This window comes from Arenimonas metalli CF5-1, assembly GCF_000747155.1.
Taxonomy (GTDB): domain Bacteria; phylum Pseudomonadota; class Gammaproteobacteria; order Xanthomonadales; family Xanthomonadaceae; genus Arenimonas; species Arenimonas metalli.
This window is the reverse complement of the sequence record NZ_AVCK01000016.1, coordinates 1-88,745: the sequence shown is the minus strand read 5'-3', so window position 1 is coordinate 88,745 and position 88,745 is coordinate 1. Positions and strand designations below refer to the sequence as shown.

Sequence of the window (88,745 nt, the reverse complement as noted above, 5' to 3'; positions counted from 1 at the left end):
TAGGTCATCGCCAGGGTTTTTATCCCAAAACGCCGCCCCAAAAAGGCGGCGTTTTTCTTTGCGTTATCGGCTGCCGCGCCAGCGGGCTTCGCTATTCCCGCCCGTATGTGCCACTGTGGGCGGCGGCTCGGGCACGAGGGTCTTGGTCCAGGGGTGGCGGTGCCGGCAAGCCTCCCGCAAGGGCGGCGGCCGAGTTCCGGTGAAGACAAAAAAGATTCGCGAAAGGTCTGAAATTCACGCTTTTCGCCCTTGAGCCGCGCCCGCACGCACGCGTATAATTTGCGCCCCACGCCCGGGGGTTTCCTTGGGCTTGCTTGGATCCACCGTGTCCCGAACCCCTGCAGCCACGAACCGCCTGGCGCGTAAAGCCGCGCTGGCACAGTTGCTGGCCGGGGGTGTCGTGGCGGTCCTGCTGGGCGCCCTGTACGGGCTGCCCGCGGCGGCGGCGACGATGACCGGGGCTTCGGCGGTCGCGCTGGGCACGTTCCTGATGGGGCGCGCCCTGCTCGAAGGCGGCGTGACGACGGCGACCGGCGCACTGATGCGCCTCGTGGTCGGCGTGTTCGCCAAGTGGGTGCTGGTCCTGGCGCTGGGCGTGCTGGCGATCGGTGTCTGGAAGCTCCCGCCGCTGCCGCTGCTGGCGGGGCTGGTGGCCGCCCTCGCCGCATCCGCGGCGGTGGCAATGCAGCGACGATGAATTCAAACAGGTTGGACGCAATGGCAAGCGAAGCCGAACTTGCCCCGACGAGCTACATCCAGCACCACCTCAAGAACCTGACCATCCAGTTCGGCGAGGGCGGCTTCTGGCAGCTCAACGTCGACACGCTGGTTATGGCGGCGCTGATGGGCTTCACCATGGTGTTCGCCTTCTGGCTGGCCACCCGCAAGGCCACGTCCGGCGTGCCGGGCAAGTGGCAGGCCTTCGTCGAGATCGTGCTCGAGTTCGTGGACGCCCAGGCGCGCGACGCCTACCCGGGTCGCAGCAAGCTGGTGACGCCGATCGCGATCACCCTGTTCTGCTGGATCCTGATGATGAACCTCATCAAGATGATCCCGGCCGACTTCTTCGCCATCCCGCTGCACGCGGTCGGCATCGAATACTGGAAGCCGGTCCCGACCGCCGACGTCAACGCCACGCTCGGCATGTCGTTCAGCGTCTTCTTCCTGATGATCTTCTTCGCCCTGCGCGCGAAGGGCCTGGGCGGCTTCGTCCATGAGTTCTTCACCGCGCCGTTCGGCCCGTGGATGTTCCCGGCCAACATCCTGCTCAACATCGTCGAGCTGCTCAGCAAGCCGGTTTCGCTGGCGATGCGACTGTTCGGCAACATGTACGGCGGCGAGATCGTGTTCCTGCTGATCTGGGTCCTCGGCGGCGTCGGCATCGCCGGTGCGATCGCCGCGGGCGTCTTCGGCCTCGGGTGGATGCTGTTCCACCTGCTGGTGATCCCGCTGCAGGCCTTCATCTTCATGATGCTCTCGATCGTGTACCTGAGCCTCATGGAAGAGCATCACTGAACCACGCTGCAAACCTTCATCCTTTCCTTTCACTCGTAAATCCGCTCGGAGAAACACCATGGAAGCTCTCGCCCTCCTCGCCAACGTTCAGGCCTCGACCATCCTGGCCATCGGCATCATGATCGGCCTCGCCGCCCTCGGCGCCGGCCTGGGCCTGGCCATCATGGCCGGCAAGTTCCTCGAGTCCGCCGCCCGCCAGCCGGAGCTGATCCCGGTCCTGCAGGTCCGCATGTTCATCACCGCCGGCCTGATCGACGCCGCGTTCATCATCACGGTCGCCGTCGGCCTGATGTTCGCCTTCGCGAACCCGCTGATCGGCCCGTTCATCGAGCGCCTGGGCTAATCCGCCCGACCGAACCCGCGCCCGGCACACCGCCGGCGCGGGTTGCCGTGCAGGACCCGCAAGGGTCCCGAAAGACACCGGATAGAGCGCAGCCATGAACATCAATGCAACCCTGATCGCCCAGGCGCTGGCCTTCGCAGGCCTCATCTGGATCATCGCGACCAAGATCTGGCCGCCGCTGCTCGCTGCCATCGAGGAGCGCCAGCAGAAGATCGCCGAGGGCCTGGCCGCTGCCGACCGCAGCAAGAAGGACCTGGCGCAGGCCGAGGAGAAGGTCAACGAGGTCCTGCGCGAAGCCCGCGCCAAGGCCAACGAGATCATCGCCCAGGCCGAGGCCCGTCGCGCCCAGATCATCGACCTCGCCAAGGACGAAGCCCATGCGGAAGCCAAGCGCATCCGCATCCAGGCCGACGCCGAGATCGACGCCGCGGCCACCCGTGCCAAGGAAGAGCTGCGCCGCCAGGTCGGTGCGCTCGCCGTGGCCGGTGCCGAGCGCCTGATCCGCAAGGAGATCGACGGCAACGCCCACAAGGCGCTGCTGGACGAACTCGCCGCCGACATCTGATCCGGACGCCGCCATGAGCCAAGCAGTCACCCTCGCACGCCCCTACGCCCGCGCCGCGTTCTCGCTCGCGCAGGCCCAGGGCGCGCTGCCCAAGTGGTCGGGCATGCTGGGCTTCGCCGCCCAGGTCGCCGCGCATCCCGACGTGCAGGCCCTGTTCGGCCACCCGCGCATGGATGCCGCGTCGCTGGCCCGCATGGTGATGCCGAAGGGCGAAGCCGACGCCGGCTTCGAGCGCTTCGTCGGCGTGCTGGCCGCCAACCGGCGCCTGGCCCTGCTGCCGGAGATCGCCGGCCTGTACGAGCAGCTGCGCGCCGAGGCCGAGCGTGTCGTCAAGGCGACGGTGACCTCCGCGGTCGCCCTGGACGCCGACGCCATCGCCCGCCTCACCGCTTCGCTCAAGCGTCGTTTCGGCCGCGAGGTCGAGATCACCGCCAGCGTCGACCCCGCCCTGATCGGCGGTGCCGTCGTGGACGCGGGCGACGTGGTCATCGATGGCTCGATCCGCACCAAGCTGGCGCGCCTCGGCGCGGCGCTGGCGAACTGATCCGATTTTCCTTTGAACCAAGCGCCGGCCCCGGCCGGACGACCCAGGGACATACCCATGCAGACGCTCAACCCGTCCGAAATCAGTGAACTGATCAAGGCCCGCATCGAATCGGCCGGCCTCTCGGCCGACGCCCGCAACGAAGGCACCGTGACCTCCGTCTCCGACGGCATCGTGCGCATCCACGGCCTGGCCGACGTGATGCAGGGCGAAATGGTCGAGCTGCCGAACAACACGTTCGCGCTGGCGCTGAACCTCGAGCGCGACTCGGTCGGCGCCGTGGTGCTGGGTGACTACGAGCACCTGCGCGAAGGCGACGTGGCCAAGACCACCAACCGCATCCTCGAGGTGCCGGTCGGTCCCGAGCTGCTCGGCCGCGTGGTCAACGCGCTGGGCGAGCCGATCGACGGCAAGGGCCCGCTGAACGCCAAGCTGAGCTCGCCGGTCGAGCGCGTGGCCCCGGGCGTCATCTGGCGCCAGTCGGTGGCCCAGCCGGTGCAGACCGGCTACAAGTCGGTCGACAGCATGATCCCGATCGGCCGCGGCCAGCGCGAGCTGGTCATCGGCGACCGCCAGACCGGCAAGACCGCCCTGGCGATCGACGCGATCATCAACCAGAAGTCCTCGGGCGTTAAGTGCGTCTACGTGGCCATCGGCCAGAAGAACTCGACCATCGCCAACATCGTCCGCCGCCTCGAAGAGAACGGCGCGATGGCCTACACCACGGTGGTCGCCGCCTCGGCGTCCGAGTCGGCCGCGATGCAGTACATCGCCCCGTACTCCGGCTGCGCCATGGGCGAGTACTTCATGGACCGCGGCGAAGACGCCCTGATCGTGTACGACGACCTCTCCAAGCAGGCCGTCGCCTACCGCCAGATCTCGCTGCTGCTGCGCCGCCCGCCGGGTCGCGAAGCCTACCCGGGCGACGTGTTCTACCTGCACTCGCGCCTGCTCGAGCGCGCGGCCCGCGTCTCGGCCGAGTACGTCGAGAAGTTCACCAACGGCGCCGTCAAGGGCAAGACCGGCTCGCTCACCGCGCTGCCGATCATCGAGACCCAGGCCGGTGACGTCTCGGCCTTCGTGCCGACCAACGTGATCTCGATCACCGACGGCCAGATCTTCCTCGAGACCGACCTGTTCAACGCCGGCATCCGCCCGGCCGTGAACGCCGGTATCTCCGTGTCCCGCGTCGGCGGCGCCGCGCAGACCACGATCATGAAGAAGCTCTCGGGCGGCATCCGCATCTCGCTGGCGCAGTACCGCGAGCTCGCGGCCTTCGCCCAGTTCGCCTCGGACCTCGACGAAGCCACCCGCAAGCAGCTCGAGCGCGGCCAGCGCGTCACCGAACTGATGAAGCAGAAGCAGTACGCGCCGATGTCGATCGCCCAGATGGCGCTCTCCATCTACGCCGTCAACGAGGGTTACCTCGACGACGTGCCGCTGAACAAGATCCTGGCCGTCGAAGCCGGCCTGCACGCCCACCTGAGCAACACCCAGGGCGCGCTGGAGAAGAAGATCGTCGAGACCGGCGCCTGGGACAAGGAAATCGAAGCCCAGTTCAAGCAGGTCATCACCGAGTTCAAGTCCACCGGTACCTGGTAAGGAACTGACATGGCTGGCGGCAGGGAAATCAAGACCAAGATCAAGAGCGTGCAGAACACCCGCAAGGTGACGCGCGCCCTCGAGATGGTCTCCGCGTCGAAGATCCGCAAGGCGCAGGACCGCATGAAGGACTCGCGTCCGTATGCGCGCCTGATGCGCCAGGTCATCGGCCACATCGCGCAGGCGAACACCGAGTACGTGCACCCGTTCATGGCCAAGCGCGACGGCATCAAGCGCATCGGCTACATCGTGGTGTCGACCGACCGTGGCCTGTGCGGCGGCCTGAACTCGCAGATGTTCCGCCGCATCCTGGCCGACATGCGCGGCTGGCAGGAGAAGGGCGTCGAGGTCGACGTGGTCTGCATCGGCCAGAAGGCGTCGGTATTCTTCCGCCGCCTGAAGGTCAACATGGTCGGCTCGGTCACCCACCTCGGCGAGAAGCCGGCGCTGGAGCAGCTCGTCGGCGTGATCAAGGTGATGCTGGACGGCTACGCCGCCGGAAGCCTGGACCGCGTGTTCCTCTGCTACAACGACTTCATCAACACGATGACCCAGCGCGCGACGCAGGACCAGCTGCTGCCGCTGCCGGCCGCCGAGAAGCTCGACGCCAAGCACGACTGGGACTACCTGTACGAACCCGACCCGGCCACCGTGCTGGACCAGGTGCTCACGCGCTACGTCGAGTCGCTGGTCTACCAGGCCGTGCTCGAGAACCTCGCGTCCGAGCACGCGGCGCGGATGGTGGCCATGAAGGCGGCCTCCGACAACGCGACCAAGCTGATCGGCACGCTGAACCTGATCTACAACAAGGCCCGCCAGGCCGCGATCACCCAGGAAATCTCGGAAATCGTCGGCGGCGCCGCCGCAGTTTGACCCAAACCCCCTGTAGGAGCGGCTTCAGCCGCGAAGCACTTCGCCTCGCAGCCCCCAGCGCTCCAACGGACCAAAGAATCGCTTCCCAGAGGAAACAGCAATGAGCCAGGGCAAGATTGTTCAGATCATCGGCGCGGTCGTGGACGTCGAGTTCCCGCGCGCGGACGTGCCGAAGGTGTACGACGCACTGAAGGTCGACGGCACCGAGATCACCCTCGAGGTGCAGCAGCAGCTCGGCGACGGCATCGTGCGCACCATCGCGCTCGGCTCGACCGACGGCCTGAAGCGCAACCTGGTCGCCCGCAACACCGGCGCCGCGATCTCCGTGCCGGTCGGCAAGGAGACCCTGGGCCGCATCATGGACGTGCTGGGCAACCCGATCGATGAGGCCGGCCCGGTCACCACCAAGGACCACTGGGAAATCCACCGCGCCGCGCCTTCGTATGAAGAGCAGTCCTCGGGCAACGAACTGCTCGAGACCGGCATCAAGGTGATCGACCTAATGTGCCCGTTCGCCAAGGGCGGCAAGGTCGGCCTGTTCGGCGGCGCCGGCGTCGGCAAGACCGTCAACATGATGGAGCTCATCAACAACATCGCCAAGCAGCACGCCGGTCTCTCGGTGTTCGCCGGCGTGGGCGAGCGTACCCGCGAGGGCAACGACTTCTACCACGAGATGAAGGACTCCAACGTCCTCGACAAGGTCGCGATGGTGTACGGCCAGATGAACGAGCCGCCGGGCAACCGCCTGCGCGTCGCCCTGACCGGCCTGACCATGGCCGAGTACTTCCGCGACGACATCGACCCGGCGACCGGCAAGGGCCGCGACATCCTGTTCTTCGTCGACAACATCTACCGCTACACCCTGGCCGGTACCGAAGTGTCGGCGCTGCTGGGCCGCATGCCGTCGGCCGTGGGTTACCAGCCGACCCTGGCCGAGGAAATGGGCGTCCTGCAGGAGCGCATCACCTCGACCAAGACCGGCTCGATCACCTCGATCCAGGCCGTGTACGTGCCCGCGGACGACCTGACCGACCCGTCGCCGGCGACCACCTTCGCCCACCTCGACGCCACCGTCGTGCTGTCGCGAAACATCGCCTCGCTGGGTATCTACCCGGCCGTGGACCCGCTGGACTCGACCTCGCGCCAGCTCGACCCGAACGTGATCGGCAACGAGCACTACGACACCGCGCGCCGCGTGCAGGCCACCCTGCAGAAGTACAAGGAGCTCAAGGACATCATTGCGATCCTGGGCATGGACGAGCTGTCGGAAGAAGACAAGCAGGCCGTGTCCCGCGCCCGCAAGATCGAGCGCTTCTTCTCGCAGCCCTTCCACGTGGCCGAAGTCTTCACCGGCTCGCCGGGCAAGTACGTGACGCTGAAGGAAACCATCCGCGGCTTCCGCATGATCTGCGACGGCGAGTGCGACCACCTGCCGGAGCAGGCCTTCTACATGGTCGGCGGCATCGACGAGGCCTTCGAGAAGGCCAAGAAGATGAGCGCGGCGGCGTAAGCGGCCCTCTCCCCGGCCCTCTCCCGCACGCGGGAGAGGGAGCTAACGCAGGAAATCCATCATGGCAAGCACCATCCGTTGCGACATCGTCAGCGCCGAGGAAGAGATCTTCCACGGTGAGGTGCAGATGGTCGTGGCCACCGGCGAGCTGGGCGAACTCGGCATCGCGCCGCGCCACGCGCCGCTGATCACCCGCCTCAAGCCCGGCCAGGTGCGCGTCATCCTGGCCAACGGCGAAGAGCAGTTCTTCTACGTCTCCGGCGGCATCCTCGAGGTGCAGCCGCAGGTGGTGACCGTCCTCACCGACACCGCCATCCGCGCCGCCGACCTCGACGAGGCCAAGGCCAAGGAAGCCAAGGCCGAAGCCGAGCGCGTGCTGGCCAACCGCGGCGAGGCGATGGAAATCGCCGAAGCCCAGGCCCGCCTGGCCGAAGCGATGGCGCAGCTGCAGGCCCTCGAGCGCCTGCGCAAGAACCTCAAGCACTGAGCCGGTAACCCCCGGTTCGACGAAACGCCGGCCTCGCGCCGGCGTTTTTTTTGGGCCTCGCGATTGCCCCGCCGACGCCTTGTAGCAGGGCCTTCAGGCCCGAAGCTTTTCAGCGAAAGGCTTCGGGCCTGAAGGCCCTCCTACAGGGGAAGGGTCAGCGGTAGACCCACTGCCGCCAGACCACGAAGCCGATCGCGGCCATCAGTGCCTCGACCAGCGGCTTGGCGAGCCAGGAACCGGCGAGTCCCGCGGCGGCCTCCACGGCCACCAGCAGCGCGGTGCTCAGCACCGTCAGCGCCGACCACGCCACCACGAAGCGCCACAGATGCCGCCGCTGCAGCTGCGGTTCGCCGCCGCGGGCAAAGGTGTAGCGGCCGTTGAGCCAGTAGCCCAGGCTCGCACCCGCGACGCGGCCGAGAATATTTCCCAGCACAAGCGGCAGGCCAAGCGCGGTCAGGCCAATGAACACCGCGCTGTCAAGCAGCAGCTGCGCGGCGCCTACAAGCAGGAAAAGCAGGGCTTGCCGTGAAATCGGGTGCGGGTGGCCGGTCATGCGCGCATGCTAGCAGCGCCGCGCCGGCGCGCCGATACTAGGCGCCAGGAGGGAACCCATGACCCAGGCACTGCACGTGATCATCCTCGCCGCCGGCGAGGGCAAGCGGATGAAGTCGCGCACCCCGAAGGTGCTGCAGCCCATCGCCGGCCGCCCGATGCTGGCGCACGCCATCGAAACCGCGCGCGCGCTGGGCGCCGCCGGCATCCATGTCGTGTACGGCCACGGCGGCGACCAGGTGCGTGCCGCCTTCGCCGGGCAGGCCGACCTGCACTGGGCCGAACAGGCGCAGCAGCTGGGCACCGGCCACGCCGTGCTGCAGGCGATGCCGGGCGTGCCCGACCGCGCCCGCGTGCTGGTGCTCTACGCCGATGTCCCGCTGATCACCGTGGACACCCTGCGCGGCCTGCTCGAGGCCGCCGGTAGCCGTGCCGCCGTGCTCACCGAAACCCTGGACGACCCGACCGGCTACGGCCGCGTGGTGCTCGACGGCAACGGCGACGTGCAGGCCATCGTCGAGCACAAGGATGCCGACGACCGCCAGCGCGCCGTGCGCCTGGTGAACACGGGCGTGATCGCCGCGCCCGCCGCCGACCTGCGCCGCTGGCTCGGCCGCCTCGGCAACGACAACGCGCAGGGCGAGTACTACCTCACCGACATCTTCGCGATGGCGCGCGCCGACGGCCGGCCCGCCGCGCAGGTGGGTTGCCTGGTGGCCGGGGAAGCCGAGGGTGCCAATGATCCGATCCAGCTCGCGCGGCTCGAGCGCGCTTTCCAGCGTCGCGCCGCCGAGGCCCTGATGCGCGAAGGCGTGCGCCTCGCCGACCCGGCGCGCTACGACCAGCGCGGCACCGTCACCGCCGGCCGCGACGTCGAGATCGATGCCAACGTGATCCTCGAAGGCCGCGTCGTGCTGGGCGACGACGTCCGCATCGGCCCCTTCTGCCGCCTGCGCGACGTGGTGCTCGGCGCCGGCACCGTGGTGCGCGCGCACAGCGACCTCGAGGGCGTCGTCGCCGGCGCGGGCTGCGCCATCGGCCCGTATGCCCGCCTGCGCCCGGGGACCGAACTGGCCGACGACGTGCACATCGGCAACTTCGTCGAAACCAAGAAGGCGCGCCTGGGCCCGGGCAGCAAGGCCAACCACCTGAGCTACCTCGGCGATGCCGAGATCGGCAGCGCGGTGAACATCGGCGCCGGCACCATCACCTGCAACTACGACGGCGTGAACAAGTCCACGACCACGATCGGCGACGGCGCCTTCATCGGGTCGAACTCGTCGCTGGTGGCGCCGGTCGAGATCGGCGAGCAGGCCACCATCGGCGCCGGCTCGGTCATCAGCAAGCCCGCGCCCGCCGGCAAGCTCACCATCGCCCGCGGCCGCCAGCAAACCATCGACGGCTGGCAGCGGCCCACCAAGAAGTGAGGGTTTGGCGGGGTCTGGTGCAGAGGCATTCAGACGCGGATTAACGCGGATCAACCCGGATAAGGCAAAAGCAAAAGGGTTTGGATCCTTGCGAGTCCGGCCCGCTTGCGAAAACCCATTCCGGCCTTTGCTTTATCCGCTTTTATCCGCGTCAATCCGCGTCAAAAAACGCTCTACTCCAGCACCGGCAGGACCAGCGTAACCACCAGCCCGCCGTCCTGGCGGTTGCCCAGGCTGATTCGGCCGCCGTGGGCTTCGGCGATTTCGCGGGCCAGCGCCAGGCCCAGGCCCGTGCCGCTGCGCTTGGTGGAATAGAAGGGCACCAGCGCGTTCGCCAGCACGGCCTCGCTCATGCCGGTGCCGCGGTCGCCGACCTCGATGCGCAGCTGGCCGGGCAGGCGCCGCACGCGCAGCGTCACGCCCTCCGGCGGCGAGCCGGATTCGTGGGCGTTCTTGAGCAGGTTCAGCAGCGCCTGCTCGATCTGGGGCACGTCCAGCCGCGCCGGTTCATCCGGCAGCGCCCCTTCGAGCACGAAGTCGATCTGGCTGCGCAGGCGCTCGGCCAGCGCCGGCCACGCCACCGCCTCCAGCCGCGGCGAGGGCAGCTTGGCGAAGCTCGCGTAGCCTCGGATGAAACCTTCGAGATGCCGTGCGCGCTCCTCGATGGTGCCAAACACCGACTCGAGCCGCGCGTACTGGCCGCGCCGCGTCAGCTCGGCGCCCGAGTGCGCCAGCGAGGCCACCGGCGCCAGCGAGTTGTTGAGCTCGTGGCTGATGACGCGGATCACCTTCTTCCAGGTCTGCACTTCCTGGCGCCGCAGCTCGGTGGTGAGCTGGCGCAGCATCAGCAGCCGCTGCGGCCGGCCGTTCAGCCGGAACTCGCGGCGCGAGACGTGCCAGGTCTGCTCCTCGTCGTCCTCGCCCAGGCTGAAGAGGCCGTCGCGGCCGGATTGGATGGCATCGCGCAGCGGCTCGGGCGCCGCTTCCAGCAGCGCCTCCAGCGACTGGCCCTCGATGCGCCGCCCGCCGTTGAACTCGCGACGGGCGGCGAGGTTGGCGTAGGTCACGTGGCCGGCGGGGTCCACCAGCACCATCGCCACCGGCGTGTTCTGCACCATCGTGTCGAGCAGCAGCTCGCGCTGCACGAGCCCCAGGCGCTGCTCGCGCAGGGCGTCGCCGAGCGCATTGTGGGTGTCCACGAGCTCGGCGATCTCGTCGTTGCGGCGCCACGACAGGCCGAAACTGAAGTCGCCGTCGCGGTAGCTGTCCACGGTACCGGCCAGCGCGCGGAACAGCGACAGCATCGGCCGGAGCTGCTGCCGCACCGCCATCGCCACCACCGGCAGCATCAGCAGCAGCGCCAGCGCGAACGCCGCCAGCGGCGACGTCAGCCAGGCCTGCAGCGCAAGCGCGAGGCCGATGCCGGCCGCCAGCAGGAGCAGCGTGAGTCCGGCGAGACGTCCCGCCAAGGACCAGCGAACGCCCCGGCGCGTCGCCACCTCAGCCGCGCCCGATGCCCAGGCGCTCGAGCCGCCGGTACAAGGCCTGGCGGCTCAGCCCCAGTTCGGCCGCGGCCTGCGCCAGCACGCCGTTGGCGCGGGCGATGGCCGCTTCGATGGCGGCGCGGTCGGGTTCGGCGTCGGTCGCGGGCATCGCCGGTGCAGTGCTCGCGCCGGACGGCAGCGGCAGGCCGAGGTCGGCCGCCATCACCTCCGCCCCGGTGCCCAGCAGCAGCGCGCGCTGCAGCGTGTTCTTGAGCTCGCGCACGTTGCCCGGCCAGCGGTGCCGCAGCAGCGCCTCGCGCGCGCCGGGCGACAGCGGCTTGGCGCCGCCGATGAAGTGCTCGGCCAGCGGCAGGATGTCGTCGGGGCGCTCGGCCAGCGGCGGCACGCGCAGCTCGATCAGGTTCAAACGGTAGTAGAGGTCTTCACGGAACTGGCCGGCGCGGATCATCGCCGGCAGGTCGGCATTGGTGGCGCTGATCACGCGCACGCGCACCTGGCGCTCGCGGTTGCTGCCCAGGCGCTCGAAGCGCCCGGTCTCGAGCACGCGCAGCAGCTTCATCTGCCCGGCCGGCGGCAGGTTGCCGATCTCGTCCAGGAACAGCGTGCCGCCGTCGGCGGCCTCGAATTTGCCTTCGCGCGCCTTGGTGGCGCCGGTGTAGGCCCCGGCCTCGGCGCCGAACAGCTCGGCCTCGATCAGCTCCGCGGGCAGGGCGCCGCAGTTGAGCGTCACGAACGGCCCGGACTTCACCGCGGAGTTGGCCTGCAGGATGCCGGCGATCACTTCCTTGCCCGAGCCGTTCGGGCCGGTCACCAGCACCGGCACGTCGGCCTGTGCCACCTGCGCCGCCAGGCCCAGCAGCCGCGCCATCGCATCGTCGGCCCAGACCATGCCGCGCAGGTCGAGCTTGGATTCGATCGCGCTGCGCGTGCGCTGGCGCGCGCCGCGCTCGCGGGCCAGCAGGCGGTTGGCCTGGCCCAGCTCGATCAGGTTCGATACCGACGCCATCAGCCGCGCGTCGTCCCAGGGCTTGCCCAGGTAATCCGCCGCGCCGGCCTTCACCAGGCTCACCGCCGCGTCGAGGTGCGTCCACGCGGTCAGCAGCACGATCGGCAGGTCCGGGTGCGCCGCGCGGATCTGCCGGAACAGCGCTTCGCCTTCCTCGCCCGAGGTGGTGTCGGCGCGGAAGTTCATGTCCTGCACCACCAGGTCCACCGGCGTCTCGGCCAGCAGCTGCAGGCCTTCCTCCGGCCCCGCCGCGTGCAGCGTGCGCAGGTCATGCAGCGAGAACAGCACCTCCAGCGCGGTGGCGATGGCCGGGTTGTCGTCGATCACCAGGACGGTAGGCATGGGCGGGATTTTCACACACTGCGGGTGGCTTCGGCCGGCGGGATACGGGCCGCGCGCCAGGCCGGTCCCAGGGCCGCCAGCAGGCCCAGCGCCCAGAGCGCGACCACGCCGGCGGGCAGGATCGCCAGCGGCAGCCGCGGCACTTCCAGCGCGTCCACCAGCAGCTGGTTCAGCGCCAGCGCCAGGCCGAGGCCAATGGCGATGCCGAAGCTGGTGACCATGAAGTTCTCGACCAGGAAGTAGCGCAGGATGTCGCGCTGGCGGGCGCCGATCGCGCGCCGCACGCCGATCTGCTTGCGGCGCTGGTTCACCCACAGCGAGGCCATGCCGACGATGCCCGAGGCGGTCACCAGCACCAGCAGGCCCATCACCGCCACCAGCATCCAGGCCAGCGAGCGGTCGGCGCGGTAGCGGTTGGCGCGGGCCTCCTGCAGGCTGGTGCTGGCGATCAGCACGCGGTCGTCGCGGGCTGCCACGAGCGCGTCCTCGACCTCCCGCATCACCCGGTCAAGCTGCCCCGGCTCGGCGCGGACGATGTACTGCGCGCCCGGGAAGAGCTGGCGCATCGGCACGATGATGGATCGCTCGCCGCTTTCCCCGAGCTGTGCCCAAGGCGACTGCAGGCGCTCGACCACGCCCACCACCTCCATCGGCGACTCACCCAGCAGCAGGGTGCGGCCGACGAAGGCGGATTCGCCCGGGAAAACGTGGCGCGCCAGCGCCGTCGTCAGGATCACGTGCCTGGGCTCGACGTTGGCGATCGAGGGCTCGATCACCTGCACCTCGTCCGGCGTGAAGTAGCGGCCTTCGACCAGCTGCAGGCCCAGCGCCTCCACCAGGTCTTCGGAGCTGAAGTAGAACGCGACGTTGGTGCTCTCGTTCGGCGGCACGTCGGCATTGGCGCGCACGCCCAGGCTCCAGCCCGACTGCGCCAGCGGCATCATGTTGGCGGTGGCCACGGCGCGCACGCCGGGCATGGCGCCCACCAACGCCAGGTCGGCGTCGAGCATGGCCGGCACGTCGATGCCTTCCCGGAAACCGTAGAGGCGGATGTAGAAGGTGTTGTCCTCGTCGGCACCGGTGGGTCGGGCCGAGATCGCCAGGCGATCCTGCACGATGTAGGCGGCGTTGCCCAGGATGGCCAGGGTCAGCGCCACCTGCGCGGCGATCAGCAGCGCGCCGGTCTTGGAGCGCAGCAGGGCGGAAAGAATCGGGCGGATTTCCATGGCGGGCCTCACTGGGTCTTGAGCTGGATGGCGGGGACGACCTGGCAGGCACGCCAGGTCGGCAGCAGGCCGGCGAGGATCGCCGCGAGCACGGCGACGGCGACGGTGGCCGTTAGCATGACCGGGCTCATGTGGGCCACGGCCGCCACTTCGTCCGACTGTCGCGCAAGCAGCGCCAGGCCGCCGAAGGTCAGGCCGAGGCCGACCAGGCCGCCGGCCGCGCCGACCACGCCGGCCTGCACCAGGTATTGCTGGAACACCTGGCGCCGGGTGGCGCCCAGCGCGCGGCGCACGCCGATCTCGCCGGCGTGGCTGGTGAACTTGGCCAGCAGCAGCCCCACCGTGTTCACGACGCACACCAGCAGGAAGCCGAGGGAGAGCAGGGCCTGCAGCTTGGTGTCGTCGCCCAGCACTTCCTGGTCGACCATCCACTCCCGCACGTCCAGCAGGCGCGAACGCTCGCCCACCGGTAGCCGGCCCAGCGCCTTCTGGCCATCGATGTAGGCGCCCAGTCGCTCGCGGTAGGGGGCGCGTTCGCCGGCATCGGCCAGCTCCACCCAGTACTGCATGAACACGCACTCGGAGTTGACCAGGCCGGTGTAGCCGGGCTCCGGGCCGTCGCCGCTGCAGTTGATGTTGCCGTTGGGGTCGGACTCGTTGGCCATCGCGTTGGCCAGCGGGATGAAGACCTCGCTGGTCTCGCTGAAACGGTTGGGCCCGCCGATCAGCCAGTAGTACTTCGGCATCGGCTGCCAAGGCGCCAGCACGCCGGTGATCACGTACTCGCGGTCGAAGAGGCGCAGGCGCCGGCCGCTGGGGTCCTCGTCGCCGAACAGGCGCTGGGCGAATTCGGCCGACAGCACCGCCTCGTTGCCGCCGCGCGCGTCGGACTCGGCGCTCCAGGGGCCGCCGTGGCGGAACGGTACTTCGAACATCGGGAAGAAATCGGCGCCGACCGCCATGCCATTGATCAGCATGTTGCCCGCGTCGCCCTCGGGTTCGACGACGCCGCCGATCGCATACATCGCGGTGCGGCGAACGCCGTCCCCTGCGGCGAGCAGCTCGCGCGCGTCGATCCAGCTCAGGTGGGCGGTCGGCGGCTCGCCTTCCGGCGTCTCGGCCGGCTGGTTGTCCACCTGCACCACGAACAGCCGGTCGGACTTGGACGGGATCGGATCGCCCGACATCGCCCGCAGCACGGTCAGCGTGGACATGCTGGTGGCGACGCCGACCGCCAGGGTCAGCACCATCAGCGCGGTGAGGATGGGGTTGCGGCGCAGGCTGCGCAGGCCCAGCTTGAAGTAGTAGGCGAACATGGCGGGCTCCGGCTCAGGACGCGGCGGCGGCGGGCACGGCCACCGGGCGCGCCGGCAGCGACGGGTGCACCAGGTCGCTGACCTGGCCATCGACGATGTGCACGTTGCGGGCCGCGCGGGCCGCCAGCTCCGGGTCGTGGGTGACCATCACGATGGTGGTGCCCTCGGCGTTGATCTGCTCGAGCAGCTCCATCACGCCGCGCGCCATCTGGGTGTCGAGGTTGCCGGTGGGCTCGTCGGCCAGCAGCAGGCGCGGCGAGCCGGCCAGCGCGCGCGCGATCGCCACGCGCTGCTGCTGGCCGCCGGAGAGCTCGGCCGGGTAGTGCTTGGCGCGCGAGCCCAGGCCGACCTTGCCCAGCGCATCGTCGATGCGGCGCTTGCGCTCGGCGGCGTTGAGGCCGCGGTAGCGCAGCGGCACGTCCACGTTGTCGAACAGGTTCAGGTCCGGGATCAGGTTGAAGCCCTGGAAGATGAAGCCGATCTTCTCGTTGCGCAGGCGCGAGCGCTGGTCGTCGGACAGGCCGCGCACTTCGACGCCGTCGAGCAGGTAGGTGCCCTCGGTGAACTCCTCCAGCAGGCCGGCGATATTGAGGAAGGTGGTCTTGCCCGAGCCCGAGGGGCCGGTGACGGCCACGAACTCGCCTTCGCGCACGTGGATGTCGAAGCCGCGCAGGGCGTGCGTCTCGATCATGTGGGTGCGGTAGACCTTGGAGAGATGGTTCATCCGGAGCATGGCGGTGTCCTTGGCGGCGAAAGGGAAGGGGATCAGTCGTTGAGCTGGACGCGTTCGGCGTCGTCGAAGGTGTCGGTGCCGGCGATCACCACCGACTCGCCCACGGCCAGGCCTTCGAGCACCTCCACGTGGGTCACGCTGGCGGTGCCGAGGCGGATCGGCCGGCGCACGGCGACGCCGTCCTCGACCACCCAGGCGGTGCGGCCGCCCTGGGCTTCGATGAAGGGGCCGCGCGGCAGCATCAGGGTGTCGGCGCGCTCGTCGATCAGGATGCGGGCGTTGACGCGCTGGTTCTGGCGCAGGCCGGCGGGCTGCTCGCCCTCGAAGGCGACGCGGACGCGGACGCGGCTGGCGACCACTTCCGGCGAGATCGCGCTGATCTTGCCCGGCGCCTGCACGCTGCCGATACGAACGTCGGCGCTCATGCCGATGCCCAGGTCGTCGGCGTAGGTTTCAGGCGCTTCCAGCTCGACTTCCAGGCGGGAAAGATCGACCACGGTGACCAGCGGCGCATTGGCCACCACCACCGCGCGGTCGGTCACCGACACGGTGCCGACGATGCCGTCCACCGGCGCGCGGATCTGCAGGTCCTCGACCCGGCGCTGCAGGTCGGCCACCACGAGCGACTGGCGCTCCAGCGCGCGTTCGCGGGTGGTGAGGTCGAAGGCGGTGGACTGCTGGGCCAGGCCGTTGTCGGACCGGGCGTGGCTGAGCCGGATCTCGGCCGAGCGCACGGCGTCGCGCGCCGCCAGCAGGTCCACTTCGGACACCACGCCCAGGCCGTGGCCGCGCTCGGCGCGCTGCAGCTCGCGCTGGGCGGTGGTCAGGGCCAGCTCGGCCTCGTCAGTGGTGCGGCGGGTCAGCAGGCTGGCCTGGCGGGCGGTGATGCGCTGGCGGCCGACCTCGGCCTCCAGGCTGGCCAGGGTGGACTGCTCGCGCGCGAGTTCGTTGGTCAGTTCGGGAGAATCGATCTTCGCCAGCACGTCGCCGCGCTTCACGGTCGCGCCGGCCTGGGCAGTGAGCGTGATGGTGCCGCCCACCGGCGCGTACAGCGTCGGGCTGACCGCGGCCACCACCCGCCCTTCGACCGCGACGTCGCGGACGAAGGTGCCCTGGGTGACGTCGGCGATGCGCACGCGCGCGGCCGACACCGAGCGGTCGCTGGAGGACCAGCCCATCACCAGCAGCACCAGGGCAACGACCGCGGCCGCGCCGATGGCGGCCTTGGCCAGCAGGCCGCGGCGGCGGTGGCCAGAGGGCGGGGTGACGGCGCGGTCCTGGGCGGAAGTGTCGCGGATCATGTCGGGTTCCATGGCAAGGTCGGGGGAAAGAAATGCACGAGCCGTGCCAAGCCCCAAGTGCTTGATTGGAAAGCCTGTCCGGGCCGGCGAACGGCGTCCGCGGCCGTCCGTCCGGCGTCCGCACCGAGAAAGTTCGGACATTGGCCGCAGGTACAGCAGGCGTGGTCGCGGCATCCGGTAAACTGACGGCTTTATTCCACCGGAATCAGTCTCCATGTGCGGAATCGTAGGCATCAGCGCCCAGCGCAACATCGTTAAGCACCTGATCGACGGGCTGGCGGCGCTGGAGTACCGCGGCTACGACTCGGCCGGCGTCGCCCTGCTCGGCCCTGACGGCATCGTCCGTTTGCGTGCCAAGGGCAAGGTCCGCGACCTCGCCGCGCTGCAGCTTGAAACCGGCCTCGACGGCCACTGCGGCATCGCCCACACCCGCTGGGCCACCCACGGCGTGCCGAGCGAGGGCAACGCCCACCCGCACGTGTCCGGCCAGGTCAGCGTGGTGCACAACGGCATCATCGAGAACCACGCCGCGCTGCGTGCCGAGCTGCAGGCGCAAGGCTACGAGTTCAGTTCGCAGACCGACACCGAAGTGATCGCGCACATGGTCGAGCGCGCCCAGCGCGCCGGCCGCACGCTGCTGCAGGCGGTGCAGGAGGTCGTGCCGCAGCTGCACGGCGCCTACGCCATCGTGGTGGTGTCGGCGCGCGAGCCGGGCACCCTGGTCGGCGCGCGCCTCGGTTCGCCGCTGGTGGTGGGCCTGGGCGAGGGCGAGCAGTACTTCGGCTCCGACGTGCACGCGCTGCTGCCGCTGACCCGCCGCTTCCTGTACCTCGAGGAAGGCGACGTCGCCGAACTCTCCACCGCCGGCGTGCAGGTGTACACGCTGGCCGGCGAGAAGGTGCAGCGCGAGGTCAAGGAATCGCAGTTCAACGCCGACGCCGTGCAGCGCGGTGACTACGCGCACTACATGCTCAAGGAGATCCACGAGCAGTCGCAGGCCGTGGCCGACACGCTCGAAGGCCGCATCGCCGGCGGCAAGGTGCTCACCCAGATCTTCGGCGTCGAGGCCGAGCAGCTGCTGGCCGCGACCCAGGCCGTGCACATCATCGCCTGCGGCACCAGTTACCACGCCGGCCTGGTGGCGCGTTACTGGATCGAACAGCTGGCCGGCGTGCCGTGCACGACCGAGATCGCCAGCGAATACCGCTACCGCGACCCGGTGGTGCGCGAGGGCACGCTGTTCCTCACCATTTCCCAGTCGGGCGAAACCGCCGACACCCTGGCCGCGCTCAAGCTCGCCAAGCAGATGCCCTACCTGGCGCAGCTGGCGGTGTGCAACGTGCCCGAGTCCTCGATCGTGCGCGAGTCGTCGCTGGTGCTGATGACCCGCGCCGGCCCCGAGATCGGCGTCGCCTCGACCAAGGCCTTCACCACCCAGCTGGTGGCGCTGGCCCTGTTCGCGCTGGCGCTGGGTCGCGTGAAGGGCCTGGACGACGCGCGCTATGCCGACGGCGTGCGCCAGCTCGAGCAGCTGCCCGGCCTGATCGTCGAGACGCTCAAGCTCGACGCCGAGATCAAGACCCTGGCCGAGCGCTTCACCGACAAGCACCACGCGCTGTTCCTCGGCCGCGGCACGCACTGGCCGGTGGCGATGGAGGGCGCGCTCAAGCTCAAGGAAATCAGCTACATCCACGCCGAGGCCTACGCCGCCGGCGAGCTCAAGCACGGCCCGCTGGCGCTGGTGGACGAGGACATGCCGGTGATCGCGGTGGCGCCCAACGACCGCCTGATCGACAAGCTCAAGTCCAACCTCGAGGAAGTGCGCGCGCGCGGCGGCCAGCTCTACGCCTTCGTGGACGAGACCGTGGCCCACGGCCTCGATGCCGCCCACGTGGTGATCCTGCCGGCCGCCGGCGAGATCGCCGCGCCGGTGATCTCCACCCTGCCGCTGCAGCTGCTGAGCTACCACGTGGCCGTGCTGCGCGGCACCGACGTGGACCAGCCCCGCAACCTCGCCAAGTCCGTGACGGTGGAGTAAGCCGATGCGCGTCTGTGTCTACGCCGCCTCCAGCGCCCAGGTGGCGCCCGAATACCACGCCGCCGCGCGCCGGCTCGGCGAAACCCTCGCGGCCAACGGCTGCAGCGTCGTCTACGGCGGCGGCTCGCAAGGCCTGATGGGGGCGCTGGCCGACGGTGCGCTGTCGAAGGGCGGCGAGGTGATCGGCATCCTGCCGCGTTTCATGGCCGACCTGGAGTGGGGCCACCCGGGCCTGACGCAGCTCGAGCTGGTCGAAGACATGCGCGAGCGCAAGCACAAGCTGCTCACCGGCTCGGACGCCGTGGTGGCGCTGCCCGGTGGTTGCGGCACGCTCGAGGAACTGTTCGAGGCGATCACGCTCAAGCGGCTGGGCATCTATTTCAGCCCCATCCTGCTGCTGAACACGAACGGGTTCTATGCGCCGCTGCAGGCCTTCATGCAGCAGGTGATCGAGCAGAAGTTCATGAACCCGGAGCACCACGCGATGTGGTCGCTGGTGGACCGCGTCGAGGACGTGCTGCCGACGATCGCCGCCACGCCGAAGTGGCGCGAGGATGCGCGGGAATACGCGGTTGTCCGCTAAGCCCGCGTTGCGTCATGGCGGCGCCCGATGAAGAAACCCGGCAAGACCCCGGAGCCACCGCGCACGCTGGGTGAGGACGACAAGGTCGGCATCCGCGGCGCGCTCGAGGCGCTGCGCCAGTCGCCCGGCTTCAAGCCGCGCGGCGCCCAGAACGCGATGATCGCGATCGCCGCGCGCGCGCTGGGCGCGAGCGGCGGCGGCGCGGTGATCGAGGCGCCCACGGGCGTCGGCAAGAGCCTGGCCTACCTCACGGCCGCGGTGCCGATCGCACTCGCGCACAAGCGCCCGCTGGTGATCGCGACCGCCACGGTGAGCCTGCAGGAACAGCTCGTGCAGCGCGATATCCCGCGCTTCCTCGCCGACACCGGCCTGGCGGCCGCGGTCGCGATCGCGAAGGGCCGCCAGCGCTACGCCTGCCTGCGCAACCTCGCCGAGGCTGCGGGCGGCGACACCGGTGAGTCGCTGTTCGATTTCGATCCGGCGTATTCGCGCACGCCGAGCGCCGAGGAAGCCAAGATCATCGGCACCCTGTCCGGCGAGTTCCAGGACGGGAAGTGGAGCGGCGACCTCGACATCGCGCCCGTGCCGATCCCTGACGGCCTGCGCGGCCGCATCACCACTTCGGCCGGCGCGTGTACGCGCGCGCGGTGCGCCTTCGCCGAGGCCTGCCCTTACCTGAAAGCGCGCGCCGCGCTGAAGGCCGCCGACATCGTCGTCGCCAACCACGACCTGGTGCTGGCCGCGCTGGGCCTGCCCGACGGCGAGGAGGGCGACAACCCGATCCTGCCGATGCCGTCGAAGGCGCTGTTCGTGTTCGACGAAGGCCACCACCTGCCGGCGAAGGCCATCGACGCCGACGCCGCGCAGCTGCATTTGCCGACCGGCATCGAAGCGCTCGAGCGCGGCCGCGGCCCGCTGTCGGTGGCCTTCGTGCGCAGCGGCAAGGACACCATCGCCGGGCTGGCCCCGACCGAGGTGCAGGAGCTGGTGACGCAGGCGCGCGACGGCCTGCGCGACTTCCAGGACAAGCTGGCGCTGGCGTGGACGCCCGACCCGATGGAGGCGCAGCCCACCTGGCGCGCGCCGATGGGCCAGCTGCCGGAGGACTGGCGCGCCGACGCGCAGGAGCTCGACCGCCTGTTCGGCAAGCTCAGCCGCTTCGCCGACGCGCTGGTGTCCGCGCTGCCCAAGGAAGACGGCGGCAAGGCCGAGCCCGACGACCAGCTGGTGCGCAACCTGGGCCGCCTGGTCGAACGCCTGCAGGACGCCGCCGCGCTGTGGCAGCGCTGGGCGCGCGAGGACGCCGCGGGCTGGGCGCCGATGGCGCGCTGGATCACCGTCGCGAAGGACCGCAGCCTGGTTTGCCATGCCGCGCCCGTCTCGGCCGCCGGCATCCTGCGCGGGCTGGTCTGGAGCCGCGTGGATTCGGTGGTGGTCACGTCGGCGACGCTGGCGAACGGCGGCGACTTCCGCCACTTCTGCGAAGAAGCCGCGATCCCGCGCGAGTGGGAGCTGGCCAGCCTGCCCAGCCCCTTCGACCTCGCCGAGTGCGCGGTGCTGTCGGTGCCGGCGATGAAAACCTTGCCCGACGACGCCGCGAAGCACACCGACGAGGTGGCGCGCTGGATCGAGGACGAGCTCGACTGGGACGCCGGCAACCTGGTGCTGTTCACCTCGTGGAAGCAGATGGAGCGCGTGGTCGCGCTGCTGTCGCCGGCGCGCGCGATCCGCACCCTGGTGCAGGGCTCGCGATCGCGCACCGAGCTGCTGGACCTGCATGCGCGCAAGATCCGCGAGGGCAAGGGCAGCACGCTGTTCGGGCTCGCTTCGTTCGGCGAGGGCCTGGACCTCGCGGGCGAGCTCGCCACCACGGTGGTGATCACCAAGCTGCCGTTCGCGATGCCGTCCGACCCGGTGGGCGCCACCAAGGCCGAGTGGTACGAATCGCGCGGCCGTTCGGCCTTCTTCGAAGTCGCGCTGCCCGAGGCTCAGCGCACGCTGACCCAGTACATGGGCCGCCTGATCCGCACCGAGCAGGACCGCGGCCGCATCGTGCTGCTCGATCGCCGCGTGGTGGTGAAGCGCTACGGGCGCACGCTGCTCGACAGCCTGCCGCCGTACCGCCGGATGATCGCCGGCGCCTGACGCGTTACCGCGGCGGGCTCAGTCCGCGCCGCCGTCGCCGCCCATCGCCACCGGATCGTCGAAGCCGAAATCCGGCTCCGGCATCGCGCCGTCGCCGTCATCGCTGTGGGTGGTGGTCACCGGGCCGGCGGCGGGCATGCGCTTGTTCTTGGGCAGCGGCAGCTTGGCGACTTCCTCGCCCGCGGCCAGCACCAGCTCGCTGCGGCGTTCGTCCGGGATTTCCTGCCAGTGGCAGCCCAGGATCGCGCCTTCCAGCGCGTACAGCAGGTTGAGGCTGGGCTTGAAGCCCGCGCGCTTCACCCGGACGTAGGCGGCGAGGGCGCCGACGGCGACCAGGTCCTCCTGCGTGCGGATGCCGGTCTGCCGCAGCCACGCCGCGGATTTCGGTCCGATGTTGCGAAGCTTGGTGCCCGAGTTCATCCCGTCTCCTGGCGTGCCGGCTCAGGCCGGCGGCAGCGAATCGATGAAGGCCTGCGCGATCGCCTCGAGGCCCCGCTGGTCGTCTTCGTCGAAGCGGTCCAGGCGCGGGCTGTCGAGGTCGAACACGCCCACCAGCCGCTCGCCCTGGAAAAGCGGCACCACCAGCTCCGAGCGCGAGGCCGAGTCGCAGGGGATGTGGCCCGGGAAAGCGTCGACATCCGGCACGCGCTGCGTCTCGCGCGTGGCGGCGGCGGTGCCGCAGACGCCGCGGCCGATCGCGATGCGCACGCAGGCCGGATGGCCCTGGAAGGGACCGACCACCAGCTCGGTGCCGTCGAAGAAGTAGAAGCCGACCCAGTTCAGGTCGGGCAGCGCGTGGTAGACCAGCGCGGAGAGGTTGGCGGCATTGGCCGTGCGGTCGTGTTCGCCGTGCATCAGGCCGCGGGCCTGCTCCAAGAGCTGTGCGTACTGCTCGGGTTTGCTGCCTTCCAAGGTGCCGGTCTGGAACATCGCTGCCTCTCGCAAATAGGGCCAGTGTAGCAGCGGCCCCGCGTGAGTCTCGACCCGCCGCATGGCTGATAAAATCTCGGCATGGGCAACGACACTTCCATGGCTTCACGCGGCGTTTTCATCACCGGCACCGATACCGATGCCGGCAAGACCTTCGCCAGCGCGGCCTTCGTGCATGCGCTGCGGCGGGGCGGGGCGCGGGTGGTGGGCATGAAGCCGGTGGCCAGCGGCTGCGTGCCGACGCCGGGCGGCTGGCGTAATGCCGACGCGCTGGCCCTGCAGGCCGCCAGCGATCCGGTGCCCGAGTACGCACTGGTCAACCCGGTCGCCCTGCGCGACCCGACCGCGCCGCAGCTGGCGGCGCGGGCCGCCGGCGTCACCGTCACGCTGTCGCCGCTGCTCGAGGCCTACGCGGCGCTGGCCGCGATGGCCGACCGCGTGGTGGTCGAGGGCGTGGGCGGCTGGCTGGCCCCGCTGGCCGACGGCCTGGACCAGTCCGACCTGGTGAAGGCGCTCGACCTGCCCGTGATCCTCGTGGTCGGCCTGAAGCTGGGCTGCCTCAACCACGCCCGGCTCACGGCCCGGGCCATCGCCGCCGACGGCGGCCGCCTGGCCGGCTGGATCGGCAGCACCGTCGAGCCCGGCTTCCCGGACGCGTACGTGGACCTGGTCCGCGCGGCGCTGCCGGTGCCCTGCCTGGGCGTGCTGCCCCATGCGCCGGGGGCCGACCCGGCAATGATGGCCGGGCACTTGTCCGCCCCCTGAGACCGGGCTGCGGCGGCCTGGCGCCGGCCAGGCCCGGCATGGACCCGCGTTGGCCCTTGGCTGTCCCGCCCCTGAATCCGCCCTGTCCGCGGGACGCTGCGTCACTCGTCATTCGACCTTACTGCACTTGACAGTACAGGTTTCAAAAATAGAATGACCGTTCACTCTTTGGCGCCTTGGGTCTGCACTCTCCCGGATCCGGGGCGCCGCTTCTCCTTTTCGAGGCTTCCATGTCATCCCGCCCCCTTGCCCCGCTGTTCCTGGCGCTCGCCGCCGCCCTGGCCCTGAACGCCTGCGGCCAGGACGCCGCCCCGCCGCCGATGCCGGTTCCGGAAGTCGCGGTCGTCACCCTCAAGGCCGAGCCGGTGAGCCTGACCCGCGAGCTGGCGGGCCGCACCACGCCCTTCCTGGTCGCCGAAGTGCGCCCCCAGGCCACGGGCATCGTCGAGCGCCGCCTGTTCGACGAGGGCGGGCTGGTGAAGGCCGGTGACCCGCTCTACGCCATCGATGACGCCGCGTACCGCGCCAGCCGCGACAACGCCAGCGCCAACCTGGCCCGCGCCGAGGCCGCCGAGCTGTCGGCGCGCCTGGCCGCGAAGCGTTCGCTCGAGCTGGCGGGCGCGAAGCTGGTCAGCGCCCAGGACAACGAGCGCGCCCAGGCCGCCTGGGCCCAGGCCAAGGCCGACGTCGCCGCCGCCCGCGCCAACCTCGCCGCCAGCGACGTGACCCTGGGCTACGCCCGCATCGTCGCGCCGATCAGCGGCCGCATCGGCAAGTCCTCGGTGACCGCCGGCGCGCTGGTGACCGCGAACCAGGCCGCGCCGCTCGCCACCATCCAGCAGCTCGACCCGATCTACGTCGACCTCACCCAGTCGAGCAGCGAACTGCTGCAGCTGCGCCGTGAGATCGCCGAGGGCAAGCTCGAGCAGGCCGACGGCGTGCCGGTGAAGATCCTGCTGGAAGACGGCAGCACCTACGCCGAGGCCGGCCGCCTCGCCTTCACCGACGTCACCGTGGACCCGACCACCGGCAGCTACGCGCTGCGCGTGGTCGTGCCCAACCCCGACAACCTGCTGCTGCCGGGCATGTACGTGCGCGCGGCCGTGGACATGGGCCAGCGCCCGGACGGCGTGCTGGTGCCGCAGCAGGGCATCACCCGCGACCCGAAGGGCAACGCCATCGCGATGGTGGTGACGCCCGAAGGCGTGGTCGAGCAGCGCACCGTGCAGGCCAACCGCACCCTGGGCGACCAGTGGCTGGTGGATGGCGGCCTGTCGGCCGGCGACCGCGTGATCGTCGAGGGCCTGCAGAAGGTGCAGCCGGGTGCGAAGGCGAACGCCGTCGAGGCGGGCGCCACGCCGCCCGCCGGCGCCGACGCGCCGGCCACCGCCGCGACCAACTAAGAAGGCGGGACCGACACCATGGCAAGGTTCTTCATCGATCGCCCGATCTTCGCGTGGGTCATCGCGATCATCATCATGCTGGCCGGCCTGCTGGCCCTGACCCAGCTGCCGATCTCGCGCTACCCGACCATCGCGCCGCCGTCCGTCACCATCAACGCCAGCTACCCTGGCGCCTCGGCGCAGGCGGTCGAGAACTCGGTGACGCAAATCATCGAGCAGTCGATGACCGGCCTCGACGGCCTCGACTACATGTCGGCCACCAGCGACTCGAACGGCAGCGTCAGCGTCACGCTCACCTTCGAGACAGGCACCGACCCGGACATCGCCCAGGTGCAGGTGCAGAACAAGCTGCAGGGCGCCACCGCGCTGCTGCCGCAGATCGTGCAGCAGCAGGGCATCGGCGTGACCAAGGCCAGCTCGGGCTTCCTGCAGGTGCTGGGCTTCGTGTCCACCGACGGCAGCATGGACCGCGGCGACATTTCCGATTACGTGGCGGCCAACATCGTCGACCCGCTCAGCCGCGTGCCGGGCGTGGGCAGCGTGCAGGTGTTCGGCGGCAAGTACGCGATGCGCATCTGGCTCGACCCGGGCAAGCTCAACACCTACAAGATGGCGCCGGCCGACGTGATCGCCGCCATCCGCGCGCAGAACGCGCAGGTGGCGGTGGGCCAGCTGGGCGGCACGCCGGCGATCGACGGCCAGCAGATCAACGCCACCATCACCGCGCAGGATCGGCTGCAGACGCCGGAGCAGTTCCGCGAAATCATCCTGCGCAGCGGCACCGATGGCTCGGTGCTCAAGCTCGGCGACGTGGCGCGGGTCGAGCTGGGTTCCGACAACTACTCGGTCATCAGCCGCTACAACGGCCAGCCGGCCTCGGGCGTGGCGGTGTCGCTGGCGACCAATGCCAATGCGCTCTCCACCGCCGACGGCATCGCCGAGTTGATGGACCAGATGCGGCCGGGCTTCCCGCCGGGCCTGAAAGTGGTCATCCCGTTCGACACCACGCCCTTCGTGCGGGTCTCAATCAATGAAGTGGTGAAGACGCTGATCGAGGCGGTGATCCTCGTCTTCCTGGTGATCTACCTGTTCCTGCAGAACTTCCGCGCCACCCTGATCCCGACGATCGCGGTGCCGGTGGTGCTGCTGGGCACGCTGGCGATCCTGCTGGCGCTCGGGTTCTCCATCAACATGCTGACCATGTTCGCGATGGTGCTGGCGATCGGCCTGCTGGTGGACGACGCCATCGTGGTGGTGGAGAACGTCGAGCGCGTGATGAGCGAGGAAGGTTTGTCGCCGCTCGAAGCCACGCGCAAATCCATGGACCAGATCACCGGCGCGCTGGTGGGCATCGGTATGGTGCTGGCGGCGGTGTTCATCCCGATGGCCTTCCTCACGGGCTCCACGGGCGTGATCTACCGCCAGTTCACCGCGACGATCGTGTCCGCGATGGGCCTGTCAGTGCTGGTGGCGATCATCCTGACGCCGGCGCTGTGCGCGACCATGCTCAAGCCGCTGAAGAAAGGCGAGCACCACGGCGAGAAGGGCTTCTTCGGTTGGTTCAACAAGAAGTTCGACGCCGGCAACCTGCGCTACCAGGGCTTCGTGGGCGGCATGATCCGCCGCGGCGGCCGGTTCCTGGCGCTGTACGGCCTGCTGGCGCTGGTGATGGTCTTCATCTACGCGCGGGTGCCGTCGTCCTTCCTTCCGGACGAGGACCAGGGCGTGCTGTTCACCATCGTGCAGACGCCGGTGGGCGCGACCCAGGAGCGCACGCAGAAGGTGATGGAGCAGGTCGAGCGCCATTACCTCGAGGGCGAGAAGGAGCACATCGAGTCCACCTTCTCGGTGCAGGGCTTCAGCTTCGCCGGCAGCGGGCAGAACAACGGCATGGTGTTCGTGAAGCTAAAGGACTGGGACGAGCGCACCAGCGAGGAGTCCAGCGTCAACGCGATCGTCGGCCGCGCCATGGGCGCGTTCGGGCAGATCAAGGACGCGATGGTGTTCGCGCTGGCGCCGCCGCCGGTGACCGAGCTGGGCACCACGGGCGGCTTCAACCTCTACCTCAAGGACAACGCCGGCAAGGGCCACGAGGCGCTGGTGGCGGCGCGCAACCAGATGCTGGGCGCGGCGGCGCAGAGCCCGCTGCTGGCCGGCGTGCGCCCGAACGGCCAGGAGGACACCCCGCAGTTCCGCCTCGACATCGACAACGCCAAGGCCGCGGCGCTGGGCGTGCCGATCGCCAACATCAACTCGACGCTGTCGGTGGCCTGGGGTGGCCAGTACATCGACGACTTCATCGACCGTGGCCGCGTCAAGCGCGTGTACGTGCAGTCGGATGCGCCGTACCGCATGGTGCCGGAGGACTTCAAGCTCTGGTACGTGCGCAACGAGGCCGGCGAGATGGTGCCGTTCTCCGCCTTCGCCAGCACGCACTGGGAATACGGCTCGCCGCGCCTGGAGCGCTACAACGGCGCCTCGGCGATCAACATCACCGGTACTCCGGCGCCGGGCGTGAGTTCGGGTGACGCCATGGCCGAGATGGAGCGCATCGCCGCCGGACTGCCCGAGGGCTTCGGCATCGAGTGGAGCGGCCAGAGCTACCAGGAGCGCGTGGCCAACGCGCAGACGCCGATGCTGTACGCGCTTTCGGTGCTGATCGTGTTCCTGTGCCTGGCGGCGCTCTACGAGAGCTGGTCGATCCCGACCTCGGTGCTGCTGGTGGTGCCGCTGGGCATCCTGGGCACGGTGCTGTTCACCGCGCTGCGCGGGCTCGAGCGTGACGTGTACTTCCAGGTGGGCATGCTGACCACGGTGGGCCTGTCGTCGAAGAACGCGGTGCTGATCATCGAGTTCGCCAAGGCCAACGTCGAGAAGGGCATGGAGCTGGTCGAGGCCACGCTGGCCGCGATCCGCGACCGCCTGCGGCCGATCCTGATGACCTCGATCGCCTTCGGCTTCGGCGTGCTGCCGTTGGCGCTGGCCACCGGCGCGGGATCCGGCGCGCAGCGCGCGATCGGCACCGGCGTGGTCGGCGGCATGCTGGCCGGTACCTTCCTCGGCATCTTCTTCATCCCGCTGTTCTTCGTGGCGGTGCGGCGGGTGTTCTACCGCAAGGCGAGCGCGTCGTGAGCCCGGCGCCGTCGCCCGAGAAGGTGAGCGCGCGCGCGGAAGCGCAGCGTGTGCGCATCCTCGATGCCGCGCGCGTGTGCTTCTCCGAGCGCGGCTTCCACGGCGCCAGCATCTCGGCCATCGCCGAAGTGGCGGGCATGAGCCAGGGCCTGATCTACCGCTACTTCACCAACAAGGCGGCGATCATCCGCGCCATCACCGACGAGCAGCGCGAGGAGCGGCGCGAGGCGCTGGCCGGCATCGCGACCTGCTCGGAGCTGGTGGAGAAGCTGCTGGAGAAGATCGACGCCTGGCGCGAGACCGGGCCGGGCATGACCTGCGAAGGCGGCTTCGACGCCGCGCTGTTCCTCGAGGTCTCGGCCGAGGCCACGCGCGACCCGGACATCGCCGCGGTCGTCACCGCGCAGGAGCCGCAGATCTGGGTGGATTTCGAAGCGCTGGTCCAGCGCAGCGCCGAAGCCGCCGGCAAGCCGCTGGACGCCGCGGCCCTGCGCCGCCGCACCGTGGTGATGCGTTGCCTCGTCGACGGCCTGATCCTCTGCTACGTCCGCGACCCCGCCCAGGACCGCGAGGTCCTGCGCCGCAGTCTCCAGGAAGCCGTCACCGCCCTCTGCCTTTAGAAAAAAAGGGGTCAGAGTAAATATTTGTTTGAATCGATGGCCGCGAGCGGCCGATTCAAACAAATATTTACTCTGACCCCTTTTTTTCGTCAGTGGCCGGCGTAGCGGCAGCCGGAGGTGCAGGTTTCGTGCACCACCACCAGCGAGAGCGCGGGCAGGGCCGGCTTCAGTTCATCCCAGATCCAGCGGGCGAGGTTCTCGCTGGTCGGGTTCTCGAGGCCCGGAATGTCGTTGAGGTAGTGGTGGTCGAGGCGGTCGTAGATCGGCGCAAACACCGCCTTGATGTCGCCGAAATCCATGATCCAGCCCGTGTGCGGATCGGGCGTGCCGCCCACGTGCAGCTCCACCGCGAACGAATGTCCGTGCAGCCGCGCGCACTTGTGCCCGGGCGGCACGTTCGGCAGCCGGTGCGCCGCCTCGATCCGAAACACCTTGAAGATATCCATGCCGCCATTCTAGGCCAGTACGCGACCCACAAATGAACCAGGTTCATTTGTCGGTGGAGAGCGCCAGGCCAGCCGGGGCGGCCGCGTCCGACAAATGAACCTGGTTCATTTGCTGGGCGGTGCTGTAGTCGAAGGCGACCAGTTCGCCGGTGGCGGAGAGGGTGAGGGTGAAGGCGACGAAGCGGGCATCGGCGTCGTTCCAGGTGCCGATGCCGCTGCCGTCGAAGCGGCGGCCGCCGCCCTGGACCCGGGTGGACTCCGCGGATCCCAGGGCGAAGGCGACCTGCTCGTCCGGCAGCACCTGGGTGAAGGCGTGGTTGACCGCGGCCTGCACGTTCCAGTGCGGCTCGGACGCCGGCGGCTCGCGGTGTTCGTCGGTGGCCGAGGGCTGCAGGCGGTAAGCCACCCGACGCAGCTCACCCGCGGCCGGGTCGAACCGCCCGGTCAGGCGAACCTGGGTTTCGGGCGCCCCGGGCGTGGCCAGTGCGCCGGTGGCGACGATGAAGACCGGCTCGCCCGGGCCTGCCTCGGTGCGCTCGAGGTCGTGCAGCACCCAGTCGCGACCGGCCACGCCGGGCACGTGGGCCTGCAGGGCGGCCTCGATGGCGACATGAAGGCGGGCGTCGGGGTTGTGCGCCGCCACCGCGGCGTCCGCAGGCTCGAGGGCCGTGGACGTGCCGACCGCCGGCCCGGGCTCCACGAGGCCGACCGACGCGCCAAGCGCCAGCAGGCCCAGCACCCGGCCGATCACAAGGCACCCCGGGCGCGCAGCTCCGCGGGCGGCACCGGGCCGGCCTCCACCCACGCGGGCGCGCGGCCGGGGCCGTCGCCGGCACCCAGCGATCGCCGGGCCTGCACGAGCTGTCCCACCACGCCCGCCACGGCCGGATCGGCGGCGGCCCAGGCCAGGTCGGCGTCATTCAACTCTTCGCGGATCAGCACGGTCATGTCGGGACTCCTCGCACGGGGGGATGGTGGAACCTGAGGAGACGGGAGCAGGAACCGTGCCAGCCACGCGGAATGCGCTCCGGGGCGGCGTCGGCGCATCGGGACGGCCCGCGACCCTGCGATTTGCCCGGCGGGCAGCGGCACGGCCTTCAAAATGCAAGGCCGGCCGCGGGCGTCTCGGTCCGCGAGACTTCCTCGCGGCAGTCTGTCGGCCCTGATCGGCTAGGCTGTGCGGATGCCCGTGGACTGGAAACAACGCGCCAGCGAGGGAATCACGGTGTTCCGGGCCAGCCGGCTCGAGGCGCTGCTGGAACCGCTGGACCACCTGCTACGCACCCAGGCGCCGGCCTCGCCGCTGGCGCCGCAGACGGTCGTGGCCGCGCATCCGGGCATGCGGCAGTGGCTGGCCGGCGCGCTGGCGGCGCATCGCGGTCCGGGCGGCATCGTCGCCAACCTCGAGATCGTGCTGCCGTCCACCTTCCTCGATGGCCTGGCGCGCCAGGTGCTGGGCGAGAACGCGGTGTCCCCGCGCGCCTGGCGACGTGAGTCGCTGCGCTGGCACCTGCACGCCCTGCTCGACCGCCCGGCCGACCCGGGCCTGCGCGCCGCGCTCGAAGGCGGCGACGCCGCCCTGCGCCGTTTCCAGCTGGCCGACCGCCTGGCCCGCATCTACACGCAGTACATGGCCTATCGCCCTGACTGGCTGCGCGACTGGGCCGCGGGCAAGCGCGGCTTCGATGCGGCCGGTTTCCACCCCGTGCTGTGGAAGGCGCTGCGCCAGCGGCTCGGCGCCGATCCGCACCGCGGCGAGCGCCTGGCCGCGCTGGCCGCCGGCTTGCGCGCCGCGCCGCCGGTGCCCGATGCCGACCAGCCGCTGCACGTCTTCGGCCTGAGCCACCTGGCGCCGGCCGAGCTGGCGGTGCTGCAGGCGCTGGCCGTGCGCCGCCCGGTAGTGCTGTACGTGCCCGATCCCTGCCGCGAGTTCTGGGCCGGCCTGCGCACCGAGCCCGCGCGCCTGCGCGCCCTGGCCAAGGATCCGCATTCCGAGCAGAGCGAAGCCTGGTTCCTCGAGCAAACCCATCCGCTGCTGGCGGCCTGGGGCCGGCTCGGCCAGCATTTCATGCTGCAGCTGCAGGACCTCGAGGCGCGGCTGGACGTGCGCCACTTCCGCGACGAAGCCGGCGCCGACGTCGAGCCGGTCGCGCGGCTGGCGCGCGTGCAGGAAAGCCTGCGGCGGCTGGACCCCTCGCTGCCGGGCACCGATCCGCGCGGGCAGGACGCGCGCCGCGCCGACGCCAGCCTGCGCGTGCACGCCTGCCACACGCGCCTGCGGGAGCTCGAGGTGCTGCGCGACGTGCTGCTGAAGGCGCGCGCCGACGATCCATCGATCGAGCCTTCCGACATCGTCGTGATGGCGCCCGACATCGCCGCCTACGTGCCGCTGCTGCCGGCCGTGTTCGGGCCGGCGGGCGAGGGCGGCGGCGACTTGCCCTACCACCTGGCCGACATCCCGATGGCGGGCGCCTCGTCGCTGCACGCCGCGTTCCGCCGGCTGCTGGCGCTGCCGGCCTCGCGCCTGACCGCGCCGGAGCTGCTGGATTTCCTCGGCCAGCCCGATGTCGCCCGGCGCCTGGGCCTCGACGAAGACGCGCTCGACGCGCTGGCGCGCTGGCTGGCCGGCGCGCGCGCGGCCTGGGGCCTCGATCCCGCGTTCCGCGCCTCGATGGGCGTGCCCGCGCGCGCCGAGAACACGATGGCCTGGGCCATGGATCGCCTGGTCACCAGCTTCGTGTTCGGCGATGAAGCGGCCGAGCCGGTGCATCGTTTCCCCGACGATTCAGCCGTGGCGCCGGTGCCGGGCGTGGATGCCGGGGCGGCGCTGGCGCTGGGTGCGTTCGACCACGTGCTGCAGCAGGTGGCCGGGCTGCGCGCCGATGCCGCGGCCAGCCTGCCTGCCAGCGCCTGGGCGCGCCGGCTCGAGGAGCGCGTGGACGCGCTGCTGCAGCCCGACCCCTCCGACCCCACCGCGCGCGACGCGATGTCCTCGCTGCGCGCCCTGCTGCGCGGCCTCGCCACCGAACCGCGCGATGCGGGCCTCGACCCGCCGCTGCCGTTCTCCGTGGTGCGCCGCTGGCTGGAGGAAAAGCTCGACGCCGTGCCCGCGCGCCAGCGCTTCCTCGCCGGCGGCATCACCGTCTGCGGCATGGTGCCGCAGCGCGCGATCCCGTTCCGCGTGGTCGCGGTGCTGGGCCTGAACGAAGGCGAATACCCGCGCGGCGACGTCGACGCCGGCCTCGATCCGATCCGCCAGCCCGGCCTGCGCCGGCTCGGCGATCGCGACACCCGCAGCGACGACCGCTACCTGTTCCTCGAAACGGTGATGTCGGCGCGCGACGTGCTGCACCTGAGCTACGTCGGCCGCGACGCGCAGGACGGCCGCGCCCGCAACCCCGCCTCGCCGCTGGCCGAACTGATGGCCGCGCTGCCGCCGGGCGAGGGCGAGGCGTCGCCCGACTGGCGCGTCGAGCACCCGCTGCAGCCTTTCGACGCGCGCTACTTCGACGGCCGCGATCCGCGCTTCTTCAGCTTCGACGCCGACCACGCCGGCATGGTCGCCACCGTGCCCGACGCCCGGCGGCTGCTGTCGGAAAAGATCGTGCCCGCCGACGTCGCGGCCAGGGACGTGCCGCTCGATGCGCTGCTGCGGCACTTCCGCGATCCGGCCCGGCAACTGCTGGCCACGCGCCTGCGCGCGCGGCTCGATGCCCTCGACGACGACGCCCTGGCCGAGGACGAACCGCTGGAGGCCAGGCTCGAGCCGCTCGACCGCGCCGCGCGCGGGCTGTGCCTGGCGGCGCTGGCCGACCCGGCGTTCGATCTCGACGAAATGCCGCCCGAGCACCTGGTGCTGGGCGGCGTGCTGCCCGCCGGTGCGCTCGGCGCGCGCGCCTGGCGCGCCGAGGCCGACGCCGCCCGCGCGCTGGTGACGATGGCGGGCGCGCGCGAAGACGCGGCCGGCCTGTTCCGGCCGACGCTGGCGCCCTTGGTGGAGGCGCCGGCGCTGTGCCGCCAGCTGGGTCGCTTCACGCTGTCGGGCGACCTCGCCGGCATCCGCGGGCGTGACGACACGCTGTGGGTGTTCGAGGCCTTCCCGCACCGGAACAAGGAGGCCGATCTTTACCTGGGCGACCGCATCGCGCTGTTCCTGCGCTGGGCGCTGCTGCGGCTGGCGCCGGAGAACGCCGCGCGACGCATCCGCGTCTGCGCGCTGATGCCCAAGCCCGGCACGCCCTGGCAGGACCGGCTGCGCGCGGATGACGAGGCCCTCTTCCAGGCCAAGGGCGAGCTGCGCGAGGTGCTCATGCAGGGCCTGTCCGCGCGCGTGCAGGTCGTGCTCGAGGCCTGGGCCCGCCCGCCGTCGCAGGCGCCGTGGTTCTTCCCGCGCAGCGCCGATGCCGCGCTCGCCGGCAAGGATGTCGAGGACGCCTGGCGCAGCGAGCGCGCCTACGTGCCGGGCTACGCGCGGCTGCTGGGGCGCGGCCTGCGCCTGGCCGCCGGCGAGGAGGACGTCGAGCGCGTGCTGCTCGACGCCGCGCGCCTGGCCGAAGCGATCGGCTACACGCCGCCGGGGGCCGAATGAGCGGGGCCGTCCGCGTGGCGCACTGGCGCGAGCTGCCGCTCGAGGGCGACGGCCGCGCCCTCGTCGAGGCCAGCGCCGGCACCGGCAAGACCTGGACAATCGGCGTGCTCTACCTGCGCCTGCTGCTGGAGTCCGCGCCGCGCCGCGGCGTCGAGCAGATCGTGGTCACCACCTTCACCGAAGCCGCCGCGCAGGAATTGCGCGAGCGTCTGCGCCGACGCCTGGTGGATGCCCTGCACCAGCTCGATGCCGGCGCGCCCGAAGGCGAGCCGGCCGAGGATGCCGCCTGGCTGGCCGCACGCTGGGTCGATGGCGAGCGCCGCGCCGAGGATCGCCGCCGGCTGCAGCTGGCGCTGGCCGACTTCGACCGCGCGCCGGTCGGCACCCTGCACCGGCTCTGCCGCCGCATCCTTGCCGAGCATCCGCTCGAGGGCGGCACCGGCTTCGAACCCGGCGAGCCCACCGCCGACCAGGCCCTGATGGACGAACTCGCGCGCGATGCCTGGCGCGTGCTGCAGCAGGGCGAGGACATCACGGCCCTGGACGACGCCGGGCTCGAGGACATCAAGCTCTCGACCTTCGGCAAGACGCTGTCGAAGCTGATGCGGCCAGGCGTGCGGATCGAGGCGGACGGCGAGGATATCGCCGCGATTTCAGCCCAATTGCCTCCCGACGTTCCAGAGCGGCTGCGCGAAGTAGTGGCCGACGTCAGCTGGTTCACTCGCAAGAACGCCACTTTGCGCACGGGCCTGGCCGCGCTGGCCGAGCTTCTGGACGGTGGACGCGAGTGGCCGAAGGAGGATCACCTCGATCGCATCGTCCGCTGGGACATTGCGGGACAGGTCGCGCCCGCGCGCGTCGAGGCGTTTGATTCTATTCCCGCGATTGCCGCGATTCGCGGCGTCGGTGGTCGTTGGCTCGCCGCGCGCCACCTGCCGAAGCTCCGCTTCTGGCGCGACGTGGTCGCGATGGCCGCGCGCTGGCGCGACGAGCGGCTGGCCGCGCGCGGCCAGACCACCTTCGACGAGATGATCCGGCAGGCCCACGCCGCGCTGCTGGCGCGGCCGGCGCTGGCCGACGCGCTTTACGCCGACTGGCCGGTGGCGCTGGTGGACGAGTTCCAGGACACCGACGCGCAGCAGTACGGCATCCTCGACCGGCTCTACCGCGATGCCGACGGCGCGCCGCGCGGCCGCCTGGTGATGATCGGCGACCCGAAGCAGGCCATCTACGCCTTCCGCGGCGGCGACATCCACGCCTACCGGCGCGCCAGCCTCGACGCCTCGCACCTGCTGTCGCTCGACACCAACCACCGCTCCTCGCGCGCGCTGGTCGCCGCGATGAATGCGCTTTACGAGGGCGCCGGCACCGCGCTGGGCCGCGGCGAGCATGCCGACATCCACTACACGCCGGTAAAGGCGAGCGACCGCCAGGACAAGACGCCCTTGCTGCAGGCCCGCCAGCCGGTGGAGCGCCCGCTGGTGCTGCACCACCTGGCCGACGACCCGGGCACCCAGGCCGCGCGCCGGCGCCGCGCGCTCGATGCCTGCGCCGACCACGTCGCGCAGCTGCTGGCGCCGGGCGCGCACGCCATCGGCACCGAGCCGCTGCAGCCGGGCGACATCGCGGTGCTGCTGCCGCGCAACGACGACATCGTGGCGCTGCGGCACCGGCTGCAGGCGCGCGGCGTGCCCTGCGTGGGCGGTGCGCGCGACAGCGTCTTCGCCGGCGACTGGGCCTTCGAGCTCGACGTGGTGCTCCACGGCCTGCTGGCCGAGGACGACGAGGCGGCGCTGCGGGCCGCGCTGCTCACGCGCCTGTGGGGCGGCACCCTGGCGAGCCTGGAGGCGCTAGACGCCGACCCCGCGGGCTGGGACGCGATCGCCGCCAGGCGGCGCCAGCTGCGCGAACTCTGGCGGCGTCGCGGCGTGCTGGCGGTGGTGCAACTCCTGGCCACCGACGCCGCCGGGCGCCTGCTGGCCCACCCCACCGGCGAGCGCGACCTCACCGACCTGCGCCACCTCGGCGAGCTGCTGCAGCGCCAGGCGGAGCGCAGCGCCGGCCCGCGCGAACTGCTGGCCTGGCTGGCCGACCAGCGCGCCGGCGACGACGAAGGCGACGCCGCCGACGAGCGCCAGCTGCGCATCGAATCCGACGCCCGCCGCGTGCAGCTGATGACGCTGCACCGGAGCAAGGGCCTGGAGTTCAACATCGTGCTGCTGCCGCTGATGTGGGCGCAGGAAACCACGCAGATCCACACGCCTTACCTCGTGCCGCGCGACGGCCTGCCCGGCAAGGTCGTGGCCTTCGATCCCGCGGCGCGCGAACGGCTGGCCTGGGACACGCAGGACGAACGCTTCCGCCTGCTGTACGTGGCGCTGACGCGGGCGGTCCATGCCTGCCACGTCTACACGCTGTCGCCCGACCGCGTGCCCTCGGTCGAGGCCAAGGCCGCGAAAGCGCCGCCCGTGGATCCCCAGCGCGCGCCGCTGGACGCGATGATGGCGGCGCTGCTCGAACTGCCGCGCGAGCGCTTGCCCGGCATCGCGTGGCAGGACGGCTGGCCGCGCGGCGCGGCGTCGCGCGCTTCGGTGCCGGTCGCCGCCGAGCCGTCGCGACGCGCGCTGGTGCCCCCGGCGGCGGCGCGGCTGCGGCAGCGCCTGAGCTTCTCGTCGCTGGTCGGCGGCATCCGCCGCGTCACCGAGGAGGCACCGGCCGATGACGAGGCCGAGCTTCCCGTGCTCGAACCAGCGGCCCAGGCGGTGGAGCCGCCGCACCCTGCGCTGCTTGCGCTCGCCGGCGCCCGCGGCACCGCCTTCGGCAACGCCCTGCACGCCGCCTTCGAGCTGCGGGACCATGGCCAGCCGCTGGCCGCGCAGTCGGCCCTCGTGCTCGGGCAGCTCGAAGCCTTCGGCGTGGACAGCGATACCCCGCTGCCCGAACTGGCCGGCGCGCTGGCCGCGCGCATGGACGCCGCGCTGGCCGCCGAACTCTGGCCGGGCCTGTCGCTGGGCGCGGTGCCGCCGGACGCGCAACGCGCCGAGATGGCCTTCCACTTCGCGCTCGACGACGCCCGCGCCAGCGCGCTGCGCGCCGCCTGCGCCGCGCACGGCGAGCCCGGGCTGGTGCCGGCGATGTCGCTCGAGCGCCTGCGCGGCCTGATGACCGGCAAGATCGACCTCGTGTTCGGGCACGCCGGCCGCTTCCACGTGCTCGACTACAAGGGCAACTGGCTGGGCGAACGCCTCGCCGACTACACCGGCGAGGCGCTGCGCGCCGCGATGGACCACAGCCACTACCGGCTGCAGGCGCTGCTGTATTCGGTGGCCGTGCACCGGCTGCTGTCGCAGCGGGTGCCGGGCTACTCGCCGGCCGCGCACCTGGGCGACTACGTGTACCTGTTCGTGCGCGGCGCCGGGCTGGCGCCGGGCGCAGGCGTGTTCCGCGAACGATTTGATGACGCGCTGCTGCACGCCGTCGATGCGGTGCTCGCGGCCCGCGGGGAGGCCGCATGAACCACCTGCGTTACGACGGCGCCCCGCCGCGCCTGCCCGCCGATCTCGCCGCGCGCCCGGAAGAGCGCGCGCTGGCCCGGGTGCTGGCGCGCTGGGTGCTGGCGCACGGCGGTTCGGCACGGCTCTCGGAGCTCGCGGCGCGCGCGGTGCTGGCCGAACAGGCGGGCCACACGGCGCTGCAGCTCGACCCGGGCGAGGAGGCCGGGCGCATCGCGGGCGAAGCGCTGGTAAGCGACGGCTCGCGCCAGTCCCCCTTCGTGCTTGATGACGCGGGACGCTTCTACCTTTGGCGCAACTTCGCGCATGAAGGCGAGGTCGCCGCACGGATCACGCAACTTCGCGACGCCGCGACGCCGCTGCCGATGGCCGCGGCCGAGCTCGCGGCCCTCTTCCCCGGCGGCGATCCGGCGCGCGATGGCGCCCAGCGCGCCGCCGTCGCTGCGGTCGGCGGCCGCCGCCTGTTCCTGCTCACCGGCGGGCCCGGCACCGGCAAGACCACCACCGTGCTGCGCATGCTGCTGCGGCTGCTGCGCGACGGCATCGCCGCCCGCGACGGCCTCGCCATCGCCGCGCCCACCGGCAAGGCGGCGCAGCGGCTGGTGCAGTCGGTGCGCCTGGAGGCTGCGCGTTTGCGGGCTTCGCTGCCGACCGACTGGGCGCCGTACTTCGACGCGCTGGCCGGCGGCGAGGCACTCACCGTGCATCGCCTGCTGGGCTGGTCGCCGCGGCGAAATGCGTTCCAGCGCGGCCCGGATTCCCCTATCGACGCGGGCGTGGTCGTCGTGGACGAAGCCTCGATGCTCGACCTCTCCCAGCTGCGCGCCGTGCTGCGCGCGCTGCGGCCCGGCGCCACCCTGGTGCTGGTGGGCGATGCCGACCAGCTCGACTCGGTCGGGGCCGGCGCGGTGCTGGGCGACCTGGTGGCCGTGCTCGAGGCCGAGGGCGCCGCCGACCTGGTGCGCCTGCGCCACAGCTTCCGCGCCGATACCCGCTTGCTGCCCGTGAACGAGGCCGTGCGTGCCGGGGATCCGGCGGCGCTGCAGGCGGCGCTGGCCCAGGCCGATGGCCAGGCCCGCTTGCGCCCGGTCGAAGACACCGCCGCGCTGGCACGCGTGCTGCGGCGCTGGGCCGACACCCTGGCTGACCAGGCCGCGCCACCGGCCTTGCCCGCCGGCGACGACGCCTCGGCCGCCGCGCTGTCCGCGCTGCGCGCGCTCGCCGACCGCCAGTTGCTGTGCGCGCTGCGCGAGGGCGCGTTCGGCGCGGTCGCGCTCAACGACGCCATCGAGCGCCGCCTGCGCCAGCGCTGGGAGGTCCCCGCCGGACAGGACTGGTTCTCCGGCCGCGCCGTGATGGTGACGCGCAATGACTACGGCAGCGACCTGTTCAACGGCGACGTCGGGCTGTGCCTGCGTGGCGCCGACGGCGAGCTGCGCGTGTGGTTCGAAGCCGCCGAGGGCGGCGCGCGCGCGTTCACGCCGGGCGCCCTGCCTGCGCACGCCCCGGCCTGGGCGCTCACCATCCACAAGAGCCAGGGCAGCGAGTACGGCGAAGTGGCCGTGCTGCTTCCGCCCGACCCCGAGCACTGCATCCTCTCGCGCCAGCTGCTCTACACCGCGCTGTCGCGCGCGCGCCGCGCCGTGGAAATCTGGGGGCCGCAGGCGAGCCTGGAAAATGCGCTAGCGCGCGCCCTGCCGCGCGCCGGCGGCCTGCGCGATCGCCTTTCACGCTGACGCGCTGGGCCGCTAGGTCGCCAAGTCGCCAGGTCGCCAGGCCACCCGATAACATCGGCGCAACCCTTCGTTGCGCCCATCGCCCCACCCAGCACGGACCTGCATCACACATTCACGCCGGCCTCGCCCTGCGCTCACCACCCCTGTATCGCGCGGGCCGCATCCTCCGCGGCCAACCTACAGGGGCAACACCATGCAAGGCACTTACGATCCCATCCTCGTCGCGCTGTCGATCCTCATCGCCGCGCTCGCGGGCTACGTCGCGATTGAGTTCGCCGGCCGTCTCTTCTCCCGCCGCGACCAGTGGATGAAATGGCTGGCCGGCGGCTCGCTGGCCATGGGCAGCGGCATCTGGGCGATGCACTTCGTCGGCATGTCGGCGCTGATGATGCCGATCACCATCACCTACGACCTCGGCATCACCGTGTTCTCGTGGGTCGCCGCGGTGCTGGTCTCGGCGCTGGCGCTGTTCATCGTCAGCCGCGGCGAGCTCAACAAGCTCAACCTCGGCCTCGGCGCGCTGGCCATGGGCGCCGGCGTCTGCGTCATGCACTACTCGGGCATGGCGGCGATGAAGATGGACCCGGGCCTGGGCTACGACCCGTTCTGGTTCACCGTGTCCGTGATCATCGCCGTGGTGGCCTCGGGCGCGGCGCTGGTGCTGGTGTCGGCGCTACGCTCGATCCGCTCCTGGGCCGACGTCGCCCGCCGCATCGGCGCTTCGCTGGCGATGGGCGTCGCGGTCGCCGGCATGCACTATGCCGGTATGGCCGCGGTCACCTTCGAGGCCGGTGCCTTCTGCGCGCCGGGCAACCTGCTCGACGGCGGCTCGCTGACCACGCCGACCGTGCTGCTGTCCCTGATCGGCCTGGGCCTGGCGATCTTCTTCGCGGTGCGGGATGCGCGCGAGGCCATCCAGGCCAAGCGCGAGGCGCAGGCCGCCGCCGAGCGGCTGGAGCTGCTGGCCTTCGTGGACCGCGAGACCAACCTGCCCAACCGCCCGCGCCTGAGCCAGCTGATTGGCGAGGCGCTGGCCTCGGACACGCCGTACTTCGGCATCGTCAGCCTGCGCGTGCAGCGCGAGGACGGCGCCGACGGCCGCACCGAGCTGCCCGCGGTGGCTCGTGCGCTTCAGACCCTGGCCCCGACCGGCGTGATCATCGCCCGCACCTCGCCAGACCAGCTGCTGATGATGCTCAATCCCTACGCGCTGCAGCGCAGCGTGCAGGCGCTGGTTCCGGTGCTGCAGCGCGTGACCGAGCAGGCCGGCGCGCGCGGCGTGCGCCTTGCCTTCGGCCTGGCGATGGCGCCCGAGGACGGCGACACCCCGCAGATGCTCATGCTGCGCGCCGCTGCCCGCGGTGATTCGCTGGTGGAGCTGAGCCAGGCGCTGGCCGCGCACGGCGGACCTAGCCTGAGCACGCTGCTTGGGTTCCAGGCCGACGAAGATCTGCCGACGCGCACGTCCGCGGCCTGAGGGCCGGGTTCGCCCCGGGGCGGCCCGGGCGACGAAGCCCGGACAGGCCGCCACCTCGCGCCGGGCGAGGCCGTTGATGCGGCGGCTGGCGTGTCCGCTTCCGGCGGCGCAGCGCGTGCCCTTCCCTGTCGGGCCCAGGGAGTCGCGCCATGCCGGAACCGCCAAGCTACCCCGGTGTCCATGTCGAGGAAGTGGGCTCGGCGGTGCGCGTCATTCCCGCGGTGGCCACCAGCACCACGGCCTTCGTCGGCCGCGCCTGGCGCGGTCCCGTCGATGTTCCGGTGCGGATCACCGGCCTCGCCGAGTTCGAACGCGTCTTCGGCGGTGACTGGGCGCCCGCCCCGATGGCGCGCGCGGTGCGGCTGTATTTCGAGAACGGTGGCGCGGTCGCGTTGATCGTCCGCGTGGCGACGCGCGAGGGCGCGGGGCGCGCGCAACAGGCGGTCATTGCGCTGGTTGGTGGGCTGTCGCTGGTGGCGGCGTCGCCGGGGACCTGGGGCCGGAACCTTTCGGCGCAATTGGCCCTCCCGGCGGATGCGGCGGGCGATCCGACCGCCTTCGACCTGGTGGTGTCCGACGAAGCGGACGCGACGCGGGATGCCGCCGGCCGGGGCGGCAGCGGCGTGATCGAGCGGTTCATCGGCCTGTCGCTGGATCCGGCGAGCGCCCGCTTCGCCCCGGACGTGCTGGCCCGCGATTCGAAGTTGGTGCGCATCGCCACGCTGCCCGCGGACGGGCAGGGCGCCGTCGCCGGCACGGCGTCCGCGGATCCGGCCAGTGGTGACGACGGCCTCCCGATCGGTGCGCTCGAAGTAACCGACGCCGCGAACGAAGCGGCGGGCACCGGGATGTACGCCCTCGATGTGGCGACGGGGTTCAACCTGCTGTGCCTGCCGCCGTTCACGCCGGACACCGCCGACAACGGCGACGCGAGCTGGCGCGCGGCCGCGGTGTTCTGTGCCGCCCGGCGCGCGGTGCTGCTGATGGACGGGCCGGCGGACGCCACCGCGGCGGACCTGGTCGCACGCACCCAAGGCTGGCAGGACCTGCCGCGCGATTGGGTGGCGATGTACCACCCGTGGCTGCGCCCGGCGGACGCGGGTGCGGTCGGCGCCCCCGCGTGCGTCCCGCCCAGTGCCGCGATGGCCGGCCTGATCGCCCGCACCGACAGCCAGCGCGGCGTGTGGAAAGCGCCCGCTGGCGCGGAGGCCACGCTGCGCGGCGTGCGGGGCCTGTGCCTGGCGGGGCGGGCGTCGGGCGCACCGACCGAAGCGGACCTGGCGGACCTGAACCACGCGGGCATCTGCCCGCTGCGCTTCCTGCCGGGTGGGCGTTCGATCGTGCCTTGGGGAACGCGCACCCTGGCAGGCGCGACCGGGTCGGGATCGCTCGGCGCCTACCTGCCGGTGCGCCGCACGGCCGCCATGATCGAAACCTCGCTGCAGCAAGGCACGGCATGGGCGGCGTTCGAGCCCAACGGCGAGCCGCTCTGGGCCGCGCTGCGGCTCGCGGTCGGGAACTTCCTGCATGTGCTCTTCCGGCAAGGTGCCTTCCAGGGCGCCACCCCGCAGCAGGCCTTCTACTACCGCTGCGATGCCAGCACCCACACGGCCAGCGATATCGCGCAGGGACGCGTGCATCTCGAAGTCGGCTTCGCGCCGCTGCGGCCCGCGGAGTTCGTGATCCTCCGGCTGGACCTGGCGGCCTTGCCCGCCGACCCGCCCACCCCATGAGTACGTCAAGAAACCAGGGCGGGGTCAGGTACGGAACCTGACCCCGTTTTTGTATTCGGGGATAATGGCGGCTTTCCGCCAGAACGCCGCCCATGAACAGCCTGTTCCGCAAGCCCCTGCCCGGTACCGCCCTGGACTTCTTCGACGCCCGCGCGGCGGTGGAGGCGCTGCAGCCCGGCGCCTGGGACGGGCTGCCCTACGTCTCGCGCGTGCTGGCCGAGAACCTGGTGCGGCGTTGCGATCCGGCCACGCTCGATGCCTCGCTGCGCCAGCTCATCGGGCGCCAGCGCGACATGGACTTCCCGTGGTTCCCGGCGCGCGTGGTCTGCCACGACATCCTGGGCCAGACCGCGCTGGTGGACCTGGCCGGCCTGCGCGACGCCATCGCCGACCAGGGCGGCGACCCGGCCCAGGTGAACCCGGTGGTGCCCGTGCAGCTGATCGTCGACCACTCGCTGGCGGTGGAGTGCGGCGGCTTCGATCCCGATGCGTTCGCGAAGAACCGCGCCATCGAGGATCGCCGCAACGAGGACCGCTTCCACTTCATCGACTGGACCAAGCTCGCGTTCAAGAACGTGGACGTGATCCCGCCGGGCAACGGGATCATGCACCAGATCAACCTGGAGAAGATGTCGCCCGTCATCTACGTGCAGGACGGCGTCGCCTTCCCCGACACCTGCGTCGGCACCGACAGCCACACGCCGCACGTGGATGCGCTGGGCGTGATTGCGATCGGCGTCGGTGGCCTGGAGGCCGAGAACGTGATGCTGGGCCGCGCCTCGTGGATGCGCCTGCCCGACATCATCGGCGTCGAGCTGACCGGCCGGCCGCAGCCTGGCATCACCGCCACCGACATCGTGCTGGCGCTCACCGAGTTCCTGCGCAAGCAGAAGGTGGTCGGCGCCTGGCTCGAGTTCCGCGGCGAAGGCGCCGCGGCGCTGACGCTCGGCGACCGCGCCACCATCTCCAACATGGCCCCCGAGTACGGCGCCACCGCCGCGATGTTCTTCATCGACGGCAACACGATCGACTACCTGCGCCTGACCGGCCGCAGCGACGAGCAGGTGAAGCTGGTCGAGACCTACGCGAAGCACACCGGCCTGTGGGCCGATGCGCTGGCCACGGCGCAGTACGAGCGCTCGCTGTCCTTCGACCTCTCGGCGGTGGGCCGCAACATGGCCGGCCCGTCCAATCCGCATGCGCGCGTCGCCACCGCCGACCTCGCGGCCAAGGGCATCGCCGGCAACCTCGACGCCGCTCGCGCGCAGGAAGCGCAGGGCCTGATGCCCGATGGCGCCGTGATCATCGCCGCCATCACCTCGTGCACCAACACGTCCAACCCGCGCAACGTGATCGCCGCCGGCCTGCTGGCGCGCAACGCCAACCGGGCCGGCCTCACGCGCAAGCCGTGGGTGAAGTCGTCGCTGGCGCCGGGCTCCAAGGCCGTGGCGCTGTACCTCGAGGAGGCCGGCCTGAAGTCGGAACTCGAGGCGCTCGGCTTCGGCATCGTCGCCTTCGCCTGCACCACCTGCAACGGCATGAGCGGCGCGCTGGACCCGAAGATCCAGCAGGAAATCATCGACCGCGACCTCTACGCCACTGCCGTGCTCAGCGGCAACCGCAACTTCGACGGACGCATCCATCCGTACGCGAAGCAGGCCTTCCTGGCCTCGCCGCCGCTGGTGGTGGCCTACGCCATCGCCGGCACCATCCGCTTCGACATCGAGAAGGACGTGCTGGGCCACGACGCCGCCGGCAAGCCGGTGACGCTGAAGGACCTGTGGCCGAGCGACGAGGAGATCGACGCGATCGTGAAGGCGTCGGTGAAGCCGGCGCAGTTCCGCAGCGTGTACGAGCCGATGTTCAAGATCGCCGTGGAAAGCGCCGCGAAGGTCAGCCCGCTGTACGACTGGCGCCCGAAGAGCACCTACATCCGCCGCCCGCCCTACTGGGAAGGCGCGCTGGCCGGCGAGCGCACCCTGCGCGGCCTGCGCCCGCTGGCGCTGCTGGGCGACAACATCACCACCGACCACCTCTCGCCCTCGAACGCGATCCTGCCCGACAGCGCCGCCGGCGAATACCTGGCGAAGATGGGCCTGCCGGAAGAGGACTTCAATTCGTATGCGACGCACCGCGGCGACCACCTGACCGCGCTGCGCGCCACCTTCGCCAACCCCACGCTCACCAACGAAATGGCGGTGGTGGACGGCGCGGTGAAGAAGGGCTCGCTCGCACGCGTCGAGCCGGAAGGCCAGGTGATGCGCATGTGGGAAGCGATCGAGACCTACCTTGACCGCGGCCAGCCGCTGATCATCGTGGCCGGCGCCGACTACGGCCAGGGCTCGAGCCGCGACTGGGCGGCCAAGGGCGTGCGCCTGGCGGGCGTGGAGGTGATCGTGGCCGAGGGCTTCGAGCGCATCCACCGCACCAACCTGATCGGCATGGGCGTGCTGCCGCTGGAATTCCTGCCCGGCACCACCCGCAAGACCCTGGGCCTGGACGGCACCGAGACCTACGACGTGGTCGGCGAACGCACCCCGCGTGCACAGCTGACCCTGGTCGTGAATCGCCGCAACGGCGAGCGCTTCGAGGTGCCGGTGACCTGCCGGCTGGATTCGGACGAGGAAGTGTCGATCTACGAGGCCGGCGGCGTGCTGCAGCGCTTCGCCCAGGACTTCCTGGCGGCCACCCACGCCGCCTGAGGTCGCGCGGGGCAGGACAGGGCTTGCAAATACCCAAAATGGGCATTAGTTTGCCCGATATGGGCATGAACCCTCCTCCCCGCGTCAGCGAAGCCGCCGCCCTGTATGCGCGCGCGAACCTGTCCGACGCCCTGTTCACCCAGACCCAGCAACGGGTCCTGGGCAGCCTGTTCGGACAGGCCGGCCGCGCGTTCACTGTCAGCGACCTGATCCAGTCCACCGGTGCGGGCAGCGGGGCCGTGCAGCGCGAGCTCGCGCGCTTGTCGGGCAGTGGGCTGCTTTCGGTCGAGAAGGTGGGCAACCAAAAGCGCTATCGCGCCAACCCCGCCTGCCCCATCCACGACGAGCTGGTCGCCATCGTTCGCAAGACCTTCGGGCTGGCATTGCCGCTGCGCGAGGCCCTGGCGCCCCTGGCCGGGCAAGTGGACCTTGCCTTCGTCTATGGCTCCGTCGCCAAGGGACAGGACACGTCGGCCAGCGACATCGACCTGATGATCGTGTCCGACACGCTGGACTATGCGGACGTGATGGCGGCGCTCGATCCCTTCATCGAAGGACTGGGTCGCGCCGTAAACCCCACGATCTACTCACGATCGCAGTTGGGCGGCCGGATCGCGGACGGCAACGCCTTCGTTGCCAAGGTGTTGGCGCAGCCCAAGCTCTGGATAGTCGGGGGTGATCATGACCTCCCCGCTTGAGAATCTCGCCGGCAATGCCAGGCCGCTGTTGGCGGAGCCGGCCGATCCCGCCGAAGTCGAAGGTCTCGTGCGATCAGGCAGGGCCCGCCTCGCCGACGCGACCAATGCCGAGCTGTCGCTCGAAAGCCGCTTCGACCTTGCCTACAACGCGGCGCACGCGCTGTGTCTCGCGGCGCTTCGGCGGCACGGGTATCGCGCGCGCCATCGCTACATCGTGTTCCAGGCCCTGCCACACACCCTCGGCCTCGGGCCGGAGGTCTGGCGCGTGCTGGACCACGCCCACGGCAAGCGCAATCTTTCCGAATACGAAGGTCACGTCGACGTCGACGAACGACTGGTGCTGGACACGATCGTCGCCTGCCAGCGCGTGGCCGCTGCCCTGAACGCACTTGAATGAAGAGTTTGAACCCATGACGCCCATGCCCCAGCTCCGCATACCCGCCACTTACCTCCGCGGCGGTACTTCGAAAGGCGTGTTCTTCCGCCTCGAGGACTTGCCCGAAGCCGCCCGCGTGCCGGGCCCGGCGCGCGACGCGCTGCTGATGCGCGTCATCGGCTCGCCCGATCCCTACGGCAAGCACACCGACGGCATGGGCGGCGCCACGTCGAGCACCAGCAAGTGCGTGATCATCAGCAAGTCGAGCCAGCCCGGCCACGACGTCGACTACCTCTACGGCCAGGTCGCCATCGACACCGCCTTCGTCGACTGGAGCGGCAACTGCGGCAACCTCAGCACCGCCGTCGGCCCGTTCGCCATCGCCAATGGCTTCATCGAGAAGTCGCGGCTGCCCGAGAACGGCACCTTCGTCGTGAAGGTGTGGCAGGCCAATATCGGAAAGACCATCCTCTGCCACGTGCCGATCACGAACGGCGAGGTGCAGGAAACCGGCGACTTCGAGCTCGACGGCGTCACCTTCCCGGCGGCCGAGATCGTGCTCGAGTTCATCGACCCGGCCGACGAGGGCGAAGGCGAGGGCGGCGGCGCGATGTTCCCGACCGGCAACCTCACCGATTCGCTGGAGGTGCCCGGCGTCGGCACGTTCGAGGTGACGATGATCAACGCCGGCATCCCGACGGTCTTCGTCAACGCCAAGGACATCGGCTACACCGGCACCGAGCTGCAGGACGCGATCAACGGCGACCCGAAGGCGCTGGCCATGTTCGAGACGATCCGCGCCCACGGCGCGGTGCGGATGGGTCTGATCAATGACGTCGCCGACGCTGCGAAGCGCCAGCACACGCCCAAGGTCGCCTTCGTGGCGCCGCCGGCCGACTACACCACCAGCAGCGGCAAGCGCGTCGCGGCCGCCGAGATCGACCTGCACGTGCGCGCGCTCAGCATGGGCAAGCTGCACCACGCCATGATGGGCACCTGCGCGGTCGCCATCGGCACCGCTGCCGCCATCCCCGGCACACTGGTGAACCGCGCGGCCGGCGGCGGCGAGCGCACCGCCGTGCGCTTCGGCCACCCCAGCGGTACCCTGCGCGTGGGCGCCGAAGCCGCCCGCGTGGACGGTCAGTGGGTCGTGCGCAAGGCCATCATGAGCCGCAGCGCGCGCGTGCTGATGGAAGGCTTCGTCCGCGTGCCCGCCTGACCCCCGACAGGAGCAACGACATGCGCGTGATGGTGTTCGTCAAAGCCACGGCCGACAGCGAGGCCGGCATCTTTCCCTCCTCCGAACTGCTGGAGGCCATGGGCCGTTACAACGAAGCGCTGGCCGACGCCGGCATCCTGCTCGCGGGCGATGGACTCAAGCCCAGCGCGCAGGCCAAGCGGGTGCGGTTCGACGGCGAGTCGCGCACGGTCATCGATGGCCCCTTCGCCCCGGCGGAGTCGCTGGTCGCCGGCTACTGGCTGTGGGAAGTGAAGGACATGGACGAAGCCGTGGCCTGGGTGAAGCGCTGCCCGAATCCGATGACCGGGCCCAGCGATATCGAGATCCGCCCGCACTACGAGCTCGCGGATTTCGAGTCGATCATGACCCCGGAAGCGGAGGCCGTGCACGGCCGCGTCGCAGGCAAGCTCGCCGGCGAATGAACCACTTGGCGTCGGGACGTGGTTCCACCTGCGCCATTGCCAGGGCCTTGCAGCCACATCGGGTAACATCCGCCGACACGTAATCGCGGAGTATCGCCATGTCCCTGAAGGGAAAAACCATCGCCGTCACCGGCGCCTTCGGCATCCTCGGCACGGCCGTGGTGCAGTCGCTGCTGGCGCAGGGCGCCGCGGTGGCCGCCATCGACCGCGCCGAGGCGCCGCGCGACCCGGCCTCGCTGGGAGCGGCCAGCCTGCACGGCGGCGTTAACCTCGGCGACGCCGGCGCGGCCCAGGCCGCCTTCGACGCCATCGCCAAGTCGCACGGCGGCCTGCACGGCCTGGTCAACATCGCCGGCGGTTTCCGCTGGGAGAAAGTGGCGGGCGCCTCGCTCGAAGGCTGGGACGCGATGTACGAGATGAACCTGCGCACCGCGGTGGCGGCGTGCCAGGCCGCGCTGCCGCATCTCCCCGACGGCGGCCGCATCGTCAACATCGGCGCCAACGGCGCGCTGAAGGCGGGCGCCGGCATGGGCGCCTACGCGGCCTCGAAGGCCGGCGTGATGCGGCTCACCGAGGCCCTGGCCGAAGAGCTCAAGGACCGCGGCATCACCGTGAACGCATTGCTGCCAAGCATCATCGACACGCCCGCCAACCGGAAGGACATGCCCGACGCCGATTTCGCGCGCTGGGTGACGCCGGCGCAGCTGGCGGCGACGATCGCCTTCCTGCTGTCCGACGACGCCGGCGCCATCACCGGCGCGCTGATCCCGGTGGTCGGCCGGGTCTGACGCCGCCGGCAGGCGCCCGCGCGCCCGGCCTGCACACCAGTTTCACGTCTCCCCGACACACTCGGGCAAGGCGCGGCCGCGAACCGGCTGCTCGCGCGTTGCTGCTGTCATTGAAGCCCGACCGCCTCGGGCAGGGGAGAAGACGATGGACAAGACCAGAGGCATTGCGCCCTGGCTGGCGCTGCTGGTCGCCCTCGCGGCGCCCGTTGCGGCGCAGGACGCCGTGCTGTTCCGGAACGTGCGCGTCTTCGACGGCGTGGGCCCGAGCTTGTCGGCGCCGACCAATGTGCTCGTGCGCGGCAACACCATCGCCGCCATCGGCCCGGAGGCCGCCGACCCCGGTGCGCGCGTGATCGACGGCACCGGCCGCACCCTGATGCCCGGCCTGATCGACGTGCACGTGCACATGACCTTCGGCGCGATGGACATGGCGACCCTGCAGTCGCCTGGCCTGACGCCCGAGATCGCCGGGCGCGCCGCGGCCGAGGGCGCCGAGAAGATGCTGCTGCGCGGCGTCACCAGCGTGCGCGACATGGGTGGGCCGATCTTCCCGCTCAAGGCCGCCATCGACGCCGGGGCGGTGAAGGGCCCGCGCATCTGGCCCTCGGGCGCGCACCTGAGCCAGACCTCCGGCCACGGCGACCTGCGCGCGCCGCACGAAGGCCCGCGCCGCTTCACCGGCCAGCTCTCGCGCGCCGAACAGCTGGGCGCCACCTGGATCGCCGACGGCCGCGACGACGTGCTCACCGCCACCCGCGAGAACCTGCGCTTCGGCGCCAGCCAGATCAAGATGATGGCCGGCGGCGGCACCAGCTCCGACTACGACCCGCTTGACGTCACCCAGTACACGCTCGACGAACTGCGCGCCGGTGTCGAGGCCGCCGACGACTGGAACACCTACGTCACCGTGCACGCCTACACGCCCAAGGCCGTGCGCCGCGCCATCGAGGCCGGCGTGAAGTGCATCGAGCACGGCCAGCTGCTCGACGACGCCACGCTGCAGCTGATGGCCGAGAAGGGCATCTGGCTGAGCCTGCAGATGCTGCAGGAAGACACTGAGAACATGGACGCAGCCCGCCGCGCCAAGCGCAAGCCAGTGATCGACGCGCAGCAGACCGTTTGGGCGCGCGCCAAGGCCGCGGGCGTGAAGCTGGCCTGGGGCACCGACGTGCTGTTCGATCCGGCGGTGAACGCGGAGCAGACCGGCTTCCTGCTCAGGCTGCAGCCGTGGTTCACGCCGGCCGAGATCCTGAAGCTGGCCACGCACGACAACGCGCAGCTGCTGGCGCTGTCGGGTCCGCGGTCGCCGTATGCCGGCGCCCTGGGCGTGGTGCGCGAAGGCGCGCTGGCGGATTTATTGCTGGTGGACGGCGATCCGCTTGCGAACCTGGCGTTGATCGCCGACCCCGGGAAGAACTTCGTCGTGATCATGAAGGACGGCAAGATCGTCAAGGAGCCGAAATGAAAACGCTGGTCCACTTTCGCGCTTGCGCTGCCACGATCACCGCGATACTTGCCGCCGCGCCGGCCGCGGCGCAGGAGGGCGCGACCACCGGCGAATGGACGGGCCAGGTCACGCCGTACGTGTGGGGCTCGGGCCTGGGCGGCACGCTGACGCCGTTCGCGGGCGCGCCCACGGTTCGCATCGACAAGTCCTTCAGCGAAGTGCTCGAGGACAGCGACGGCGCCTTCTTCCTCTCCGCGTTCGCGCGCCGCGACCGGCTCGTTCTGCTAGGCGACTTCAGCTATGCCGCCTCGTCGAACGAGGGCGTGGTGCCGCCCGGATTGCCGGCCGAAGGAAGCCTGCGCCAAACCTCGCTGACGCTGGCCGCGGGCTGGCGCGTGCATGAAGGCGAGCGCGTGGCCTTCGACCTGCTCGGCGGCTTGCGCCACTGGGACGTCAACGCTGCGGTGGCGGTGCCGCTGATCGGCGTGGCGCGTTCACCGGGCGACAGTTTCACCGATCCGATCTTCGCGGCGCGCGCCAACGTGAGCCTGTCGCCGCGCTGGTCGGTGATTGGTTATGCGGACGTGGGTGGCTTCGGCGTGGGTTCGGACGGCACGCATCAGTGGCTGGTGGTGGCGAACTACGCCGGGTCGGACCGGTGGGTGTTCTCGGCGGGGTTGCGGGCGCTGTCGGTGGATTACCGTGAGGGCGGGACGCGGGTGGATGCGCGCTTGGCGGGGCCCTTGGTGGGGGCCAGCTGGCGCTTTTGAAGCGCCCTCTCCCGCTATCCTCCCCACCATGCCCTTATCCGACACCCTCCTCGCCGCCGCCCTCCGCACGACCCAGCGCCTGCTCCTCAAGCCCGCGTTCCACCCCCGCTGGCCGGTGCGGTGGCAGCGCCGCTGGCTGCACCTGCTCGCGCGCATCGGCCACTTGCCCAAGGGCATCACGCGGCGTGATGTCGTCGTTGGCGGCGTGCCCGCCGAGCGCTGGGCGGACGAACGTGCGACGCCGGTACGCGCGGGCGTCGTGCTTTACCTGCACGGCGGCGGCTACACGGTCGGCTCGCCGCGCACGCATCGCACGATCGCCGCCTGGCTGGCGCGCGACAGCGGGCTGCCCGTCGTCGTGATTGATTACCGGCTGGCGCCAGAGCATCCGTTCCCGGCGGCGCTGGAGGATGCGGTGGCGGCCTTCGATGCGCTGGCCTTGGAAGGGCCGGTGGTGGTGGCGGGTGATTCGGCGGGTGGGGGACTTGCGCTGGCGTTGGCGATCACGCTTCGCGACCGCGACCGCGACCATGGCGGAGCTGCTGATGCCGATGCTGATGGCGCGCAGCCCGCGGTCCTGGTGCTGCTGGCGCCGCTGGTGGACCTGCGCGAAAGCTCGCCGCTGCCCGCGGTGCCCGGCGAGGCGATGCTGTCCGAGCGGTGGGCGCGGGCGAACGCGCGCGCGTATGCGGCCGGGCGCGCCGACGACCCGTTGGTGTCGCCGTTGCTGGCCAATTTGCGCGGGCTGCCGCCGGTGCTGGTGCAGAACGGCAGCGATGATTTGCTGGCGGCGCAGTCGCTGGCGATCGTGTCGAAGCTGCGGGCCGAAGGCGTGGAGGTCGTGCATGACTTCGTGCCGGGGCGGTGGCATGTGTTCCAGCTGCAGGTGGGGACCTTGGCGAGTGCGGGGGAGGCGGTTTCGCGGATGGCGCGGTTCGTGGTTGGGAAGCTTCCCCCTCTCCCCAACCCCTCCTACCACCACACCGTGATGCTCGGCGCCGGCATGTCCGGCCTCTGCGCCGCCATCCAGCTTCAAAGCGCCGGTCTGCCCGATTTCGTCATCCTCGAACAATCCGAAGGCCTCGGCGGCACCTGGTGGGACAACCGCTACCCGGGCGCGCAGGTGGACGTGCCGGCGCCGGCCTACGCCTTCTCGTTCGCGCCGAACACCCGCTGGACCCAGCGCTTCGCCAATGCGCCGGAAATCCACGCCTACCAGCAGGCGCTGGCGGAAAAGCACGCCCTGTTCGCACGACTGCGCCTGGGCACGCGCCTGCTCGAAGCGCGCTTCGACGAAGCGGAAGGGCTGTGGCATTTCCGCACCTCGGCGGGCGACACGCTGCGCGCGCGCTACTTCATTTGCAGCACGGGCCCGCTGAGCCAGCCGCGCTGGCCGGACCTGCCGGGGCTCGAGGAATTCGAAGGCCTGCGCCTGCACTCGGCGCGCTGGCCGGCCGGGCAATCCTTCGACGGGATGCGCGTGGGCGTGATCGGCACCGGCTCGACCGCCGTGCAGCTGGTGCCGCCGATCGCGGCCGAGGCAACGCAGCTGCACGTGTTCCAGCGCACGGCGAACTGGGTGCTGCCTCGGCTGGAGCGGCGCTACTTCGGGCTCGACCGGCTGCTGGCGGGGTTCCCGCCTTACGCCATGGCGGTGCGCGCGTTCTGGGTGCGTTTCCTCGAACTGGGGCGCCGGGGTTTCGAAGAAGGCACGGCGATGCGGCGCTTCATGCTGTGGTGGGCCGGCTGGCATCGCCGGAAACAGCTGGCGGACGAGGGGCTGCGCGCCGCGCTCACGCCGGACTATCCGCTGGGCTGCAAGCGCATCATCTATTCGAGCGATTACTACCCGACACTGTCGAAGCCGCACGTGGAGCTGGTCACCACCGGCATCGAACGCATAACCGCGCGCGGCATCCGCACGGTCGACGGCGTCGAGCGCGAGCTGGATGCGCTGGTGTGCGCCACCGGCTTCGATACCGTGCACCTGCTGCAGTCGCTGGACATCCGGGGCCGCGGCGGCGTCACGCTGGCCGAGGCCTGGCGCGACGGGCCCGAAGCCTTCCACGGCATCCATGTCGCCGGCTTCCCGAATATGTTCCTGATGCTCGGGCCGAATACCGCCACCGGCCACACCTCGACGCTGCTCTACATCGAGCCGGCGGTGCGGCACGCCATCGCTTGCATGCGCGCGGTGGCGGAGGGCGGGCATCGCAGCGTCGAGGTGCGCGCCGAGTTGCAGCAGGCCCACAACGCGGTGCTGCAGCAGCGGCTGGGCGGCTCGGTGTGGGCGCAGTGCCGCAGCTGGTACCGGATGGAGGGCGGCAAGGTCGTCGCCATCTTCCCGGGCTTCACCAACGAGTACGTGCACGGGGTGCGGCAGCTCGGGCCCGCGGCGTTCCGCTTCGACTGACTGCGGGCGCTCAGGCCAGGGCTTCGGGCTTGAGCGGCTCGCAGCGCGAGAGGTCCGACGCGTCGCCGCCCTCGAACTGCCTGGCCACCGCCCGCAGCGCCGTGCGCAGGCCTTCCTCGACCACCGGGTGGTAGAAGGGCATGCGCAGCAGGTCGAACACCGTGAGGCCGCGGTCGATCGCGAGCGCCAGCAGGTGCGCGAGGTGTTCGCCCGAGGGCGCGCACATCGCCGCGCCCAGCAGGCGCCCGTCGCCGCGCGCCGCGTAGACCCGCAGCAGGCCCTGGTTGCGCTGGCCGGCGCGGGCGCGGCCCTGGCGGGTGAAGTCGACGCTGCCGATGATCGCGTCCTCCGGCAGCGCGTCGAAGCCAAGGCCCACGAAGGCCGTGCCCGGCTCGGAGAACACGATGCCCAGCGGCGTACGCCGGCGATAGCAGTCCGGCGTGTCCTGCATGGCGTTGCGGCCGGCGATGTAACCCTCGTCGGCGGCCTCGTGCAGGATCGGTGCGTGCGCGTTGGCGTCGCCCGCGAGGTAGATCGGCAGGTCCGCCACCTGCAGGGTGGTGGGGTCGAAGGGCGGCAGGCCGCGTTCGTCGAGGGCGATGCCCAGGTTCTGCAGGCCGATATCGTCGAGGTTCGGGCGGCGGCCGATGGCGACCAGCACGGCGTCCACCTCGGCGCTGGCCTCGCCCGCCACCATGCGCACGCCGCCGTCGGTGGCCGACAGCGCGACCTCGGCGCCGGTGTGCATCGTGAACTCCTGCGCAAGCAGCGCGCGCAGCGTGGCGTTGACTTCGGGGTCGCGCAGGCCGGCGATGCGTTCGCCGCGGGCGAAGGCGGTGACTTCCCGGCCGAGCCGCGCCAGCGCCTGCGCCATCTCGATGCCGATGGCGCCGAGTCCGACCACGCCTATCCGGCGCGGCAGGTCGGGCTGTTCGAACAAGGTGTCGGTGGTCAGCACGCGGTCGCCCAGCGCCTGCCAGGCCGCGGGCATCACTGGGCGCGTGCCGGTCGCGAGGATGATGCGCTTCGCCGCCAGCACGCGATCGCCCACCTGCACGGTGTGGGCATCGAGCAGCCGGGCGCGGCCGGCGACGTTGCGCTCGCCCAGGTCGGCGGTCGCTTCCAGCACGCCGGCGACGAAGAAATCGCGGAGCTCGCGCACGCGGCGAAGAACCGCCTGCAGGTCCACCGACAGGCCCTCGGCGCCGCGGATGCCAAACGCGTCGAGCCGCTCGCGCGCGTGGAAGGCGTTCGCGGCCTCGATCAGCAGCTTCGAGGGCATGCAGCCGACGCGGGCGCAGGTGGTGCCGTAGGGGCCGTCGTTGACCAGTACGAAGCGGTCGGTGCGCTTGCGGACCTCGCGCAGGGCCGACAGGCCGGCGGTGCCGGCGCCGAGGATGATGACGTCGTGGGGGTGGGGCATGGGGGCTCCGTGGGGAGAGGGGGCATCGTGAACCATCGACGCCCCGCAAGCGAACCTTCCCTCTCCCCAACCCCTCTCCCCAAGGGGAGCGGGGCTTCAGGGCTTGTGCACTTTGTTTCTACCGGGTGGGGGCCATACTTGCGGCTCACTCCAAGGTTTCCGCCATGCGCCTGCACGCCGACTTCACCCGACGCGTCGTCCTTCGCCCCGGCGATTCACCGTGGCAGCCGTCGCCCTCGCCGGGCGTCACGCGCTGCCTGCTGGATCGCGTGGGCGATGAGGCTGCGCGCGCCACCAGCCTCGTGCGTTACGCGCCGGGCTCGGTGTTCCCGACCCACGAACATCCCGACGGCGAGGAAATCCTGGTGCTGGACGGCGTGTTCAGCGACGACACCGGCGACCATGGCCCGGGCACCTACCTGCGCAATCCCGACGGCAGCCGGCACGCGCCGCGCAGTGAAGCCGGCTGCACGCTGTTCGTGAAGCTGCGGCAGTTCCAGCCGGGCGACACCGAGCGCGTGCGCATCGACACCCGCGCCGGCGAATGGCGGCCCGGCCTGGTGCCCGGCCTGCGCGTGATGCCGCTGCATTCCTTCGGCACCCAGCACACCGCGCTGGTGGATTGGGCGCCGGGCACCGTGTTCCAGCCGCATACGCACTGGGGCGGCGAGGAGATCCTTGTGCTCGACGGCGTGTTCGAGGACGAGCACGGCGAGTATCCGGCCGGCAGTTGGTTGCGCAGCCCGCATCTCTCACAGCACGCGCCGCGGGCGCCGAAGGGCGCGCGCATCCTGGTCAAGACCGGGCATCTGGACGCCGATTTCCTGGCGCGGTGGGCGGCATGATCAAGGCCCTGGGCGCGGCGATTTTCTACGCCCGGTTCGCGCGGCCGTTCTCGCGGCTGGGCTTCAAGCGGCGCGTGGGCGATGCAGGGCTGCAGGCTGATTTCAGCGGGCAGCGCTGGCTGGTGACCGGCGCGACCGGTGGCATCGGCCGCGCGATCGCGCTGGGCGCGGCGGCGCGTGGCGCCACCGTGCTGGCCTTCGCGCGCGATGCCCGCAAGCTGGCGGCGCTGGAATCCGAGGCGAGAGGCCCCGGCAAGGTCGTGCCGGTAGCCGTCGATCTCTCGCTGATGCACGACATCCGCCGCGCCGCCGCCCAGGTCGCGGGCGAGGGGGCGATCGACGTGCTGGTGCACAACGTCGGCGTGATGTGCCACGAGTTCGCGCGCACGGCCGAGGGCGTCGAGCAGGGCCTGGCCACCAACCTGCTCGGCCATTGGGTGCTGGACGGCGCCCTGCGCGAGGGCGGCGCGCTCACCGCCGGCAGCGCGATCATTTCGATGAGCTCCGGCGGCATGTACGGCGCGGCGCTGGACCTGGCCGTGCTGGAGGCCGCCGACGCCGGAACCCACGATGGTTTCCTCGCCTACGCGCAGCACAAGCGCGCGCAGGTGGCGCTGACGCACTACTGGAACCGCCAGGGTCCCGGCGCCCCGCGCGCGTGGGTGATGCATCCGGGCTGGGTGGATACCGACGGCGTGCGCACCGCGCTGCCCGGCTTCCGCAAGCTGTTCCGCGCCCTGCTGCGCAATGCCGGCGAAGGCGCGGACACCGCGCTGTGGCTGGCTGCGACCCGGCCGGCGACGGGCGAGGGCATCTGGCTCGATCGCCACCGCGACGACGAGCATGCGTTTGGCTTTACCCGCCAGGGCGCGGCGGATGAAGCGCTGGTGGCGTGGCTGGAGCAGCGGGCGCTCGGGGCGGCCGGCCGTCGCGGCTGAGTTTCCAGCGGGGCCGGTCCACTCCCGGCAAGAACTGTCATGCCCTGCGGCTAAGGTGCGGGCATGAAAAGGATCCACCACGTGCTTTTCCTGCCGCTGCTGGCCCTGGCCGCCACCTTGGCCGCCTGCGCGCCCGCGCCCCGCGCTACGCTGTCGCCCATGCCGCCGCCCGATGCCACCGCCCCCTCGCGCCCCTGGGTCATCGCCCACCGGGGAGCCAGCGCGCTGCGGCCCGAGCACACGCTGGCGGCCTACGCGCTGGCGATCGAACACGGTGCCGACGCGATCGAGCCCGACCTGGTGATGACGCGCGACGGGGTGCTGGTGGCGCGGCACGAGAATGCGCTGTCGGATTCGACCGACGTGGCTTCGCGGCCGGAGTTCGCCGCGCGACGGACCCGCAAGCAAGTGGATGGCGTTTGGGTCGAGGATTGGTTCACCGAAGACTTCACGCTTGCCGAGCTCAAGACCCTGCGGGCGATCGAGCGGCTGCCGGCGCTGCGCTCGACCGCGTGGGACGGCCGGTTCGAGGTGCCCACCTTCGATGAAATCGTGGCGCTGGTGGCCGCCGAGTCTTCGAGGCGCGGGCGCGACATCGGCCTGGTGCCGGAGATCAAGCATCCGACTTACTTCGCGGGACTGGGCCTCGCGATGGAGCAGCCGCTGCTAGATGCGCTGGCCGCGCACGAGTACACGCGCCGTGCGCCCGTGATCATCCAGTCCTTCGAAACCGCCAACCTGCGCTGGCTGCGCGCAAAGCTGCCGCGCGGCGGCAACGTGCGCCTGCTGCAGCTGATCGGCGCGCCGGATACCGCGCCCTTCGACACCGTGCACGCAGGTGCCCCGCGCACCTACGGGCAGCTGGTGACTGAAGGCCTCCCCGGCATCGCGGGTTATGCCGACGCCATCGGCCCGCACTACCGCATGCTCCAGATCAAGCCGCACGCCGACGGCTACCGCAGCGCCCTGGTCGACGCCGCGCATGCCCAGGGCCTGCAGGTCATCGCCTACACCTTCCGCCCCGAGAACATCTTCATCGAACCAGCGTTCCGCAGCGAAGGCGAAGTCCCCGCCCGCGATGAGGACGGTTCAACACGCGAACTCCGCGCCTACGCATCGGCCGGCGTGGACGCCGTCTTCGTCGACGACCCCGCCGCCGCCCGAATAGCGGTCCCGGCAACCCAATGAACCAGGTTCATTTGAACCGAAGGCCTGCCGTCTCACCGGCGAGAGAAAATGAACCCGGTACCGCTTTAAGCAAATGAACCTGGTTCATTTGATTTGGGGCGTCTTGGGAGTTCGGTTTCTTGGCCGAGGTCGCGGAGGCGGCGGAGCAGGAGCGAGACTTCGAGGTGGTTCCAGACGCGGAGCAGGACTTCGAGCGGGTCGAAGGGCTTGGTGAGGAAGTCCCGGGCGCCGAGGCCGAGGGCGCGGTGGCGGGTGCGGCGGGTGGCGTCGGCGGTGAGGACGATCACGGGGACCGGGAGTTGGCCGGGCGCGGGGGCGCTCAGCTGCGCGAGCAGTTCGAAGCCATCGACGCCGGGCATCCACAGGTCGAGCAGCAGCAGGTCGGGCTGGAAGGCCTGCACCAGTTCGAGGCAGCGCTCGGGCTGCGTCGTGCCCAGCACCTGGGTGAAGCCTTCGCGGCCGAGCAGCTCTTCGAGCAGTGCGACGTTCGCGGCGCCGTCGTCCACCACCAGGATGCGCGCCGACAGCAGCGCCTGTTCGTCTATCGCAAGCATCGGGCAAGCTCCTGGTGGAATTGCCGCAGGTCCAGCGGCTTGGTCAGCACCGCGGCGGCGCCGGCACGCAGCGCGCGTTCGCGGGCCTGGGCGGTGGCGTCGGCGGTGAGCACGATGGCGGGCGGCAGCGCCACGCCTTCGGCCGACAGGCGGGCCAGCAGCGCGGCGCCGTCGCCGTCGGGCAGGTGCAGGTCCAGTAGAACCAGGTCGAAGCCGCCCGCGCGCAGCGCCTGTTCGCCGCCCGCGGCATCCGCCGCGGTGTCGAGCGTCCACGCGGGATAGCGCGCCAGCAGCGTCTGCACCAGTGCGCGGTTCGAGGCGTTGTCTTCCACGAGCAGCAGCCGGCGCGGACCCGACACCGGCGGCGCGGCCGCGCGGCCCGCCTCCGCGTCGGCCGGCACGTCCAGCGCTTGCGGCAGCCGGAACCAGAAGCGACAGCCCTGGCCCGGCGCGGTGTCCACGCCAATCTCGCCGCCCATCGCTTCGACCAGGCGCTTGCTCAAGGCCAGCCCCAGCCCCGTGCCCTCGACGCCGCGCGCCGTGCTGTCGATGCGTTCGAACGGACGGAACAATCGCGACACGGCTTCGGGCGACAGCCCCGGGCCCTCATCGCGCACCGATATCTCGACTACGCCGTCGCGCGCCACCGCGCCCACCTGCACGCGCCCGCCGGGCGGCCCGTACTTCGCTGCGTTGCCCAGCAGGTTCAGCAGCACCTGCCGCAGGCGCTTGGCATCGGCGTGCAGCGCCAGCGCGCCCGCTTCTTCCGACGGCGCCACGAGTGTGATGCCGCGCCCCGCGGCCTGCGGCTGCACCAGCGACAAGGCTTCCTGCAGCAAGGGCGCCAGCCGCAGCGCGCGCGGCTCGAGGCCGAGGCTGCCGGCTTCGATCGCGGCCACGTCCAGCATCTCGGTGATCAGCCCGAGCAGATGCCGGCCCGCGGTTTCGATGTGCCCGCCGTAGCGCCGTGCGGGCGTGGCGTCCGGCGTGTCGGCCATCAGCTGCGCGTAGCCGAGCATGGCGTTGAGCGGCGTGCGCAGCTCGTGGCTCATGCGCGAGAGGAATTCGTCCTTGGCGCGGTTGGCGGCCTCGGCCTGCTGGCGCGCATCGTCGAGCTGGCGCGCGCGCGCCTGCAGCAGCGCACCGGCCTCGCGCAGGCGATGGTCCACCTGGCCGATCTCGTCGCCGGCCACGCGGCCCTCGCGCGGCGGCAGGCCTTCGCCGAGGCGGTTGGCTTCCGAGGCCAGACGGCGCAGGCGCCGCGACAGGCTGCCGGCGAGCCCTGCGGCTGCAGCCACGGCACCGAGGCCACCGAGCAGCGCCACCGCCAGCGTCACGGCCAGGTTGCGCTGGCGCAGCGCGGCGGCGGCATCGGCGCGGGCGTTCAGTTCATCGCGTTCGAGCGCACCCAGCTCGCGCAGCTCGGCGCGCAGGATGTCGAGCGTCTGCTTGCCTTCCACCAATTGCGCGCGCACCGCGGGGTCGTTGGGGTCCACGCCTTCGCGCAGCAGCTCGCGCCAGCCGGTGAGCTTGAGCTCGAACAGCGGCAGCAGGCGGGCGTAGCGTTCCGCGCGCGGGCCCTCGCGGGTGCGCTCGGACAGGCGCGACACCGTGGCCAGCAGCTGTGGCTCGGCGATGCGGTAAGGGTCGAGGAAGTTGTCGCGGCGCACGAGAAGGAAGCCGCGCACCGCGGCGGCGGTCTCGGCCAGCTGGCTGTGCGCTTCGTGCAAGTCGGAGACCAGCGCCAGCGTGGCGCGCACGTCGGCCTCGGCGCGCGCGGTCTGTCGCTCCAGCAAATAGATGGCCAGCACCGAGCCGAACAGCAGCAGCAGCGGGCCGGCGACGACGGCCACGGTCTTGCGCGGCAGCGCCCAGTCTTCCCAGGGACGGATCATGCGGAGAGGCCTCCTTCGACGGCCATCACCGCGGCCTGGGTGCGGTCGCGGCATTCGAGCTTGCGCAGGATGCGTTCGACGTGGGACTTGGCGGTGCCGGGCGCGATGCCCAGCGCCTCGGCCAAGCCCTGGTTGCTCAGGCCGCGCGGCAGCAGCGCCAGCACCTGGCGTTCGCGCGGCGTGAGCTGGCGCAGCGCGCTGTCCTGGCGGCGGCGCGGGCGTCGGGCCGCCGAGGCCGGTGCCAGGCAGGGCGAGAGCAGGGCTGCGAGCACGCACAGCGTTTCATCTAGGCCCTCGGCGCCGGGATCGGGCAGGCGCAGCACCAGCGCGCCCAGCACCTGGCCCGCGAAGCGGATGCCGCCGCGCCACTCGGTGCCCGGTGAGGCGGTGTCCGGCAGCAGCCACTCGTCGTGGCCGGGGCCGGATTCCGACGCCGCCGTCCAGCCGGGCGCGAAGGTGCGCCAACCGGTGCCGCCGGGCACCGTGGCCCCCGCGGGCCGCGCGGCACCGAGGCCGGCGAGCAGGCGTACGCCGGACGCAACGCGGGCCAGCACCGCCGCATCACGCGCCCCGGTCAGCTCGACGGCCACGCGCAGCACCGCCTCGGCCGCCCGCGCGGCGTCGGGCGCCAGGGCCAGCGATTCGGCGGCGCGGGCCAGGGCGCGGCGCTGCCGGGCGGCGGTCGCGTCTTCGCGAAGTTCGGCGCGCCAGCGGGCCAGTCGGGGTGCGGCATCTTGCATGTCGGCAGTCTCGGCGGTGGGGGCGGGGGCCGGCTCCGCCGATCGGCAGAGCACGGGCTCTGCCAACCGGCAGACGGCGCCCGGGGTCACGGCGGCGAGGATGGTGTCACCGACGTGAGCCGAATGACAACCCCAACCGGAGATCCCCGATGACCCGCACCCTGCTTTCCACCGCCCTGGTCCTGACCCTGGCCGGCACCGCCCAGGCCCGTGAATACACCCAGGCCGCCCCGGCCCCGACCGACCCGGCCGAGCGCGAGATCGCCGCCCTGTTCGATACCTGGAACGCCGCCCTCGCCACCGGCAAGCCCGAGCAGGTGGCCGCGCTGTACGCCGAGGAAGGCGTGCTGCAGCCCACCGTCTCGAACTGGATGCGCGAAGGCCGCGACGAGGTGCAGGACTACTTCGTGAAGTTCCTGACCCTGCAGCCCAAGGGCGTCATCAACACCCGCAACATCCAGAAGGTGGACGAAGACACCGCCATCGACGCCGGCATCTACACCTTCACCCTGACCGAGGCCGGCAAGACCCGCCGGGTGCAGGCCCGCTACACCTACGTGTACGAGAAGGTGGATGGCGAGTGGAAGATCGTGCTGCACCACAGCTCGGCGATGCCGGAGCCGGTGAAGCACCTCGCCGCGAACTGACGGTTCAACGCCAGACCGGGGCGGTTTGGCAGCGGGGAGCCCCCGGTGGGTGGGCTCCCCGCGTTTTTTGGTACCGGGTTCATTTTCTTTCGCCGGTGAGACCAGCGGCCCACGCCAGTCTCACCGGCGAAAGAAAATGAACCCGGTACCGCTTTTAGCCTTATCAGCGACAATAAGGCACCCACCCACGGTGCCCGCCCCGCCATGACCGCCACCCGCCTCACGATCACCCGCCCCGACGACTGGCACCTGCACCTGCGCGACGGCGACATGCTGGCCCGCGTGCTGCCCGACACCGCCCGCCGCTTCGCCCGCGCCATCGTGATGCCGAACCTGGTGCCGCCGGTGGTGAACGCCGCCCTGGCCGGCGCCTACCGCGACCGCATCCTCGCGGCCGTGCCCGCGGGCCTGGCCTTCGAGCCGCTGATGACGCTCTACCTCACCGAGCGCACCACGCCGGCTGACATCGCCGAGGCCAAGGCCAGCGGCTTCGTGCACGCGGTGAAGTGGTACCCGGCCGGCGCCACCACCAACTCCGACTCCGGCGTGAAGCACATCGACAACTGCCACGCCGCGCTGTCCGCCATGGAGCAGCACGACCTGCCCCTGTTGGTGCACGGCGAAGTCACCGACGCCCACGTGGACGTGTTCGACCGCGAGGCCGTGTTCATCGAAACCCTGCTCAAGCCGCTGGTGCAGCGCTACCCGAAGCTGCGCATCGTGCTCGAGCACATCACCACCCGGCAGGCGGCCGAGTTCGTGGCGGCGGCGCCGGCCAACGTGGCGGCCACCATCACCCCGCACCACCTGTTGATGAACCGCAACGCCATCTTCCAGGGCGGGATCCGGCCGCATCACTACTGCCTGCCGGTGCTCAAGCGCGAAGAACACCGCCTGGCCCTGGTCGCCGCGGCCACCGGCGGCAGCCCGAAGTTCTTCCTGGGCACCGACAGTGCGCCGCACACGCGTGGCGCCAAGGAATCGGCCTGCGGTTGTGCCGGCATGTACAGCGCGCATGGCGCCATCGAGCTCTACGCCGAGGTGTTCGAGCAGCAGGACGCGCTGGACAAGCTGGAGGCGTTCGCCAGCTTCCACGGGCCGGATTTCTACCGCCTGCCGCGCAATACCGACACGATTACGCTGGTGCGCGAGCCCTGGGACATTCCCGCCGAGCTGGGCGAGGGCAGCAGCGCGCTGGTGCCCCTGCGCGCCGGCACGTCGCTCGCCTGGCGGCTCGAGGCCTGAGGTAAACGGGTGTACCGCGCGGAGCGACGGCGGGCGGAGCGTACGGCGCGCAAGCAGGCGGAGTACGCCAAGGCGCCAGGTTTCGAAAAGCCGAAGCCCTAGCCAGAGGGCGGTTGCGGGGTGGGCATCACGGCGGCGCCCTGGCCGTCGACGTACGCGCCGCCCAGCGGAGGTCCGGACGCTTCGGGGGTCGGATCCGCCGGCTCCGGCTCGGCCTGGGCCAGGTCGAACTCCGACAGCGGGCTCTCGGCCGGGCATTCGGCATCGGGAAAACCAAAGTCACGGCGCAGGGCCAGGCCGCAGGCGTTGAGCTGGTCGAGCTCGCTCTCGTGTTCGCGGCACTTGCGGTCGAAGGCGCGGGCGAAGGCGTCGCGGCGAGACACGAAGTCCTGGCCGCATTCGCGCTGGAGCCGCAGCCGGTCCAGGTCGTCCTGCGCCGGGTTCACGCCATCGAGGCCGAAGCGCAGCAGTTCGTCGGCCGACAGCATGCGCAGGCTGCGGTTGGGCACCGCCATCATCAGGTCGGCCACGTCGACGCTGGAGCCATTGCGCTCGAGGTAGTCGCGAACGCGGCCATGGACCACGCGCAGTTCGGCATTGAGTTCGGCCCGGGTGGTGGCGGTGGAGCTCATGCGGATCAGCCGGTGGATGCCGACATGGCCGGCGATGCGGCGCACGTCGCCGGCACTGAGCAGGAACACGCAGGCGCTGTGGCAGATCGACTCCTCGCGCACCCAGATCGTCCAGCGCGACTCCGCGATGAAATCACCCGCCCGGATGGCGTCCTCCACCATGCCGCCGGCGGAGTCGAGGTCGAGGACGCGCTTGCGGATGCCGAGGTCATTGGCGACGCGCGTGGTGCGCTCGACCAGGGCGGCGAAATCGGTGGCGACGCGGCCGCGGTAGCGCAGCCGCAGCACGCCGCGCTCGACGCAGCCGGCGAGCGCGGACTCCAGTGACTCGCGGTCCAGGGCCAGCAGCGGGTCGCCGTCTCCATGTGCGTCGTAGTCCAGGTCGCAGCTGATCCAGGCCTCGCCCGATGTCAGGGAGGCGGGCGACCAATCGACCGATGCCTCGCGCGGGTTGCTGGATTCGACGGCGGGCTTCGGCGCCGGGGCGGCGGGCGGGATGGGGGCGACGCTGACGGCGCCGTTTTCTTCGGCCGCGGGTCCCATGTCCGGCGCCGACGCACTGGCGGAATCCACCGCGGCGTCGCGCTGGCAGGCCGCCAGCGACAGCAGCAGTGCCAACGCCGGAAGCCATCTGCGGCAGGTGGATGCAGGACCACAGGTCATGCCACGAGGCTAGCACCGGCGAGATGAACGGAAACAGCCTGCGCTGGGCGACCGCGGGGCCATGGCGACTTGCCGTCACGACGTCCGCAGGCTGACCAGCCCGGCGTCGACCGCCTGCTGCAGAGGCTGCGCCAGCAACGCGCCGACGTCTTCGGCCGCGGCGACGCGGACGTTGTCCACGATCAACCAGCGGTTGCGGCCGCCGGACTTGCCCAGGTAAAGCGCCTGGTCCGCGATGCCCACCAGTTCGTTCCAGATCGGCGTGTTGTCGCCCTCGATGAACGGACAGGTCACCGCGCCGATGGTGCAGGTCACCGCCAGCGGGCCGTGGCCGCTGATTTCGAAGGGCGTTTCGTTGACCGCGCGCAGGATGCGGTCGGCGATCTGGGCGCAGCGCGCGCCGTTGTCCACCCGCGCCACCAGCAGGAACTCCTCGCCGCCCCAGCGCACCAGCAGGTCGGCGCCGCGCGTGGCCACCTTGATTCGCCGGCTCATTTCCACCAGTACTTCGTCGCCCGCGGCATGGCCGAAGCGGTCGTTCACCGACTTGAAGTGGTCGATGTCGAACAGGTAGATCCCAAGCGAAACCGCCGGGTCTTCGTGCCGCATCCGGTTGAGCAGCGACAGCTCGCGGCCGATGTGCTGCTCAAGGTAGCGCCGGTTGCCCAAATGGGTGAGCGCATCGGCCAGGCTCAGCTGCTCGTACTGCTCGGCCAGCCGCTTCTTCGCGCGCAGCCGGGTGGCCGCCAGCAGCGCCGCCATCAGCAGCAGCAGCGAGAGGGCGATGAAGAAGTTCTGCCGCTGCGCGTTGGTTTCGTCCCGCTCGCGCTGAAGGGCTTCCTGCTGTTTGAGGACCACGCTCTTGAGGTCCGATTCGCGCTGCAGCCGCATCAGCTCGGCATTCGACGCGGCACCGCTGGCCCGCCGGCGTAGCTGGGGTTCGACCTTCTCGACCAGCAGCCGCTTCAGCCCGATCAGGCCCGCGCGCGCCGTGGCGGCATCGTCGCTTTCCGACAGCCGCTTGAAGACATCGAGCTGGACTTCCAGCGAGGTCTCCGGCTTCAGTGCCAGGCAGGCGTCGACGGGATGCCCGCGGTCCCAGCGCCGCGCCGTGATCTGCCGGTAGCACTGCAAATACTGCTGGGCGACCGGGCCACTGAGGCTGGCGTCGCCCTTCTCGCTTTCCGAGCGGGCCAGGTAGGCCCTGGCTGCCTCGAACCGCCCCAGCTCGGCGGCCGACAGCGCGGCGAACACCAGCGCGTCCTCGCGATACGGGCTGTCCTGGTCGGCTACCTGCGCGAAGCTCGCCAACGCCTTTTCGTAGTCGGAAAGGTGCAGTGCATAGGCGATGCCGCTGTTGAATCCGGTCAGCACCACCTTGTCGCCGAGGTAGCGCTTGTCGGAGCTGTCCTTCGGATCGTCCAGCGCACGCTGCATCTGCACGCGGGCATCGGCCAGCAGCGCCAGCCCGCGACGAACGTAACTCTCGTCGCCGTTGACGATGTAGCTGGTGGCCGTGTCCATCATGATCTCGCCGAGCAGCTCGGCGTTGTCCGCCGGCGCGATGGCCAGCGCCGCCTCGAAATTCTCGAAGGCGCCGGCGATGTCGCCCCACTGCGACTGCCGCCAGGCCACGTCCTTGAGCAGCGCCGCGGCCGCGGCCTTCTCCGGCGACTGCCGCGCCTCGCTGGCCAGCGAAAGCAGGGCCGGCATGTAGGCCTCGTATTCCGACACCGAGGCCAGGATGCAGCGCTCGCGGTAGGCGAAGTCCAGCCGCAGCGGCGGGTTCTCGCGACAGACCGCCGCGGCAGCCTGGTCCTGGCGCTCGTAGTAGTACTCGTCGAACAGGAGCCGCTGGGTGCGGTAACGCTCGGTGTCGTCGCCGGTCGCCGCGAGGCGGGCCTGGAGCCAGTCGACGCGGGCGTCCAGCGCGGCGTCCGACGGGAAGGTTTCCGGCAGCGGCGGCAGCGCCCGGACGGCCTCGAGCGTGACTTCGGCGCGGGCCGCGGCGGCGAGCAGCAGCAGGGCAAATCCGAGCTGGCGGGCCGTTTGCATTGGCATGCGTGGGTCGCCGGTGGGGGCGGGGTGGTGCCATCCCACTGTTACAATCCGGGGTGGGCGGAACCTTGAGGCCCGTTGAAGAATTGGCTCGGAGGCCTATTGATCACCGGGCTTCGCGAGTGGCGGCGTGCCCGCTCGCTTCACCGCAGGGCCGCGCTGTCGTCCCCTTTCAGCTGCCTGGCGTACTTGAGCAGGGCTGATCTTCGACACTCTCAGGGCAATCGTCGATTTCGTAGTGACGACCTGATCGCCCATTGCGGGTGATGCGCGCCCCTTCAATCTAGTCCCAAAGGATTTCCTCGGGATCCCGGGAGCTGACCTGTTCCTCGTAACCCTGGTCAACGAAGTCGAGGAAACTCTCCAAAGAAGGGTAGCCGCCTGTGAGCTGCATGCGGGTAGCTTCTGCGGCGAGCTGGCCTCCGTTTATGAGAATTAGAGGGTACTGGTCTTCGTAGACTTCCTTCTGGACAGCAGGCGAGAAGAAGGAGGTGGTGACATACGCCCCAAGCCATCCCCGGCGCAGGCGGGCTACCGTTCTGGCCAGGTGGTTGCCGCCGGTCGGGGCGTCGATCCGCTCGCATTTGGCTTGGCCAAGGACTACCAACTTGGTTCGGGCAAATCCATCACCAACGTCTAGGCGGCCTACGAAGTCCAGTCCGCCATCGCTGGTCCCACGCGTGAGCCAGCCACGTTGATAGTTTCCGCCGGACTCCCGCACCGTAGATTCACACACCATGCTGGCAAGGGCCTCGAACCGGGATTTCCTGCCGTCGTAGTAGCTGTAGATCGTCTCGAGCGCTTTACGCTCGTTGGTGTTCGATCCCGGTAGTTGATCGGACTTGGGAGCAATCTGGTAACGGACTACCCTGCGACGCAGTTTCTCGATAACGGGCTTGCCGTGGCGAATCCAGCTTACCCAGGCACTGGGTGCAGCGGCATTGGCGACGATGGCGGAAAGCTTGGGGTCCCTGCGGTCCTTGAGCCAAATGGCAGCCACGCCTTCATCTTCTTCCGTGAGGGTCAGCAGGGCAATCTCGAACAGGTAATTCGTGAAGAATCCGCCGTTGCGTTGGGCGTACTGCGTGACGCGTTGGACGCCGGTCAGGATGCCCAGGCCACAGAACTCTTTGTAGCCTTTCTTGCTGGACCTAAAAACGAGAAGTGGAGCCGCCTTTTGCCGCATCTCAGGGTGAGGAGACGCGTGCAACTCGAACTGGGCGAGAAGGCTTGAGTTGCCAGGGGCTTTCGAAGGATCAGCGCCCGGGGTCCGGTTGTCGCCGTAGTACCTCGCATGGCCTCGGTCGGGCTCGATCTCGTCATGCCACGGGTTTTCAAATGAGCCCCGCTTGTTATAGCTGCTGGAAAGAAAGAAGGCGGCGACACGATCACCGTCGGGTGCGCGCGTTCGCGCAGGCGCGGCGATACCCCGCTCCATCTGGATCTGGGGCATGCCTTCCGTACGCATGATGAAGTGGAAGTTCGGCAGGCCATCAACGTGGCTTGGTTTCGCGTCAGCCGGCTTGGCGTAGCGATAAAACTCGCCGATACGAAAACGCATGGCGGCCCCTTGAGATGATGTGCACAGCCAGCTTACGCAACGTCCTGGTCCATTCAATAGCGTGGATACGAGAATTTCCCGCCATCCGGGCTATGCCTAAGGTTCGGTGCTGCGGTTACCGAAAAACGGCACAAAAAAACCCGCCAGAATGCGGGTTTAGTGATAGCATTATGAGTGCCTCACCTAAATGTAGCTTAAAAAGCTACTACTCTGGCGGAGTCAACTTAGTATAACAGCATCAAACACCTACATTCGACGGCCTGTCTCAGGCGCCAGTGAACCTGACGACCTTTGGCGGTGCATCAGGAAACTACTAGCGAAACCTTTGGCACCGGGCTACCCTGCGAGCACGACCCAAGCACGTTGGTGCCACCCCGCTCATGGCTGCCGCGCCGATAGTAGGCCAACACATTGCAGAGCAACTCGCCCAGGACTTGGGCGGGCTGCAAGGGTCCGACGCCGACTGGCTGACTCGGGTGCTCCACCTTTTCCCGGCGCCCACGGTACGTCATGCCCCCTACGTCTTCGAGGCGCTCGAACGCCTAGTCAGGACAGTTCCATGGTCCATGGATCTGCTCGACGAGGACTTCGTCGAGCGGGTGCGGCGGATATGCCCGCAACTGACCGCTCTGCGGACCGGCAAGCCAGGCAGGTACAAGAGGCTCAAGCCGAATCAGCTCTCCGCTGGGTACAGCGGTGACTTCCTCTTTGCTGAAGCCTTGCTGGAAGCCGGCGGGGGGGTTGCTCCACCCAAGGGAGTAGAGGCGCTGAGGCTGGTGCTGGTCGCCTGCCAGTGGCGGTGGTCGCAATCGTCCGTCCCGCACGTGACGGCGATTACCGACCTGGCCAGCACGATCCGCGGCGTCAGCGGGTCTGAGTTGGATCAGAAAGTGCTGTTCAGGATTGGCCAAGCGGCCAATCTGGCGGAATTCCTTAAGGAAGCAGAGGGGATCACGGCATCCGGCCACAGGACCATGAGCGGGGCATGGCGCGACCATTTCGAGCCTGAGCTTCGCGGCACAGCGCGCCCACCGGGTCCGCCGAGGCCTCCCAAGCCGGTCCAACTGCCCGGACCGGAACCGGAGCCGACGCTCCCTGGGCCGATAGGACCCGGACCCGCTCCGACCGTGGATGTTCCACCCCCGCCGCCCTCACCGCCCCCCACCCCCGGCGGGCCATCGGCGCCGCTGACGCCGACGGCAGGAAACGCCGGATACGCGGCAACGGAGGAGGACGAACTGGTTGATCGTCTTCAGGCAGGCATCCGCGTCAGGTCCGCACCGAGGCCACCAAGCGCTCCGGAGCCACTGGCCGGCGAACCGGCAGAAGAGGTGACCCAACGGGTACTGACTTCCCCGTTGCCCGAGGCGCCCCCCAATGAGGATGCGGACGTAGTGGTTCGGCACCAAGTGCGCCAAGCCATTTGGAGCACGAACTACCTCCTTCTTCCCAGTCACCCGGACGTCCTGCCCCTGGCCGACTACGCGCGGATTGTGGGCGGGACAATGAACCTCCTTCGCCAAGCGAGTGCCGGCTATGACATACGGGCCGGTGGTTGCGGGTTGTTGGTCCAGGCGCTGTTCGGCCGCACGCCCAGGAGCATGCGCGCACTGTCGGTGCTGGAGTGCGCCAAGGGGGTCCACGACCCGGATCGCATGGACCTGCTGCTGAAGGATGGGGGTGTCCGGCTCTCGTGCTTCTGGAAGGTGGGGGGTGATGAGTTCGAGCCCAGCTACTTCCGTCCGGATGAAACGCAGTTGATGGATCTGGAACCTGTCCGGCAGGACTTCCTCTTGCCGCTGGCGCCAGCCTTCATGACGTTGCTAAGGGAGAACGCAGACGCTCTGCGAGCACTTGTTTCACTGCCGGTGGCTGAGATTGAGGCCCGGCTCAGGGAAGCGGCCCGGGTCGTGGCGGAGTCTGAGGGGATCGTCTTCACGATGGGCCAACTTCGCGCGTCCATGCCTGTTCACCTGTTTGAACAGTGTCGCGACACGGCGGCCACCCAACTGATCTGTGCGGACACGCTTGGCCAGTCAGCGGCCCCCCTGTCCTACTACGCCCCGCGGGTACGCGCGCTCTCGCAGATTCACTGGACGTTTCAAAACCAACTGCTGGGAACCAGTGATCCATTGCCCGACTGCCCGTATGCGGGTGACCGCGTAGGCAGTCACCTGCTGGTTCGCTTGGACAGCGCCCAGGCAATGGCGCGCGCTCCGGCGAAAGTCATGCACCACGGGCTCTCACGGCTGATCGACGAAAACCGGATTCAGGACATCCACCAAGCCATGGTCGGTCACGTGGCCGGCATGCTGATGGCGGTTGTAACGCATCGACCGACCGAGGCCCTGCTGGAACTGACGGTGGCCGACCTCCTCATCGAGGATAATGCCGGCGCGGCGCTTTTCCGGGACAAGATCCACGATGCCGCCCATGATCCGCGGCTTGTCGCATTGCCGGCGATGGCGTGCCGCCAGTTGATTGCCTATCTCGAGCACCTGTCCGGCCTGCAATCTTACTTCCCGGACATCGAGGACGCGGTTCGGGATGTCCTGCGCGGCGAAGCACCGCTGCTCATGGGCCTTTCGGTCGATGGCAGGCTGCAATCGCTCGACCTCAAGGCGCTCAAGACATTGATGCCCGAGTCTTGGGGGCTGCTGCCTATGAACTGGGGTCGCCATTGGATGCGCACCCATGCTGTAGAGCAGGGTGTGCGACCAGAGCTGGCGAGCATGCAGCTCGGCCACCTTGAGGCGGTTGGCTACCCCTTCTCAAAAGCCAGTCCAACCGAGCCTTGGCTCTTCGTCGAGACTGTGGCGCCGGAATGGGAGCTGCTGGCACGCGCTCAGGGTTGGCAGGTTGTCCGTGGCCTGCCCGCCAAGAAGCCAATTTCCGCGGACATGCTCACGCCACTGAAAGCCTGGAGCAAACGGATCTCCGATCATGCAGCCAGTCACCGACTCATTGCCCTGCAGTGGCGCGAAGCGATGAAGTCGAAGCTTCGTGCCTACCGGGAGCAGGCGGAGCAAACCGTGCTGGCACACCCTGAGCTGGTGAGCGCAGGAATTGTGACGCGCTACCACAACAAGAGTCGTGACCAAGAGCGTCATGCCCTATCGCGGGCTGACTTCGAGCGCATCCGCGATGAGGTCTATGAGGCGGCTGGCGAGGACCTGGCGCTCGCGATTGCCAACGCGAATGCCGTTTGCGATGTTGCGAGGATCGTCAATACCCGGACCCGCCAGCTGCCCGAGACTCCTGGAAAGGTCTTCAATCTTCGGCGCCCGCTGGATAACGCTTTCGTCCCTGGAATGATGGAGGCGGTCCGCCAGATCCGTGCCCTGAGGGCGCACGTTTCAACGCTCGCCAATGCCGAGCAGGGAATGCGATGGGAGGAAGAGGAGTCTGCCTGCGCTTGCGCGGCCTTGGCCATGGTCCTGTTCGGCTGTTGCGAGTCCGCCGAGCAGATCCGGGGTGCCATTGCGCGCCGGGGCCAGCTTCAGCGATCGGCGACCCTTCAGGACACGGTGCTTGTTCCGTGGGGTGACGAGCCGCACCAAGTGCTTGTTTTGCGTGGCGTCGCAGCCCACGTCTTGGCGCGCCTGAACTGGAAAAAAGGGGGCGAGACGCTGCCGGACCGGGACGTCCTGAACGCGAAACTGGCGGAAATGCTGCCGGACTGGGCCTTGTGGCGAGGATCAGGTTCCGGAAAGGCTCGGGTGGACGGCGTTCTGGAACGCCTGTGTGAAACCGCCGCCGTTGCCAATCGCTATGAGCTCTCACCCGCAGCCCGAAAAGCAAATGGACTTCGGGGCGGATCGACTCCCGCTCACATCCTCGAGCAACTGGCGTTTCTTGACGGTGATCCAGCCGGAACCGTCTCCCGCAGCTGGGAAGCTTCTGGGAGTGGTGCGCCGCCGGGCGAGCTGGTTCGGGATCCGGGTGGGCGAAAAGGCAACGCACGAACTCAATACCTGGCGCTTTGCAAAGTCTTTCCCGCCACAAGCAAAGACACAGAGCTGCCCTTGACGCGAGAGGCGATCGAAACGGGACAGGCTGCCACGCCCGAAAGTCGAGCGAAGATCATCGCTGAGATTGAGGCGCAGCTGCAGGCCCAGGAAGCAGAGCGCCGCTTGCAACCAATCGTCAGGATGCTGGCAAGCTGGACCATCGACCTGCTCGTCAACGGCACTCCGAAAACGAAGAACCCAGCGCTTTCGACAGTGGAGAACTACCTGACACGGGTTGGCGCACCACTGGTCCACATCTTCGGCCAATCTGGCCTTTCAGACGTTGACGAAGTCGAGCTCGAGGATGCCTATCTCGTGGCCATCGAGTCAAAGTCTGCCGATGGGAAGGACCTGCGCCAGAAGACCGCCGCCGGCGTGCTGCTGTTCCACGCCCACGCTCAGCGACAGTTTGGACTGCCCGAGGTGGATCTGTCGGAGATAAAGCTCTACCTCCGGGAGGGGCCGGACGCGCTTTCGGATGCTCGGCTCATCCTTCCGGCCGAACGCGACGCCATCGTGCAGACACTGGTCAACAGGACCGGGCAGGCAGTGGACGAATCAAGCCAGTACCAGGTCCGCGTCACCAGGCAGGCCAGTCAACTGATGCCACTGATTGGGCTGGGCGGCCTTCGGCGCGGCGAAGGCCTGGGCCTGCAGTTCAGGGACATATCGGAACGGGACGGTCAGGTAGGCATTCGGATTCGACCCAACAGTTCGCGCCGTCTAAAGACGGTTAGGGCCCGCCGCGCCCTTCAGCTTCCTGCCGATGCGACAGCTGTCGGTGGGCTGACGCTCCCAGAATGGGTGCAGACCGAGCGATTCCGCCTGAGAACACGTAATCTCGAAACGGCTTACGTTTTCAGTCCGACCAACGAGCCATTCGATGCCAGCGTACGGGCTGAGATTGCAGAAGTCTGCCTCAAGGCCTGCCGGGACGTGACGGGGCGGCAGCAGTCCAGGTTGCACGCACTGCGACACCTCGTCGCCATGGAGCGAACGACCCCGGTCTTCCTCGCCGACCGGGATCGCGAGGCCCTGGCCGGTCACATCAGGATGGTGCCGGTTCCGACTCTCAGAAAAGGGGTCGCACTCCCGCGTGATCTGCTCGGGCAGGTGCTGGCGCTTGGCCATGCGGATCCCGAGACCACGGTAGTTTGTTATCACCATCTCGTCTGGTTGCTGCGATCACGCACTGACTGCTGGCTCGCATCCCGATACGTAAACCGCATGACGCTCGCCCCGTTGCTGGGCGTCAGCCAGCATGCGCTGGACTGGGCTGCCAAGCAGAGGCCGGGCCGAGACAGGGCCCTGGCGTGGCTGGATGTGTGTGCGGATGTTCGGGCGGTGCCGGCGCGACCGGAGGAGACACCATCTCAAGTGATACAGAAGGGAGAATCTGAAAGCTCGGGTCCGATGCGCCAATGGACCGCTGGCGAGCTTGGATCGCTGCTCGACGACGTCGCCCGGGTTGGCTCTTTGGAGAAAACATTGCTGGTTCGGGGGGCGGACCCGTCGGAAGCGACTCGGCTGCGCCTCCAACTCCAACCAATGGAACGGCGCCTCGGGCGCATGATGCTCGAGGAGCGCGGACTCGAGACGGCCAAAGGTGCGCCACGACGTCGAGTCAAACGAATCGGGAAGGGCCGGGAGCTGGAAGAGCTTTTCGGTTGGTACGACCACGATCAGGGCGGCAGACGGGTGGTCATCGCCAACCTGGCCGAAACGCTCTATGAGTACCTGCAGCCGACGCAGGCGGACCGGATCCACCTGCCGTCGCAAGCGGCTTCACAGCTGCGCGACCTGCTGAAGGCGCTGGGGATAGGCGAGGACCAGTTCACGGGGGCGCCCCCTGAAGCTGGGCTCGAGGTCATGCGAATCCTGCGGGTCGCCCCAAAACCCTCACTCGGGGCGGCCGCACCGGAGTCCGAAGACGTGAAGGCGACGTCCGACCGATACCTCGGGACTGTGCTCAAGCGGATTCTGCTCATCATTCGCTTGGTCGATCGCAACCTTCGATGAGCCGTTAGCCGGCAGTTCGGGCGGCTTGACACGGCCCCCTCCAAGCCCTTACGTTTTAGGCGCAGTGGCATGCGCTTCAGCGATGCCACCCCCCCGACAAGGGCCTTGTCGACACACTAGAAGTTTTGCAGTCCCCGACTAGTTCGAGGACAAGAGACTCCCCGGTTCCGCCGGGCATCCACTTAAGCAGCACGGCATGGGCGTTTTGTTTCCTTGAAACAATACGCTGGGCATAGCGACCCTTAACCCATTTCCATGCTGGCGGCGTTTGTCGCGCCGAAATTATCTTCTATCAGCGACCGACGGATCTGGCTCCACGCCGATCCAGGGTTTGCAAACGTATGCGTTGACTCGAACTCATCGTGGTCGCTGCTTCCGCCTGCTCGCGGAGTACCCGCCCCGGCGACAGCCCCGCAGTCAACCCAAAGACGCAGGGCGTATCGCCCTGCCGCTGAGTCTCTCCCGTGCCCGTCTGAAGGTCCGCTGCCAAGCGGGCTCGGGAAAAGTCACGCCTGCGAACAATCAATGCATGTCATATCCGCTTCACCGAACTGCCGAAAAAGCTTGTGAGTTAGTTGCACCAAAACCAATATTCAAAGGAAACGCCCATGACAAAGACCACGATCGTGGAGGTCCTGAATGAAAAGGACCTGAAAAATCAGCACCGGGACCTGATCTACATTGGAGATGCCAATAGCGGCCGTGCCGACGACAAGGAAGTCAACCGAGCTCAAGCGAAGAACCTGATCCGCATTGCACGGGCCATTGCGCTGTTGGCCAGGCTGACGCTGATGCGGCAGTGGGATCGCGTTTTCCTCATCGTTCAGAACAAAGTATTCATGCGCTTCCCGGACGGCGGGCTGCTGTCGGAAGCGCGACAGGACATGTCCACAGTTGTGACGCTGCTTGAGGATTTCAACCGCTGGGCGGACGCGCGGTTGCTGCTGGTCGTGCGTGCCTTGGCTCTCCAGGACGTTGAACTGCCGGGGATTGAACTTGGCGAAGAAATCAGCGCGGCCCGCGAGATGCTGGCAAAGTTCCGGGCGCGGAAAGCGCCCAGTGGCGAGTCGCTTGATTCAATATTTAGTGAGTGGGTCACGGCCCGCGCGCGCGTGAACGAGTTCTGGCTGACGGCGGGAAAGCCGGAAGGTAAAGCGGCGCGAGCGCGAATGCCGCCGAAGATGAGCATCATTCCTCCGGACGTCTCCACCATCGTGGGACACGCTGAAGACCGGGAGTCGAGACACGACGTAGTCGCTTTCGCCAGCTACTTCCTGATCCAGACGCCGACGGGAGATTTGTATCTGATCAAGCGTCAGTCAGGTAGCAAACCCGTACCGCAGGGAGCAGTCATCAAGTTCTCCGCGAACGCAAAGCGTCCGATCAGGCGTTGGCAGTTGGTCCCCAAAGGTGCTGTTTGCGCCACGGGATTTCATGTCCCCGCTGTGCCAGCCCTATCGATGGAGTGATCGAAAGTGAACTTACAGATCAATATCAAGATCTCCGGCGACTGTGTTCAGTCCGAAGGTGTGCTTGCCGCCACCGATGCAGCACTTATGGAAGCTGCGGTTTTGGCCCCGAAGAGGATCAGTCGGGCCGCAAGAACTTGCCTTGACAACATCAACTGCGTCGGGACCCCCCGGGTAGGCTCGGGCGTGCTCTTTACGGAAGGTGCGGTGAGCTTCAATCTCAGCATTATCCTGGAGGAGGGCGGCAAAGCGCTGGACGCCGTCAAGTTCAAGGAAGCGCTGGAGGTCGAGCTGGGGGTGCGCCCGAGAAACGTACTGCCCGCGGCCCAACTGCAGCCTAAATTTCCGCCGCAGATTGCTGACTTGTCTCCCGCTTTCGAGAGCGCGGAGCAGGGAGTGCAGCAATCGATCGACTTGGCGCAGGAGAGGAAAGAGACAAAATCCGAGACAGAGCCACTGGTGGAGTTCGTTACGCATGCGTCTAGGGAGGAGTGGCCTGAACATGCCAAAGAGCTTCGTGGGGGCGACGAGACTCCAACTGAGATAGAACCCCCGTCCAATACCAGCGTACCGCCCGGGTTGCTGGCTGCAGAGTCGGAGTCGCCAGAGCCGAGTGACGATGACCAGGTGCATCACCAGCCCGTGGAGGCCGAAGCGCCTACGGCGAAGCCAGATACTCTCACGGAGGAGCATGTTGCTTCCCCACAATTCGACGCTGAGGCGCCGGTGGAGAAGCAGTCATCCGAGGAATATGGTTCGACTGCAATACTGCCAAACTATGCTCCTGACAACACTACGGCGGAGCCTTTAGCCGAGTTGCGGCCACTTGCAACTGCCGACGACGGGGATCAGGCAATCGCTTTAGTTGTCGAGGTTGATTTGATGGATGCGCTGCCTGCCCTCGATTCGATCAACGTCGGAACTGATCCCAGCGAGGTGCGCCAAGCCGCCGAGGTGACGATTCGCGACTTGGCTGATCTTGGGTTGGATCCCAGTGCCGCCACGACATCGGAGCTGAGCCCGCGACTTATCTCAAGCCCGGCAGTTGGCGTTGAGCGGGAGGCCGCACCAACCGCGGAGAATTTTATCCGAACTCCCGCAGTTGAATTGCCCGTGAGGGCGATAGGCGAGGCTGGGGCTGCCACCGACGCATGCGATGATCGAGGGCCTGCACGCCATGACGAAGCGGTCGCGTTAGATGCTGCTGGTTCGTGCCCTGCCATTCCGACGCCGCCGCTTGAAATCCTGAGGCTTTCTCCCAAGCCAGAAATGGTGACCCGCATAGTTGTGGAGAGCTGCACAGCAGTGACGCAAGCGCAGCTAGAGGGCAAAGGGCTGCCGACGCTCATCGTCGTAGTCGATCCCGAGATGGAAGAAGTTGAGCGGGGAATGAACTTCACTTCCAGGCTGTCGGGATTGGAGACTAGGCACGGACGCATCTACTTGCTGGATGCTTTCGAAGTCGAGGTCGACAGAACGTGATCGCAGCCAGGGTCTCGATAGCCGCTCAATTGCGTTCTTGGGGGGGGGCGGTATCGCATCGTTGCCTCAGTCCCCGCCTGCGGCAGCGGCGATTCTCGCGGCGATCCATTTCTGCACGACATTCAGCACAAGTTGCCTAGCTTCGTTGATGTCCATCGTCAGCTTCGGAGTTTCAAATCTGCGTGCCCCATGCCTCGCGGTCACGCCTGCAACAAGCGGGTTGTTAGCGGTCGCGTGAAATGCTTTGAGACGTCGGCCGTCGACCCATCCGGTCGCAATAAAATCAGCGGGCTTGCCAACGTCGTGCTCAATGATCTCGATTATTCTGGCTAGATTGGTCCAGTCGTCCAGCGAGCCTTGAACGTACTTCAGGACATCCTCCGCCGCTGGGTCCTTCTGCACCAATTCCCTCCATGCATTGAGACCCGGTCCATTCTCCTGTCGGAGGATGACGGCTTCATCGCCGCCAAGCGTGAACCCAACAAGCCTTGCGGATAGCACCAACCGTTCCTCAATCGACGCATAGTGCACTTTCGGCTGGTCGGGCAACTTGCGGCTGATGTTGCCAACATCGATTCTCTGTTTCCCGAAAAGAAATATCCGGATGTACCCGTTGAGAAGATCGACTTCCCGATGCGCGATCGTCTTGGTCGTCTCGTAGTCGCCGGACTGCGCAAAGATTGCCGGATCGAATTGGTACTGACCGTCAACGAGCAACACCGGCGTTTCACCCCCGAAGCCATTTTGCAACTGGCGCAGCGTTTGCTGATCGCCACTGAGATCAACGATCCACGTCATGCCACCATCTCCTTGCACGATTGAGAGGCTTCTTGAACCCCAGCGGCGACCGGAATGACACCCGGCCGCCGCAGTTCTCTGAGCGATCAGATAAGGCGCCGCATTTCCGCCAGACGCCCGAGATACGCTTTGGCATCCTGCCTCGTCGCCCATGGCGGGCACCCGTCGTTGAACAAGAACGGCTGTTCGGCCGTTCGGTGCGAGAATGCCCGCCAAGAATCGCCGTGCAACTGCAGGCTGAGATTTGGATACGCCCCATAGTCGACATGATCTTTCGTTGTCGAGCCCACCGGCTTGTAATGGCGATTGACGAGAATAAAGGTGTCGCCTTCAATCCGGTTGGCGCCGTACGGCAACCAGAGGCGCATCTCCCAGTATGCGGCCGACTTGGTGCTAAGCCGGAAGCGCGGCTGTGCGAGTAGCCCTTCGACATACGCGAGCCCGAAGTCGACGGCATTCGCCGCGCTAGCAAACTTCCCATCCAAGGCTTGCACACTGTCACGGGCAATATCGAACCTTGCACGGCGATCGAACCTGGAGGCTGGCTCGGGTACGACACGCATTGACTGAGAGATATCCTCCGACGTGCGCCGGAAGAGCCAAGGGTGTGGTTCGTCGGAAGGCGTGCAGCCCTTCTTCTGCAGCAGAGACCAGTTCCGGTACCCCTGCTCCGCGGCTACTTGATCGAGGGCCTTGGAAAAAATCACATCGTTGGCGCGCGCACGCGCTTTTGCGTTGCGACGCAGAACTTCCACCTCATGGGCGGTAAATATCTTCAACATAAAGGTAGCTTCCAAATGCAATGCCGCAATCGGCTGTGCGTCCACACACAAGCTACGCGGCAAGGTTTCGGAAACCGCGAGGTGATACCACGATGTCGATACGACTTCGCCAGTGTGGACGGGCAGGCCGACGTGACGGCCCAAGACGAGGCTAGGCCGGAACAAAGCTTGCGTCAAGTCGGAAGCGGAAGTGGGCGGTTTCCCGGTGTTGGCGTCCGTCAGCACCATCGACATGGTCAGGGTTGACCCGCACTGACAATCAACGGAGCCGGATCTCGGACCGCGCGCTGCGAATCGAACTTGCTATGAGTTTTCTGACCAAGGGAGGTTTCTGTAGAGGTCCGCCACTGCAGTAAAGCTGGTCTCGAATGGCGGAAGTCCTCCCTCTGGCAACTCTTCGGCCAGAGTGTCGTACTCTTCGGCTGCCCGGCGCCTGATCTCAGGGGCATCGAATGAATCCGCCTTTGCGAGGATGTCGCGTTCGGCGCACTTGAGCATCAGGTCGCGAAGGATCTGCGCCTTGGTAACGGGAAGCTGAAGTACTGGCTGAGCTTCTATCAGAAAGTGAAGATCGTAAATGTCTTGGCGTCGGCCGCGGTCGCGGATCGGCTGTTGAAGGAGTGCTCGTAGCTTCTCAGCCACCAAGGTGCTTAAGCCGTAGACTTGGAGTTCGCCGTCTTGGGTGAGCTCCACCACCTCGAGTTCCGGAATGGACTCACGGAAGCTGTAGTCGAGCCCGACTGTTTGCGAACTTTGTCCTGCCTCCAGCCGTTTGTAGCTGGATGTGCCAGGTTCGGCATAGCCGATTTTCAGACGCAGTGTGACAAACGTCTTGTCGCGTCCGGGGTCCACCCGGAACGACTGTATCCGGCATGCGAGGTTGTATTCCAAGGATTCCGGAGCCAGCGCCAGCGCTCTGCCGAGTTCCTCTCGGAATATATTCTCGGCCTCTTCAGTGAATGGATCTGGCGTAGAGAAATCGACATCGCTGGTATACCGCTCGCTACGGTAGTGAAGCGCCATCAGGATCCCACCCTTCATGCACAATGAGCGGCTGAGAATGGGCGTGGTCGCTATGGCGTATAGCCGCACATGAACGGCACGGCGAAAGTTCGTATCGCCCGCTGATGCGGCTTGGACCCAAGCGGGGATGTCAGTAAGCAGGCTAGACATTTATTGAAATACACCAACGCTCGGAAAAGATGGGCACGTACTCCGCCTGCGGATCGAGTCGGCGGGACCCGCCCCGTATTGCGCCCTTGGCCCATTCATCGATCAGTGGGTGGGACAGGCCACATTTCTCTTCCAGGATATAGCCGGCCCGGGCTTGATCCATCTTTCCGCCATGATTCGTGATCTCCGGCAAGATTACGCTCAGGTAGGTCTTCGCATGCTCTTCGAACAACTCAATGACGTGTCGAATGCCGCCACAGAGATCGGGTCGTTGAAGCATGTCCAAGAACGTCCTACCCAAGGTCGTGACCCGCAAGCCTTGATCGCCGACGTGACGCCATCCGGTGCCGGCGTCCTTGCTCCGAAGCATTTCGACCACCAGTGGGCCAAGCTTGTTCAGTTTGGTGTGCCGCAAGCTGGGCAGGTCACTGGAAAGGTAGGCATGGAGGTGCTCCCCGAGGTCCTTTGCCATTCTCTCTTGAGCAGCATCAGCCCAGCCTGATGGGTCCAGGGTTCGGAAATACAGGACCCGGGGCAGTCGATTGGTCAGACCGTGGTGTGCCATGGCGCTCAGGTACGCGATATGGCCAAAGGGATCGACCTGGCACATGAGATTGGCGGGGTCGATATCCTTGTGTCCCGGTACCCGAAGGATCGTGTTGGGCAGGTGCGGGTCTTCTTGAAGGACCTGTCTCGCGACCATGGCGCGGCGTGCCGCCATGAACATGGAGCGGTCCGCCGGTTTCGCAGGGAGTTCCAGTGGGCGTCCAACGTACTCCCGCTGCCAAGCCAGCTCGAACATCATGATGGCTAGCTGATAGTTGCTCAGTACGGCTGCCGAGACGTCCTCTCTGATCTTCAGGGCAAGGGCGTCACGCCAGCGAAGCTTGGAGGGGCCAGCCATCTGTCATCAGCTCCGTTTCGTGAGAGATCGGCAAAATCCCCGCTATTAACGTGTTGGAAGCGAAGCGAATTGGTGTACTCGCAAGCCTTCCGCCAGCGTCCTAAGGACGCTGGCGGAAGGCTAGCACGTGACACGAATCCGGTCAAGACTTAGGCCTAGACGCAGGGTTAGTTTTATTGCGACTTCGTCTGGCCAGGTCATGGGAGGATGAGAATTCCCCATGAAAGACGGGAATAGTATTGTCGATGCCGGGTAGCATTGCGTCCTTAGGACGCAATGCTACCCGGTAAAATCAGAAAGTTCAACCAGATACATCGGGACGCTCCGTCGTCGCACCTGGGCGAGAACTGAGAGAAATCACGCATCCAGCGCCGCATGGTCCTGGCCACAGCGTCCATCACTTATTTGCAGGAAGGGGCAAATCGAGCGCTTGCGCCTCCCGGGTAATCAGGGTAAACAATGTGGCAATGTCACAGTGTTATGACCGGAGGGCCAGTGCCATGCCTACAGTGAGAGTCGATAGCGATGTGTATGCCTGGTTGCAAGCCCAGGCACGGCCCTTCGAAGACACCCCTAACACGGTGCTGCGGCGAGTGGCCGGGCTCGATGCGGCGCGACCGGAGGTTCAGACCGTAGTCCAACGCAGCAGAGTCGCTGCACCTACACAGAAGCAGCTTTCTGGCCGCAAGCTAAACGAGCTTTGGGGGGTTGGCGCGAAACATTCGCTATATCACCGGGAGGGATCTTGGTACAACAATCTTGAGCGCTTCCCAGGAGCGCTTTTCGACCCCGGTGGCTACCTCGTTTTCCCGACAGAACAGGACTATAGAAACTCCCGCTATTTAAAGATCGCACAGGAAACTAACGTGGCCAACGGCATTGCCACAGTTCCTGGCTACGTGAAAATGGTGGAGTAAACAGCCAGCACAGAACTCAACTAACCGGAGAAGCACATGGGAAAGTTCGTTCTCAAGACCGCAAAAGACAATTCGACATATTTCCGCTTGGTTGCATCGAACGGCGAAATTATCCTGTCATCGGAAATGTACTCGACGAAGGCTGCTGCGTTGAACGGGGTTGCTTCGGTGCGATCGAATGCACCCATTGATGAGCGCTATGAGCGCAAGTCGAACGCAAAAGGTGAGCCCATGTTCAACTTGAAGGCAGTCAACCATCAGGTAATCGGCACCAGCGAAGGCTATTCGTCTACGCAGGCGCGTGAAAACGGAATCGCCTCAGTCAAGGCGAATGCTCCAAGCGCAACTATCGACGATCAGACCTGAGCTTGGCAGCGAATCGAAGAAAGACCAGCACGAAATGTCTTGGCTTCCAGTCGGGTTCTACCCCGATTCTGCGGACACTTTCACTAAGATCCATACTGGGTCAAAGGAGTGTCCATGTCCAAGCGCAAGCGTTACAGCCCTGAGTACAAGCACGAGCTGGTCGAACTGGTCCGCCGGTCGAAGTCCAGCTGCCGCCAGATCGCCCTGGAGGTCGGGGTTGCCCCGGCCCTGCTGACCCGCTGGGTGCGGGAAGCGGACGCCGGTGGAACCAAGGCCTTTCCCGGGGGCGGTACGCCCCGGGATGAAGAACTGGCCCGCCTCAAGCGCGAGCTAGGCCGGGTGACGAAGGAACGGGATTTTTTAAGAGACGCGGCAACGTTCTTCGCGAAGCAGTCACCGAGCGGTACACGGTGATCGAGCGTTGCCGCAACCAATACCCCGTTGGGATGATGTGTCGCTGCCTGGATGTTTCGACCAGCGGTTTCTATGCCTGGGCGGGGCGCAAGCCTGGCCCGCGGGCGCAGGCCAATGCGCGGCTGTTGGAGCGCATGAAGGAGATCCACGAGGACAGCCGCGGAATCCTGGGCGCCCCTCGCATGCAGGAGGATCTGATCGATGAAGGCGAAAAGGTCAGCCTGAATCGGGTGGCTCGGATCATGGCGAAGGCCGGCCTGCAGGGCTGGCCCCGCCGCAAGAAGCGGGGCGCGCCCAAGCGCCCGCCGGGCACTCGGCCCACTGGCGTCAGGAACCTGTTGGAAAGGGATTTCACCGCGCTGGAGCCGGAGACCAAGTGGGTTACCGACATCACCGAGATCGTCACGCACGAGGGCAAGCTGCACCTGTGTGTCGTGCTCGACCTTTACAACAAGCTGGTCATGGGCTGGTCGATGCATCATCGCCAGGACCGGCACATGGTGGTGCGCGCAGTACAGATGGCAGTGTGGCAACGCGAGGGCGGCGACGAGGTGATCTTGCACTCCGACCGCGGCGGGCAATTCATCAGCGACACCTACCAGACTCTCGTAAAAACATTGTGCTGCAGTCAGGTCCGGGGATGGCTTCCAAGAACGTGACCAAGATCGAAACGGGCTCCGTAGTCGAGGTAATTTCGCGCGAAGGGAAATGGGTACGCGTTCGGACAGCGGGCGGTCTACTTGGTTATGTCCGTCAGAGCCAGTTGGAGCCTGTGGAGTAAGCATTTTGCCGGCAGGCTGGCGTGCGAATTGTCTGTAGGTAGGGAGAATAAGTGGGCGTTTGCCCGGTCTAGCCCAGGGTCGGAGTCAGCGAGTTGGCTGGCGTCGACCGGCACAGACGATTATTTGAGCCGGCACCAGCGGCGGTTCCTGGTAACTTGTCTAGCGCGGCGCCATCGAGTCAACTATACGTTGGCCCGTGCGGTATTCAGGGTGGTCTGAGATCATCCGTTGAGCCAGCGAAAAGTCTTGGGTCGGGGAAACCAAGTAGCGCTCGCTCCGCGCAACCTGCAACGAATTGAAGTTCATTACGGTCATGGGCTCATAGTCGAGCCCCCCTTCTGTGCGCAAACATTCGTCGATAGCTAGCATTCGGTCAGGCTTTCTAGCCACCCGTTCAACAAGGTGTCGAGGTAAGGTTCGTATGTTGGCCGCGCCTTCTGCGAACTTTGCGGCAAGGGAGGGGCACCACATTCCGAGCGCGCGAGTGCTGGAGAGGGGAAGGTAGATCTCGATACCTGGCACGCCGAGGCCCAAGTTCCCATAGGGTCCCCTTTCTGTTTGATTCTGCAGAGCAATCGGGTTGTCGCCAATCCAGAACGGGTGGGCCGGCGTGGTCCGCGCCACAAACCAATGCTTGTCGAGAAAGTGGGGGCCGTAGTCCTCTGGCGCTCTTAGAAGCATACGAGCGCTGTCGACCTTTACCTGATTCTCAGAGGGGGACCGAATAAGCTCCTCCATCTCTGATCCCGGAGCCACCTCGAGCTTCATCGCCTCGACCTTTCGACGAAGCAACAGAGGGAATTCTTCCCACTGAGCGCGAAACGCACGAGTGCGAAGAAGCTGGATAGACAAAAAGGCCGCCAGCGTCCCGCGCTCCTCCGCATTTAGTGAAGCGGTGGAGTCCCTCGACAGGATCTTCTCAATTACCGGCTTGGTCCGAGTCTCGACGTAGGAGAGGGCCGACTCCAAAGAGTGCTCGTCGCCACCAACCTCAAAGTCGTAGAAACGACTCTCACTGGCGATATTCTTCGCGTTGGTATTGAAGCTGCGTCCAAGCTTCTTGTCGAAGACCCAAACCTGGTCCTTCTTGCCAAGTCCAAAGTTGCGAAGCAGGAACTTGGGCACATAGTGCTGGATCTTGGCGTCGGTCATTTTTCCAAGACCCGGTTTGGGACGGTCTGCACAGCAGTTTGCCGCTGATAAGGAATTCGATTGATGTTCAGGTGCCGAGCGAACCCCGTCAACCAAGGTCGCAGGGGTGCCGGATAGTTGTCATTGGCCGAACCGGGGTTGATCCGGAGGCACCGGCTTTAACGCATAACTAGGCGTCGCTTACTTCGTCCCTAAGGCGCCCTCTCAAGAACTTGCCGGCAATTCCCTTTAGCGCGCTTCTTTCAAACAACTTCCCTTGGAACTCGAAGTCCGGACCAATGCGCACAATGAGCAGCTGCTCGAAGTCGCCTTGGCTTTTTACCAGTACGCGATCACTGGTTTTCTCTGGGGAAATTGTCTTAACTTCTACCAGTCTTCCGTCAATTGTGCCGTCAGAGCCAGCTTTGTGAGTCCCATGGCGGCGGAGTCCGAACTTGATCTCTGCGTAAATCTCTCCAAGTTCACCCCAAACCTGCAAATACCTGCCGGTATTTTCGAAGTGCCGTTCTGCGCAGTCGACCAGATCGATGAAAACTTCGGTTTGCTTTAAAACACTAAATGGGAACCCCTCTCGACTCTGAAATTCCTCAAGGGGTTCGATTGTGCGGGCATCTTCTGGATCGTCCTCCAGTTGAGAATTGATCCACTCCCAACTTATCCACTCGCCGTCATCCCAGACGCCGTCGCCATGCTGCATGTCGATTCCATTCATTGAGCAACGGGGTAGGGTCATGCGATGCCAGGCCACCCAAAGATTGGACGCTGTCGTCCGGCCATGAGTTCGATTGGTTCGGGCGACGGTAGCCCGCACGGCGATCACTAATTCAGAGCTTAGAACGAGCGTGTCCGACAAACAATCCGCAAAACCCTAGGACGAAGCTCGCATCTAGGCCATCCTGGAGCGGCGGCCTGAACGCGCGACGGCTTTGCCATGCTGAATCGAATTTGCGCCTCGGGTCGGAAGCGGATGTGGGCGGCTACGCGTGGCGGCCGCAGGCAGAACCAGCGACACCGTCAGGCTCGACCGGAACCGACGATCAACCGAGCCGGGACTCGCAGCTCATCGATCTTCGAGGGACAGGGGGCTTCGCCGCGCTTGTTTCCGCAGTGGGCGCCTAGTGGTGCTGGCCCTTTGCAATCAAGGTCGCTACGGCAGGCCCCGGGCGGACGTGGGGAATTCTTGCTGGTCGCGCCCAGCGCGCCGCTTGGTCTGCCGCGACTGACGGCGGGGAGCAATAGCCATGTTGCTGCCAGTCACGCCGCGCGGTGCCGGCACGACGAATGCTGTGCTTGGGTCACTTTCAATCCACCGCTTGAAGGCACCATGACCATGTGGGCACTGCATGGGCACGAAACGGGCACGGACGTCGCGCGTGCGGATTCGATTTTGGCGGACAGGTCACGCCAAAGCGTGGAGCAGATGGGCCTTCCAAGCGAGGACAGACTAGGCCGACCGCCGATGTCGGTCCCGTAACCATTTGATTTCGCTTTGAAATTGGTGGCTATGGGTGGACTCGAACCACCGACCTCGGCATTATGAGTGCCACGCTCTAACCGGCTGAGCTACATAGCCACGTTGTGCAACTTTACCCTATGACCCCAGCCTTATGAGTGCCACGCTCTAACCGGCTGAGCTACATAGCCACGTTGTGCAACTTTACCCTACGACCCCAACCTTATGAGTGCTGTGCTCTAACCGGCTGAGCTACATAGCCATCGGGTACTGCGCGCTGTCCGTTGCAGACAGGGCCGCGAATTCTGGGCCGTTTGGCCGCTCCTGTCAATGCAATGCGTCCCGGCTTGTGGGGGCGCGCGGGGGTGTGGCAGGCTGGCCGCAGTGAAGTTTTTGGAGTCCGTTTCGTGGTCGATCCGGACGGTTACCGCCCCAATGTGGGCATCGTGCTCATGCACGGCGACGGGCGGCTGTTCTGGGCCAGGCGGGTCAACCGGGACGGTTGGCAGTTCCCGCAGGGCGGCATGAACACCGACGAGACGCCGCGCGAGGCCATGTTCCGCGAGCTGCGCGAGGAGACCGGCCTGCTGCCCGAGCACGTGGAAGTGCTGGGGTCTACGCCCGGCTGGCTGCGCTACCGCCTGCCCCGCCGCTGCGTGCGCCGGGGAAACCGGCCCGTGTGCATCGGGCAGAAACAGGTCTGGTTCCTGCTGCGCCTCACCGGCCAGGAGGCCGACGTGCGCCTGGACCTGACCGACAAGCCCGAATTCGACAGCTGGCGCTGGGTGGACTTCTGGTACCCGGCCGAGCACGTGGTCAGCTTCAAGCGCGAGGTCTATGTGCGGGCCCTGCAGCACCTGGCGCCGCATGCGCGGGCCGTGGCCGGGGAAGGGGCCGTGCCGGAGGCGGGGGAGTTGCTGAATGCCTTGATCCAGCCGGTTCAGGCGGCGGGTGGGCGGGGGCGGCGCTAGGGCGGGATGCTGTTGACAATGGTTCGCATTTGCGTGGAGAATGCGAACCGTTCCCATTCCTGCATGGATTCCGCCATGTACGTCTGCATCTGCCACGGCGTCACCGACCAGGACATTCGCAATGCCGCGGACGCCGGCTGCGGGTCGATGGCCGAGCTGACCATGCGCACGGGGCTGGGGAGCGGGTGCGGGACTTGCGGTGAGTTTGCCCGTGAGATTCTGGATGACGCCCGGGCGGCCAAGGTGCTGCCGTTGCCGGTGTTTGCGGTTGCGGCGTAAGGCGTTCGGGACTGAAGTCCCTCCTACAGAGGCCATACGAATCCTTGGGTGAGAACGGGAGCGATTCCTGTTTCCGCACGGGGTTTGCGATGGGGTTAAGGTGCCGGCCTGTCCACGGAAAAGGAGGCTTGCCATGAAGGGCGACGCCAAGGTCATCGCGCACCTCAACAAGGCGCTGTACAACGAACTGATCGCGATCAACCAGTACTTCCTGCATGCCCGCATGTTCAACAACTGGGGCCTGAAGGAACTCGGCGAGCACGAGTACAAGGAATCGATCGACGAGATGAAGCACGCCGACCAGCTGATCGAGCGCATCCTCTTCCTCGACGGCCTGCCGAACCTGCAGAACCTGGGCAAGCTCTTCATCGGCCAGTCGCCGAAGGAAGCGCTGGAGTGCGACCTCAAGCTCGAGCACCAGGCCGTGCCCGACCTCAAGGCCGGCATCGTCGACTGCGAGGCCGCCGGCGACTTCGTCTCGCGCAAGCTGCTGGCCGACATCCTGGAGTCCGAGGAAGAGCACATCGACTGGCTGGAAACCCAGCTGGCCCTGATCGAGCGCCTGGGCGAGCAGAACTACCTGCAGACCAAGATCGGCAGCTGAACCGCCCCGGCCGGCAATTCAGCTAGGTCAAAATTGTGTGCTGCATCACAGCATGACAGTTGGGTGAAGCAGCGTTAGCTTCCCGAACGCCCGCACCTATTCCGGTGCGGGCTTTCATTCCTTGGGGAGCTCTCGCTATATGAAGTCGAACCTCCGCACTACCGCCCTGGCCGCCGCCACCCTGGCCGCGCTGGGCCTCGCCACGACCGCCGCTGCTGGTGGTCGCCCGGACCTCGTTCGTGCCCATCTCGACCAGGGCCGTCCGCACGTCGCCGGCGAGCTGATCGTCAAGTTCCGCGACGGCACCGATGCCGTCGCCCAGCAGCGCGCCATGGGCCGCGCCAACGGCACCTTCCGCGACAACCTGTCGCCGAACGGCAACGGTCGTGGCGTGGGCGGCGACGTCGCCCTGTTGTCGGTGAAGGGGCACCGCAACCTGGCCGACGCCATCGCCGCGCTCGAGGCCGACGGCGACGTCGAGTACGCCGAGCCGAACTGGATCATGACCCACAGCGCCACCTCGAACGACCCGTATTACACGGGCGGCAGCCTCTGGGGAATGTACGGCGACGCCACGTCGCCGGCCAACCAGTACGGCAGCCAGGCCGGTGAAGCCTGGGCGCAGCCCGAGGGCGCCACCTGCGGCGACGTCCTGATCGGCATCATCGACGAGGGCTACATGTACACGCATGAAGACCTGGCCGCGAATGCCTTCACCAACCCGGGTGAGATCCCGGGCAACGGCATCGACGACGACGGCAACGGCTACGTGGACGACGTCTACGGCTGGGACTTCGACGGCAACAACAACACCGTCTTCGACGGCGTCGGCGACGACCACGGCACCCACGTGGCCGGCACCATCGGCGCCGTCGGCGGCAACAGCACCGGCGTGGCCGGCGTCTGCTGGACCGTGCGCCTGATGAATGCGAAGTTCCTCGGCAGCCGCGGCGGCACCACCGCCAACGCCATCAAGTCCGTGGACTACTTCACCGACCTCAAGATCCGCCACGGGCTGAACCTGGTCGCCACCAACAACTCCTGGGGCGGCGGCGGCTACTCGCAGGCGCTGAAGGACGCGATCGACCGCGCCGGCGCGGCCGACATCCTGTTCATCGCGGCGGCCGGCAACTCCGGCTCGGACAACGACGCCACGGCGTCCTACCCGAGCGGCTACTCGAGCAGCAACATCATCGCCGTGGCGGCCACCACCTCCACCGGCGGCCTGGCCAGCTACTCGCAGTACGGCGCCACCACCGTCGACATCGGCGCGCCGGGCTCGGGCATCTGGTCCACGGTCCCCAAGGCCAGCGGCAAGGGCAAGAACGCCACCATCGTCTCGGGCTACGCCAGCTACAACGGCACCTCGATGGCCACCCCGCACGTCGCGGGCGCCGCGGCGCTGTACGCCTACCGCAACCCGGGCTCGACCGCCGCGCAGATCAAGGCGGCGATCCTGGGCTCGGCGGTGCCGACGCCGTCGCTGCAGGGCAAGGTGCTGACCAACGGCCGCCTGGACGTCAGCGGCTACTGATCCACCGCGTTATCGCATCATGGAAAAGCCCGGCCATTGGCCGGGCTTTTTCTTTGGCTCCCTGTAGGAGGGACTTTAGTCCCGAAGCACTCGGCGAAGAGCTTCGGGACTGAAGTCCCTCCTACAGGGAAGCAGGGTTACTTGAGGAGGGCGTTGAGGGCGGCGGACGCGCGGCGGAACTCGGACTCGAGCACGGCCACGGCCACGGCGGGGCGGGGCAGCACGCCCTGGCGGGCGCCGAGTTCGATGCGCTTGGCGGCGGCCGACAGGGCCATGGCGCCGAGGTTGGCCGCGGCTGACTTCAACGTGTGCGCGGGCGCGACCAACTTGCTCATGTCGGCCGCGGTGGCGGCGGCCTCCAGGGCCTGCACGTGCTTGGGCGCGTCCTCCAGGAACAGGCGCACCAGGCTCAGGTACTCGTTGCCCATCACGGCGC

The 88,745-nt window shown here is 68.5% G+C and carries 71 protein-coding genes, 1 tRNA gene and 1 pseudogene; 46 read left to right on the top strand and 27 right to left on the bottom strand.

The window, feature by feature from the left end; all coding sequences use genetic code 11:
- Nucleotides 1-325 precede the first annotated feature (325 nt).
- The 9 genes from N787_RS07020 (at nucleotide 326) to N787_RS06980 (ending at nucleotide 7,439) form a co-directional block, all read left to right on the top strand.
- Entirely contained in the window at nucleotides 326-697 is a 372-nt protein-coding gene (locus tag N787_RS07020) for a hypothetical protein (RefSeq protein WP_245593985.1), read from the top strand.
- A gap of 20 nt (nucleotides 698-717) precedes the next feature.
- Nucleotides 718-1,515 carry a F0F1 ATP synthase subunit A gene (gene atpB, locus N787_RS07015; RefSeq protein ID WP_034212063.1) on the top strand — a complete coding sequence of 266 codons (798 nt, stop codon included), beginning with the start codon at nucleotides 718-720 and terminating at the stop codon, nucleotides 1,513-1,515.
- A 58-nt stretch (nucleotides 1,516-1,573) separates the two neighbouring features.
- Nucleotides 1,574-1,858, top strand: coding sequence for a F0F1 ATP synthase subunit C (gene atpE, locus N787_RS07010; RefSeq protein ID WP_034212061.1), 285 nt, complete (start codon nucleotides 1,574-1,576; stop codon nucleotides 1,856-1,858).
- 94 nt (nucleotides 1,859-1,952) lie between these two features.
- Entirely contained in the window at nucleotides 1,953-2,423 is a 471-nt protein-coding gene (locus N787_RS07005) for a F0F1 ATP synthase subunit B (protein ID WP_034212060.1), read from the top strand.
- Between the two features lie 13 nt (nucleotides 2,424-2,436).
- The gene (locus tag N787_RS07000; RefSeq protein ID WP_034212058.1) at nucleotides 2,437-2,967 is read left to right on the top strand and encodes a F0F1 ATP synthase subunit delta; all 531 of its coding nucleotides are present in this window, start codon (nucleotides 2,437-2,439) and stop codon (nucleotides 2,965-2,967) included.
- A 57-nt stretch (nucleotides 2,968-3,024) separates the two neighbouring features.
- Entirely contained in the window at nucleotides 3,025-4,569 is a 1,545-nt protein-coding gene (atpA, locus tag N787_RS06995; protein WP_034212056.1) for a F0F1 ATP synthase subunit alpha, read from the top strand.
- A 9-nt stretch (nucleotides 4,570-4,578) separates the two neighbouring features.
- Nucleotides 4,579-5,442 carry a F0F1 ATP synthase subunit gamma gene (gene atpG / locus N787_RS06990; RefSeq protein WP_034212054.1) on the top strand — a complete coding sequence of 288 codons (864 nt, stop codon included), beginning with the start codon at nucleotides 4,579-4,581 and terminating at the stop codon, nucleotides 5,440-5,442.
- A gap of 100 nt (nucleotides 5,443-5,542) precedes the next feature.
- A complete protein-coding gene (gene atpD, locus N787_RS06985; protein WP_034212052.1) occupies nucleotides 5,543-6,952 on the top strand; it encodes a F0F1 ATP synthase subunit beta in 1,410 nt (469 codons plus the stop codon).
- Between the two features lie 61 nt (nucleotides 6,953-7,013).
- On the top strand, nucleotides 7,014-7,439 hold the full coding sequence (locus N787_RS06980) for a F0F1 ATP synthase subunit epsilon (RefSeq protein ID WP_034212050.1): 426 nt from the start codon (nucleotides 7,014-7,016) through the stop codon (nucleotides 7,437-7,439).
- A gap of 154 nt (nucleotides 7,440-7,593) precedes the next feature.
- Here the strand turns inward: N787_RS06980 and N787_RS06975 are convergent, their stop codons facing one another.
- Nucleotides 7,594-7,992: a GtrA family protein gene (locus N787_RS06975; RefSeq protein ID WP_034212048.1), complete on the bottom strand. Its 399-nt coding sequence runs from the start codon at nucleotides 7,990-7,992 to the stop codon at nucleotides 7,594-7,596.
- Nucleotides 7,993-8,050: 58 nt separating this feature from the next.
- On the opposite strand from N787_RS06975, the gene glmU reads away from it, so the two are divergent.
- A complete protein-coding gene (glmU, locus tag N787_RS06970) occupies nucleotides 8,051-9,418 on the top strand; it encodes a bifunctional UDP-N-acetylglucosamine diphosphorylase/glucosamine-1-phosphate N-acetyltransferase GlmU (protein ID WP_034212046.1) in 1,368 nt (455 codons plus the stop codon).
- A 173-nt stretch (nucleotides 9,419-9,591) separates the two neighbouring features.
- Here glmU and N787_RS06965 read toward each other — a convergent pair whose 3' ends face one another.
- The 6 genes from N787_RS06965 to N787_RS06940 are packed head-to-tail and all read right to left on the bottom strand — an operon-like array spanning nucleotide 9,592 to nucleotide 16,847.
- Nucleotides 9,592-10,887 (bottom strand): sensor histidine kinase, encoded by a 1,296-nt coding sequence (locus N787_RS06965; protein WP_245593984.1) that lies wholly within the window; start codon nucleotides 10,885-10,887, stop codon nucleotides 9,592-9,594.
- 31 nt (nucleotides 10,888-10,918) lie between these two features.
- The gene (locus tag N787_RS06960) at nucleotides 10,919-12,271 is read right to left on the bottom strand and encodes a sigma-54-dependent transcriptional regulator (protein WP_034212042.1); all 1,353 of its coding nucleotides are present in this window, start codon (nucleotides 12,269-12,271) and stop codon (nucleotides 10,919-10,921) included.
- Between the two features lie 11 nt (nucleotides 12,272-12,282).
- Nucleotides 12,283-13,497, bottom strand: a complete 1,215-nt coding sequence (locus N787_RS06955) for an ABC transporter permease (protein ID WP_034212040.1) — start codon at nucleotides 13,495-13,497, stop codon at nucleotides 12,283-12,285.
- 8 nt (nucleotides 13,498-13,505) lie between these two features.
- Complete coding sequence (locus N787_RS06950) at nucleotides 13,506-14,813, bottom strand: ABC transporter permease (protein WP_034212038.1); 1,308 nt, start codon at nucleotides 14,811-14,813, stop codon at nucleotides 13,506-13,508.
- 13 nt (nucleotides 14,814-14,826) lie between these two features.
- A complete protein-coding gene (locus N787_RS06945) occupies nucleotides 14,827-15,546 on the bottom strand; it encodes an ABC transporter ATP-binding protein (protein ID WP_034212036.1) in 720 nt (239 codons plus the stop codon).
- Between the two features lie 32 nt (nucleotides 15,547-15,578).
- Nucleotides 15,579-16,847, bottom strand: a complete 1,269-nt coding sequence (locus N787_RS06940; RefSeq protein ID WP_034212096.1) for an efflux RND transporter periplasmic adaptor subunit — start codon at nucleotides 16,845-16,847, stop codon at nucleotides 15,579-15,581.
- 214 nt (nucleotides 16,848-17,061) lie between these two features.
- On the opposite strand from N787_RS06940, the gene glmS reads away from it, so the two are divergent.
- From glmS to dinG, 3 genes are read left to right on the top strand one after another with little or no spacing between them, the layout of a single operon-like run.
- Nucleotides 17,062-18,885: a glutamine--fructose-6-phosphate transaminase (isomerizing) gene (gene glmS, locus N787_RS06935; protein WP_034212034.1), complete on the top strand. Its 1,824-nt coding sequence runs from the start codon at nucleotides 17,062-17,064 to the stop codon at nucleotides 18,883-18,885.
- A 4-nt stretch (nucleotides 18,886-18,889) separates the two neighbouring features.
- Nucleotides 18,890-19,468, top strand: coding sequence for an LOG family protein (locus tag N787_RS06930; RefSeq protein ID WP_034212032.1), 579 nt, complete (start codon nucleotides 18,890-18,892; stop codon nucleotides 19,466-19,468).
- A gap of 27 nt (nucleotides 19,469-19,495) precedes the next feature.
- Nucleotides 19,496-21,613 (top strand): ATP-dependent DNA helicase DinG, encoded by a 2,118-nt coding sequence (gene dinG / locus N787_RS06925; RefSeq protein ID WP_034212030.1) that lies wholly within the window; start codon nucleotides 19,496-19,498, stop codon nucleotides 21,611-21,613.
- An 18-nt stretch (nucleotides 21,614-21,631) separates the two neighbouring features.
- Here dinG and N787_RS06920 read toward each other — a convergent pair whose 3' ends face one another.
- Nucleotides 21,632-22,033, bottom strand: a complete 402-nt coding sequence (locus N787_RS06920; protein ID WP_052575231.1) for a TfoX/Sxy family protein — start codon at nucleotides 22,031-22,033, stop codon at nucleotides 21,632-21,634.
- A gap of 21 nt (nucleotides 22,034-22,054) precedes the next feature.
- The gene (locus tag N787_RS06915; protein WP_034212028.1) at nucleotides 22,055-22,543 is read right to left on the bottom strand and encodes a GAF domain-containing protein; all 489 of its coding nucleotides are present in this window, start codon (nucleotides 22,541-22,543) and stop codon (nucleotides 22,055-22,057) included.
- Between the two features lie 99 nt (nucleotides 22,544-22,642).
- Between N787_RS06915 and bioD the strand changes: the two genes are divergently transcribed.
- The 4 genes from bioD (at nucleotide 22,643) to N787_RS06895 (ending at nucleotide 28,463) form a co-directional block, all read left to right on the top strand.
- A complete protein-coding gene (bioD, locus tag N787_RS06910) occupies nucleotides 22,643-23,308 on the top strand; it encodes a dethiobiotin synthase (protein ID WP_034212093.1) in 666 nt (221 codons plus the stop codon).
- 230 nt (nucleotides 23,309-23,538) lie between these two features.
- Complete coding sequence (locus tag N787_RS06905; protein WP_034212026.1) at nucleotides 23,539-24,711, top strand: efflux RND transporter periplasmic adaptor subunit; 1,173 nt, start codon at nucleotides 23,539-23,541, stop codon at nucleotides 24,709-24,711.
- A gap of 18 nt (nucleotides 24,712-24,729) precedes the next feature.
- Nucleotides 24,730-27,843, top strand: coding sequence for an efflux RND transporter permease subunit (locus tag N787_RS06900; protein WP_034212025.1), 3,114 nt, complete (start codon nucleotides 24,730-24,732; stop codon nucleotides 27,841-27,843).
- Complete coding sequence (locus tag N787_RS06895) at nucleotides 27,840-28,463, top strand: TetR/AcrR family transcriptional regulator (RefSeq protein WP_052575230.1); 624 nt, start codon at nucleotides 27,840-27,842, stop codon at nucleotides 28,461-28,463. The genes N787_RS06900 and N787_RS06895 overlap by 4 nt, the downstream gene beginning before the upstream one ends.
- A gap of 89 nt (nucleotides 28,464-28,552) precedes the next feature.
- On the opposite strand, the gene queD is transcribed toward N787_RS06895, so the two are convergent.
- The 3 genes from queD to N787_RS06880 are packed head-to-tail and all read right to left on the bottom strand — an operon-like array spanning nucleotide 28,553 to nucleotide 29,857.
- Nucleotides 28,553-28,909 (bottom strand): 6-carboxytetrahydropterin synthase QueD, encoded by a 357-nt coding sequence (gene queD / locus N787_RS06890; RefSeq protein ID WP_034212023.1) that lies wholly within the window; start codon nucleotides 28,907-28,909, stop codon nucleotides 28,553-28,555.
- Nucleotides 28,910-28,952: 43 nt separating this feature from the next.
- Nucleotides 28,953-29,660: a hypothetical protein gene (locus N787_RS06885; RefSeq protein WP_156968942.1), complete on the bottom strand. Its 708-nt coding sequence runs from the start codon at nucleotides 29,658-29,660 to the stop codon at nucleotides 28,953-28,955.
- Nucleotides 29,657-29,857: a hypothetical protein gene (locus N787_RS06880; protein ID WP_034212019.1), complete on the bottom strand. Its 201-nt coding sequence runs from the start codon at nucleotides 29,855-29,857 to the stop codon at nucleotides 29,657-29,659. Before N787_RS06880 ends, N787_RS06885 begins: the two co-directional genes overlap by 4 nt.
- Nucleotides 29,858-30,098: 241 nt before the next feature.
- Here N787_RS06880 and recC point away from each other — a divergent pair, with 241 nt between their 5' ends.
- The 14 genes from recC to N787_RS14285 all read left to right on the top strand — a co-directional run bounded on the left by recC (nucleotide 30,099) and on the right by N787_RS14285 (nucleotide 52,811).
- A complete protein-coding gene (gene recC, locus N787_RS06875; protein WP_169742292.1) occupies nucleotides 30,099-33,497 on the top strand; it encodes an exodeoxyribonuclease V subunit gamma in 3,399 nt (1,132 codons plus the stop codon).
- A complete protein-coding gene (locus N787_RS06870) occupies nucleotides 33,494-37,012 on the top strand; it encodes a UvrD-helicase domain-containing protein (protein WP_034212017.1) in 3,519 nt (1,172 codons plus the stop codon). Before recC ends, N787_RS06870 begins: the two co-directional genes overlap by 4 nt.
- Nucleotides 37,009-38,745, top strand: coding sequence for an exodeoxyribonuclease V subunit alpha (gene recD, locus N787_RS06865; RefSeq protein ID WP_052575228.1), 1,737 nt, complete (start codon nucleotides 37,009-37,011; stop codon nucleotides 38,743-38,745). Before N787_RS06870 ends, recD begins: the two co-directional genes overlap by 4 nt.
- Nucleotides 38,746-38,938: 193 nt before the next feature.
- On the top strand, nucleotides 38,939-40,222 hold the full coding sequence (locus N787_RS06860; protein WP_052575227.1) for an MHYT domain-containing protein: 1,284 nt from the start codon (nucleotides 38,939-38,941) through the stop codon (nucleotides 40,220-40,222).
- Nucleotides 40,223-40,371: 149 nt separating this feature from the next.
- A complete protein-coding gene (locus tag N787_RS06855) occupies nucleotides 40,372-41,955 on the top strand; it encodes a phage tail sheath family protein (RefSeq protein WP_034212015.1) in 1,584 nt (527 codons plus the stop codon).
- A gap of 92 nt (nucleotides 41,956-42,047) precedes the next feature.
- Nucleotides 42,048-44,657, top strand: coding sequence for a Fe/S-dependent 2-methylisocitrate dehydratase AcnD (acnD, locus tag N787_RS06850; protein ID WP_034212013.1), 2,610 nt, complete (start codon nucleotides 42,048-42,050; stop codon nucleotides 44,655-44,657).
- A gap of 65 nt (nucleotides 44,658-44,722) precedes the next feature.
- On the top strand, nucleotides 44,723-45,355 hold the full coding sequence (locus N787_RS06845; protein ID WP_245593982.1) for a nucleotidyltransferase domain-containing protein: 633 nt from the start codon (nucleotides 44,723-44,725) through the stop codon (nucleotides 45,353-45,355).
- The gene (locus N787_RS06840; RefSeq protein WP_034212009.1) at nucleotides 45,339-45,752 is read left to right on the top strand and encodes a hypothetical protein; all 414 of its coding nucleotides are present in this window, start codon (nucleotides 45,339-45,341) and stop codon (nucleotides 45,750-45,752) included. The genes N787_RS06845 and N787_RS06840 overlap by 17 nt, the downstream gene beginning before the upstream one ends.
- A gap of 13 nt (nucleotides 45,753-45,765) precedes the next feature.
- On the top strand, nucleotides 45,766-46,950 hold the full coding sequence (gene prpF / locus N787_RS06835) for a 2-methylaconitate cis-trans isomerase PrpF (RefSeq protein WP_034212007.1): 1,185 nt from the start codon (nucleotides 45,766-45,768) through the stop codon (nucleotides 46,948-46,950).
- Between the two features lie 20 nt (nucleotides 46,951-46,970).
- Complete coding sequence (locus N787_RS06830) at nucleotides 46,971-47,393, top strand: YciI family protein (RefSeq protein WP_034212005.1); 423 nt, start codon at nucleotides 46,971-46,973, stop codon at nucleotides 47,391-47,393.
- A 98-nt stretch (nucleotides 47,394-47,491) separates the two neighbouring features.
- A complete protein-coding gene (locus tag N787_RS06825) occupies nucleotides 47,492-48,181 on the top strand; it encodes an SDR family oxidoreductase (protein ID WP_034212003.1) in 690 nt (229 codons plus the stop codon).
- Between the two features lie 145 nt (nucleotides 48,182-48,326).
- Nucleotides 48,327-49,646: a metal-dependent hydrolase family protein gene (locus N787_RS06820; RefSeq protein ID WP_034212001.1), complete on the top strand. Its 1,320-nt coding sequence runs from the start codon at nucleotides 48,327-48,329 to the stop codon at nucleotides 49,644-49,646.
- Nucleotides 49,643-50,398: a hypothetical protein gene (locus tag N787_RS06815; protein ID WP_034211999.1), complete on the top strand. Its 756-nt coding sequence runs from the start codon at nucleotides 49,643-49,645 to the stop codon at nucleotides 50,396-50,398. The genes N787_RS06820 and N787_RS06815 overlap by 4 nt, the downstream gene beginning before the upstream one ends.
- Nucleotides 50,399-50,426: 28 nt before the next feature.
- Entirely contained in the window at nucleotides 50,427-52,811 is a 2,385-nt protein-coding gene (locus N787_RS14285; RefSeq protein WP_052575225.1) for an alpha/beta hydrolase fold domain-containing protein, read from the top strand.
- 10 nt (nucleotides 52,812-52,821) lie between these two features.
- On the opposite strand, the gene N787_RS06800 is transcribed toward N787_RS14285, so the two are convergent.
- Nucleotides 52,822-54,234, bottom strand: a complete 1,413-nt coding sequence (locus N787_RS06800) for a dihydrolipoyl dehydrogenase (RefSeq protein ID WP_034211997.1) — start codon at nucleotides 54,232-54,234, stop codon at nucleotides 52,822-52,824.
- A gap of 164 nt (nucleotides 54,235-54,398) precedes the next feature.
- Between N787_RS06800 and N787_RS06795 the strand changes: the two genes are divergently transcribed.
- The 3 genes from N787_RS06795 to N787_RS06785 all read left to right on the top strand — a co-directional run bounded on the left by N787_RS06795 (nucleotide 54,399) and on the right by N787_RS06785 (nucleotide 57,205).
- Nucleotides 54,399-55,079: a cupin domain-containing protein gene (locus N787_RS06795; protein WP_034211995.1), complete on the top strand. Its 681-nt coding sequence runs from the start codon at nucleotides 54,399-54,401 to the stop codon at nucleotides 55,077-55,079.
- Entirely contained in the window at nucleotides 55,076-56,017 is a 942-nt protein-coding gene (locus N787_RS06790; protein ID WP_156968941.1) for an SDR family NAD(P)-dependent oxidoreductase, read from the top strand. The genes N787_RS06795 and N787_RS06790 overlap by 4 nt, the downstream gene beginning before the upstream one ends.
- Before the next feature lie 159 nt (nucleotides 56,018-56,176).
- A complete protein-coding gene (locus N787_RS06785) occupies nucleotides 56,177-57,205 on the top strand; it encodes a glycerophosphodiester phosphodiesterase family protein (protein ID WP_034212079.1) in 1,029 nt (342 codons plus the stop codon).
- Between the two features lie 65 nt (nucleotides 57,206-57,270).
- On the opposite strand, the gene N787_RS06780 is transcribed toward N787_RS06785, so the two are convergent.
- The 3 genes from N787_RS06780 to N787_RS06770 are packed head-to-tail and all read right to left on the bottom strand — an operon-like array spanning nucleotide 57,271 to nucleotide 60,394.
- Complete coding sequence (locus tag N787_RS06780) at nucleotides 57,271-57,750, bottom strand: response regulator (RefSeq protein WP_156968943.1); 480 nt, start codon at nucleotides 57,748-57,750, stop codon at nucleotides 57,271-57,273.
- Nucleotides 57,747-59,654, bottom strand: coding sequence for a hybrid sensor histidine kinase/response regulator (locus N787_RS06775; RefSeq protein WP_034211993.1), 1,908 nt, complete (start codon nucleotides 59,652-59,654; stop codon nucleotides 57,747-57,749). Before N787_RS06775 ends, N787_RS06780 begins: the two co-directional genes overlap by 4 nt.
- Nucleotides 59,651-60,394, bottom strand: coding sequence for a response regulator transcription factor (locus N787_RS06770; RefSeq protein ID WP_034211991.1), 744 nt, complete (start codon nucleotides 60,392-60,394; stop codon nucleotides 59,651-59,653). The genes N787_RS06775 and N787_RS06770 overlap by 4 nt, the downstream gene beginning before the upstream one ends.
- A gap of 149 nt (nucleotides 60,395-60,543) precedes the next feature.
- Here N787_RS06770 and N787_RS06765 point away from each other — a divergent pair, with 149 nt between their 5' ends.
- A complete protein-coding gene (locus N787_RS06765) occupies nucleotides 60,544-61,041 on the top strand; it encodes an SgcJ/EcaC family oxidoreductase (RefSeq protein ID WP_034211988.1) in 498 nt (165 codons plus the stop codon).
- A 204-nt stretch (nucleotides 61,042-61,245) separates the two neighbouring features.
- Nucleotides 61,246-62,286 (top strand): dihydroorotase, encoded by a 1,041-nt coding sequence (pyrC, locus tag N787_RS06760; protein WP_034211986.1) that lies wholly within the window; start codon nucleotides 61,246-61,248, stop codon nucleotides 62,284-62,286.
- A gap of 98 nt (nucleotides 62,287-62,384) precedes the next feature.
- On the opposite strand, the gene N787_RS06755 is transcribed toward pyrC, so the two are convergent.
- The 3 genes from N787_RS06755 to N787_RS06745 form a co-directional block, all read right to left on the bottom strand.
- Nucleotides 62,385-63,581 (bottom strand): COG3904 family protein, encoded by a 1,197-nt coding sequence (locus N787_RS06755; protein WP_084590684.1) that lies wholly within the window; start codon nucleotides 63,579-63,581, stop codon nucleotides 62,385-62,387.
- Between the two features lie 75 nt (nucleotides 63,582-63,656).
- Complete coding sequence (locus N787_RS06750) at nucleotides 63,657-65,642, bottom strand: GGDEF domain-containing protein (RefSeq protein ID WP_034211984.1); 1,986 nt, start codon at nucleotides 65,640-65,642, stop codon at nucleotides 63,657-63,659.
- Between the two features lie 280 nt (nucleotides 65,643-65,922).
- Complete coding sequence (locus N787_RS06745) at nucleotides 65,923-67,200, bottom strand: restriction endonuclease (protein WP_034211983.1); 1,278 nt, start codon at nucleotides 67,198-67,200, stop codon at nucleotides 65,923-65,925.
- Between the two features lie 566 nt (nucleotides 67,201-67,766).
- Between N787_RS06745 and N787_RS06740 the strand changes: the two genes are divergently transcribed.
- The 3 genes from N787_RS06740 to N787_RS14935 all read left to right on the top strand — a co-directional run bounded on the left by N787_RS06740 (nucleotide 67,767) and on the right by N787_RS14935 (nucleotide 76,180).
- Nucleotides 67,767-73,229, top strand: coding sequence for a site-specific integrase (locus N787_RS06740; protein WP_156968939.1), 5,463 nt, complete (start codon nucleotides 67,767-67,769; stop codon nucleotides 73,227-73,229).
- 608 nt (nucleotides 73,230-73,837) lie between these two features.
- Nucleotides 73,838-74,698 carry a hypothetical protein gene (locus N787_RS06735; protein ID WP_034211979.1) on the top strand — a complete coding sequence of 287 codons (861 nt, stop codon included), beginning with the start codon at nucleotides 73,838-73,840 and terminating at the stop codon, nucleotides 74,696-74,698.
- A gap of 6 nt (nucleotides 74,699-74,704) precedes the next feature.
- On the top strand, nucleotides 74,705-76,180 hold the full coding sequence (locus N787_RS14935; protein WP_156968938.1) for a hypothetical protein: 1,476 nt from the start codon (nucleotides 74,705-74,707) through the stop codon (nucleotides 76,178-76,180).
- Between the two features lie 66 nt (nucleotides 76,181-76,246).
- Here the strand turns inward: N787_RS14935 and N787_RS06725 are convergent, their stop codons facing one another.
- From N787_RS06725 to N787_RS06715, 4 genes are all read right to left on the bottom strand, one after another.
- Nucleotides 76,247-76,978 (bottom strand): hypothetical protein, encoded by a 732-nt coding sequence (locus tag N787_RS06725; protein ID WP_034211975.1) that lies wholly within the window; start codon nucleotides 76,976-76,978, stop codon nucleotides 76,247-76,249.
- Nucleotides 76,979-77,064: 86 nt separating this feature from the next.
- On the bottom strand, nucleotides 77,065-77,994 hold the full coding sequence (locus N787_RS06720; protein WP_245593981.1) for a hypothetical protein: 930 nt from the start codon (nucleotides 77,992-77,994) through the stop codon (nucleotides 77,065-77,067).
- A 69-nt stretch (nucleotides 77,995-78,063) separates the two neighbouring features.
- The gene (locus N787_RS14685) at nucleotides 78,064-78,933 is read right to left on the bottom strand and encodes a nucleotidyl transferase AbiEii/AbiGii toxin family protein (RefSeq protein WP_084590683.1); all 870 of its coding nucleotides are present in this window, start codon (nucleotides 78,931-78,933) and stop codon (nucleotides 78,064-78,066) included.
- Entirely contained in the window at nucleotides 78,926-79,837 is a 912-nt protein-coding gene (locus N787_RS06715; RefSeq protein WP_034211974.1) for a hypothetical protein, read from the bottom strand. The genes N787_RS14685 and N787_RS06715 overlap by 8 nt, the downstream gene beginning before the upstream one ends.
- A 953-nt stretch (nucleotides 79,838-80,790) precedes the next feature.
- Here N787_RS06715 and N787_RS14680 point away from each other — a divergent pair.
- From N787_RS14680 to N787_RS15515, 3 genes and pseudogenes are all read left to right on the top strand, one after another.
- Complete coding sequence (locus N787_RS14680; protein ID WP_084590682.1) at nucleotides 80,791-81,120, top strand: YegP family protein; 330 nt, start codon at nucleotides 80,791-80,793, stop codon at nucleotides 81,118-81,120.
- Between the two features lie 114 nt (nucleotides 81,121-81,234).
- Nucleotides 81,235-82,163, top strand: a pseudogene (locus N787_RS06705) (IS3 family transposase); the annotation flags it as partial.
- A gap of 11 nt (nucleotides 82,164-82,174) precedes the next feature.
- Nucleotides 82,175-82,315, top strand: coding sequence for an SH3 domain-containing protein (locus N787_RS15515; RefSeq protein ID WP_084590680.1), 141 nt, complete (start codon nucleotides 82,175-82,177; stop codon nucleotides 82,313-82,315).
- 160 nt (nucleotides 82,316-82,475) lie between these two features.
- Here N787_RS15515 and N787_RS06700 read toward each other — a convergent pair whose 3' ends face one another.
- From N787_RS06700 to N787_RS06695, 3 genes are all read right to left on the bottom strand, one after another.
- The gene (locus N787_RS06700; protein WP_034211972.1) at nucleotides 82,476-83,468 is read right to left on the bottom strand and encodes a DUF4238 domain-containing protein; all 993 of its coding nucleotides are present in this window, start codon (nucleotides 83,466-83,468) and stop codon (nucleotides 82,476-82,478) included.
- A 169-nt stretch (nucleotides 83,469-83,637) separates the two neighbouring features.
- Nucleotides 83,638-84,180: a hypothetical protein gene (locus N787_RS14670; protein WP_084590679.1), complete on the bottom strand. Its 543-nt coding sequence runs from the start codon at nucleotides 84,178-84,180 to the stop codon at nucleotides 83,638-83,640.
- A gap of 784 nt (nucleotides 84,181-84,964) precedes the next feature.
- Nucleotides 84,965-85,041, bottom strand: a tRNA-Met gene (locus N787_RS06695).
- 287 nt (nucleotides 85,042-85,328) lie between these two features.
- Between N787_RS06695 and N787_RS06690 the strand changes: the two genes are divergently transcribed.
- The 4 genes from N787_RS06690 to N787_RS06675 all read left to right on the top strand — a co-directional run bounded on the left by N787_RS06690 (nucleotide 85,329) and on the right by N787_RS06675 (nucleotide 88,309).
- On the top strand, nucleotides 85,329-85,892 hold the full coding sequence (locus N787_RS06690; protein ID WP_052575222.1) for an RNA pyrophosphohydrolase: 564 nt from the start codon (nucleotides 85,329-85,331) through the stop codon (nucleotides 85,890-85,892).
- Between the two features lie 75 nt (nucleotides 85,893-85,967).
- Complete coding sequence (locus N787_RS06685) at nucleotides 85,968-86,171, top strand: bacterioferritin-associated ferredoxin (RefSeq protein WP_034212065.1); 204 nt, start codon at nucleotides 85,968-85,970, stop codon at nucleotides 86,169-86,171.
- 133 nt (nucleotides 86,172-86,304) lie between these two features.
- Nucleotides 86,305-86,775: a bacterioferritin gene (gene bfr, locus N787_RS06680; protein ID WP_034211970.1), complete on the top strand. Its 471-nt coding sequence runs from the start codon at nucleotides 86,305-86,307 to the stop codon at nucleotides 86,773-86,775.
- A gap of 139 nt (nucleotides 86,776-86,914) precedes the next feature.
- The gene (locus N787_RS06675) at nucleotides 86,915-88,309 is read left to right on the top strand and encodes a S8 family peptidase (RefSeq protein WP_034211968.1); all 1,395 of its coding nucleotides are present in this window, start codon (nucleotides 86,915-86,917) and stop codon (nucleotides 88,307-88,309) included.
- A gap of 137 nt (nucleotides 88,310-88,446) precedes the next feature.
- Here N787_RS06675 and N787_RS06670 read toward each other — a convergent pair.
- On the bottom strand, nucleotides 88,447-88,745 hold a 299-nt coding region (locus N787_RS06670), incomplete at its 5' end, for an Hpt domain-containing protein (RefSeq protein WP_034211966.1).

Coding starts and splice junctions, on each gene's coding strand:
- atpB (WP_034212063.1), top strand. CDS start 718: ATGGCAAGCGAAGCCGAACTTGCCCCGACGAGCTACATCCAGCACCAC.
- atpE (WP_034212061.1), top strand. CDS start 1,574: ATGGAAGCTCTCGCCCTCCTCGCCAACGTTCAGGCCTCGACCATCCTG.
- N787_RS07005 (WP_034212060.1), top strand. CDS start 1,953: ATGAACATCAATGCAACCCTGATCGCCCAGGCGCTGGCCTTCGCAGGC.
- N787_RS07000 (WP_034212058.1), top strand. CDS start 2,437: ATGAGCCAAGCAGTCACCCTCGCACGCCCCTACGCCCGCGCCGCGTTC.
- atpA (WP_034212056.1), top strand. CDS start 3,025: ATGCAGACGCTCAACCCGTCCGAAATCAGTGAACTGATCAAGGCCCGC.
- atpG (WP_034212054.1), top strand. CDS start 4,579: ATGGCTGGCGGCAGGGAAATCAAGACCAAGATCAAGAGCGTGCAGAAC.
- atpD (WP_034212052.1), top strand. CDS start 5,543: ATGAGCCAGGGCAAGATTGTTCAGATCATCGGCGCGGTCGTGGACGTC.
- N787_RS06980 (WP_034212050.1), top strand. CDS start 7,014: ATGGCAAGCACCATCCGTTGCGACATCGTCAGCGCCGAGGAAGAGATC.
- N787_RS06975 (WP_034212048.1), bottom strand. CDS start 7,992: ATGACCGGCCACCCGCACCCGATTTCACGGCAAGCCCTGCTTTTCCTG.
- glmU (WP_034212046.1), top strand. CDS start 8,051: ATGACCCAGGCACTGCACGTGATCATCCTCGCCGCCGGCGAGGGCAAG.
- N787_RS06960 (WP_034212042.1), bottom strand. CDS start 12,271: ATGCCTACCGTCCTGGTGATCGACGACAACCCGGCCATCGCCACCGCG.
- N787_RS06955 (WP_034212040.1), bottom strand. CDS start 13,497: ATGGAAATCCGCCCGATTCTTTCCGCCCTGCTGCGCTCCAAGACCGGC.
- N787_RS06950 (WP_034212038.1), bottom strand. CDS start 14,813: ATGTTCGCCTACTACTTCAAGCTGGGCCTGCGCAGCCTGCGCCGCAAC.
- N787_RS06945 (WP_034212036.1), bottom strand. CDS start 15,546: ATGCTCCGGATGAACCATCTCTCCAAGGTCTACCGCACCCACATGATC.
- N787_RS06940 (WP_034212096.1), bottom strand. CDS start 16,847: ATGATCCGCGACACTTCCGCCCAGGACCGCGCCGTCACCCCGCCCTCT.
- glmS (WP_034212034.1), top strand. CDS start 17,062: ATGTGCGGAATCGTAGGCATCAGCGCCCAGCGCAACATCGTTAAGCAC.
- N787_RS06930 (WP_034212032.1), top strand. CDS start 18,890: ATGCGCGTCTGTGTCTACGCCGCCTCCAGCGCCCAGGTGGCGCCCGAA.
- dinG (WP_034212030.1), top strand. CDS start 19,496: ATGAAGAAACCCGGCAAGACCCCGGAGCCACCGCGCACGCTGGGTGAG.
- N787_RS06920 (WP_052575231.1), bottom strand. CDS start 22,033: ATGAACTCGGGCACCAAGCTTCGCAACATCGGACCGAAATCCGCGGCG.
- N787_RS06915 (WP_034212028.1), bottom strand. CDS start 22,543: ATGTTCCAGACCGGCACCTTGGAAGGCAGCAAACCCGAGCAGTACGCA.
- bioD (WP_034212093.1), top strand. CDS start 22,643: ATGGCTTCACGCGGCGTTTTCATCACCGGCACCGATACCGATGCCGGC.
- N787_RS06905 (WP_034212026.1), top strand. CDS start 23,539: ATGTCATCCCGCCCCCTTGCCCCGCTGTTCCTGGCGCTCGCCGCCGCC.
- N787_RS06900 (WP_034212025.1), top strand. CDS start 24,730: ATGGCAAGGTTCTTCATCGATCGCCCGATCTTCGCGTGGGTCATCGCG.
- queD (WP_034212023.1), bottom strand. CDS start 28,909: ATGGATATCTTCAAGGTGTTTCGGATCGAGGCGGCGCACCGGCTGCCG.
- N787_RS06880 (WP_034212019.1), bottom strand. CDS start 29,857: ATGACCGTGCTGATCCGCGAAGAGTTGAATGACGCCGACCTGGCCTGG.
- N787_RS06870 (WP_034212017.1), top strand. CDS start 33,494: ATGAGCGGGGCCGTCCGCGTGGCGCACTGGCGCGAGCTGCCGCTCGAG.
- recD (WP_052575228.1), top strand. CDS start 37,009: ATGAACCACCTGCGTTACGACGGCGCCCCGCCGCGCCTGCCCGCCGAT.
- N787_RS06860 (WP_052575227.1), top strand. CDS start 38,939: ATGCAAGGCACTTACGATCCCATCCTCGTCGCGCTGTCGATCCTCATC.
- N787_RS06855 (WP_034212015.1), top strand. CDS start 40,372: ATGCCGGAACCGCCAAGCTACCCCGGTGTCCATGTCGAGGAAGTGGGC.
- acnD (WP_034212013.1), top strand. CDS start 42,048: ATGAACAGCCTGTTCCGCAAGCCCCTGCCCGGTACCGCCCTGGACTTC.
- N787_RS06845 (WP_245593982.1), top strand. CDS start 44,723: ATGAACCCTCCTCCCCGCGTCAGCGAAGCCGCCGCCCTGTATGCGCGC.
- N787_RS06840 (WP_034212009.1), top strand. CDS start 45,339: ATGACCTCCCCGCTTGAGAATCTCGCCGGCAATGCCAGGCCGCTGTTG.
- prpF (WP_034212007.1), top strand. CDS start 45,766: ATGACGCCCATGCCCCAGCTCCGCATACCCGCCACTTACCTCCGCGGC.
- N787_RS06830 (WP_034212005.1), top strand. CDS start 46,971: ATGCGCGTGATGGTGTTCGTCAAAGCCACGGCCGACAGCGAGGCCGGC.
- N787_RS06825 (WP_034212003.1), top strand. CDS start 47,492: ATGTCCCTGAAGGGAAAAACCATCGCCGTCACCGGCGCCTTCGGCATC.
- N787_RS06820 (WP_034212001.1), top strand. CDS start 48,327: ATGGACAAGACCAGAGGCATTGCGCCCTGGCTGGCGCTGCTGGTCGCC.
- N787_RS06815 (WP_034211999.1), top strand. CDS start 49,643: ATGAAAACGCTGGTCCACTTTCGCGCTTGCGCTGCCACGATCACCGCG.
- N787_RS14285 (WP_052575225.1), top strand. CDS start 50,427: ATGCCCTTATCCGACACCCTCCTCGCCGCCGCCCTCCGCACGACCCAG.
- N787_RS06800 (WP_034211997.1), bottom strand. CDS start 54,234: ATGCCCCACCCCCACGACGTCATCATCCTCGGCGCCGGCACCGCCGGC.
- N787_RS06795 (WP_034211995.1), top strand. CDS start 54,399: ATGCGCCTGCACGCCGACTTCACCCGACGCGTCGTCCTTCGCCCCGGC.
- N787_RS06790 (WP_156968941.1), top strand. CDS start 55,076: ATGATCAAGGCCCTGGGCGCGGCGATTTTCTACGCCCGGTTCGCGCGG.
- N787_RS06785 (WP_034212079.1), top strand. CDS start 56,177: ATGCCGCCGCCCGATGCCACCGCCCCCTCGCGCCCCTGGGTCATCGCC.
- N787_RS06775 (WP_034211993.1), bottom strand. CDS start 59,654: ATGATCCGTCCCTGGGAAGACTGGGCGCTGCCGCGCAAGACCGTGGCC.
- N787_RS06770 (WP_034211991.1), bottom strand. CDS start 60,394: ATGCAAGATGCCGCACCCCGACTGGCCCGCTGGCGCGCCGAACTTCGC.
- N787_RS06765 (WP_034211988.1), top strand. CDS start 60,544: ATGACCCGCACCCTGCTTTCCACCGCCCTGGTCCTGACCCTGGCCGGC.
- pyrC (WP_034211986.1), top strand. CDS start 61,246: ATGACCGCCACCCGCCTCACGATCACCCGCCCCGACGACTGGCACCTG.
- N787_RS06755 (WP_084590684.1), bottom strand. CDS start 63,581: ATGACCTGTGGTCCTGCATCCACCTGCCGCAGATGGCTTCCGGCGTTG.
- N787_RS06750 (WP_034211984.1), bottom strand. CDS start 65,642: ATGCCAATGCAAACGGCCCGCCAGCTCGGATTTGCCCTGCTGCTGCTC.
- N787_RS06745 (WP_034211983.1), bottom strand. CDS start 67,200: ATGCGTTTTCGTATCGGCGAGTTTTATCGCTACGCCAAGCCGGCTGAC.
- N787_RS06740 (WP_156968939.1), top strand. CDS start 67,767: ATGGATCTGCTCGACGAGGACTTCGTCGAGCGGGTGCGGCGGATATGC.
- N787_RS06735 (WP_034211979.1), top strand. CDS start 73,838: ATGACAAAGACCACGATCGTGGAGGTCCTGAATGAAAAGGACCTGAAA.
- N787_RS06725 (WP_034211975.1), bottom strand. CDS start 76,978: ATGACGTGGATCGTTGATCTCAGTGGCGATCAGCAAACGCTGCGCCAG.
- N787_RS06720 (WP_245593981.1), bottom strand. CDS start 77,994: ATGTCGATGGTGCTGACGGACGCCAACACCGGGAAACCGCCCACTTCC.
- N787_RS14685 (WP_084590683.1), bottom strand. CDS start 78,933: ATGTCTAGCCTGCTTACTGACATCCCCGCTTGGGTCCAAGCCGCATCA.
- N787_RS06715 (WP_034211974.1), bottom strand. CDS start 79,837: ATGGCTGGCCCCTCCAAGCTTCGCTGGCGTGACGCCCTTGCCCTGAAG.
- N787_RS14680 (WP_084590682.1), top strand. CDS start 80,791: ATGGGAAAGTTCGTTCTCAAGACCGCAAAAGACAATTCGACATATTTC.
- N787_RS15515 (WP_084590680.1), top strand. CDS start 82,175: ATGGCTTCCAAGAACGTGACCAAGATCGAAACGGGCTCCGTAGTCGAG.
- N787_RS06700 (WP_034211972.1), bottom strand. CDS start 83,468: ATGACCGACGCCAAGATCCAGCACTATGTGCCCAAGTTCCTGCTTCGC.
- N787_RS14670 (WP_084590679.1), bottom strand. CDS start 84,180: ATGAATGGAATCGACATGCAGCATGGCGACGGCGTCTGGGATGACGGC.
- N787_RS06685 (WP_034212065.1), top strand. CDS start 85,968: ATGTACGTCTGCATCTGCCACGGCGTCACCGACCAGGACATTCGCAAT.
- bfr (WP_034211970.1), top strand. CDS start 86,305: ATGAAGGGCGACGCCAAGGTCATCGCGCACCTCAACAAGGCGCTGTAC.
- N787_RS06675 (WP_034211968.1), top strand. CDS start 86,915: ATGAAGTCGAACCTCCGCACTACCGCCCTGGCCGCCGCCACCCTGGCC.